Here is a 113,731-nt window from a genome sequence, read left to right on the forward strand (position 1 = left end):
CACGCGCTTGCAGGCTTTGCGGGGCTTCCTGTTCATCGTCAAAGGCCAGTACCGGCTCGGGCTCCAGCTCGCGCAGGGCGGCCAGGGGCGGGAGTTCGTCGAGGCTTTTCAGGTTGAAGTGGTCGAGAAACAGCCGGGTGGTGGCGAACATCGCAGGCCGGCCCGGCACATCGCGGTAACCCACCACGCGAATCCATTCGCGCTCCAGCAGGGTTTTGACGATATGGCTGTTGACCGCCACGCCGCGCACATCCTCGATCTCGCCGCGGGTAATGGGCTGGCGGTAGGCGATCAGCGCCAGGGTCTCCAGCATCGCCCGTGAGTAGCGCTGCGGGCGCTCTTCCCACAACCGGCCAACCCAGGGCGCGTAGCGTTCACGCACTTGCAGACGGTAACCAGACGCCACTTCGATAAGCTCGAAAGCGCGCCCTTCGCAGGACTTGCCCAGGTGCGTCAGCGCCTTTTTGAAGACCGCTGGTTCCGGCCGCTCGGCCTCTTCGAACAGCTCGTACAGGCGCTCCAGCGATTGCGGTTTGCCGGATGCCAGCAGAAAGGCTTCGAGCAGGCTGGCCAGCTCACGGGGTTCGTTAAGGTTCATGCTTATTCAGCCCGCGCACGCACATGGATTGGCCCAAAAGCCTCATTTTGCACCAGTTCAACCAGGGATTCCTTGATCAACTCGAGCACTGCCATAAAGGTCACCACCACCCCGAGCTTGCCCTCTTCAGCGCTGAACAGGCTGACAAAGGGCACAAAAGCGCCGCCCTTGAGGCGCTCCAGCACTTCGCTCATGCGCTCACGGGTCGACAGCGCTTCACGGGTCACCTGGTGGCTTTCGAACATATCGGCACGGCGCAGCACCTCGGCCATGGACAGCAGCAGCTCTTCCAGGCTGACATCCGGCAGCAGCTTGCGCGCCCGCGCTTCGGGAGCCTCCAGGCGCGGCACGGTGAGGTCGCGGCCAACCCGGGTCAGGCCATCGATGCCTTCGGCGGCGGCCTTGTAGCGTTCGTACTCCTGCAGACGGCGGATCAGCTCGGCGCGCGGATCGTCCTCTTCGACCTCGGCTTCGCTGGAGCGCGGCAGCAGCATGCGCGACTTGATCTCCGCGAGCATGGCCGCCATCACCAGGTACTCGGCGGCCAGCTCCAGGCGCACCGACTGCATCAGCTCGACATAGCCCATGTACTGACGGGTGATTTCCGCCACCGGGATATCCAGCACGTCGATGTTCTGCTTGCGGATCAGGTACAGCAGCAGGTCCAGCGGCCCTTCGAAGGCTTCCAGAAAGACTTCCAGGGCATCGGGCGGGATATACAGGTCCAGCGGCATCTCGGTCACCGCCTGGCCATAGACCAGGGCGAACGGCAGCTCCTGTTGAGCACCGGCCTGGGTATCGACGGCTTCCTGCGACGGCGGATTGGACATGGGGCTCTCGTTGGCGGACTTAGCGGTAATTCAAACCCAGGGCCATGCGCACTTCGCTCAGGGTCTCGCGGGCTTCGGAACGTGCCCGTTCGGCCCCTTCGGCGAGAATCTGACGCACCAGGTCGGGGTTGTCCTGATAATCCAACGCCCGCGCCTGCAAAGGCTTCAACTCGTTCTGCACGGTCTCGATCAGCGGGGCCTTGCACTCCAGGCAGCCGATACCCGCGCTTTTGCAGCCCTGCTGCACCCAGGCGCAGGTGGCCTCACTGGAATACAGCTGGTGCATCGGCCATACCGGGCAGAGCGCCGGATCGCCAGGGTCGCCGCGGTGTACACGCGCCGGGTCCGTGGGCATGCGGCGGATCTTGTCTTCGACCTCATTCGTGCTATCGCGCAGGAAAATCGCATTGTTGTTGGACTTGGACATCTTGCTGCCATCCAGGCCCAGCAGCTTCGGCGACTCGCTCAGCAATGGCTGGGGCTCAGGCAGAAGCACCTTGCCGCCGCCCTCCAGGTAACCAAACAGCCGTTCCTTGTCGCCCAGGGTCATGCTTTGCTGATCCTTGAGCAGGGCGCGGGCGGTCTCCAGGGATTCGACATCGCCCTGTTCCTGATAAGCCTTGCGCAGGTTGTTGTAGAGCGTGGCGGTTTTCTTGCCCAGCTTGACGATGGCCGCCTCGGCCTTGTCTTCAAAGCCCGGCTCACGGCCGTAGAGGTGATTGAAGCGGCGTGCGACGTCGCGGGCGAACTCGATATGCGCCAGCTGATCGCTGCCCACCGGCACCACGCCGGCGCGATAGAGCAGGATGTCCGCGGCCTGCAGCAGGGGATAGCCGAGAAAACCGAAGGTGCCCAGGTCCTTGCCGTGCAACTGCTCCTGCTGCTCCTTGTAGGACGGCACCCGCTCCAGCCAGCTGAGCGGGCAGATCATCGACAACAGCAGATGCAGTTCGGCGTGTTCGGGCACCTGGGACTGGATAAACAGGGTCGCCGAGCTGGGGCTGACACCGGCCGCCAGCCAGTCCACCGCCATGTCCATTACCCGCTGGGACAGCGAGCCGACCTCATCGTAGTCGGTGGTCAGGGCATGCAGGTCGACGATGCAGAAGAAGCACTCGTAACTGTGCTGCATCTTGACCCAGTTTTTCAGCACACCATGGTAGTGACCCAGGTGCAGGCGACCGCTGGGACGCATGCCGGACAGCACACGGCGCTCGGAATCAACAAGACTCAAACCAGGTTACCTATACGAATCGACAGGGGGCAAAGTATAGCGAGGCTCGCTGCCGCTGCGGGAAAAACGACAAGGGCACCGCCCAGCCGTGCATAGCCACAGGGGCAACGCCTTGCGGCGTGGCACTCAGGCCTCGACGAAGGGCGTCGGATCACCGCAACCGACCCGGATGATTTCCGGCTCGTCATCGATCAGGCTGACCACGGTGGAAGCCGCCAGGCCGCCGAAGCCACCATCGATGATCAGATCGACCTGGTGTTCAAGCATCTGGCGCATCTCGTAAGGGTCGCTCATTGGCAGATCTTCACCCGGCAGGATCAGGCTGACGCTCATCAGCGGCTCGCCAAACTCCTCCAGCAGGGCCATGGCGATCGGATGGCTGGGCACCCGCAGGCCGATGGTGCGGCGCTTGGCGTGCAGCAACATGCGCGGCACTTCGCGGGTGGCACTGAGGATAAAGGTGTAGGGCCCAGGCGTATGGGTCTTGAGCAGACGGAAGGCCGCCGTATCGACCTTGGCAAAGGTGCTGAGCTGCGACAGATCGCGGCACACCAGGGTGAAGTTGTGCTTGTCGTCCAGTTGGCGCAGGCGGCGAATGCGCTCCACTGCGTTCTTGTCGCCGATATGGCAGCCGACCGCATAGGAGGAATCGGTCGGGTAGATCACCACACCGCCGGCTCTGATGATCGCCACCGCCTGTTTAATCAGGCGCGACTGGGGATTTTCCGGATGGATCTGGAAGAACTGACTCACACTAAGACCCTGTTCAGATTGCAGTAGGCTGCTGGACATGCTGAAACCGTGCCCAAAGGGGCGGTAGATCCTCGGGAACCGGGCGATATACGCCCAACTCTGACCACTGGCCCGGGGCGTGAAAATCACTGCCCGCGGTGACGAACATGCCGAACTCACGCGCCAGAATCGCCAGGCTGCCGACCTGCTCGGCCGGCTGCATACCGTTGACCACCTCCAGAGAGTGCCCGCCGGCACCGACAAAGTCGGCGATCAACTTGCGTCTTTTACTCCGAGTAAAATCATACTGCCAGGGATGCGCCAGACTGACCCAGGCACCGGCACGGCGCAGGGTATCGACGGCCTGAGCCAATTCGGGCCAGTGCTGTTTGACATCGCCCAGCTTGCCCGAGCCCAGCCATTTGCGAAACGCTTCGGCGCGGTCTTTGACATGACCGCTGCGCACCAGAAAATCGGCGAAATGCGGCCGCGCCGGGGCATTGCCGCTGTCGCCCAGTTCCTGCTGCATGGCCCGCGCGCCGTCCAGCGCGCCCGGCATACCTTTGGCTTCCAGACGCTTGCCGATCTCCGCGGCGCGTAACCAGCGGCCCTCGTGCAACTCGGCAATCGCCTGCTGCAGCGCAGGCGCATCGCGATTGAAGGCATAACCCAGCACATGGATAGTCGCTCCGCCCCAGGTGCAGGACAGTTCGATGCCATTGACCAGCTGCATGCCCAGGGCCTGCGCGGCCGCATGGGCCTCATCCAGCCCATCCAGGGTGTCGTGATCGGTCAGGGCCAGCAAACGCACCCCGCGCTCGAACGCCCGCGTCACCACCACAGCGGGCGCAAGTGCGCCATCCGAAGCGGTGCTGTGGCAATGCAGATCGACATCCATAAGGGGCACTTTCCCAGTAATTTATGTTTGTTATTATGCCGGCAGATATGGATTCATGCTGGCCTGCGCCAATATTTCCTCGACTTTGCCTGGCCGGGCTGCTTTTCTCCCCGCACATAAGCCCCTGCGCCGCCGCCAATTAAGGACCGAGATGCTCTACGCCATCATTGCCACCGATGTGGAAAACTCCCTGGAAAACCGCCTCAGCGCCCGCCCTGCCCATCTGGCCCGGCTGGAACAGCTGAAAAGCGAAGGCCGCCTGGTACTGGCCGGCCCGCACCCGGCCGTAGACAGCAACGACCCGGGCCCGGCCGGCTTTACCGGCAGCCTGATAGTGGCCGAATTCGATTCCCTGAGCGCCGCGCAGAGCTGGGCCGATGCCGACCCTTATCGCGCGGCCGGGGTTTATGCCGCGGTCCAGGTCAAGCCGTTCAAGCTGGTCCTGCCCTGATCTCGACCGCCACGCCGAATGTCCCATAACAATAAGTACCAACAGGAGTTCCGATGCGTCCAGGCCCGCTGATTCTGCTACTGACCCTGTCGCTACCCGCCGCCGTGCAGGCCGAGCAAAGTCCGCCGGCGGCGTCCGCGGCCCAGGCGCAAATCGACAGCCTGGAACAGCGCCTGGCCATCAGCGAGGAGCAGCGCGACGCCATGGCTGCCGAGCTGCAGGCCAACGACGGCGAACGCGAAAGCGCCCAGCTGCAACGCCTGCGCCAGGAAAATCAGCGCCTCAAGCTGCAACTCAAGAAAGCTCAGGCCCAGGCCCCGCAACCACTGATCAGCGAACAGCAGAGGTGGTTTGCCATAGGTGCGGGGGCCGGTCTGCTCGGGGTTATCATCGGGGCATTGTTGCGCGGCAGCCGGCGCTCGCGCCGAGAGTGGTTGAACTGACCCTATGAGCGCCTTGCTGTTAATCGACGACGACATTGAACTGTGCGAGCTGCTGGCCAGCTGGCTGAGCCAGGAAGGCTTCCAGGTCAGCGCCTGCCACGACGGCAGTAGTGCACGTCTGGCCCTGGCCACTCAGGCCCCGGATGCGGTGGTGCTGGATGTGATGCTGCCCGACGGCAGCGGCCTGGAGCTGCTTAAACAGTTGCGTAGCGACCATCCCGAACTACCGGTTCTGATGCTCTCCGCCCGCGGTGAGCCGCTGGACCGCATTCTCGGCCTGGAGCTGGGTGCCGACGACTACCTGGCCAAACCCTGTGACCCCCGCGAGCTGACCGCGCGCCTGCGCGCCGTACTGCGCCGCACCCTGCCTCCCGCCCCTTCCAGTCAGCTGGAGCTGGGCGATCTGCAATACAGCCAGGCCCGCGGCATCGTCGCGCTGGGGGAGCAGGAAGTGCTCCTGACTCTCTCGGAAAGCCGCATTCTCGAAGCCCTGCTGCGCCAACCGGGGGAGCCGGTGGACAAACAGGAGCTGGCGCAACTGGCCCTGGGCCGCAAACTGACCCTCTATGACCGCAGCCTGGATATGCATGTCAGCAACCTGCGCAAGAAACTCGGCCCCCATGCAGATGGACGCCCGCGCATTCTTGCCTTGCGTAGCCGCGGCTATTACTACAGCGTTTAGTAAAGCTGCCGCGAGGCGCTCTTTACCCAAGCTTTACCTTGCCCTGACGGCCCTTGACCTTGACCGCCCTAGACTGGGCTCATCCGGTATCAACCGGTTTCAGACAAGGAGATACATCATGCGCAAGACCCTTACCGCAGTACTGCTCGCCCTGACCCTGCCGAGCCTGGCCATGGCCATGCCCGAAGGCGGCCCGCGTCACGGCGGCGGCCATCATGGTGAACATGGCTCGCGCATGTTCAAAGAGCTCGACCTGAGCCAGGAGCAGCACCGCGAAATCCGTAAGCTGATGGGCGAGCAGATGAAAGGCCGCCATGACATCACCAAACGCTATCTGGACAAGCTGCCGGCTGCTGAACAGAAAGCCATGCAGGACGAACTGAAAGCCGCCAAGGACAAGCAGCACAGCGCCGTCCGCGCCCTGCTCAAGCCCGAGCAGCAGAAAGCCTTCGACGAGCACCAGAAGAAAATGCAGGAACGTCGCGCCGAACGTCTGGCATTCAAAGCCTGGCAGGCCGAGCAGGCGAAGAAGAACTAACCCGACCAAGCGGTCATACGCCCATCAGGCTGCAAAGCCTGATGGGCGTAACCGTTTTCACCACAGCCATTAACTACTAAGGAGCCACCGTGCGGTCACTGTTCTGGCGCATCTTTGCCAGCTTCTGGCTGGCTATTGCCCTGGTTGCCGGGCTGTCCATGCTGCTTGGGCGCATGCTCAACCAGGACGCCTGGCTGCTCAGTCAGCATCCCGCCGTAGCAGGGCTGGCCGAAGGCTGGACGCAGCGCTATGAACAACAGGGCCCTCAGGCCGCTCAGGCGTTCCTGGAGCAGCGCAAAGAAGTGTTTCGTATCAACGTGCAGGTGCTCGGCGAGAACGGCCAGCCCCTGGTACGCGGCACCTTCCCGCCCCGTGCGGCGGCTTTCGAAGCCCGCGCACAAAACCCCAAGCGCTTGCCCTGGCGACGCCTGAATGACGACTACAACAGCCCGCACAGCGGCGAAACCTATCTGTTTATCTACCGCATCCCGAATCCCGAAGTCGCCGCCTGGCAGCGTGAAAGCCGGCTCTGGCCACTGAGCGCACTGGGCATCGCCCTAGTGGTGCTGACCCTGTTCAGCCTCTGGCTGACGCTCTCCATCACCCGCCCACTGAATCGCCTACGCGGCGCGGTGCATGACCTGGGACAAACCGCTTATCAACAGAACAGCCTGGCACGCCTGGCCCAGCGACGTGATGAACTCGGCGTACTGGCGGCCGACTTCAACCGCATGGGCGAGCGCGTGCAAGGCCTGATCAGCAGCCAACGCCAGTTGCTGCGCGATGTGTCCCATGAGCTGCGCTCACCGCTGGCACGCCTGCGCATCGCCCTGGCGTTGACCGAACGGGCAGAGGTCAGCGAACGGGAGAAGTACTGGCCGCGCCTGAGCAAGGAATGCGACCGCCTGGAAGCGCTGATCAGTGAAATCCTCGCCCTCGCCCGCCTCGACGCCGAACCCGGCGCGGCGCAGCCGATCAACCTGGACGAACTGCTACACAAATTGCAGGAAGACGCGCGCCTGGACGCTCCAGAGCAACAGATCGAGATTCAGCTGGAAAGCGGCCTGCAGCTCAACGGCTGGCCGGATATGCTGCAACGCGCAATGGACAACCTGCTGCGCAATGCTCTGCGCTTCAACCCAGTTGGCCAGCCCATCGTATTGACCGCCAGCAGAAACGCTGAGCAGCTATGCCTGAGCGTACGTGACCACGGCCCTGGTGCGGCCCCCGAGCTGCTGGCACGCCTTGGCGAACCCTTCTTCCGCGCCCCGGGCCAGACCAGCAGCGGTCATGGCCTGGGCCTGGCCATCGCGCGCCGCGCGGCGGAGCGGCATGGCGGCCAGCTGGAACTGAGCAACCATACGCAAGGCGGCTTTATCGCCACCCTGCGCTTGCCACTCACTGCGCCGCAGGCCAGGCCCTGACAAAATCACCGACCTGCACCTGTGGCACCGCGCGCAACTCGCGCTCCGGGGTGCCGAGGTAGAGGTAGGCAATCACCTGTTCATCAGCGTTCAGCCCCAGTCCGGTAGCGACCTGCGGGTTGTAGGCCATATCACCGGTGCGCCAGACCGCACCAATGCCCTGCGCATGGGCAGCCAACAGAATGCCGTGGGCAGCACAGCCGGCGGCCAGTACTTGCTCCTGCGCGGGCACTTTCAGGTTGGCCTGTACGCGGGCAATCACCACCACCAGCAACGGCGCACGCAGCGGCATGGCGCGCGCCTTGGTCACAGCTTCTGGGCTGGCATCGGCGGGCAAGGCACTGGCAAACAGCTCGCCCAACTGCGTCAGCGCATCGCCTTCAACGGTGAGAAAACGCCAGGGCCGCAGCTGGCCATGGTCAGGCGCACGCAGAGCGGCGCGAAATAACAGCTCACGCTGCGCAGTATCGGGGGCCGGCGCAATCAAGCGCGGCGCGGAAACACGGTTTAGCAACGCATCAAGAGCGTCCATCAGCCACCTCGGCAATTGAAACAGACGGCCATTCTAGTGCCTGCGCGCTGCCGGTGGGCAATCCGCACAGGTTCTCAGGCCACCCGTTCAGGCGAAACGCTGGGCAATACCGGCGGCATCAAAGGAGGCAAACCGTGTGCACTGCGCGCCGCATCGCAATGCGGATTGTGCTCGCCATTGCCCCAGGAGGCCTCAAACTCGCGGCAGGTGCTGGAGCGCTGCTCATAGAGCGTACAGCGCACCCCCTGGCCGACTTCACCGAGCAGGGCCGTGCAGCGCACGGGCTTGTGCTCCGTGCCGCGCATGGCGACACGATGCGGGGTGATCAGCACAACCTGATCATCGGGCACCACACCACCCGCCGATTGGCACTCACCCCAGAAAAATGACACACGAAAATGCGCGCAGCAGGCGCCACAGCTAAGACAAGGATTGCTATTGGACATGATTTGGCGGGCTCAGAAACCGGCAAGGGCCGGCACCTGGCGGCTATTCTATGCAGCGCCAAGCGCTTGTAAAGCGCGCATTGTGGCGGCTGTACAGCGGCTGCAGCGCGCGTAGAATAACGCCCCTTTGCGCCACAGAGCCCGAGCCGACCCCATGTCATTGCCGACACTGCGCATCATTGCTTTTATTCTCGGCATCTTCCTGATCACCCTGGCCGTCAGCATGTTGATCCCCATGCTGACGCTGCTGCTGTATTCGCGCACGGACGACCTCAATGCCTTTCTCTGGTCCAGCCTGGTAACCGCCGCGGCAGGCATCGCCATGGTCATCCCCGGGCGACCCAAGGAAGCGCAGCTGCGCCCGCGCGACATGTACCTGCTGACCACCGGCAGCTGGCTGGTGGTGTGCATTTTCGCCGCCTTGCCGATGGTGCTGATTCACCACATCAGCTACACCGACGCCTTCTTCGAGACCATGTCCGGCGTTACCACCACCGGCTCAACCGTGCTGGTAGGCCTGGACCAGGCCTCCCCTGGTCTGCTGATCTGGCGCTCTATGCTGCAGTGGCTCGGCGGTATCGGCTTTATCGGCATGGCGGTGGCGATTCTGCCGCTGCTGCGAGTCGGCGGCATGCGCCTGTTCCAGACTGAATCCTCCGACTGGGGCGAGAAGGTCATGCCGCGCTCGCATATGGCGGCCAAATACATCCTGTTTATCTACCTGAGCCTGACCCTGATCGGTTTTCTCGGCTTCTGGCTGGCCGGCATGACGCCCTTCGATGCGATCAATCATGCGATGACCTCGATCTCCACCGGCGGCTATTCGACCTCGGACTCCTCCCTGGCCAACTGGAGCCAGTCGGCCGTGCACTGGGTGGCGGTGGTGCTGATGATCTGCGGCGGCCTGCCCTTTACCCTGTATGTCGCCACCCTGCGCGGCAATCGCAAAGCGCTGTTCAAGGACCATCAGGTACGCGGCTTTCTCGGCTTTTTGCTGGCCACCTGGCTGGTGTTCGGCACCTGGCTGTGGCTGCACTCGGATAACAGCTGGCTGGATGCGTTTCGCATCGTCGCGGTGAATGTCACCTCGGTGGTCACCACCACCGGCTTTGCCCTGGGCGATTACACCACCTGGGGCAGTTTCGCCGTGCTGCTGTTCTTCTACCTGACCTTTGTCGGCGGCTGCTCGGGCTCCACCTCCGGCGGCCTGAAGATCTTTCGCTTCCAGGTGGCCTACGTGCTGCTGCGCGCCAACCTGCAGCAACTGGTGCACCCGCGCGCGGTGATCAAGCAGCAGTACAACAATCACAACCTCGACGAGGAGATTGTTCGCTCGCTGATCACCTTTTCGTTTTTCTTCACCATCACCATCGGCGTGATCGCCCTTGGCCTGACTCTGCTGGGCCTGGACTGGGTAACAGCGCTGACCGGCGCAGCGACCGCGGTGTGCAACGTGGGCCCTGGTTTGGGCCCGATCATCGGTCCGGCGGGTAATTTCTCCAGCCTGCCGGATGCGGCCAAATGGCTGCTGACTATTGGCATGCTGCTCGGTCGCCTGGAAATTCTTACCGTACTGGTGCTGGTAACTCGGGCATTCTGGCGACACTAAGCGAAATCGGCTGTGCGTCAAGCGAGCAAGCCCGATAACCTAGACATTTGCTATTACTGCAACGGAACCCGCTTAGATGGCTTGGCCGACCTTACGGATCATCGCGTTTATCAATGGCATTTTTCTTCTGACCCTGGCGATCAGCATGGCCGTACCCATGCTGACCCTGGTGCTGTTTGCGCGGCCTGACGAACTCAACGCCTTTCTCTGGTCCAGCCTGATCACCTTTATCACGGGCATCGCGCTGATCGCTCAGGGCCGGCCCAAGGATGTGCAGCTGCGCCCGCGCGACATGTACCTGCTGACGGTGTCCAGCTGGATACTGGTGGGGCTGTTCGCCTCCCTGCCCTTTATGTTCTCCCAGCACATGGGCGTGACCGACGCGGTATTTGAAAGCATGTCGGGCATCACCGCCACCGGTGCCACGGTGCTGACCGGGCTGGACAGCATGTCGCCGGGGATTTTGATCTGGCGCTCACTGCTGCACTGGCTCGGCGGTATCGGCTTTATCGCCATGGCCGTGGCGATTCTGCCGATGCTGCGTATCGGCGGTATGCGCCTGTTCCAGACTGAATCATCGGACCGTTCCGAAAAGATCATGCCGCGCTCGCATATGGTCGCCAAATACATGATCGCGGCCTATCTGGGCATTAGCCTGCTCGGCTGCCTGGCGCTGTGGACGGCGGGCATGGGCGGGTTCGATGCGATCAACCACACCATGTCAGCCATCGCCACCGGCGGGTTTTCCACCTCGGATCAATCCCTGGGCAAATGGACCGAGCCGGCGGTGCACTGGGTCACCATCGCGCTGATGATCCTCGGCAGTGTGCCGTTCGTGCTGTTTGCCTCGATGCTGCGCGGCAACTACAAGGCCTTGATCAGGGACCAGCAAGTGCGTGGCTTTCTCGGTATTTTGCTGAGCACCTGGCTGCTGCTCGGCACCTGGTATTACCTGAGCACCGAACTGCACTGGCTCGAAGCGATTCGCCATGTGGCGTTCAACACCACCTCGATCATGACCACCACCGGCTTTGCCCTTGGCGATTACACGCTGTGGGGCGGCTTTGCCGGCATGCTGTTTTTCTACCTGGGGTTTATCGGCGGCTGCTCGGGTTCAACCGCTGGCGGGCTGAAGATATTCCGTTTTCAGGTGGCCTACGTGTTGCTCAGGGCCAACCTGATGCAGCTGATCCACCCGCGCGCGGTGATCAAGCAGCAATACAACCACCACCATCTGGATGAAGACATCGTCCGTTCGATCCTGACCTTCTCGTTCTTCTTCACCATCACCATCGCCGTGCTGGCCCTGGGCCTGACGCTCTGCGGGCTGGACTGGATCACCGCACTCAGCGGCGCGGCCAGCACCGTCTCCGGCGTTGGCCCCGGTATGGGCCCGATCATTGGCCCGGCGGGCAACTTCTCTAGCCTGCCGGATACTGCCAAATGGCTGCTGACCTTCGGCATGCTGCTCGGCCGCCTGGAAATCCTTACCGTGCTGGTGCTGATGCTGCCGGCGTTCTGGCGACACTAAGCGCGCCGCTACAGGCGCGCGCGGTACTCACCCGGCGTGGTGTCAAACCAACGACGAAAGGCGCGAAAGAAGTTGCTCGGGTCGGAGAAGCCCAGCAGGTAGGAAATTTCCAGCAAGGTCAGATTGGCCTGCCCCAGGTACTGGCCGGCCAGCTCGCGGCGCGTGTCGTCAAGCAGGTGCTGGTAACTGGTGCCCTCATCCTGCAAACGCCGCTGCAAGGTACGTTCGGACAGCAGCAGCGCCTGCGCCACCGCTTCGCGTTTAGGCTCGCCCTGGGGCAGCAGACGGCATAACACCTGACGCACCTGATGGGTCACCCGCGTACCGGAAAACCGCGCCAGGTAATCGCCCGCAAAGCGGTCATGCAGCTGCGCCAGCGCCTCGTTGGCCGACGGCAGCGGGGCATCCAGATCGGCCCGTTCAAACAGCAAGGCGTAATTCTCGGCATTGAATTTCAGCGGGCACTGGAACACCTCTTCATAAGGCAGCAGATTCTCCGGAGCCGGCCCCATCAAACTCACCAGGCGTGGACGCAGCGGCTTGCCGGTCAGCCAGCGGCAGAATGCCAGGGAGTGCGCCAGCGAGGCCTCGGCGCTTTGCCGCGCCGATGGCAGGCGATCACCGTGGATCGCCAGAAGCATTTCATAGCCCTCGGAAGTGGGATGAAAACTGAGGTCGGCACCCTCGCCGATAATCCGCTGATAACGCACCAGACGGGCAAAGCCTTCCTGCAGGTTGCGGCTGCTCATCACCGCATAGCCAACCACGTTGAAGGATGATGGCCGCAGAATCTTCGCCATATTCAGGCCAATCGCCGGGTTACCGGAGGCTTCAACGGCCAGGTGCCAGAGACGGGTCATGGCATCCTGGGCAAAGCGCGCATCGGAGTCGCTCAAGGCGGCATAGTCGAGCCCCAGCTGGGCAAACAGGCTGCGGCAATCAACCCCGCCAAGCTCCAGGGCCGCGACAATGCCCGAGGCCCAGCTGGATGAAGTAGTACGTTCACTCATGACTTGTTCTTATTGGGTCGGGCGACGGAAGGATACTAAACTGGCACCTAATGTCAGTGGCCCAGCGCGTCAGTCGACCTAGACTGCTAGTAAGCCGCCATCGCTGCAACCCTGGTGGTGGTCAAAAGAATAAGAGGAGACCCCTGATGACCACTGAAACCCAAGAACGCTACAACAGCTTCGCCGAGTTCTACCCCTACTACCTGCAGGAGCACAGCAACGCCACCTGCCGCCGCCTGCACTATGTCGGCAGCCTGCTGGTGCTCTGTGTGCTGGGTTATGCCCTGGCAACTCAGCAGTGGCTCTGGCTGCTGGCCATCCCGCTGATTGGTTACGGCTTTGCCTGGGTCGGCCACTTTGTCTTCGAGAAAAACCGCCCCGCCACCTTTGATTACCCGCTCTATTCGCTGATGGGCGACTGGGTGATGCTCAAGGACGCCTTTACCGGGCGGATCAAGTTCTAGTCGCAGGTCCGGCCTAGCCCCCCCAACAACCGATCACGGCCAATACTGCACCATTCGGCTGCCATGCTTGGCTCATGCCTGCCCGCTTGGTTATGATCCCGACCTTTGTCGCTTGCCCGACGAAGGTTTGCCGACCCGTAGACGTCCAGTAGAGACGCCGCATCTCAGCAGGGATCCCCGCCATAGCATGAATGCCCAAACCTCGACCCGGCTTCCCGCCCTACCGGCATCGCCGCTGCGCGAATATTACGCACGCGTGCTGGCCTATATCGCCATTGCCGCCAGCATTGCCGCGGGCACCTATGTCCAGCATTTCGGCTATGACATCCTCTGGATGGTGCCCTACGCCCTGCTCTACCCCCATCTGGCCCACCAACTGAGCCTGCGTTTCAAGCGCGACCATCCGCAAAGAACCACCCTCAGCCTGCTGTTTATCGATGCCCTGCACGCCGGGGCCGCCATGGCCCTGCTCGGTTTCTCCGTGGTGCCGAGCCTGATGGCCCTGCTGATTCTGAGCTTCAGCTCCCTGGTGGTCGGCGGCCTGCGCTATATGGCACTGGCGATCCTTGTCGCCCTGAGCAGCAGCGTGCTGAGCGCCGCGCTGATTCGCCCTCAGATCGAGGTCAACACCCCGGCCGTGGTGGCCCTGGTCAGCATCCTGTTCACCATTCTGTATATCTGCATCACCGCCTACTTCGTGCACCAGCAGGGCCTGCGCCTGGCCCAGGTGCGCAGCGAAATCAAACGCGAACAGGAAAAGGCCGCACGCCTGGCGCGCAACCTGGCCAAGTACCTGTCGCCGCAGGTGTGGGAATCGATCTTCACCGGCAAGAAGAGCGTGCGCCTGGAGACCCAGCGCAAGAAGCTCACGGTGTTTTTCTCCGACATCAAGGGCTTTACCGAGTTGTCCGAAGAACTGGAAGCCGAGGCCCTGACCGACCTGCTTAACACCTACCTCAACGAGATGTCGAAGATCTGCCTGAAATACGGCGGCACCATCGACAAATTTATCGGTGACTGCGTCATGGTGTTCTTCGGTGATCCGGCCAGCAAAGGCGCGAAGAAAGATGCGGTGAATGCCGTGTCCATGGCCATCGCCATGCGCAAGCATATGAAGGTGCTACGCCAGCAGTGGCGCGCCCAGGGCATCACCAAGCCACTGGAAATCCGCATGGGTCTGAATACCGGCTACTGCACCGTGGGCAACTTCGGTGCCGACACGCGCATGGACTACACCATCATCGGCCGCGACGTGAATCTTGCCAGCCGCCTGGAAAGCGCCGCCGAGTCCGGTGAGATCCTGATCTCCCACGAGACCTATTCGCTGATCAAGGACGTGATCATGTGCCGCGACAAGGGCCAGATCAACGTCAAGGGCTTTACCCGTCCGGTGCAGATCTACCAGGTGGTGGACTTCCGCCGCGACCTGGGGGCCACCTCCAGCTATGTCGAGCACGAACTGCCGGGCTTTTCCATGTACCTGGACACCAACGGCATTCAGAACTTCGACAAGCAGAAGGTCATCCAGGCTCTCAATCAGGCGGCCGATAAGCTACGTGACAAGGTGATTATGTAGGGCGGACATGCCGAAGGCTTGTCCGCCGCCGCCCCGATAGGCATGGAGGCGCGACAATTGGCGGACAAGGCGCTGCCATGTCCGCCCTACATTGCTAACCTCTTTGCACCAGCACCTCGCCCATACAAAGCTCACCATCGAGCAACGGCTGCTGCGCCAGAAACTCCAGCGCCGAGGCCCGCCAGGATTGCCGCGCTGCCAGCTCGGCGCAGCGCCCACGGTCCAGGCTCAGGGCCGCCAGACAGGCCGCGCGCAAGTCCTCATCCAGCACCCCGCTAACACCCGCCTGCAGCACATCCAGTGGCCCGGCTACCGGGAACGCTGCCACGGGCGTGCCGCAGGCCAGGGCTTCGAGCATGACCAGACCGTAGGTATCGGTACGCGACGGAAATACCAGCACGCTGGCCTGCTGGAATGCCTGCGCCAGTGCCGCGCCATGTCGGTAGCCGAGGAACTTCACCTGCGGGTAAGCCGCCTGCAAATCTGCGCGTTGCGGCCCATCCCCCACCACCTGCTTTTCCCCGGGCAGATCGAGACGCAGAAAGGCCTCGACGTTCTTTTCCGGGGCAATCCGCCCGACATACAGAAACACCAGACTGGAGACCGCCGCAGGTATAGCCGGTGGGCGAAACAGCTGGGTATCCACGCCCTTGCGCCACAGCGCCAGATGCTTGAAACCCCAGCCGGCAAACTCGTCACGCATACGCTCGGTGGTTACCAGCACCGCCTGACTGGGGCGATGGAAGGCACGTAGAAAGGCATAGCCCCAGCGCAGTGGCAGCCAGGGCCAACGGCTGTTGACGTACTCGGGAAAGCGCGTATGGATGGCGCTGGAAAATGCCAGACCGCGCTTGACCAACCAACGCCGGGCGGCCCAGCCCAGGGGACCTTCGGTGGCCAGGTGAACGCAGTCGGGGTGAAAATCGCGAATCGCTGCGCCCACCCGCCAGAGGTCCCACACCAGAGGGATTTCCGGGTAACTCGGGCACGGCAGAGTACGAAAGTCCGCAGGCGACAGCAGCTTGACCTGATGGCCCAGGCCGCGCAGTTCGCTGACCAGGGCCTGCAGGCTGGTGACCACGCCGTTGACCTGGGGCGACCAGGCATCCGAGACAATCAGCAGCCTCATAGTGCCGGCTCGCCGGCAATCACCGGCGCATCCTGCTGCGCGGCCTGCCGCGCCTGGTCGTCGGCCAGGCGGTAGAGTTCGATACTGCCGTCCAGATGCTCGATCAGCGCGGTGCAGGACTCCACCCAATCGCCGCAGTTCATATACTCGACATCACCCATCGGGCGGATTTCGGCATGGTGAATATGCCCGCAGACCACACCGTTGAAACCGCGCTTGGCACACTCGTGAACGATGGCTTCTTCGAAGTCGCTGATAAAGTTCACCGCGGTCTTGACCTTGTGCTTGAGGTACGCAGACAGCGACCAGTAGCCGTAGCCATAGCGGCTGCGCCAATAATTCAGCCAGCGGTTGAGGGTCAGGGTGATTTCATAGGCCGAATCGCCGAGAAAGGCCAGCCAGCGGTGGTAACGGGTGATCACATCGAACTGGTCACCGTGAATCACCAGCAGGCGGCGACCGTCGGCAGTGATGTGCTCGGCCTCGTCGACCAGCTGGATATTGCCGAGCATCAGGCTCGAATAACGACGCAGAAATTCGTCATGGTTACCGGTGACATAGATCACCTCGGTGCCGCGCTTGCTCATGGTCAGCAGGCGACGGATCACGTTGCTGTGCGACTGCGGCCAATAGACTCCGCTGCGCAGCTTCCAGCCGTCGATGATGTCGCCGACCAGATAGATCTTGTCGGTCTGATAGCGCTTGAGGAAAGCCGCCAGGTGTTCGGCCTGACAATCCCGGGTGCCAAGGTGCACATCGGAAATCCACAGGGTACGGACACGTTGCTTGCGGCTGGGCTTGGCGAGCTGGGCGCTGGTCATGGACGACCTCCGGCTGGGTTTGTTTGAGCTTGCGCGGCACGAGTGAAACGACCATGACGAAGCCGTGGCAGTTCGATGACAGCTCACCAGCCTGATCTGCGGTTAGACTTGCTGGCATACACAAGGAGCCCACCATGTCCTCGCCGCTGTCGCTGCGTCACTACAGCCACGAACTGCTCAGCCACAGCCATGACCACGCGCAACTGGTATTCGGTCTGAGCGGTCTGCTGGATTTTGAAATTGCCGGGCGTGGCAGCCAGGTCACCCGGCAGACCCTGGCCGTGGTGCCCAGCGATGCCCAGCATGCTTGCGGCAGCAGGCGGGGCAGCCAGTGCCTGGTGCTCGACGTGCCGTCCGAGTATTGGCTGCAGCAGCAGTTGGGCCGGCACCTGGACGCCACCCGCCGTCTACTGGAAAAACCCGCCGCCGTCAGCCTTAACCCGGCACAGAGCCAGTTAGTCAGCTGGCTGGCTGCCAGTCCGATCAATGACCCGGTAATCGCCCAACAGGGTGCCGCCCTGCTGCTGGCCAGCCTGGCCAATGACCACAGCGCTGCCCATATCGCCAAACGCCTACCGCTGGCGGCGCTCGATGCGCATATCGACCGGCATGCGGCGCACCCTCTGCAAGTCAGCGACCTGGCGCGCCTGTCCGGACTGTCGGCGGCGCGCTTTCATGTGCGTTTTCTCGCGGAAACCGGGCAAACGCCCATGGACTATGTGCGCAGCCGTCGCCTGCAACTGGCGCGCCAGCTGTTGCAAGGCAGCAACCTGGCAATTGGCGAGATCGCCGCGCGGGTCGGCTATAGCTCGCAGAGCGCCTTTAGCGCCGCCCTTTCGCGCCATCTCGGCGTTACGCCTCGGCAACTGCGCGGCACTGACTAATTCGCCTGCGCCGCGCTACGAGAGCCTGACGACAAAACCCGCGACTCCTGAGACAGACAAGCGCACGGGAAGGCACCTAGACTGCCCGGCAGAATCGAGGAGTCGCCTATGCAAAACATCGAATGGCAGGATTTCGACAAGCCGCTGCTAAACGGTGCACGCCTGGCATGAACCAACGTACTGCACTCTGGGCCATCCATCTGGGGGCCCTGCTATTCGGCCTCTCCGGAATCTTCGGCAAGCTGGCCAACACCACCCCGCAGATGATCTCCGCCGGTCGGGCCATCTTCGCCGTCGCGGCCCTGCTGCTGTTCGCCCGGGTGTTCAGCCAGGCCGCTCTGGTGCGCCTGAGCCTGCGCCAATTGGGTCAACTGGCCCTCGGCGGGCTGCTGCTGGGGGGCCACTGGTGGAGCTTTTTCGAGTCCGTGCATATCTCTGGCGTGGCCATTGCCACCCTCGGCTTTGCCAGCTTCCCGGCCTTTACTGTGCTGCTCGAGGGCCTGCTGTTCCGCGAGCGCACCCGCCCCGCCGAATACGCCATGGTGCTGCTGGTGTGCCTGGGTCTGGTGCTGGTGACCCCGGATTTCGACCTCAGCAGCCAGGCCACCGGCGGCCTGCTCTGGGCAGTGCTGTCCGGCCTGTTATTCGCACTGTTGTCTCTGCTCAACCGTGCCAGCACCCGTGGCATCGACCCGGTTCAGGCCGCGCTGTATCAGAACCTGACGGTACTGCTGGTGTTTCTGCCGCTGGCCTGGCCGACTCTGCCCAGCGTGCAGGCGCAGGACTGGTTATGGATGGCGCTGCTCGGGATCTTCTGCACCGGCCTGGCCCACAGCCTGTTCGTGGCCAGCCTGCGGGTACTCAAGGCGCGTACCACGGCAGTGATTTTCGCCCTGGAGCCGATCTACGGCATTACCTTTGCCTGGCTGCTGTTCAGCGAAGTACCGACCCTGCGCATGCTCGCCGGAGGCCTGTTGATCGTCAGTGCGATCTTTCTCTCGGCGCGTATGGCCAGGTAATCCAGGGTCTGCTCGCCAGCCAGCCTGGGGCAGGCCATATGCAATGGCTATGTCACTTCAAGTGTTACGTAGGCAGTGGTTTCTTGGTGCGCACGGCGCATCCTACAAGAGCAAGCCACCAAGCATCAGGTCGTGTGCAGATTCTCAGCTGGCGGAACGGTCGTTATGGCCCAGATCCCGGGCGGGGTCGATCTGATCGCGCAGCCGCTGTTTGAGCACCTTGGCCTCGGGGAAGCCACCATCCGCCTTGCGCTCCCAGATCTGCACGCCGTCGCAGGTGATGCGAAACGCCCCGCCGGTAGCGGGTTCCAGGCTGACGCGGGCGAGGTCATCGGCAAAGGTCGATAGCAGCTCCTGGGCCAGCCAGGCGGCGCGTAGCAACCACTGGCACTGGGTGCAATAGGTGATGACGACTTCGACTTTGTGGCTGGACATGTGCTGACCCCGGCAATAACGAAAAACCCATGATAGCGCCTGCAACGCCAGGCCCAGTCAGCAAAACGCCCGCTTACCAGTGGTAAGCGGGCGCTATACAGAGCAACGACAGACTATTAGGCGATCTTGGCCAACAGCTGGCGAGCCCTCTGCTTCTGCTTCTCGTCACCGCTGTTGATGACTTCATTGAGGATGCTGCAGGCACTGTCCAGGCTGCCCTGTTCGATATAAGCCAGCGCCATGTTCAGTTTGGCCAGGTTGTCGCGGTTGGTCGCCAGGTGGTCGAGGTCGCCAACCAAGGCGCTGCTGGCCACCTTGGGTTGCTCGACAAAGGCCTCGTCCAGCTCCTCCTCGAGCCAGTCGTCATGGGGCGCTTCCTCCACCAGCATGGATTCGGCAAAAGGACTGCGGGCATCGCGGCTGCCGGACAGCTCGAAAATGTCCGAGGTACTCGGTTTGCCCGCAGCCGCCTTGCTGGCCGCTACGCCGGCAACCGTGGACTGTGCGGTCGGCGAGAACGGGCTAACCAGATCCCAGTCGGCATCCAGCGATAGGTCGTCCAGATTGAGCTTGCCGTCGTCGAGTTCCTCATCCAGCGCGGGTTCCTGGGTCTCGTCCAGCTGCAGCACCGCATCGTCGAGCAAGTCCACCGGGGCCACCTTGAGCAGGTCGGGATGGCGCGCCTTCAGCTCATCGATACGCACCGGCGAAAAGCCGACTGCGCGCAGACTGGCTTCCTGCTCGGCAAAGGCTTCGGCATCGCCGAGCTGGGCAAGCACCTCAAGCAGACGAAAACCTATATCGCTGCGCTGCGGCTGCGCCTGAATCGCCTTGCGCAAGGTGGCCGCGGCTTCCGCGAAACGGCCATAGGCGATATAGACATTGGCACTCTGCAGGGCGTCGTTGCCCGCCGCCGGCCAGACCGGGCCGGCATTGGGTACGTCACGTGCACTGAGCGCCACCGCGGGCTTAGTCGATGCGGGTGTCGGTGCAACCGCTGGTGCTGCTGCGGCCTTGGCCACTACGGGTACACGGGCCTGCGGCACTAGCGTATGGGGCTGTTGCGGGCGCGCTCGGGTGCGCCAGAACAACCCGGCCACGCCAGCCAGTAACAGCGCCAGCAGCGCCACGCCGGCAGCCAGCCAGCTGCGGGAACCGTCGGCCATTGCAGGCGCAGGCTGCGCCGCCACAGCGGGAATGGCGACAGCAGCATCAGCCGCCTGGCGCGCCGCCAGCTCGGCCTGCAACCCAGCGATCTGCTGATCCCGGGCACTCATCTGTTCCTGCAGTTGCTGCACCTGCAGGCTTAGTTGCGCCAGACTCTGCTGTAACTGCGAAGTCTCGGCCAACTGACTGGCCAATTCCTGGTCGACCCGGCTCTGCTCCAGCTCAAGCAAGGCGGCATCTGCTTCGACCGGTACTTCACTCGACGCAGTGGCCAGGGCGACAGCAGGCGCGGCGGACTCAACCACCTCGACCGGCGCAGCGACAGAAGCCGCAGTCGTGGTTGCCGCATCCGGCAGCAACAACTCGGCCCCGGCCAACAGACGGTTGCTGTCGCCATTGCTGAAGGCGTTGGGGTTGAGCGTCAGGATATCGTTCATCAAGGCCTGCTGGCTGCGTGTACTGCCCTCCGCGCGCAGGCGGGCGGCAATCTTCCACAGGCTGTCGCCGCTGACCACGGCATAACGCTGACCCTGCTCGGCAGGCGGCAACTCACGCGGCGTGCTCACAGGCGCGGGGCTGGCCTGGCGCGGGGCTGGCGGGGCCAGCCGTGGGGCCGCGGCCGGCAACACCGGAGCCGCCGCCAGGGTGCGGTAGGAAGACGAACCAGGCGGATCGAGCAAAAGGGTGTACTCGCGGTACAACTGTCCGCTGGGCCGCGCCACTTCGACGATAAAGTTCAGATAGGGCTCGCGTACCGGCTGCGCCGATACCACCCGAATCACACTGCGGCCACCGCGCAGGAGCGGGGTAAAACGCAGGTCATTGAGAAAATACAGGCGGTCGACGCCCGAGCGGCTGAACACCTCAGCCGGGGCCAGGCGCACCTTCAGGTCGCTATCGCTGAGGTCGCCGATATTGAGCAATTCGATTTCGGCATCCAGCGGCTGACTCAGGGCCGAATGCAGGGTGATTTCGCCTAACCCCAGCGCCGGGGCCATGCCTGAGTAGAGGACCGAGCCAGATGCCAGACCGATCAGTAGCTGACGAACCCTTGCCATATGAATATCTCCCGCTGAATCTGCCCCATCAGCCTCTCCCCCCATACGTCTGAACGTACGCATCCCGCGCAGGAAAGAACCTAAGGAACAGCATAGTCGTGCATCGGGAAAATACGTTCCATGTCGAACCCGGCTGACGCATGGCTTGAGTACACCCGGTGCTCGGCAATCGCACGCGGGCTGTTGGGCACATAGCCATTACAGGTTGCAGCATAGGCCAGCAGTCAAGAAACCGACAAGGACATTATATTGACTAGAACTCGTCATTTTTTTGTCGACACAACGCCGCGAGCCGCGAGTACTGTCAGCAGGAACACCCCAGCCACCAGCCAGAAACTCTGCTTGAAGGCCAGCGCTTCGGCCATGGGGTGGCCGCCCTCGGCGCTGTGCCGCCATTCCAGAAAGAAGGTCAGCAGGTTGACCCCGAAAGCCCCCCCCAGTTGCCGCACGAAGGTGATGGCTCCCGCCCCCTGGGCCAGCTCCTCGGAGCTGAGGATATCCAGCGAGCCAGTGCTCAGGGCCGGCAGCAGTAGGCCCAGGCCGACCCGCCCGAGGCTGGTCCAGAAGCACAGGATGATAAAGGCCGCGCCCTCCCCGACCCAGGCCAAGCCTCCGGCAGACAAGGCAAAAATCAGCAGCCCGCTGATCAGCAACAGGGTGGTCGAGAGCCGGTCGCTCAACCAGCCGCCGGCAAAAGAAGCCAGGCCCATAAAGGCACCGGCCGGTAGCAGCAACAGGCCGGCGCGACCGGCGCTGTAACCCTCGACGGTTTGCAGGTACAGCGGAATCAGATAGGTCGAGCCATACAGGCCCAACCCCAGGGTCAAGGCCACCCAGCTGGCGCTGCGAAACCCCGCATGCCGCCACAGGCTCAGGGGCAGCAAGGGCTTGGCGCTGCTGCGACTGCGCAGCACAAACACCACCAGCGCCAGCAGCGTCAGGAGCAACGGCCCCCATACCCGCGGCTGCGACCAGGCAAACCGCTGCGCCTCGGCCAGGGTACCGAGGGCGGCAAAGATCGCCACAGCGAGGCAGACAAAGGCCACGAGATCCAGTGCCGGGGTGCCGCGCTCGCGCTGGTTGGGCAACAGCCATTGGCCGGCACCCAAGGCCAGCAGACACATCGGCAGCGGCATCCAGAACACTGCGTGCCAGCCAAAGTGGTCGATCAGATAACCGCCTATGCCAGGCCCCAGCGTGGGTGCCAGCATCACCCCCAGGCCGTACAGGCCCAGCGCCGTACCGCGACCACCGTCGGCGAACACGCGAAAGATCAGCACCATCGCCAGGGGTTGTACGACACCCGCACAGAGCCCCTGCACGATGCGCAAGGCGATCAATTGCCAGGCGGCCTGCGCCACCAGCGCCAACAGGGAAGCCAAGATAAACAGCAGTAAACCGGACTGCGCGGTACGCCGTGCGCCGAAACGCGCCTGGGCCCAGGCCGCCAGCAGCAGGCCGACGGTCATGGCCGCGAGAAAACCGGTGGACAACCACTGCGCCAGCGGCCGGCCAATGGCAAAGTCCGCCATGATCGCCGGCAACGCCACATTGATGCTGGTGGAGGCCAGCACCATGGCCATACTGCCAATCATCAGCAGGGCCAGTAGCCACTGCGGATAGTGCCTGCCGAAGCGCTGCTGCAGCGCCTGCAAGTCGTCCTGCATCAGCGCCGTTCCAGGTTACTCAACACTTGAGCGTGGACCTTCTGGCAACGGCGCAGGTCATCTTCATCAATTCCAGCAAAGACTTCCTTGCGCAACTGGGCGGAGATTGCTTCGATCTTTTCAATCAGTGGCAGGGCCTGGGGACTGAGGGCAATCTTCTTCGCGCGACGGTCTTCCGGCACCGCCTGGCGGCTGACCAGGCCCTGAGCCTCAAGGCTGTCAAGCAGACGCGCCAGGGTCGGCCCCTCCACGCCAACGCTTTGCGCCAGCTCGCGCTGGGTGGGTAATTCGGCAAAACGGCCCAGGTGCAGCAGCACCAGCCAGCGCGCCTGGGACAAGCCCAGGCCGACCAGGCGACGGTCCAGTTCGGCGCGCCAGGCGCGAGAAAGTTGAGCGACTTGCATGGCAAAACGGTGTTGATCGGTGTGCGACATGGATAACGGCTCTAATATCTATCAAAAAACTAATTATTAGCCAGCTAACCATAACCGCCATACGGAGGCAAGCCCCGTCCCGCCGCCCATCTGTTTCACCATTTCACATACTGGTCTTCGACAAAGCCCCAGAGGTTGTCGATGGCGACTGGCGGGCGGCCTACTGGACGCAGCACACCCTTGAAGCGGCCGAATATCTGCTTGAAGTTACTGGCCAGCACGCCGAGATTGGTCTGCTCCCGATGCAGACCGCGGCCCTCGAAGTGCAGCTCCACCTGCCCGTCGTGGGAGCTGATTCGCCAGGGCTGCAGGGGCTGGTCGCGGTCGAAGGTAAAGTGCACGCCGTCGACTTTGATCAGCTCGCCATCAAGCCAGTAGCAGTTTTCGCTAAAACTGGTTTCATTGACCCCGCAGGACAGGTTCAGCCCAACCCGCTGCGCACCCGCCTGACCGGACAGGCAGGCCCAGTTCCAGTGGGTTTCCGGGCGCATATAGCCGGCCGACCAGTCGTGGTGGGCAAAGGCATCGATCTGCGCCAGGTCGAAATCCCCCAGGGCGCTGCGCACCTGTCCCGCGCAGCGCACCCCCGCCACTTTCTGCGCATAGACCCAGCCGTTGACGCCCGCCTGGGTATTGATGCACATGGGCTGGAACGCCGGCTCCGTTTCGGAAAAACAGGCGTCGATGCGGGTGCCATCGTCCAGTTCCACCCACAGACGTTTTTGCCTGCTGGCAGCCTGGTTCTCCAGGCGCAGCAGGTTGCGGCCGCTACGCAACTGGCAGACGCCCTCGTTAGGGGTTTGGGAAAAGCTGCTGCCAAAGCCCAGCGGCAACTTGAAGCGCCGCTCGATCATGCGCCCGCTGGCGGGGTGAAACAGGTAGACGAAGCCGATTCCGGCCAGGCTCAGATTGGCCAGAGCGCAGCCGCCAATCAACTCGTCGCTGATCAAGCCGAAATACTGGAACTGATGGAAGCGCCGCCACTTCGCCAACGCGCCCAGGCGTCTGCCCATGGGCGAACGGAAGTCGAAATCGCGGTAATTGATCAACCCCGGGGGCGCGGCAAAGATGCCGTAATGGGGCTGGCCGTTGGCCTGAATCAGTCGGTCCATGGGAAGGGGCATTCACTCAAGGGAAACCCTGAGGATGCTAGCACCGGCCCTGGCGCATAGGCATTCACCCGGCGCGCCAAGCACAGCGGCAAAATCGGCCAATACTGTGTCGATTGGGCTTCGTCGCCCGCCGCACACCCCAACCTACGCGACCACCTGGTTGCGGCCAAAAGCCTTGGCCTCGTACAGAGCGCGGTCGGCATGCTCGTAAAGTTGCGCCAGCGCGCCACTCTCCTCGGGACGGATACAGGCCACGCCAATCGACATGGTCAGCATCGCCGCGGTATCCGAGCCGGCATGCTCGATGGCCTGGGTTTGCAGGGTCTGGCGCAGGGCTTCGGCATGCTGTCGCGCCTGGGCCACATCGATGTCGTAAAGCAGCACGGCAAACTCCTCGCCGCCCAGGCGCACCGCCATGTCCAGCGGCCGGCGCGCCGCATCCAGGAGCAGGCTGCCGACTCGCTGCAAGACGCTGTCGCCAGCCTGATGGCCGTAGTTATCGTTGTAGGCCTTGAAGTGATCGATATCGCACAGTAGCAGTGCCAGGCTGCGCTTCTCGCGCTGGGCCTGACGCCACAGGCGCTCGAACTGCCGGTTGAAGCTGCGCCGGTTGTGCAGCCCGGTAAGACTGTCCTGATCGGCCAGCACCCGCATCAGGCGACTGATCAGAAAATGCTCGCGCGACTTGAACTCCAGCAGGTAGCAGCCGACCGCGCCCATCAGGTTGCCGAACAACAGAAACAGGCTGTTGTTGATCAGACGAGGCATGGGCACATCGGCCATCAACAGCTCGGCCGCGATATAGGCCAGCAGAATTAACAGGGAACAGGCCAGGGCTTCGCACAGACGCAGACCGACCAGAAAGTAGGACGCCATGCATATCAGCAGCAGACCCTCGTAGGGGTAGCTTGGGTCGACCCGGTGCGCCAGGCCAACCACCAGCGAGGCTCCCACACCCAAGGCCAGAATGGCCACCAGGCTCAGGGGCTGTAGCAAGCGGATGTGCCGTCGCTGCAGCAACAGCCCGGACAGGATGATCAGGACCAGCAGCACAACCAGGCGGATACCTAGCATCCACCAGACCTCGGAGGCCTTGATCAGGACAAAGTCAAAGGCGGCGAAGGCCAGCCAGATCAGCATGCCCACGGACAGCGCAATGCGCTTGAGGTCATAGGTCTCGTCACGCAGGGCTATGCGGTACTCGCGCTCAAGCGGCGGGGCGAAACGCAGCCGGCGAAACCCCAGGGCGAGCTGATCGGCATAGGCGCTGGAACGAACATCATCCAACCAGGCATGTGAGAGCGACAACCTAGACCTCTACTGGGGAAGGACTGAAATAACCTTAGCTGCTCGCCACCACAGCCACAAGCGGCTCAAGCCCCCGCGGTCACGCAGCCGCCGCGAGTCGTCGGCCCAGCGCAACTGCCCTTCAGGCCTCGAATTCGGCCTGCAGGGCGGCGCGTACGCAGTGCAACACGCCCAGCTCGACGCGCCCGGCAAAGCGCTCGCTGATCGCCGTGACCGCTGGCAACTCGCCCTCACCATCGAGAAAGGCATCCTGAATCTCACCCAGCAACTCCTCCGGCAGGTCCAGGGCCTGCTCCAGGGACAGTTGCTGACGGCCGATGGCCTCTGCCAGCAGGCCATAGACATTCTTTTCGCTGCAGCCGAGTTGGCCGGCGATCTGCGCCGGGGTCATCCCGGCGCGGGCCAAGCTGACCAGCTCATGGCGCAGGTCGACCACCGCCCGCGGCGCTTCGGCCTCACCACCGAGCACGGCGAGAAAGGCCTCGCCATAGCGCTCCAGCTTGCGCGCGCCGACGCCACTGACCCGCGCCATCTCGGCCAGGGTACTGGGCTTGCTGCGCAGCATCTCCAGCAGGGTGGCGTCGGGGAAGATCACATAGGGCGGCACCCCGTGTTCCTCGGCCAGCTTACGCCGCAGGGCGCGCAGGGCTTCCCACTGCTCGCGCTCCTCACCACGCACCAGCTGGCTGGCGGCGCTGCTGGAGGCCTTGGCGCTCTGCTGCGGCTTAAGATCACGGCGCAATTGCAGCGTTACCTCGCCCTTGAGCAAGGGCCGGCAGCTATCGGATAAGCGCAGCCCACCAAAACCTTCGAGGTCGACATCAGCCAGGCCGCGCGCCACCAGTTGGCGGAATAGCGAACGCCACTCCCCCTCGGCCAGCGCCTTGCCGATACCAAACACCGCCAGGTGCTGATGCCCCATGCCGCGGATCTTCTCGTTGTCGCGGCCGAGCAGCACATCGACCAGATGCCCCACGCCATAGCGCTGGCCGGTGCGATAAATCGCTGACAGGGCCTGGCGCGCCGGCTCGGTGGCGTCCCAGGTTTGCACGCCGTCGGTGCAGTTGTCGCAATGGCCACAGGGTTGCGGCATATCCTCATCGAAATAGGCCAGCAGAGTCTGGCGGCGGCAGCGGGTTTCCTCGCACAGCGCCAGCATGGCGTCGAGCTTGTGCTGCTCGACCCGCTTGTGCCGCTCATCGCCCTCGGAGTTGTTGAGCATCTGCTTGAGAAAGATCACATCCTGCAGACCGTAGGCCATCCAGGCATCCGCTGGCAGGCCATCGCGGCCGGCGCGGCCGGTTTCCTGGTAATAGGCTTCCAGGGATTTCGGCAGATCGAGATGGGCGACGAAGCGCACGTTGGGTTTGTCGATGCCCATGCCGAAGGCGATGGTGGCCACCATGATCAGGCCTTCCTCGTTGAGAAAGCGCTTCTGGTGGTAGGCGCGCAGCTCATTGGCCAAACCGGCGTGGTAAGGCAGCGCGGGGAAACCTTGCTCGGAGAGAAAGCTCGCCACCTCCTCGACCTTCTTGCGCGACAGGCAATAGACGATGCCGGCATCGCCCTTGCGCGCCGCGAGGAAGCTCAGCAACTGCTTGCGCGGCTGCTCCTTGGGCACGATGCGGTAGAAGATATTCGGTCGGTCGAAGCTCGACAGGAAGCGCTCGGCATCCTGCAGATGCAGGCGCTGGACGATTTCCTCACGGGTACGCATATCCGCGGTGGCGGTCAGGGCGATGCGCGGCACATTGGGGAACAGCTCGGCAAGCTGGCCCAGCTGCAGGTATTCCGGACGGAAGTCATGGCCCCACTGCGACACGCAGTGCGCCTCGTCGATGGCGAACAGGGCAATGTCGAGGTTCTGCAGAAAGCTCAGCATGCGCGGCTGCACCAGGCGCTCGGGGGCCAGGTAGAGCATCTTGATCTCGCCGCGCTTGATTCGCTCGGCAATCAGCCGCTGCTCATCGGCGCTCAAGGTCGAGTTCAGCGCCACCGCGGCCACACCCAACTCATCCAGGGTGGCGACCTGATCGTCCATCAGCGCGATCAGCGGCGAAACCACCACCGCCAGGCCTTCACGCAGCAGGGCCGGGACCTGGAAGCACAGCGATTTGCCGCCGCCGGTCGGCATCAGCACCAGAGCATCGCCGCCGCCGGCCACGCGCTCGATAATCGCGCCCTGACGGCCACGGAAGCTGTCGTAACCGAAAACGTCTTTAAGGATGCGTTGTGCGTGATCGAGCATGGCGGGTCTCCAAAGCGAGCGGCGCATTATACGCAAGTGCTCGCCCTGGCAGGCTTTGCATCTGTAACAGCGTCAAGACCGGCGGTGCCCGTGGTTTTAGCGCGAGCTATGGCCGCTCAAGTCGCGCTAGACTAGAATCCATCCTCGTTTACTCTTTCAAGGTAGCCCCCCGATGTCCTTCGCCGAGCAACTCTCCCGCCTGCAAGCCTTCCTCGATGCTGATGAGCTGCATGAAGAGGCACTGGATTACATCGCCGCCCACGGCTACCTGACCGCGCTGTCGATCTGCCCGGACCAAGTGCCCGAGCGCGAATGGATCGACGCGCTGTTCTCCGAACCACCGCATTACCGCAGCGACGCCGAGCGCGAAGAAGTCGAAGCGACGCTGGTGCAGCTGCAGAGCCATATTGCTCGCCAACTGGCCAGCGACGATGACCCGGAAGTGCCTTGCGAACTCGACCTGGGTGAAGATCCGGACGATTCCGACCTGCGCGGCTGGTGTATCGGCTTTATGGAAGGGGTGTTCCTGCGCGAAGCCGCCTGGTTCGACGACGCCGAAGACGAAGTCAGCGAGCTGCTGCTGCCGATCATGGTCGCCTCTGGCCTGTTCGACGAACAGCCTGAATTTGCCGAAATCGCCCAGGATCGCGACCTGGTTGACAGCATGGTCGAGCAGATCCCGGAACTGCTGACCGCCTTGTTTCTGCTGTGCAACGCCCCGGAAGAGAAACCGGCGCTGCTCAAGCCGCGCCATCATTAAGACCGCGCCATAACATGGCGCGGGATATCCGAATACTGCGCAACCCTGTTGCGCGCTACGCTCTGCTGGCCATCGGCTGGCTGAGTGTAGTGCTCGGGGTAATAGGTATTTTCCTCCCGGTACTGCCGACTACGCCCTTCCTGCTGCTGGCTGCCGCCTGCTTTATGCGCAGCTCGCAGCGCTTCTACCTGTGGCTGGTCAACCACCGCCAGCTCGGCCCCTGGATAGTCGATTACCTCGAAGGCCAGGGCATCCCGCTCAAAGGCAAGGTCTACGCCATCGGCCTGATGTGGCTGAGTATCGGTATCTCCAGCTACCTGGTGCCACTGTTCTGGGCCCGCCTGTTTATGCTGACCAGCGCCGTCCTGGTGAGCATCTATATCCTCAAGCAGAAGACCCTGGACAGGCCCGCAGACCCGGCCAGGCGCTAGCAGGCCCCCCTCTTTCCGCGCCCGGCAAAATGCCCAAGTAGCGCCTAGACTTTCCCCATCTTTGACCGAGGCGCGGTACATGCAGCCACGTCAGCCCACGCATGGATGGCCGAAACGCCTGCACAGGATGCTGCTGCTCGGGCTGGTGCTGCTGGTCGGGCTAAGCAGTGCCCTGGCCAACTGGGACTTCGGCCTGATCCTGGGCAACGCCGAAAGCCGTTACGGCAACCTGGGCACGGCCAAACAGCGAATCCAGGCCTGGGAGGCGCTGATCAAGAGCAGTGATCAGCTGACCGAGCAGGACAAGCTCAGCGAGGTCAACCGCTTCTTCAACCGGCAGATCCGCTTTGTCGACGATATCCGTCTGTGGAACGTCAACGACTACTGGGCAACGCCCATCGAGATGCTGATCAAGGGGGCTGGCGATTGCGAGGACTACTCCATCGCCAAGTACTTCACCCTGCGCCGCCTCGGCATCCCCAGCGACAAGCTGCGTATCACCTACGTCAAGGCGCTCAACTACAACCAGGCGCACATGGTGCTGACCTACTACGCCAGCCCCAGCGCCGAACCCCTGATCCTCGACAACCTGATCAACCAGATCAAGCCGGCCTCGCAGCGCAAAGACCTGCTGCCGGTCTATGCCTTCAATGCCGAAGGGCTGTATTTGCCCGGCTCCAGCAGCAAGAAGAGCGACACCAAGAAGCTCTCGCGCTGGCAGGACATCCTGAAAAAAATGCGCGCGGAGGGCTTCGCCATCGGCGAAGGCTAGGAGGAACACCATGTCTTTACTCAAGCAGCTATTTCTCGCCATCTGCCTGTTTCTAGTGGTGGCCTTTACCGGCAGTTTTATCGCCGGGGTGGAGAGCTCGCGGGAACAGCTGATCAGCCAATTGCGCTCCCATGCCCAGGACGCCGCCACCGCCCTGGGGCTGTCGATGACGCCCCATGTCGACGACCCGGCGATGATCGAGCTGATGGTCAGTTCGATCTTCGACAGCGGCTACTTCGCCAGCATCCGCGTGGTGAGCATTCCCGATGACCAGGTGGTGGTCGAACGCCGCAGCGATAACACCGTGGAAACCGTACCCGCCTGGTTCAGTGAGCTGGTCAACCTGCAGCCCCAGGGCGGCGACGCGCTGATCATGCGCGGCTGGGAACAGGCCGCGCGGGTCGAGGTGCTCAGCCATCCGCAGTTCGCCCTGGCCAAACTCTGGGACAGCGCCATCGGCAGCCTGCTCTGGCTGCTGCTCTGCGGTCTGGTCAGCGCCATTCTCGGCGGCTGGCTGCTGCGCACCCAACTGCGCCCGCTGGACAATATGGTGCAACAGGCCCAGGCGATTACCCGCCGCGAATTTATGACCCTGCCCAAGGTGCCGCGCACCCCGGAACTCAAGCGGGTGGTCACCGCCATGAATCAGATGGTGGAAAAGCTCAAGACCCTGTTCGCCGAAGAAGCCGCGCGCAGCGAGAAACTGCGCGAGGAAGCCTACCAGGACAGCATCACCGGCCTGGCCAACCGCCGCCTGTTCGACATCCGCCTGGCCAACCAGCTGGTGGTTTCCGAACAGCACGCCGAAGGCTATCTGCTGCTGCTGCGGGTCAACGACCTGGCCGGCCTCAACCAGCGCCTGGGCGGCCCGCGAACCGATGCCCTGATCGCGGCCATCGGCGAACTGCTCAAACGCCTGCTCGGCCAAGCCACCCGCGCCGACTGGCTGGCCTCGCGCAGCCGCGGCGGCGAATTCAGCCTGCTCGCCCCCGGCATTGGCAGCGAGGAAGCCGACCTGCTCGCCGGCGAACTGCACAACGGCCTGGAAAGCCTGCGCCAGACAGGCGCGAGCGATTGCACCCCGGTGGCCCATATGGGCATCGCCGCCTTCCGCCCTGGCGAGGAGGCCAGCCAGGTAATCGGCCGTGCCGACCAGGCCCTGGCCCAGGCGCAGAACGACCCGAGCCGCGACTGGGTGCGCCTGGACGACTACAACGCCCAACCCAGCCAGGGGCTGCATGAGTGGCGGGCCTGGATCGACGATGCCCTACGCCAGGGCAAGCTGCAGCTGTATTTCCAGGCGGTGACCCAGTGCGCCGATCGCAGCAGAGTGCTGCACCATAAAGTCCTCGCCCGCCTGCTCGACCCACAGGGCGAGGCCATCGCCGCCGGGCGCTTTCTGCCCTGGATCGAACGCCTGGGCTGGACCGCACGCTTCGACCTGGCGATGCTCGAACACAGCCTGGTGCACCTGGTCCAGCACCCGCAACCACTGGCGCTGAGCCTGTCGGCGACGACGCTGCGCGAACCCAACAGCCTCAAACGTCTGCTGGAAATACTCAGGCAGCATCCGCAGCAGGCTCCCCTGCTCACTCTGGAAGTGGACGAACGCCACCTGCCGCCGGCTGCCGAGCTGGAAAGCCTCAGCCAGGCCATTCGCGCGGCCGGCTTCAGCTTGGGCCTGCAGCATTTCGGCGGGCGCTTCAGCCTGATCGGCAACCTGACCCACCTGGGCCTGGCGTACCTGAAGATCGATGGCACCTATATCCGCGCCATCGACCTAGAAAGCGACAAACATATGTTTATCGAGGCGGTATTCCGCGCCACCAACAGCATCGACCTGCCGCTGATCGCCGAGATGGTGGAAACCGAGGGCGAGCTTGCAGTGCTCAAGGAACTGGGCCTGTACGGAGCCATGGGCCGCCTGCTGGGGGCACCGATGCCGTGGCAGGATTAATAAGAGTCGTAGCCCGGATTACATCCGGGCTACACGAGCACTCGCGATCAGGCGTAGGGTGGATGACGCTTTACCCATCCACCAACAGCGACCTTATGGTGGATGAAAAGAGCGTCATCCACCCTACAGTTCTAAGCGTAGGAGACCCCCCGTCGTCCAGACGCCGCGCTGTCGCGCAGCAAACTGGAGGTCTTTGCGTCTATCGGCTTGCAGGCACCTGTAGGAGCGGGCCATGCCCGCGATAGCGACTTCGCGGGCATGGAACTAGGCGTCCCCCCCGCTCCTACCAAATCACCAAGAGTAAGCAGGCTCAGCTAGCAAACAAATAACCTTCCACATCCATACCCGCATCACGCATCTGCGCTAGCTTGTACCTCAGGGTGCGCGGGCTGATGCCCAAGCGCTCGGCGGCTTCCTTGCGACGGCCACGCTCGGCACGCAGGGTGTCGATGATCATCTGGAACTCATGCCGACGCAGATCATCACCCAGGGCACCGGCTTCGGCAGAGGGCATCTCCACTGCCGCGGCGGCCGCGCTGGGCACCACCGCCAGCAACGGCTGCTGCGGCACCGACGACAGTGCCACGCCGATGGGAGCAGACAGGCACAGGTCCTGGGGCTGGATCAAACCGCCTTGCTGCAGAATCAGCGCGCGCTGAATGGCATTGTCCAGCTCGCGCACGTTGCCCGGCCAGGCATGGCTGACCAGGCTCTGCTGCGCCTGGGGCGATAGGCGGATGGGCGCGTGATTCATCTTCTTCACGTACTTGGCTAGCAACCGCTCGGCCAGCGGCACGATGTCCGCCGGGCGCTCGCGCAGGGGCCGCCAGGCCAGGGGGAATACCGACAGGCGATAGTAGAGGTCCTCACGGAAGCGCCCCGCCGCCACTTCGCCGGCCAGGTCGCGGTTGCTGGTGGCCAGCACGCGAATATCCAGAGTGATCGTCTTGCGCGCGCCAACCCGTTCCACCTCACGCTCCTGCAGCACCCGCAGTAGCTTGGCCTGCAAGCCCAAGGGCATTTCGGAAATCTCATCGAGCAAGATGGTGCCGCCCTCGGCCATTTCGAACTTGCCCGGGGCACTGGCGATGGCACCGGTAAACGCGCCCTTCTCATGACCGAAGAGCGTGGCCTCGAGCATATTGTCGGGAATCGCCGCACAGTTGATCGCGATAAAGGGCTTGCTGGCCCGCGGCGACTGCTGGTGCAGATAGCGCGCCAGCACTTCCTTACCGGTGCCGGACTCGCCGCTGATCAATACGGTGGAGTCGCTCTGCGCCACCCGTTTGGCCAGCTCGAGCAATTGCACGCTGGCCGGCTCAACCGCCACCGGGCCGTCCTGCTCCGCCGCGCTCAAACGGCCCAGCGCGTGCCGATCGACCAGCGTCAGCAGGGCTTTGGGCTCGAACGGTTTAACCAGATAATCCGCCGCGCCCTGACGCATCGCATCCACCGCCCGCTCTACCGCGCCATAGGCAGTCATCAACAGCACCGGTAACTGCGGTTGGCGCTGACGGATCTGCGCCAGTAACTGATGGCCGTCCATACCCGGCATATTCACGTCGCTGACCACCAGGCCAAAGGGCTCCTCGGCAATTGCCAGCAGGGCCGCTTCGGCACAATCCACCGCGCGGAAAGCATGCCCGCCCAACAACAGGGTATCGGCCAGCGCCTCGCGCAAGGCGCGGTCGTCTTCGACCAGCAAAACTTTGGCAGCCATGGCTGTTTACTCCTGAATCAAGGGGTGCGTCGCGCCAAGCAGCGGCAACGTCAGAATGGCGCAGGTACCGCGTCCCGGACGCGAGCGCAGTTGCACATCGCCCTGATGCGCGCGCGCCACTGCCTTGACCACCGCCAGGCCGAGCCCGGTACCCGTGGTCTTGGTGGTAAAGAAGGGTTCGCCGAGGCGCGCCAGGGTGGCGCGGTCGATACCCGGCCCATCGTCGCTGATGCACAGGCGCAGGGCTTGCCCGCGGCTGTACAGGTGCACCTTGAGCCGCGCCTCGCGCCCGGCAGCCTGGATGGCGTTTTCAATCAGGTTAAGCAAGCTGCCGACCAGGGTGTCGCGGTTGCACAGCAGCTCGCCTTCGCGGCTATCGCACTGCCAGCGCACTTGCATGCCCAGCACATGGGGTTCGGCGGCGGCACGTAGCGCCTCGAACAGCGCCCTGGGAGGAAGACGATCCGGCAAGGGCAACTCGCCCCGGGCGAAGATCAGCATATCGCGCACCTGGTGCTCGAGTTCGTGCAAACGCTCTTTCAGGCGACCGGCAAAGCGTTGCTGCTGTTCGACCGGCAACACCTGCTCGGTCAAATGGCTGGCATAGATCAGCGCCGCCGACAGCGGAGTACGGATCTGATGGGCCAGGGAGGCGACCATGCGCCCCAGCGCGGACAGGCGCTCATGGCGGGATAACTGGTCCTGCAGACGACGGGTTTCCGTCAGGTCGGTAAGTAGCACCAGCTGCCCAGGTTCGGCGCGCAGCGAGCGGGTGGCAATGGACAAGCGCCGGCCGTCCTTGAGGGAGATTTCATGGCCGTCGTCTTCGCGCGGGGAAAAGTTGCGCGCAATCACCTGACGCCAGAGCATGCCCACCAGCGGTTGCCCGAGCAGGTTGCGCGCCACCGGATTGGCTTCCCGCACCACACCCTGGCCATCGATGACGATCACCCCGCCCGGTAGCAGATCCAGCAGGCTTTGCAAGCGGTTAGCCAAGCGCTCCTTCTCGGCCAGTTCCTGCATACGCTGGGCGCTGACCAGGGCCAACTGCCCCTTAAGCTCGGTAACCCGGGCTTCAAGCATGCTGTAGGAAGAACTGAGCTGGGTCGACATCTGGTTGAACAGGGCAAAGGCCTGCTCAAGCCCCTCACGGCTGGCCGGTTCGGCCGGCGCGGGAGCCGCTTCGGATTGTTCGGGGGTTTTAGGGTGGGTGTTCATCATTCTCTCTCGCGCAGCGAGCCGTCATCAGACAGTCAGTTGCAAGAGAGATAGCAATACCCGTGCCTAAAAAATAATACTTATATTTCAATAACTTAAAAAACAAAGCCGAAGGCAGTGTCAAACCTTCGGCTTTATCGGGGTGGCAAACGCCAAGTCACTGACGATTTCACCGGCACGCTGGACTCAATCGTCCATGCCATCTTCGTCGCGACGGCTCATACCGTATTTGCGCATTTTCTCCACCAACGTCGTGCGGCGGATGCGCAGACGTTCGGCGGCGCGCGCCACCACACCACTGGCATCGTCCAGCGCCTGCTGGATCAGGCCCTGCTCCAGATTGCCCAGGTAGTCCTTCAGGTCCAGCCCTTCGGGCGGCAGCATGGCCACCGAGTCGACACCCGGCAAACCGGCCATCAGGGTGGCGCGCTCATCCAACTCGTCGCGCAGGCTGGCCACCAGGCCCTCGTCCTCGTCATCGACGTGACGAAACTTCTTCGGCAACTCGCCCACCCCGATCACGCCGTAGGGGTGCATGATCGCCATGCGCTCGACCAGGTTGGCCAGCTCGCGCACGTTACCCGCCCAGTCGTGCTGACACAGCGACATGATGGCGGCGGAGTTGAAACGGATCGAACCGCGCTTCTCGAACTCCATGCGCGAGATCAGCTCGTTCATCAGCAACGGGATATCTTCGATACGCTCGCGCAGCGGGGCCATCTCGATCGGGAAGACATTCAGGCGGTAGTACAGGTCTTCGCGGAAGCTGCCGTCCTCGATCATCTTTTCGAGGTTCTTGTGGGTGGCGGCAATGATGCGCACATCGGCGCTCTGGGTCTTGTTGCTGCCCACTCGTTCAAAGGTGCGTTCCTGCAGCACACGCAACAACTTGACCTGCATGGGCAGCGGCATATCGCCAATTTCGTCGAGGAACAGGGTGCCGCCGTTGGCCAGCTCAAAGCGCCCAGCGCGGCTGGTGATAGCACCGGTAAACGCGCCCTTCTCGTGGCCGAACAGCTCGCTTTCAAGCAATTCGGCAGGAATCGCGCCGCAATTGACCGGTACAAAAGGTGCTTCGCGACGCTTGGAGTGGTAGTGCAGGTTGCGCGCGACCACTTCCTTGCCCGTGCCCGATTCGCCAAGAATCAGCACGCTGGCCTCGGTATCGGCCACCTGCTGCATCATCTGCCGCACCTGCTGGATGGCCCGACTGGTGCCAACCAGGCTGCGGAACAGGTTGGTCTCGCGCTGGCGGCCACGTTCACGGGCCTGGTCATACATCTCGCGGTAGACCTGGGCGCGGTGCAGGGAGTCGAGCAGCTTGTTATAGCTCAGGGGCATATCCAGAGTCGCCAGCACGCTACGGCGCTGCTCCTCCGGCCACTCAGGGGCCACCTGCCCATCAATCAGCAGCGTTGGCAGGAACTCATCCCAGGCCGCCACCTGCTTGAGCATCTCCAGTACGCCGCCCTTAGCCTTCACCTCACCCAACAGGACGCTCAATACACTGCGGTTGGACTCAAGCTCGGCCACCGCCTCACGCCAGCCAGCGCTATCACAGGCCAGATAGTCTTCACCGAGAAAACTCAGGATCACCGTCAGATCCCGACGGCGCTCGTTGTTATCGTCAATCAGGAGAATCTTGGTTTCACGCCACATAATATTTATCGAATCCTGGAGTGAAAAAATGCGCCTGGTACCCTCAAGCCACCCAGCCAAGCGCCGGCAATTGGCCACTAGTTAAGTCAATTTTCCGTTATTAGTCAATTTTATGACGTGATTTTTTTGCTCAGCTTGAATATATAGCCAAGCCGCTGTTTTAGCGAAGAAGATATTTAATCGATGCAGGCGGCCAGAACTGGCCACCTTGGCAGGGAGTAGGCAGCAAATGCCTGCGTTGCGAATAACTAGCGCAATGCCTAGCCGAACAGCTGGTAGACCTTGGCCCCTTGATGGGACTGGTTCAATTGCACCAGCTCACGGGCCAGCCGCTGCTGCTCGGCCTGACATACGCTGACCAGCTCACGATAAAGGTCCAGCAGCTCCTGCATGCGCGCACGCAACGCTCCTTCATCGTTTAACGCCTCGACCATGGCCTCATCCACGGCCTGCCGGCACTGCAGATCCAACTCGCCAATGGCGGCCCAATCCTGTGTAGCCAGAGCAGTGCGCAAGGCAGTTCCGGTCTCTTGCAGTCGCTGGACGGATGAACTCATGAACCTACTCCTCAGACCTGAAACGTCATTACTGACCAATGACATCCCAGCCGGATTTCACATTACGCAACAGGCCCGCCACTTCGTCCAGCGGTGCCATGTCATTCTGCACATTGGCTTCGAGCAAGCGATTGGCCATGTATTCATACAGACTATCCAGGTTGGCAGCCACCTCGCCCCCCTCCTCCAGATTCAGACCCGCGCGCAGACCGCCGATGATGCCGATGGCCTTGCCAATCAACTCGCCCTTCATCGCAGTCTGCTGACGCTCCATGGCACCACGCGCCTGAGCAATGCGGGTAAGACCGCCTTCCATCAGCATCTGGATCAGACGATGGGGGCTGGCATCCACGGCCTGAACATGGGTATTCACAGCTTGGTATTGCTTGAGGGCGGCCATCGCGTTCATCGTTAACTCTCGCTGTTCTTTATAGTGCGGATACTTCCTGTATCGGCGAACGGTGCGAGAACTTTAGCGATTTTAACCGGCGCTAGGCTCTACTTCATGACCTATAGCGAGCCAGGCGTCCCTGATTTGCAGCAGCAGCGACTCGACCTCAGCCAGGTTTTTCGCCTCCTGCTCAATGGCAACACCGGCCAGGCGGCGGGTCATATAGTCGTACAACGCATCCAGATTCTCAGCTATTTCACCACCGAGTTGCTTATCCAGGCTCGCCTGCAGAACACCCAGGATAGTAATGGTGCCCCCAACGGCCAGACCGCGAACTTCAGTATTCCCTTCAGTTTGCGCCTGACGCGCCAGCAGTACGCGCTCGATAGCGCCATCCAGCAACAGGGATACCGCGCGGTACTGAGAAACCTCTTGGCTGGTTTTGACTTTCTTGTAGGTGTCGATTGGCTTGGCCATTGGTCACTTATCCTTTCTGACTACACCGGGCAGGCTGGACAGCGCCCCAGCCAACCAGTCACTGGTGCGACTCAGTTGGCCAATAAGGCTATCCATTGCATTGTATTGTGAGTACAGACGGGTCTGGATGGCAGCAACGCGGGCATCCAGGTTGAGTTTCTGATCCTTGATATCTTCACGGGTTCTTTGCAAACCGCTGATACGCTGCTCCAGAACACCACCCGTTTTGTTATATGCGTCGACCCGGGCATCGAGGCGGCTCATCAAGCCGTTTTCACCGGTAATAAAGGCCCCGACAGCGTCGTAGTTTTCCGCCAGGGCGGCATCGAGCTTGCTGTCGTCAATTGTCAGTTTGCCGTCTTTCTGTGTGGTAATGCCCAGCTCGGCCAACGAGCCTATCTGGCCGCCAGAGGAATTGGATGTAAGCTCCGTACGCACCCCACTAAGCAGGTTACGAATGGTCGCATCCCCGACCAGCCCGCCGGTGAGCAACTCGTTGCTCTCACCGACCTTGACCACACTGGTCAGGCTGGTAGTGGTCGTAATCAATTTGTTGTAAGCATCGACAAATTTCTTGAGGTTATCCTTTACGCCCGAGGTATTTTCACCGACCGTCAGGGTAAAGCTTTTCGTTTCCTCGGCCTTGAGCAGATTGAAGGATACGCCCTCGATAACACCGGCCACCGTGTTGCTGGCACTTTCCAGCGCCAGGCCGTCGATCTTGAATTTTGCGTTCTTCGCCTCGCTAAGCGCCGCGGGCATGCCCGTCACTAACGCCTGCAGGTCGGCACCGGTGGCAGCCAGAGTCAAGTCGTTGCCAGCGCCGCTTTTGTCCGAAGAGAGCACCAAGCGTGAGGTGTTGCCCGCAGGGTCAGTGACAATATTGGCACTGATACCCTGCTCTTTAAGCGTGGTATTGATCGCATCGCGCACATCCTTGAGGCTTGCGCCTTCGGCGATATCTACATCGAAATTTTCACTGCCCAGGGAAATGGTCAGTTTGCCGCCACTGGCAAAGGTAGCGCTGGAGTCGCCGGGGACAGAGCCCGAAGCAATCTTGCTGGCGCTTGCCAACTGCATGACTTCAACGGAGTAGGTGCCGGCCAGAGCGGTGTTCGATGCAGTCGCGGTAAGCCGCGCAGTATCGGACGATGTCGCCTTGCGCGCATCGAACAGGCTTGGGGTCTTGAGGGCCTTGAGTGCGGTCTGCAACTCACTCAAGGCACCACGCAAAGTTCCCAGCGCGGTCAGTCTGGTGGTGGTGGTTTTATCCAGACGATTTAGCTGCGCATCCTTGGGGGCCCGCTCAGCTGCAACAGTCGCCTTTACGATGGCATCGATGTCGATGCCTGAACCAATACCCGTAATACCTGCCATGTTCTTAGCCTCGCCAAAGGGTTGACACCCTATTCCTGTTACCAGAGTGGTAAACAAGTTTCATGCCAGCAGTTTACGCCTCCGCCTGGAACAACAGGCTGCGTACTTCGGACAGGTTCTCGGCGAGCTTGAGTGCTTCCTCGGAGGGAATCTGACGAATGACGTCGCCAGAGTTTGCGTCGGTCACCTTGACCACCACACGGCCGTTACCATCATCCAACGAAAAGTTAATGTCGCGGCGCACGGACTGCACAAATTCCTGAATATTGTTCATGGCCTTTTCCAGCTCGGCCCGGGTCGCAGGTTTCTCTGCCCCCTTGCTCTCACTGGTCTGCTTGGCTGCTGCAAGCACGCTAGAGGGCTCTTTATCCGCTGCGGTGGCTTCGGCCGGTTTGGCCTTGGCCGTGTCTGCAGGGGAAATGCCTGCTCTTGACGTATCGCGTATCGAACCAATGTCCATACTTTATTCCTCACAATGAGGTAATGGGAGGATGGGTCACCCCATCCCCCCATTAGCGCTGCCCCCTGACTTAGCCCAGCAGGCTAAGCACTGCCTGCGGCAACTGGTTGGCCTGGGCCAGAATCGCAGTACCTGCCTGTTGCAGGATCTGGTTCTTGGTCAGGTTAGCCGTTTCTGCGGCGAAGTCAGTATCCTGGATACGACCACGAGCTGCCGAGACGTTTTCTGCGATGTTCTGCAGGTTGCCGATGGTGTTCTCGAAGCGGTTCTGCACGGCACCGAGGTCAGCACGCTGAGAGTCAATCTTCTGGATGGCCTGGTCGATGGCCATAACAGCCGTCTGAGCGCCTTCCACAGTGCTGACGTCCAGATCAGAGATCTTCAACGTGTCACCCGCAGTTGCCGGAGCACCGGTAGTGACGGTAGCGGCACTCAGGGTAGTGATACCGGCCACGGTACCAGTAATGCTCAAGGCCGACAGGGCATTATCATCACCAGCCGTATTCTTCTGGGAGATGATTTTCAGAGTACCGTCATCCTGGACGAAAGCACCTATACCCTTGTTGGCATCATTGATCGCGGTAGCGATAGCCTGGGTAACTTCCTCACCAGTAGCGCCCGTCTTGATATTGGCCTTGACGGTGGTGGCCGAGCCATTGACGGTGATACCCACCGATATGCTGCCCGAAGCAGTGGCAGTGCCGGCAGAAGCTGTTGCTGTCGACTCGTAGAACTCGCCTTTCAGGGAATCGGTACTCATCTCGTCGATCTTGACGCTGATGGTTTCGTTCGCCGCACTACCCACCTGGAAGGTGGTGGTTTCGAAGGAGCCGTCCAGCAGCTTCTTGCCACCGAAGGTGGTGGTGTTGGAAATACGATCCAGCTCTTTCTTCAACTCAGTCACTTCCGAGTTCAGAGCGGTACGTTCGCTGTCGCTGTTGGAACCGTTAGCGGCCTGCAGAGAAAGATCACGCATACGCTGCAGAATGCTGGTGGACTGTTGCAGGGCACCTTCAGCGGTTTGCGACATGGAAATGCCGTCGTTGGAGTTCTTCACCGCAACGTTGAGACCGTTGATCTGGCTGGTCAGACGGTTGGCGATCTGCAGGCCGGCGGCATCATCCTTGGCGCTGTTGATACGCGAACCAGTGGACAAACGCTGCAGGGAGGTATCAAGCGCCTTGGACGAGGTGTTCAGGTTGCGCTGAGTGTTCAGGGACGCAATGTTAGTGTTTACAGTCAAAGCCATGATATGTGTCCTCCATCGGACCTAGCTTGTTTCGCCGTTAGCTGCGACTCCAGCCTGCAAGTCAAACAGCCTTGAGATCGCGTTCATTTCTCTTATCGGCTGCATCGGCTGAAACTTTAGGAGTCGATGCAGTTTTTTCGGCTTTGTCGTCAGGAGCCCCCGAGAGAGATACTACAGACCGGCCTTGCTATAGATATCGTCAGTGACGCTGAAAACTTTAGCGCCCTGACTCAATCCGGGAGCCAGGCGCGAGACCACTGCTGCAGCGCGGCCCCTTCGAGCATCCAGTGCGCGCGCACATGCGCCTGTAGCGCGTCGCCCATCGCCTCACTGGCATCCCTGTCATGCAGATGCTCACGTATTGCAGCCAGCCAGTCCCTCGTTCGATTGCGCACCCGCGTAACGGGCAACTCGCAGCGATAGCTACCCACATCACTGCAGATGACCGGAAAGCCACAGGCCCCATATTCCAGTAGACGCAAGTTGCTCTTGCACTCGTTAAACAGATTCTGCTCAAGGGGTGCCAGTGCCAAATCGAGGTTCAACGCGGCGAGCGCAGCAGGGTACGCCTCGATTTCAACGCCCGGATGAAACTCACTGATATAAGGTCGCAGCTTCTCGGGGCACATACCGAAGAAGACCCAATCGACCTGGCTAGCGAGCTCCTTGACGACATCGGCTATCAGTAGCAGATCACCGTGATGCCCGATACCTCCGGCCCAGCCGACCCGCGGCCTGGCCGATTGCCGTCGCTGACCTTGCAGACTCTTCCACCACAACACCGGCAAGCGGTTTTCCACCACATGAATACGCTCGTGCAAGCCGGAGCATGCGTCAGCCAGCGCAGGCGTGGAAACGACAAACCGATCTACCATGCGCAACGCAAGCCGCATGGATTTTCGGACATCCCGAGGCATGTGTTCCCGGTGGGCGCTATGCAAGGGTATGGCCGGCAGGAAATCGTCCAGTTCATAGACCTTGAAAGCCCGGGAGAATCGCTGAATACGCTGCATGGCTGCCAATTGCTCGGGCATATATTGACGCTGCATGATCACCACGTCCGGATCGTAGCGCTGCAGGTCCACCGGACTCATGAACGAGAACGACAGCGTCCCATCCAGCAACGCCTTCCCCTGCTGGGCCTTGAACGGTTGAATGACCCGGTAATGTCCACAGCCGAGGCGATCCGCTGGCAGGGCCAGTACAGTGGGCAACGGACGCCAGGAATTCAGCGGACGCCAGGTCAACGGTAGCTCCGCCAGCTGAAACGGGCGCTGAGTCGAAAACGCATCGTTATATGCAGGATCGCTCGCCAGCTGTGGCAACCAACGGTCGTAGAGCAGATCATCTTCTGCAGGTGCCGATACCCGCACCTCGCCATCGATCATCAGTTGCACACGGGGAGACCAAACAGTGAGCAAGCCCGCCTCCCGAACCTTCAGGCAAAGATCCAAGTCGCTCCAACGGCCGCCCAGTGCCGCCTCGTCAAAGCCACCCAGCTCGGCGAACAGATCCTTGCGGATCATCATGCAATCCCCGCTCACAGCACTGTAGTTCTGCTCTACCTGCAGGCGGTTCATATAGCCCAGGGCATCCATTGCCTCGCCCTTGAAAGCCACTCCCGCCGGCCCCTGCAAACCCAGAATCAGGCCGGCATGTTCAATACGGCCTTCCGGCGAAAGCAGCTTGGCACCAACGACCCCAACCTCGGGTCGAACGCCATGATTGACCATCTGAGCCAACCAGTCGTCGCTAATAGCCGCCGTCGCGGGAGAAAGAAACACCAACAACTCGCTACGTGCGCTTTCCCGCGCCCGATTGCAGCACTGCGCGCGGTTACCGCCAGGACGAATCACGCGCAGGGTCGCTTCTGCCATCTGTTCGATGGCGTCCAGCCATTGCCTCACCGGGGCTTCGGCCGCTTCCGGTTGCAGCAGCAGAATTTCATAGGAGGGATACACCGTATGCGCCAGCAGACTTTCCACACAACGCTGCAAACGTACCAGCGGCCCCGCGGCGACTATAAGAATGCTCACTCCAACATCGCCTTGAGTGCCATAGTCCAGCTGGTAGCGCCCAGGCCATTGCGAAGCGACCTGCGCCTGCTCATAACCGCGCGCAAGCAAATGACGCTCGATGGCACGGAGCTCATCAGGGTTGTCGCGTAGCGGCACAGCCTTGGTAATAAGGAGCGGTTCGCTGACATGACCCAGTCCAGCCAAGCCGCCGAGTTCTATAAGCCGAAGCTGAAGCTCGAATTCGAGTGCCTGCTCGAACTGCGGATCGAAGCCGCCAGCAGCAAGTAGCGCATCGCGCCGGTATATCCAGTGTCGTGACATGCTGACTGGATAACTTAGCAGTAGATCCAGGTTAAAATCGGGGCGCAGTGCAGGCCCCAAGCCGCCATGGGCATCACGCAGCATTGCATCGGCATAAACAGCACGGCATTCAGGGGCGGCAGCCAGCTCCAACGCTATGTTTTGCAAACCGCTGACAGTAAACTCATCACCGGCCTCAACCAATAGCAGCCATTGCGCCTCAACGAGGCCAACAATTCTGTTGATCGCCTCGCTCACCCCTTGGGTTACCAGCACAAAACCGGCACCGTTGCGTTCGGCGACAAGTAATAAATCAGAAGTGGAAATCACATACGACTGAATGTTCGAATAACTGCTGCGCCGGAACAACGTGGTCAGTGTTCGCTTGATGCCCTGCGTATCTCCAGCCCTATCCAGCACGAGCACAACAATGCTTGGCCCACCGGCACATACACCCAGACGCTGCTCAATCAGTTGCTGCTGAACCCGAGAGGCTTTGCGGGCCTGCAACCAGTCATAGCTCACCTGAGTCGAACGCAGAGTAGTTGCACCTTCGACCAAGCAGGCCAGCAAATCAACAGCTTTCCAATCCTGCAGTTGTACCAAGGGAGAAACTGCGACCAGCAACGGTCCCTTCTGCAGAGTTTGGGACCAACCCAGTTCACGCAGCATGCGTCGAAAATTCTCGTGCCCTTTATCACCAATCCCCAATCGATCCCGGCCCACCTGGCTGAACTGCTCCGTCGACACGCGGAAATCGGAAAGCGGCTGCGCCAGAAACGCGAGGTGGCCCTGACGCAGTAGCTTGGCGTAAAGAGCCAGGTCACCGACCCACTGAATGGGTAGACCATTTAGGGCCATGACCTGCTCACCGAACGCCGCTACCGCATCCCGCCTGCACATTACCGTACTGGGTTCGCCGATAAAGTTGATGGTGTGTTCGCCCAGGAAGGAGACCAGAGCCGTGCCGTCAATCAGCACGTCTTCGTCGAACAGCGGCGCGGTGGCGAAGCTATCGGGCAGGCGGCACCCCAGTCCGTCGATACGCCGGCGGCGCGAACTAACCAGCGCCACCTGAGGACTGTTACACAAAACATCGGCCATGCGGGCAATGCACTCGGGATGCAGCACGTCATCGTCGTATAGGAATTTGAGATACTCGCCCCGGGTCAGGCCCACACACTTGGCCAGATTCTTCGACTCGCGCAAGCGCGGCATATTGCGTTCGTAACGAATTGGGAAATCGATGATCGCCCGGTAGCTGTCCACCAGTTGCTGCACCTGGTCGGTAAGACAGTCATCGCAGATCACCAACTCCAGCGGGCGGTAGGTCTGTGCCTGCAAGCTATCCAAGGCTTCGCGTAGATAGGCCGCTTTGAACGCCGGCATGACAATACTGACCAGCGACTTCTCGAGATTGCCTTGCACGCTTACTCCTGGGGTGTTCTGTTGAGCGCATGGATACGGGCTATCACACGCGCGGAATTCTGCTCATCCGCATATTTGAAAAAGAGTTTCTTGCAGGTCTGGTAACGGGGGCTAGCCACCTGACCGCCCACGTCCAGCTCCTGCTCCAAGACAGCGAGCAGCGCCTCGAAGCTCACCACCACCGGACCAGGAAAGGCCAGTTGCATATCGTAGAGCAGGCCATTTTGCTGGCGACTGTATGCTTCCAGATCATAGGCAAAGCTGATCACCGGTTTGTCCAGGTACAACGCATCGATATAAACCGAGGAATAATCGGTAATGACGAGATCGGACTCCCTAATCACCGGGGCGATTTCGCTGACCGCCTGGTGACCGAGATCGACAATGCTCTGGCCATCGACATAACGCTCTAGGTTGAACAGCTGCTCACCCTTGCGGAAGTAATGCATGCGAAAGCCCAGCACCGCGTTATGCCGACGTAACAAAGCCTTGAGGTGCTCGATCTGCTCATCGCTAAACTGGTAGCACTGCGCGCCGGGTAAACCTTTCTCGCGGAAAGTTGGCGCGTAAGTGATCAACTTGCAACCTCCTTTGAGGCGGCGGATATAGTCCACTTCGTCCCGCAGAAAACCCGGCAAAGCCTCATCAGCCATACACAGAAAGTCATTGCGCGGCAGGCCGGTGACCCACAACGCGGCATAAGGGATCGGCTGAAAGATGGCAGCCATGGCATAGCTGTCGACATCCGAAGATGCAATCAGTCCGTCGTAAAAAGCCCGCTCGCGACGCCGGTAGGCCACCCGATCGGCACGCTGCCCTTGCTGCGGATGGGCCAGGCCAAACAGGCGTTTGAGCGGAATGCCATGCCAGAGATTGACTAGGTTGCGCCGCCGCAGATTGGCACGCACCACGGAGAAACTGCCATCGCTCCAGCGCCAAGACATGTCTAGGGCAATGGCGTTGGTCAACAGATAGGTGCCGCAGCGCGCCAGCCGCCACAGACCACGCAAACTCTGCAGATCGACGATATGAGTATTGCAGGCATCTTCGATGCGAAAATCTCGGCCCATGCCGCGACTGAAGATGTACTTGGCGATAATCGGATCGGCCTTGATCTGCTCGAATACCGCCCGCGAATTCTCGATGAACTGGTCGTCCTGCAACGGGTGGACAAAAAATGCCCAGGCATAGCGATCTTTGGGCCACAGGTGGTCGAACAGCCACCATGCAGGCAACAACAGCCAGCGTGCCAGATTCTTATGTTGAAAGTGTCTATCCAACCAGCCCTTCATGGAAAGAACAGCTCCATGGCATCCACATCCAGCACCGGGATGCCCTTATTGCGTGCCACCTCCAGACGCTCTGGAAAATGATTGTCGACGAAAATCGCCCGCCCCTCAATACAGGAGGACTTGGTCTGCCCTTCACGCAAGTGGATGATGGCATCGAACAGGCTATCGGCAATTCGCGCCTGCGCCAGCGAGGCCCGCACATCGCCGGCATGGCGGGTCACCAACACCAGGCGCTTGCCCATGGCAAGTAGGCGATAGATGAAGCGCATGGCCTGCGGGTTAGCTTGGCCGTCTAGCAATACGGTATCGTCAAAATCAAGGTAAGCGGTGTCGAATTCGTAGTCCAGTTGCGCCACGCTACCGAGACGGCGATCCAGCAGCGTCACGCGCGGGTCGCAGAGCACCTGCTGCTCGCGCTGCAGGTAGTCCTGGATGGTCATCAGTGGCAGGTTCACCCCAGCCGCACGAAGGACCACACTGCTACTGGACAGTCGGCAGCTGACTTCCAACAGTTTCCAAGCCCCATCCGCATCGGCGCGCAACTGGAAGAACCACGGCCCACGAAATAGCAGGCGATGGTTGATTGTCATGGCGATCTGACGAATCTCCTCGCTGCAAGGCAACAGGCAAGAACGCATGGCGATGCCAGAGCGCACTCGCTCACGCGTACGCGGTGCTACATGCAGCAACTGACGGCACCAGTCGGTAAAACAATCCACGGTCAGCTCAGCACCCGGCAGGTATTCACTGAGAATGGTCTCGGCACACTGCTGCAGTGCTACGGTGGCCTGCGCTCGGTTAGCCACCAGCACCACGCCCTGCCCGCCCTGGCCTTGGTCCGGTTTGATCAGCAGCGGCCAGTCGCGCACTTCATCCAGCCCGGCATAGCAGCGCGGTAGCCAGGGCTGGTCGGTAAACAACGCGTAGGTGGAAGACTTGCGCCGAGTGATACGCGCCGTGTCCGGATCGCCATTGACCAGCAGAACACCCCACTTACGCAGGCGCGGAGCCAAGTAATCCATCAGCGAGTCATGGGTAGCAAACAGCAAATCAATGCCCTGTTCACGCAGCAAGGCTTGCAGGCAGGCATCGAAGTCGGCTTCACGCGCATGCGGCAAATGATAGTAACGTGCATACGCTAGACACCCATGATCATCCTGACTGGAGGCACCATACAGCTCGACATGCACGGAACTGCCCAGGGCCCGCTGGATTTCCAGGCCGATTTCAGAGCCACAGGGAAACACCAACACCTTGACTCTAGACATCAGTACTGCTCTCCTGGCGGTTGAAGACGGCAATCGACGACATTGGTATTCTCAGCTACTGGCCGGCAACAGCCGGTAGTCATCGAGCATTCTGCACACGTCCTGCGGGGCGTTGTACATCAGCACATCGAGGATAGACAGCCCGGCGACGAATTCGCCGCCGGCCTGAGGGTAAGCTGCCAGGTGTGGTTCCACGAAGCGAAGCTGGACACCCTGCTCGGTAAAGTGATGGCCGTCATACAAACTGCGCCCGCCGATGGCGTTGTGATAAGCCTGTGCCTGCATCTGCCGGCAGATGGCCAGAATGCGTGTCTCGCCCGCCAGTTCGCCGAGTGCCAGTTCGGAGGCGAAGGACGACTGAAGTGGCAGCCCTAGATAGTCGAACACCAGACACACGGAGGCCGCCGCCTTGTGCGCCACATTCAGTTCGTGGTCATGGCACAGCGCTTCGACCAGCGCAAACACCTCGGTAAAGTAAGGTGCCCGCGCATAGGCGTGACGCAGTTGCTGATGAAAAACGCTGAAGTCACCGACAAACTCGTGCTCATTGATCGCCCGATTCTGGCTAGCCTGGCGTACCGCCACGCTGAACTGAAACGGCACACCATTGAGGAGGATGCGGTTGCGCTGGATAAAGCCGCGCTTGATGAAAGCGACATCATCGAGGAAGACAAAGTGTTCGACACTGCGTGCCAGCTGGAAGTAACCCAAGTAGGGGAAAAAATACGGCTGCATGACCGCAAGCGTCACCGTTGCGCTCCTGCCGCACGAATCAACTCGCAGACCCACTCCACATCGGAGTCGATCAGGTCAGGGTAGATAGGCAAGCACAGCACCATGCTGGCAATCGAGCGGGCTACCGGCAGCCCCGCAGACTCTGCCGAGGGCAGACCACGATACATGGGGAAGTCACTGATTAGCGGGTAGAAATAACGCCGAACGTAAATGCTCTCGTCGCGCAGGTGCTGGTAGAGCTGATCGCGGCTTAGACGAAAATCGGGCTTCACCAGCACCGGGAAGTAGGCATGGTTGGCTGTCACCTGCTCACTCAGCTCAACGCACTCCAGCCCGACGATGCCGTGTAGTAGTTGGCGATACAGCCGGCCGATGGCACTGCGACGGGCCAATGCCTGATCAATGTACTGCAGTTGCAGCAGGCCAAAGGCAGCATTCACTTCGCTCATCTTGCCATTGATACCAGGTGCAATGACCGTAGTTTCGTTGACGAAGCCGAAGTTCTTCAGGTGGCAAATACGTCGGTAGGTCTTTGCATCCGGGCAGATGATCGCCCCGCCCTCGAAGGTATTGAACACCTTGGTGGCATGAAAGCTAAGCACACTGAGGTCGCCATGACGCAGGATGCTCCCGCCGGCATCTTGCACACCAAAGGCATGTGCTGCATCGTAGATAACCCGCAGGTTATATATCTCGGCAATACGCTCGATCGCTTCGATATTGCACCGGTTGCCATAACAATGTACCGGCATGATCGCCGTAGTCGAGGGTGTAATAGCTGCCTCGATTTTTTCCGGATCTAGGTTGAGGGTTATCGGGTCAATATCTACGAAGACTGGTTTGATGCCGTTCCACAGCAACGAATGAGCAGTAGCAACGAACGAATAAGGAGTGGTGATGACCTCTCCGGTGACGCGCAAAGCCTGTAATGCAGTTACCAGCGCTAGGGTGCCGTTAGCAAAAAGCGCAATGTGCTCAACACCCAAGTACTCCTTGAGTTCATTCTCCAGTTGCTGGTGCATGGCACCGCCGTTGGTCAGAATGCGACTGGCCCATATCCTCTCTAAGTAGGGAATGAACTCTGCCAATGGTGGCAGCAGCGGACTCGTGACCGTGATGCTCTTTTTCATAGGTCATCCCTGTTCAGGTTGCCATGCACGCCAATGAAGGCTGCTTGATAGTCTGGAACAGAAAGGCTGAGCACCCCGGCCAGCACCGAATCAGCCTCGAACCAGCCACCACGCCAAGAACGCTGCATGAAGAGGAAGTTGCTCAGTGGGTCATGCAGAGCAAAGCCTGGGTAATAGCTGTAATCCTGTTCCCCGGGCTGGAAGTAATTGCCACCGTAGCGTCTGCTCAAGTAGAGGTCACTGTTAAAAACCTTGACTTGGGCAGGCGCAAAACGCAATACATCCATCAGCACGCGCTGCACCGCCGCCGGATAGCCAGCGAGAAAAGGATTGCGTTTGTAGGTACCTACTTCGAAGCGTGGTCGCAGACGCTCGCCGAGTACCTCCAGCCATGGAAAACTGCGCAGACAGCTTTCGGCCAGCACAACAAAACTCAGGCTGACCATGACCGGCAGGAAATTCTCCGACGAACCACATCGCAGGTCATCTTCAACGTAATAGGCAATATCTGTACGGCTGCCAAAATGGCGCGGCACAAGAGCATTATTAGCGCGATGGGACAAGCGGATGACCAGATCGAAGCAATCGATTTCCGCACCACTTGCCAGGCCGACATCCACCGGGCCAACGATAGCTACCCGCTTGCCGCGCAGAGCTTCGGCAAAATTCAGATCGACCTCCGACAGTGAGCCGACCGATTGATAGCTGCTCGTTGTACGTGGCAGGTACAATCGGGCAAAATCGAGAAACTCCAGTGTATCCGCAGACTGCCCAGCCAGGCGCTGACGCAGATGCATCGCCACGGCAGCCGCCTCATCCGGTTCCGCCTGCTCGTTGGCCCAAGCTATGCGATACATGCTCGACAGCAAATCTTCAGCAGCCAACGCCCCAGCCTCCACACCAAGGCGATCCACGAAACATTTACGATAGTGGAAGTACAGCTCTGTCTGCTCGGCCAATAGAAACAGGCGAGCAAAGAAAAGCTGCATTGGCAGCGGCAGGCTGGCAATACAATACGGGTGCTGCCTGGCAAAATCCGCCAGACATTCAGCCTGGCGCTGACAATCCATATCCGGCCACTGCCAGAATCCCCCTGACACAGCCCTCAAGCTTTCCAACAAAGGCGTCCAGGCGGCCAGAAAACTAGACTTGGTAGTGTCCGCCCAAGGCTGCAACGATGCCGCCAAGGCTACTCCGGCAAAATGCCTGGGATGCAGAGCCGATACTCGGTAGCAGCTCCAGCTACCCAGCAATGCCAAATGCTGCTCGCTAGCGGTCAGCTGCAAACGCTGCTGCAGATCTGCCAGCTGCGGCCAATAGCCGTCTCCCATCATGATGCTGACCGCACACCGCACGCTGCTGCAGCCAAATGCAAACGCGCGCTGCACACCATCATTGCAAACGTCTCACCAGCATAAAGGCCTCGGCCGCTGCCACCCCCACCGAATGCCCTCGATGCAGGGCTAAGGCGGCCAGGTGTTGACGACTGCGTGAATGCGGCGCTGGGCGCATTTCCTCTGCATAACAATCCAGCGCGGCCAGCTTAGCCAGCAACTGAGCGCTGATATCGACGAAATGGTTGGGCAGGAACGGCAAATAACCGGGATTGCTCCACTCGCTGCTGGACATCACTTCGAAGGTGAGGATTTCCCGCACCGACTGCCCTGGCAACGGTCGACTGGCAATCAGAACAGCCTGATGGGCAACCTGATGGTCGACATTCAGATCACCCATATGGTGAGTGTAGATCAACTGCGGCTTCAGGCGTGCTAACAGGGCCTCCAATGGCTGCACCACCTCAAGCAGTGGCAAGCTGTCCAAACGATTGTCCGGTAGACCGAGAAAACTCAGTTCAGTCACCCCTAATTCGGCGCAAGCTTGTTCGGTGGCACGCTGGCGGCGCTGCTGTGCCTGGCGGTCGACATCGACACGGGCAGTCACGCCATCGGCGAGGAACAGCACATGCACACGATCACCCTCGGCCACATGCCGCGCCAAAGTACCGCCGCAGCCCAGCGCCTCGTCGTCTGCGTGAGCCGCCACCACCAACACTGACTTACTCATCAAACACCCCCCAAGAGGTCGGGGTACCGCGGCTGACCTCCACTTTCAGGCGACGGCCGATCAGTTCATCGAAATGCTTGGGGGCCAGCCCCAGCCCCGGGCGAATACGACGCAGGTCATTGGCGGAAATCCGACTACCGGCCGGCAGGTCACGGACGAAGTACACCGAACGGCGAAACGCCTTGTTGCCCTCCTCCGCCGGTTGTCGATGATAGCCGGCTTGGCCCAGGCACAGCCAAGCGTCATGGCTGTCGCAACATAGGCGCTCCAGCTCGACCGGCTCAATGGAGAATTCACTGTCCGGGCCCTTGCTGGCACGATCTAGGGTAAAGTGCTTTTCGATCAGACTGGCACCCATTGCAACCGCGGCCACCGACGCGACGGTGCCTAGGGTATGGTCTGACAAACCGACCACCACCTGAAAGCGCCGCTCCAGTTCGGCAATCTGGCGAAGATTGGCCTGCGCCAGCGGTGCCGGGTAGCTGCTGATGCAATGCAGCAGGGCCAGATCGCGGCAACCGGCATCACGGGCAGCGGCAACTGCCTCCATAATTTCTCCCTCGCTGGCCATCCCAGTGGACACAACCATCGGCTTGCCTGTGCTGGCAACGTAGCGAATTAGCGGTAAGTCGAGAGTCTCGAAAGAAGCGATCTTGTAAGCTGGCGTACCAAGGTCTTCTAACAGATCCACCGCGCTCTCGTCGAAAGGAGTGGAAAAAGCTGTGATACCACGTCTGTGTGCGTGTTCAAAAATCGGCCGATGCCACTCGAACGGGGTTTCCGCCCAACGATACAAGTCGTAAAGTTTGTAGCCATCCCACAATCCTCCATGAATGAGGAACTCTGGGTAGTCGCAGTCGATGGTCATAGTGTCGGCTGTGTAAGTTTGCAGCTTGACAGCGTCGGCACCGCAACGCTGGGCCGCGTCGATGGTCGCCAGCGCCCGCTCCAATTGACCATTATGGTTGGCCGACAACTCGGCGATAATGTATGGCGAAAACCCAGGGCCGATCTGCCGGCCAGCAATGGCAAATCTCATACAATTACTCCTGCGGCTCACTGCGTCGGCGCAGTACTACGGTTGCGTGAAGCTGCTCACCCTCCAGCTGGACAGCGGAGAATTCCAAGCGAAATTCGCCATGTTCGATGAAGGCGCGGGGATAACCGGGCGCATCAAGCATGCGAATATGATCGTAAAGCTGCATCAGTTCGCCCCTGTACGGCAGCGCACTTTGCTGTGGCGTACGCCGTTTGAATAGTACAACCTCACCCTGCTGCTCGACCACTTGCGGCTGACGGGCGATAATCTCGGCAATCATCTGCTCACCCAGTTCCCCGGCACGAACATAGATAGCCTCGGCAGTACCCTGCAAGGATAACGACTGTTTGAGGTAGATCGGCCCGGCATCAAGCATCTCAACCATGCGCAGTGCCGACAGCCGGGTTTCATGGTGACCATCGGCAATCAGGTTCTGCAGGGGGCTGCCACCCCGGCCATACGGCAAATCGGTCATGTGAAAGCACACACACTCATGCTCACGCCAAATCGATTCGGGCACCCTCCAGCGCCAGTGCAGAAAGAAAATGTAGCGCGGCACAGCCCCGTCCAGTACTGCCAGCAACTCGTCCGGGCTCTGCACCCACTGCCAGCGCTCGTCGGTACGCTGACGCAAACGGATAAAGCTATCGGCATGCCAAGACTTGCAACTGGCCAACAAATAGAATGGAACGACCGGAGTCATGCCGTACTTCCTGCATCCACTGTCAATGTGGTTCCGGTTACGTTGACAGCCTGTTCGCTAAGCAAATAGCTGACTGCTGCCGCTACATCCTCTGGCGCGGCCAGGCGACCCAACGGGCTGCGCCGGCGAATTGCCTGCAGCTTATCGCCCTGCAGGCCGGAGGTCATTTCGGTTTCCATGTAGCCCGGTGCCACCGTATTCACGGTAATCCCTGCCTTACCCACCTCACGTGCCAGTGAGCGGGTAAAACCGGCCAGGGCAGCCTTGCTAGCAGCATACACCGACAGTCCGCTGAAGCCGGTGGAGGCGATGATTGAAGAGATATTGATGATGCGCCCACTGCGGTTGAGCAGCATCGGTCGCAACAGGTACTTGGTCAGCAAGATCGGCGCTTCCACATTAACCCGTAGAAGCTCGCTAATATCTCGTTCATGCAGAGTCGCTAGCACCCCGTCAGTCCCGCGCGCAGCATTGTTGACTAGTGCCCAAGGCCGACCGTAAGTGGCGGAGATACGCATGGCAAAAGGATGTACGCTGGCGAGGTCGGCCAAGTCTAACACCTCAAACAGCACATGATCAGGGTACTCTGCCTGCAGCGCCAGCAACCCCTCGCTAAGCCGCCGACCGCTCGCAATTACCCGGTAGCCATCGGCAGCCGCGCGCCGGGCAATTGCCAGGCCAAGACCACGGGTTGCCCCAGTCACCACAAGTATTTTCATGGTTGCGTCCTTTCACGCTTGCCTGCCGCAGTTTCCAACAGGCGTTCAACGAAATTCACCAAACCCGGTGCCTGCCACTTTTCCAAACCTGCACGGCACTTGCGATGAATTTCCTGACGCAGGTGGGCAGTATCAACACCAGCTACCGGCACCACCTCAGCCACGACCAACTGCCCCATCATGCTGTTACTGCGCCCCGACACCCTAGCATCCAGCACGCCATCTATTGAGCGCAGAAAGGCTTCCACAGCTTCAGGATTGACCTTGTTGCCGCCAACATTGATCGCTCCGCCAGCGCGACCGAGGAACAATACGCGCTGGCCCTGCTGCTCGACCAAATCACCGCTATCAAGAAAACCCTCAGCATCTAAGCGCCGTGCGATTTCATCACCTTCTGTCAACACGCTTGGTTTCAGCAGCAAATGGCCCTTGGCACTTACGCGCAGTAGTGGAACACCTTCGGCACCCGCCAACCATTTGGCGGGAAACCCCGGCAGACCATCCTTCACAGCAAAGCCCGTACCGGCTTCGGTGGAAGCGTAAATATGTACCAGTCGCGCCTGGACAAAGCGCTTGCGCAATGCCTGCAGAATGACGGCGTCGGCAATCTCACCTCCGAGAGTGATCTGCCGTAATGGTAAACCGGCCAGACGATCGTCCATCAGTAGCCGGCGCCACAGCGACGGGGTGGCAGACATGGCATTAACGCGCTGCGCCAGCAGGAATTCGACCTGTTGTTCCTGGGGCAGACCGCTTACCAACACAAGACGCGAGCCAGCTAGCAACGCCTGCAGCAGTACCTGTAGGCCAGCAAACCGCGCCGGGTCGTAGAGCAAGCCCCATACATAGCCGGCACCACGTTGAGGGTCACGTTTACAACTGTGAATCAAACTATGCAGGGTGTGGCCAATAAGTTTTGGCGTACCAGTAGTGCCAGATGTCGTCAGCAGCCATTGGGTCAGCGGTCCTTTCGACGTCACAGGCACTGCAGACGTCAACGGTTGCAGGCCATCTGCCGTTAGGTAATGGCTGCAGCCGGCAGCCTCAATCAGCGCCTGCCGCTTACTCTCCTCCAGCGCAGACGGCAACAGCAGCATGGCAGCCACCTGACCATCCAACGCCACTAGGGCGGTGGCCAGATGCAACGGCGACAGCCCGTCCAGAGCCACTCGCGCACTCGCTGCCAACTGCAGCGACTGACCCAACGCCTGCCCGTCAGCTAACAGCTGCGCACCATGGCAATGCCCCCCCGGCCAACAGAGGCCTGAGCTCTCTCCGGACAAATGCGCAAGCAACTGCGCCAGACACTCGCTCATCGCGGCGTGTAACGCTGGTAGATGGCAACGAATTCACCTAGGGTTCGGGGGTAGATCGGCTCGTCCATAAGACTGAAAGGGTCGTAGCCCAGTTGCTCCTCCAGACTGGCCACAAGGATGGCAAAGCCCATGGAATCTAGGCCGCTATCGAGCAGCACGGTGTTATCGTTCAGAGTGGCAACCATATCGCACTCGGTCTGCTGCGCGATGTCACGCATGACTTGGATGATTAGCTCTTTCATGCCACCTCAGTAATCAGTAAAGGAGATACGCGCGATGCCTTCGCGAATCTGTCTCGGCAAACTGGCAATCACTTTGTCACGGTTAGCCTGCCACTCAGCGCACGCGTATTCGTAGTGCAACAGCGCATGCTGCTGGCCATTGCGCTGTAAAGCATCAGGCTGGGTAGTAACAAGGCGATAGCCGAACACCTTGTGCATGCGCTGCGGCGGCAGATTAAAGTCAAGCACCTCGGCATGTAGACAATCCACCCCCAGGCGATCGAAGGCGTAGTCCAGGGCGGCTACCTCCAGCAGCAGACCGCTACCGGGCCAAACCGCCTCGGCACCGATATAGCAGCCCCAGCTGCAACGGGCAGGTGTAATAGCTGTGAAATATAACATACCGACTGGTGTCTGCTCCTGACAGAACACTAGGTAACGGCGCTCTGTATCACCCTCTAGACCGACAAACCAAGATTGCTGTTGAGCAGCACTGATCGGCTGATTGCTCAACATTTTGTCGCTGATCCGCGGGCTGTTGCGCCAGACTCGTATCACTTCCAGAAGCTCCGCACTGAGCGGGACGAAACGACTGTTCGGGGTGCTCATGGGATGGATCCGACCAATTCCTTGGCGAAGGAGAATACTCCCGCCCCGGAGCAGATACCAGCCGCGGCTTGGCTCATGCGCGTAAGCCTAGCGGGTTCTGCGGCCAAGCTGGCAAACCAGGTAGGGCAGGCCTGCGTCAGTTCGTCCAGCGCCAGCAAGCTGACCGCCCCATAAGCCTCCAACGCCCGGGCTGCCGGATACTGGTTGGCGGCAATAACCAGCAGCAGCGCCGGCAGTCCCAGGCAACAGCGCTCCCACGAAGTGCTGCCGGCAGCGCCAATGGCCAGGTCGGCTGCACTCATACGCTCCGCCATGTCGTTGACGCCCTGCACCACCTCGATCACCCAAGGCAGCAGCTGCGCCTCAGTGCGCACCGCCTCCAGCCAGGGCGACTGGCTGCCGAGGATTACCTCAATATTGCAGCCAGCCGGCAAGGCGCACCCCTGCAGAGCCCGCAGTATCTGACTGGTGACATTGTCCTTGTCGGCACCGCCCATACTGATTAGCAGGCGACGCAGCGGTACACTGATCCGGCGCTGCAGACTGGCAGCGCGCCACTGGGAGAACTCCGGGCGCAACAGTGCGTAGGCCGTACCGATAAACATGCGACAATGCGGCGGCACCAACGCAGCATAGTCTGCAGCCTGACGGCCAAGGTTTTGGTCGAGCAAAACATCGCAATCATGCTCGCGGTCGGCCAGGTCGTCGATCACCAGCAGGCACTGGCAATAGGGACGCATGATTGCCTCCCACTGATAATCCAATGCGTAGTGATCGACCACCAGCAAGTCCACCCGCTGAGCTTGCAACAGCACCGCACAGATGGCGGCATCCTCGACCTGAGTGGCACCCAACCAGGCCACATGAGTTGGATGCACTGGCGGCACGGAGACGACCTGAACGGACAGCAACTCGACGACAAAACCCTGCTCACGGATCGCCTCTATCAGATTTCCGGCATGCTCGCGACAAATGAACCTGCAGTCCAAACCCTGTTCACGCAGGACAGTGGCCAATGTCAGACAGCGCATAACATGGCCGCTCCCAATCAGCAACGAGGCGTCGACGCGAAAAAACACACATTTCATCAGCATGCCCCAGCCTGCATGGCCCGAAACAGCCACTCGGCCCGCTGCCAATCTTCCTCGGTATCAATGTCCTGCACACGATGACGCGGCAGCCGTACTGCAACTGATTGCCCCTCGAATACAGGCCTCCCCTCCAGCCAGGCCTGGGTACGCCCCCAATAGAACTGACCGGCATCATGGTAGGCATCCTCCAGGTCCTGTGAGCGGGTTATGCGGTACTCTGGCTGGAACATCGCCACTCGCCCAGTATTATCCAGGCGCAGCCCCCGCTGGATGGGGAAGGCAAAGCTGGTGACACTGAAGGCATAGTCAGCAGAGTGTTCTTCCAGCAACAACAAACCTCTGCGCAGGTCCTCCGCTTGCAGAAAGGGTGCGGTGGCATAGATGCAGCAAACTTGAGCCGGTAACGCCCTATGCTGGTGATACCAGCGGACAGCATTAGCCACCACAGCTGTGGTACCAGTGTAATCATCGGCCAGTTCAGCCGGACGCATAAACGGCACACAAGCACCCAGTTCGCGCGCCAACTCGGCAATACACGGATCATCGGTACTAACCATCACCTCATCGAAGCAGCCACTGGCCTGCGCCGCCTGGATCGACCAAGCCAGCATCGGCTGACCACAAAATGGGCGGATATTCTTCAAGGCGATGCGCTTGCTGCCTCCACGCGCAGGAATCACCGCCAACTTCATACCCGCAACACCTCACGCACGACCTCGAGCACCCGGCCCTGCTGTTGCTCGGTCATACTAGGAAACAACGGCAGACTGATGGCCTCTCGGTAATAGTTCTCAGCATTGGGAAAATCCCCCACTGCAAAACCCATACGTTGGTAGTAGGGCTGAGTGTGAACCGGAATATAATGCAGATTGACGCCGATACCCTGCTCACGCAGAGCCTCGAACACTTGACGATGGCCTTTACGAATCTGCTCCAACTGCAGGCGAATCACATACAGATGCATACCTGAATAGCTATCGGTATGTTGCCATGGCGTTATCAGCGGCAAGCCTGCAAGCCGCACGTCATAGCGTCCCGCCAGCCAATGACGGCGGGCAACGTATTGTTCTAGTCGCTGTAACTGTGAAATACCCAAAGCGGCCTGCAACTCGGTCATGCGGTAATTGAAGCCCAGATCGACTTGCTGGTAATACCAGGGGCCATCGACCGCACAAGTCATCCGCGCCGGATCACGAGTGATGCCATGACTGCGCAACAGGGCCATGCGCTCGGCCAGCGCAGCATCGTTAGTCAGCGCCATCCCTCCCTCAGCGGCTGTGATGATCTTCACCGGGTGAAAGCTGAACACGGTGATATCGCTGTAACGGCAGTTGCCAATCGACTCGTTTAGGTAACGTCCACCAATCGCATGCGAGGCATCTTCCAGCACTTTGAAGCCATAGCGCTGGGCCAGCGCATGAATGGTGCGCATATCGCAAGGTTGGCCAGCCAAGTGTACTGGCACTACCACTTTAGGCAGACGCCCTTCGCGCTCAGCCTCCTCCAGCTTGCGCGCAAGAGCTTGCGGGCAAAGATTGTATGTTCGCGGGTCGATGTCGACAAAATCCACGCGCGCACCACAGTACAGACCGCAGTTGGCTGAAGCCACGAAGGTAATCGGACTAGTCCATAGCCAGTCACCCGGCCCCAAGTCCAGCGCCAGGCAGGCAATGTGCAAGGCTGAAGTAGCACTATTGACCGCCACGCCATATGCCCCCCCCACAAAGGTAGCCACAGCCTGCTCGAAACGTGGTACTTGCGGCCCTTGGGTGAGGAAATCTGAGCGCAAAACCTCGACCACAGCAGCGATATCCACCGCGTCGATCTCCTGACGTCCGTAAGGAATCATATCCATCAGTCGTGACACATCAGAATGGCATCACTCTCACGCAACAAGGCAATACCATTGACCATCGGATAGGCATAGCCACCATCACTACTCCATAAGTAGCCGTCCCGGCGCTCCAGTTCGGCACCGCTTTGCGGGCAAAGAAAACGAGTTTCCACCAGACCCTCTGACTGCTGAGAGGGGCTCTTTTCCACTATATAACAATAGGTAGGGTTGAGTGGGTTGATAGGATCGGGCAGCGCCGTTTTACTCAGCAAACGTCCGCCAGCGGCAGCGATATGCGCAGGTAGATCGCGGATATAACCCAGCTCGCGCATCCGTGCCTGGCCCTCCTGCGTATTGTCTTCATAGGAGGGCTCGAACAGCACAAGCTTTCGCCGGGATACTCGTAGCAACTCGGCAAGCAGTTCTGGTTCGCGGCCATAGTTGGGTTCCAAGGCATGGCTGGTCAGCACCACATCTACACTGTTGGCCCCCAGGGGAATCTGCCCAATGCCGGCGGCGAACAGCTCTAGGTGTCGCCACTGTTGCTCGCACATGAAGCGCTGAGCAAAACGCCGACCGGCATTAAGGCGACTAAGAGAAATATCGAAGGCCAGTAGTTTGACCCCATTGGACAGATGCTGGCTGAGTGCCGACAGGGTAGTCAGCTCGCCGCTACCGCAATCAAGCAGTACATCCAAAGGCTGCACATGCGGTTGAAGTAACTGAGCCATGCTTGTAGCCCTTCTCTGAAGGGCTGCAATATCAGCTAGGGCACCACGTGTATAGCTGCCGGCCTGTAGATCGTATGCCAACTCGATGGCCTGGAGGTCATTGCACTCACCCTGACGCAGCAGGTGGGTAATATTTTCACCACGCGCATAAGCCACTTTGAGCGCGGCCAGGCCAAAATGCTGCATATACTGTTTCACTACGCTCACATCAATGCCCCATCATGCCCATATTCTCCGCAATCCAAGTGCGCAAGATAGCCTGGCTCATCCATTGTTGATTATTCTCGCTTGAATAGACAAAACCTTCCGGCACCCTCTGGCCATACTTGATGCGCAAGGGACACTCATTCCAATTGTGGATTGCTGGGAGAATCTTGTAGCAATCGGCATACTCATAAGTGTTGTAGGCATCCTCGACGCTGATCATCTGCTCATGCAGCTTCTCCCCCGGGCGAATGCCTATGGTCTCCAGGCGCGCCTCAGGGGCGATGGTACGAGCAACATCAACCACTCTCATCGAGGGAATCTTCTTCACATAGATCTCGCCGCCCTCCATGTCGGCCAGAGCATGCCAGACCAGCTCCACGCCCTGTTCCAAGGAAATCATGAAGCGCGTCATACGTTCGTCGGTAATTGGTAAAATCCCCTTCTCACGCAGCGACAGGAAAAACGGAATCACCGAACCACGCGACCCCATTACGTTGCCGTAACGCACCACAGAGAAACGTGTTCCATGCTCTCCCGAATAGGCATTTCCGGCCACGAACAATTTGTCCGAAGCCAGTTTGGTTGCACCATACAAACTTACCGGGCTGCTAGCCTTGTCAGTGGACAGCGCCACCACTCCCTTGACACTCTTGTCGATACATACATCGATCAAGTTCATAGCACCTATGATGTTGGTCTTCACGCACTCGAACGGATTGTACTCGGCAATCGGCACGATCTTGGTGGCGGCAGCATGTACCACATAGTCGACGCCATCCAGAGCGCGATACAGCCGCTCTTTGTCACGCACGTCACCGATAAAGAAACGGACCCGTGGATCCCCCTCGTACTTCTTGGCCATTTCCCACTGCTTCATCTCGTCACGGGAAAAGATGATGAGTTTCTTCGGATTGAAATGAGTCAGAGTCATGGGCACAAAAACATTGCCGAAGGAACCTGTGCCACCGGTCACCAAAATGGTTTTGTTGCAGAGCATGTGCATTCCTTAGAGGCCGTGAAGGCCGTAATCTTGAGCCAAAACAGCACTGCCGCTGACTAGCCGATATGGACCTGAAACAGCATTTCCGCATAGGTATCCGCATCGAATTGCAGTACCTCACGCAACACCGGATCGGCTTCCAGCCAGCCCAGGTCAAACATGCGCTTGGTAAAGATGAAATTACTCAGCGGATCATGTAACGAGAAAGCACGGAAAAAATCCGCCGACTTACCCTGCAAGTAATTGCCGGCGTAGCCCTTGCTCAGATACAGGTTGGCATTGAACACCTTAACCCGCCCTAGAGGGAAACGCGCCAGATCCATTAACATGCGTTGGATGCCATTGGCATACCCCATCAGCAGAGGATTACATCCGTAAACCCCAACATTCAACGCCTGACGTGACTGGCACTGTCCTATTTTGGAAAACTCGTAGTTCTGCATACTGAGCTGATCCAGCACAGCAAAGCGCAATTCACGCATAGCACGCAAGCAATGCTCTACTCCCCCATCTTGCAAATCATTATAGAGGTAATAGCTAACATCAGTGCGCGTGCCAAAGCGCCGCGTACACAGAGCATTGTTGGTGCGATGATTAAGACGTACCACCACGTCAAAACCATCAATCTCCGCACCGCTTTCCAGGCCAACATCCACCGGACCGACGATGGCGATACTCTTACCTTGCAAGTAGGCAGCAAAAAGCTTGTCCTTCTCAGTCATCCCGAGCACGCTGAAATCAATGACCGTCTGCGGGCGGTAATATAGTTCGGAAAACTTCATGAAATGCAGCAGGTTGTCCCGTCCGTCGCCAAGGAGATCGCGATGAACTAAGTGACATAGGCTTTCGAAGCGAATCTGATCGCCATGTTCGTTGGCATGCATCAGCTGGTGCATCAGCTCCACCAATCGCAAGTTACCCCGTGCCTGTATTCGTGCGCTACCCAGTTCAGTGACGAAAATATGACGCAAACGGGCGTATAGATCCGTGCAACCGAACAGCAGAAAGAACGAGGCAAAGAAACCGATAAACGACACTGGCAGCGTAGCAATGCACTGTAGATGGCGTCGGGCGAGTTGAGCCAAGTCCTGCATGCAGGACTTGGCTACAGGATCTTGGATATGCCAGAGAAAACCGTCGACGCTCTTCAGATAATCCAACATTGGCGCACTGGCCGCAGAGAATTCGGTCTTGAGCGCCTCATCCCAGTCCATCAACGGTATCACCAATTGCAGTCCGGCGATCTGACTAGAACGAATTCCCTCGCTCCTGAAGGTGCTCCAACGATCCAGCAGTTCTAGCCGTTTATCCGGCACCTCAATTCCGGTCAGCTTGAGGTTGAGCAGGGCATGCCAACGATAGAAGTCCAGGGAAAAAGGCCATTCCTCGAAACCTTTGCAGCGCGCCAGACGACTGAACAACTCAAAGGACTCTAGCCACTGCCCGCAAAGCAATAGGTCGACTGCCGTGTTGTATTCTAGGCGCAGCCCCAACCCCCAATCACCGGGAAATTGCTGTAGCCCACGCCGCAGCAACTCACGATGTTGCTCCCAGCTCTGTAATACCTCACAAGTGCGTGCATAAGCATGAAAATGACGCTTTTCTAGCAACAACCCGGCCTTTTCCACCTGATGCCAGAGGCTCAAAGCTCGCTGCCATTGGCCAACAGCCATGGCCGCCAGTGCTTCTTCAGCCTGCTGCATGCGTTGCATCATCGTCATCAATCTTCCCTTGCTGGCATGATTGCCGGCTGATCCTGCAGCAGACGCACCATCTGCTTCATAACCCCATGTATCGCGCCCTCTCCCAGGTTCATACGCATCAACAATTCACGCAATTCGGTAGAAGACACACCCGGTGTCCGTGGCAGGTACAACACCTCGCAGAACTCGCGCAGGTGGTCGAAACGCCCAGTCCAGTCATCGCCCATAACCAGGCAGTCCACACCATATTGCTGGATATCAGCAGCTTTCTGCTGCCAGGAGCCTTCTGCAATCACTAAGTCGACATACTTGAGAGCAGCTACTATGGCCTGGCGCTCAACATAAGGCACCAGCGCATGCTTGCCCTTGAGCACGTTGAACTCATCAGTAGAAACACCAACAACCACCCGCTTACCCAGCTCGCGCATGCGTTCCAGTAGGCGCAAGTGACCGATATGGAACATGTCAAAAGTTCCGTAGGTAATCAGCGTTCTCGACATCGCATACTTCTCCAACACTGCCCACTCCGGTGCCACGCATCAGGCATCGAAATTTACATCTTATTGAACAAGTTGAGCGACGCAATTCTTACATAACTCTGCTGCGACGCTTCCAGAATGATCGATTGAAACGACAGACGCGACAGCGCCTCAGGGTAATCCAGCTCGCGCAGCTCAGACTGGATGGACTTGTTGACCAGGCTCACATCCTCGTTATCGGTCTGCGTGGTTTCAATCACGTTCAAGCGGGCACCAATGGCCCCGCGCACACTGTCGACATTGACCATGCCGTTATCGAGATTGGTCAGGCCGATGGCGACCGTATCGCGGATTTGGGCGTTGCTGCTGGCTGGATCCGCCAGAGCGCGGCGCAGGGTGGCGATGGTATCGAGTATCCCCTGCTTCTGCCGGGTCGGGTCGGCGGTTACCTGCAAGCTCTCTCCACCGACGGGCGTGCCATCGAAAATAATGCTGACGCCGCGGAAGACCAGCTGATCACCCGTATTCGGATCAGCGTCCACCGCCCCGCTGGCGAGTACCGGCACAGGTGCAGGTACGCCGACTTCGAAGATTTCATAGCTGCTGGCATCGGGGTTGCCGAACACGATTTCCACCCCTGCGGTGGGGAATGGCTGCGCGCCCGAAAAGGCACCCTCATCCTGCACCAGCGGGGCGGACGCCGATAGCGTCGAGCCCACGGCAGCGCTCAGGTCCATCACCGCATCCAGGCGTCCGGCATTGGTGATGTTCTGAAAAATAGCCTTGCCGCTATCGCTGATCGGTACCTCCAGCGAACTGGCGATCTGCAGTTTGCGCTGGCCCTCGTCGCCCTGGTAGCTGTAATTGCCGTCGCCGTCACGCACGAACGCCTGGGTCTTGCCCTGGAAGCCGGAAAACAGATATTCGCCCCGGGCGTTGCGGGTATTGACCAGGGAGAACAGTTCCTCCTCGCGCTCGCCCAGTTCCGCGGCGATGGATTGCCGGTCGGCCACGCTCAGGGCCCCGTTGCCAGCCTGCACGGTCAGCTCACGTACACGCTGAAGGACGGTGTTTACCGAATTGAGGGTGACCTCTTCCTGGGTCAGGCTGTTATTGGCAGCCGCCAGGTTGTCCTTGTATTGCGTCAGCACATTCTGCTGTTGCTCCAGTTGCAACAGACGCACCGCGGCGACCGGATCGTCGGCCGGGGTGAGCATACGATTGCCAGTGCTGATCTGTTCCTGGGTACGGGTGACATTGGCGTAGTTACGCTGAATGCCCGAAACACCGTTGTTGAACGCCTGGATGGTGGAGATGCGCATGCTTGAGCCTCTTGTTGCAATCCGGGATATGGCCGCCGCGAGCAGCCCCTCACCATAGCCCTCGGCTTTGGCGTCCTGCGTCGCCCTACCTCCTGCATCCTTGCAGTCGTCTCCCGGAGGGAAAGGGGATTGTTCTGCGCGCGCCGGCAAGCGGCGCGCTTTTATCTGAATGTACTGATCAGGGTATCGAACAAAGAGCGCGCAACTTGAATAACCTGCGCCGAAGCGTTGTAGTACTGCTCGAACTTGATCAGGTTGGCCGCCTCTTCGTCGAGGTTGACCGCTGACAGCGAATCGCGATTATCGGTCGCCTGCTTGAGAATAGCCCCGGTCGCCTCGCTGTCCTGCCTGGCCTGCGCCGTCAGGGTGCCGACCCGTTCGACCAGATCGCCATAGCCATCGGTAAAGCTGACGCCCGTTGCAATAGTGCTCACGCTCGGGTCCACACCGATGGTCTGCTTGCTTTGCAGGTCGACCAGCTTCAAGGCGTTACGGTTATCCGATACGCCGTTGGTGTTGAAGCCCACGTTGAAGCTGTCGCCACTTTCCGGCCGGCCGCTGATACTGAAACTGACCACATTGCCGCCGCCCAGATCGAGTTCATAGCTATTCGTCTGTCCTGGCTGAAAGGCACCAGCCGGTACCCGGGTCAAACCGGCAACCGGCGTGCCCGGGGGGTTCTCGAAGGCACCGGCCCCGTCATAGATCAGGCCCACGGGCAGCGCGGCGGCAATAGCGGCCGCGTCGATGGGGTTACTCCCGGCCGCGATCAGATCGGGCTGGGAAATGCTGCCGTTACCGCTATTTTGCAAGTTCGCCTCGGCCCGCACGGGCGCGGCGAACGCCAACTGGTCGGGCTGGTCCAGCACGGTCGAAATGCTCGTGGCACCGCGCCGGGTGGGCTGCAGAAGAAACTTGTCGGCCGCCGCCGGGGCAGCATCGAGGGCCAGCGCAAAGCCCTGATCGCGGCCAGCCGCATCGGTGAAGGTCAGGCTCGCGGGGTAGCTGCCGGGCGGGTTCGGGCTCACCGTCAGGGTCGCGCCGTCACTCAGGCGACGGGCCTGGTACTGGGTGCCATCGTATTCCAGGCGGTAGTCGCTGGTGGTCAGGATGCTGGTATCGGTGATAGTCAACGCCGGCTGCACGTTGCCGGTATTGGTCGAAAAGGCCCGTGCCCGTAGCGTGGTAAGGGCGGAGTCGTTGAAATCGCCGAACAACGCCGAGCCGACCTGGCCCTTCAGATCCAGGCCCTGGCCAAGCTGGGTGTTGACCTGATCGCTGACTGCCAGTGCCAGCCGCCCTAGGGAGTTAAGGGTCGGGTCCAGGGTCTCGCTGCGGTAGCGGATCAATCCGCCCAGCTCACCGCCGGTAAGCAGGGAGGTAATCCCCTGACGCGAACCGCCGCTGACGAAATTCACTTCGAAACGGGTCGGATCGCCCAGCCCCGGCACCACTTCCAGGCGGCTGGTGGTACTGCCCACCACCAACGGCTGGCCGGAGCCGACAAACAGGTTTAGCGAGTTGTCGTCCTGCGGCACCACGGTGACGCCAACATAGGTGGATAGCTGCCGAACCGCCTCTTCGCGCGCATCGAGCAAGTCGTTGGGCTGCTTGCCGTTGGCCGCCGCGATAGCAATGGCATCGTTATAGCGGGCAATCGAACCGGCCAGGCGGTTGACCTGGTCAGTGACCGCCGACATCTGCTTGTTGATAAATTCGTTCTGTTCGCTGATACGGTCGTACACCGTATTGAAACGCTTGGCCAGGCCCTGAGCCTCCGACAGCACCAGTTGCCGTGCAGGGATATTGGCGGGGTCTTCGGCAGCGGTCTGTAGGGCCGAGAAGAACTTCTGTAGCGAAGGCGTGATGCCCGTAGTCGTGCCGGCCAACAGCGAATCCAACTGCTCGATCTGGCTCTTGTAAGCCTCGACATCGGAGCTGAGCGCCGTACTGCTGCGTACCTGAGTGCTCAGAAACTCGCTGTAGGTTCGGCGGATATCCACCAGGGTGGTGCCCGAACCAATAAACCCGGCACCACTGAACTGCGGCACGCGCGTGGCCTGCACGGTGTCCTGGCGCGAGAACCCCGGGGTGTTGACGTTGGTTATATTGTGGCCGGTGACCGCCAGCGAGGTCTTGTTCGCCGACAGCCCGGACAGGCCAATACTGAGTAGGTCAGCCATGTTTCATCATCCGTTGGTGGACGGCGTACTGACGGCCGCGACTGTCTGATAGGTCTGCATCTGCCGCGCTATCTGGGCGATCTTGCGCGCGTACTGCGGGTCGGTGGCGTAACCGGCTTTTTGCAGCTCGCGGGCGAACTGCTCGGGCTTGTCAGTGCTGGCCAGGGCTTTCTCGTAACGGCCATTACCCTGCAGGAAGCTCACATAATCGTCAAAGCTGTGGGCGTAGGAGTCATAGGCGCGGAAGGACGCCGCTTCCTTGACCGCTTTGCCGCCGCGGTACTCGGTGGTCAACACCCGGGCCGAGTCGCCTTCCCAGCTGTTGTGGCTCTTGATGCCGAACAGGTTGTGGCTGCTGCTGCCATCCTGCTGGCGGATGATCGACTTGCCCCAGCCGGTTTCCAGCGCGGCCTGGGCCACCAGGTAGCGGGGGTCGACGCCAATCTTCTCGGCGGCCTGCTCGGCCATCGGCAGCATGGCAGCAATAAACTCGTCCTTCGAAGCAAACGCCGCCTTGCCGGGTGCCAGGGGCGGCTGGGCCAGACGACGCCCGGTGATGGCGTCGCTGCCATTTAGGCTCAAGGCCGTATCAGTGGGAGCGGCGAAGGCCTTGGCAGGGATCCAGTCATTCTGCGCCAGGGTCTGGGCCTCCGGCGAGCCGCTTGCCGGCACGATACCCGCCAGCAGACGATCGGTCAGCTTGCCCGGCAGCGACAGGCGGCGCTGGTTGATCAACGAGGTGTCGTCACGTGCGCTATCAACCTTGGCCAAAGGCTTGCTCGGCGCACTGGGCACCGGCTCATCGACCTGGGCAAAGGGATTAGGCCGGCTGCCGGCATCCTTGATCTGCGACATCTGCCGCACCAGCACGTCGGCCAGGCCGATGCCGTTCTGATGATTGGACATGGTCACCGACAGCTGCTGGTCGTGCATGTCCTGGTAGGTCTTGCTCTCGTTGCTGTTCATGAAGTTGCCTTCACCGAACACTTCGTTGGCCGAACGCATGGCCTTGAGCATTTCATTAAGAAACAGCGACTCGAACTCCTGAGCCACCTTCTTGATGTTCTTTTCGCTGTCGCCACCGACCTTGAACTGGTTAAGGCGATTGAGATCGTTATAGGCACCACTGTCGAGGGTGGTGGTACCGCCGAGCAAACCGGCTGAAAGACGAGAGTCCATGGCGCAGTCCTCTATATAACGATCAGGTCAGCCTGCAGAGCGCCGGCTTGTTTCAGCGCCTCCAGGATGGCCATAAGGTCGGACGGCGAAGCGCCCACCTGATTCACCGCGCGGACGATCTCATCCAGCGTGGTCCCCGGGCCGAACTTGAACATCGGCTTGGCTGCTTCATCGACATTCACCCGCGAGCGCGGTACCACGGCGGTCTGGCCACCGGAGAGCGCTTCCGGCTGGCTGACAATCGGGTCTTCGGTAATGGTTACGGTCAGGCTGCCATGGGTCACCGCAGCCGGCTGCACGCGCACGTTCTGGCCGATGACGATGGTGCCGGTACGCGAATTGATGATGACCTTGGCCACGGCCTGACCCACCTGCACTTCGAGGTTTTCCAGAATCGACAGGTAGTCCACACGCTGGTTGGGGTCCAGTGGCGCACTGACACGCACCGAACCGCCATCCAGGGCCTGGGCCACGCCGGGGCCGAGCAGTTCGTTGATATGGTCGACGATGTTTTTCGCCGTGGTGAAATCCGGACGGTTGAGGTTGAGGGTCAGGTAATTGCCCTGATCGAAACCGCTCGGCACCGGCCGCTCAACCGTGGCACCACCGGGAATACGCCCGGCCGACGGCACGTTGACGGTAATCCGCGAGCCGTCGCCGCCTTCAGCGTCGAAGCCGCCCACCACCAGGTTGCCCTGGGCGATGGCGTAGACGTTGCCGTCGATGCCCTTCAGCGGGGTCATCAGCAGGCTGCCGCCGCGCAGGCTCTTGGCGTTACCGATGGAGGACACGGTGATATCGATGGTCTGCCCCGGTCGGGCGAACGCCGGCAGGTCGGCATGGATGGACACCGCGGCGACGTTCTTCAGCTGCACGTTGCCGCCCTGGGGCACCTTGATGCCGAACTGCGCCATCATGTTGTTGAAGGTCTGCACGGTGAAGGGCGTCTGGGTGGTCTGGTCGCCGCTGCCGTTGAGGCCGACCACCAGGCCGTAGCCGATCAACTGGTTGGTGCGCACGCCCTGGATACTGGCCAGGTCCTTAAGCCGCTCGGCCTGAGCCAACGACGCCAGCAACAGAGCGGCCGCAGCCAGTAGGTATTTGGAAAGAGTCATGGTGGCCATCCTCAGAACGGCCACATTGGGCTAAGAAAGAAACGACTCATCCAGCCCGGCTGGGACGCGTCGGCAAAGGCCCCGGTGCCCGAGTAGGTGATGCGCGCATCGGCGATGCGGGTCGAAGACACGGTGTTGTCGGTGGCGATATCGTCCGCCCGCACCAGGCCGGCAATGCGCACCAGTTCATCGCCGGTGTTGAGGGTCATCCACTTCTCGCCGCGCACCAGCAGGATACCGTTGGGCATCACTTCGGCCACCGATACGGTGATCGAACCGGTGAGGCTGTTGCTCTGCCCCGCCGCGCCAGAGCCATCGGCGGAACGGGTGGCATCAAAGCTCGCATCCAGGCCCAGGGTGTCATTGGTCATGCCTAGCGCGCTCAGACCTGCCAGGGGGTTCTTCGGAGACACGGCCATGCCGAACAGGTTGGGCACGCCGAGGTTGGCCGAGCTGTCTTTGCTGATCTGACTGTTGCTGTTCTTGCTGGCCTGGGTCCGCTCATTCAGGGTGATGGTGATGATGTCACCCACGCGGTAAGCCTTGCGATCGCCAAACAGGTTGTTCTCGAAACCGGCCTGATAGATCGAACCATTGTTCTGCGAGGCCGGCAGCGGCGTGCGCGGCAACACGGGAGCGTAATAGGGGTCATTCGGCTTCGGCGCGGGGGCCATGCAGCCGCTCAGGACCAGGGGGCCAAGCAGTGCGAGAAGGGTCATCAGCCGGTTCATATCTACTACCTCAGGTGTTGCACGTTGCAGGGTGGCCGAACCCCTCCATGGGGCCATGCCTACTGGGCCTGGCGGGTTAAGCCGCTAGGCCCTGTGCCTTAAAGATTCTGCGAAATAAAGCCGAGCATCTGATCGGCAGTGGAAATCACCTTGGAGTTCATCTCGTAGGCGCGCTGGGTGGTGATCATATTGACCAGCTCCTCGACCACGCTGACGTTGGAATTTTCCAGGGTGTTCTGCAGGGTGGTGCCCAGGCCGTTCAAGCCTGGCGTACCGACCTGGGGCGCGCCGCTGGAGGCGGTTTCCAGGAACAGGTTGTTGCCGATGGCCTCAAGGCCTGCCGGGTTGATGAAGTCAGCGGTCTGCAGGTTGCCGACGATCTGCGGCTGCGGATTGCCGGATGTGGTCACCGAGACGGTGCCGTCTTCACCCACGGTAAAGGTGCGCACTTCGTTGGGCAGGACGATCGCCGGCTCCAGGGCATAGCCATTGGAGGTGACCACCTGGCCGTCGGAGTTCAGATGAAAGCTGCCGTCGCGGGTATAGGACACCGTGCCATCGGGCATCAACACCTGAAAGAAGCCACGGCCGTTGATCGCCATATCCAGCGGCTGCTCGGTGGTCTGCAGGCTGCCGGCGGTAAAGATCTTCTGCGTGCCCACCACCCGCACACCGGTACCCAGTTGCAGGCCGGAAGGCAGTTGGCTGTCCTGGCTGGACTGGCCGCCGGGTTGACGACGGATCTGATACAACAGGTCCTCGAACTCGGCCCGATCGCGCTTGAAGCCGGTGGTCGAGACGTTGGCCAGGTTGTTGGAAATGGTGGTCAGGTTCATGTCCTGAGCGGACAGACCGGTCTTGCTGACCCACAGTGCCGGAAGCATAGCGATTCTCCTCGGGTGTCGTTTTACCGACGCCGCGTGCTGATAATTAGGTCATCTGCAAGACGCGCGCCATGGCTGTCGAATTATCTTCGGCAGTGCGCATCATCTTTACTTGCAGTTCGAATTGGCGCGACAGGGAGAGAATCGCAGTCATCTCTTCCACGGCATTGACGTTGCTCGACTCGAGAAAGCCCGACGTCACCTGGACGGTCGCATCGGCTTGCACCTGGCCCTGGCCCTTGAAACGGATCAGGCCGTCAGTGCCCTTCTCCATTTGCTTGAGGTCCGGATTGACCAGCTTCAGGCGGTCGACCTCGGCCAGCACGTTGGGGGCCTCGCCGAGGGCGCGAATGCTGATGGTGCCGTCCTGACCGATCTCGATCTTCTGCTCAGGCGGCACGGCGATAGGCCCGGCATTGCCCATCACCGGCAAGCCGTTGCCGGTACGCAGCACACCCAGGGCATCGACATTCAGGCTGGCGGTACGCACATAGGCTTCGCCACCGTCAGCGGCCTGCACGGCCAGCCAGCCCTGACCACCAATTGCCACGTCAAGGTCACGGCCGGTTTCCTGCAGCGAACCTGGGGTGAAATCGGTACCCGGGCGCTCGCTCATGGCGTAGACCCGCGACGGATAACTGTCACCAAAAATCGGCATGGCCCGCGCCTGCTCGAAATCGCGGCGAAAGCCGGTGGTCGAGATATTCGCCAGGTTGTTGGCGTGGGCACGCTGGGCCAGGCTGTTCTGGTGGGCCCCAGTCATGGAAACGTACAGCATCTTGTCCATGGTCATTCTCCGAGTTGGGCTTGCCGCCCGCTGCTCTGTACAAGCTATAAAGCAATAGCTATGCCAGTTTCGAATAACAACTCTAAGACACTGAAAAATATGAATTTTTAAAAAACAAAAGGGCTCCGAATGGAGCCCTTCTGACAATTGCCCGGCGATCCCTTGCCGCCTGCGGCAGGCTCAGGGCCCGCTTATCAACGCAGGTTGATGATGGTCTGGGTGATGGCACTCTCGGTTTCAATGGTCTTGGCGTTGGCCTGGTAGTTGCGCTGAGCCACGATCAGGTTGACCAGTTGGTCGGACAACTCGACGTTGGAGTCTTCCAGCGCACCGGATTGCAAGGCACCCAGCGTACCGCTGCGCGGTGTACCGACCACCGGCTCACCGGAGGAGAAGGATTGCACCCAGGCGGTTTTACCCACGGGTGTCAGCCCCTGCACATTGGCGAAGTTGGCCAGAATCACCTGGCCCTGCACCTTGGACTGGCCATTGGTGTAGCGGGCGAAAATCACCCCGGTATCGTCAATCTCCAGGCCGGCCAACTGGCCGGTGGTGTAACCATCCTGGCTGACACTGTTGACCGCAAAAGAGCTGGAGAACTGGGTGGAGCTGCGCAGGTCAACCAATATGCCAGTGGCATTGGCGTCGGCCCCATTGCCCGACCATACCGGCGGCGTGCCGCCGTCGGAGGCCGCCGGCACCCAGTCATTCAGGGTGAAACGCCCGTTGGCGTCGACGGTAAAGCTCGGACTGGAAACCAGGCTGCTGGTGTCCAACTGGCCGCTGGCAGTAAAGCCGACCTCCATCGAGTACGGCACGGTCGAGGTCGGGGTGGCCGGGTTGCGCCCGTCGATCAGTACATTCATCTGCCACTGGTTAGCCCCGGTCTTGACGAAGTACTGAGTCAGCACATGGGCATTGCCCTGGGTGTCGTAGACGTTGGTGGAGGTGGACGAGTTGTAGGTGGTCGGGTCGGCCGGATCGAAGGAGGCATTGGCCGCCGCCTCGGCCGCGGCGACTTCCGCGGCAGTCGGGTTCAAGGGATCCACGGCACCGGCAATCGAGGTGTCATAAGCGCCCTGCCAGGTTGCCGGCACGGTGTTGGTCGAATTCAGGTTAAAGGTCTGGTTGAGTGTGGTGGTCGCCCGCGGGGCCTGGCTGGCGGTTTCGATGCGCAGGTCGCTGATCACGCCATTTTGCAGGTTACCGTTGCCGTCGACAGGGTAGCCCTGCAGCTTGTAACCGAAGTTGTTCACCATAAAGCCATCACGGTCAGTACCGAAGTAACCGGCACGGGTATAGCTGACCTCGCCGTTATTGCTGGTCTGGAAGAAGCCGTTGCCGTTGATCGCCAGGTCCAGGGCATTCTGCGTGTAGTTGATATTGCCCTGATTGAACAGCTGCGACACGTTGCTCAGCAGCACCCCACTGCCCTGGGCATTCTTGCCAGAGCCGAGTACCGAGGCCGCATAGACATCGGCGAACTCCGCACGGGACTGCTTGAAGCCGGCCGTGCCGGCGTTGGCGATATTGTTGCCGGTGACGTTGAGATCACTGCTCGCAGCGCGCAGGCCACTCAAACCGATATTGAACGACATGGAAGTCTCCTTTGCCGGAACAGCCGGCACTCAAAGCTGTTGGTTACTGACCGATGACCTGCACCTGGGACAGCGGCACACTGCCCAGCCCCGCCAGGTTGAGCATCAACTCGCTGCCGCCCAGGACCACACTGTCGACGTTGGCCGGGAGCATGGTGTACAGCCCCTTGGTCTCGCCCTCGTAAGTCGCCTGCGCTTCAAACTTGTAGGTGCCGGGCGGCAACAGATTGCCGCTGGCATCCTTGCCGTCCCAGATAAAGCTGACGTTGCCGGCGGCCTGCTCGCCCATATTGATGCGGCTCACCGCCGCCCCGGTCTTGTCGTAGACGTTGACGTAGACGTTGCTGCTGCTGGTTGGCAGCACCAGGCTGGCCTTGAAGCTTTCGCTGGTGTCGACCACCGCTGTCTCCGACGGCACTATCACCTTGCGCCCGACCAGCGAAGAGGCCTGCAGAGCCTGAGAAGACTGGTAGCCGCTGAGCAGCGAGCCCATGCTGGTGTTCAGCTTCTCGATCCCTTCCACCTGGCTGAACTGTGCCAGCTGGGCAATAAACTCGCCGTTGCCTTGCGGCTCCAGCGGATTCTGGTTGTTCAACTGCGCCACCAACAGGTTGAGAAACTCATTCTTGCCCAGCTCCTTGTTGGCCGTGCCCTGATTCTTGATCTGGTACTGATCCAGTGCCGTACCACTGACATCGCCTACAGTGCTCATACTCATGCGCTCCTTGTGCCCGACGGCTTACTGACCCAGGGTCAATACGCGCTGCATCATCTGCTTGGCGGTATTCATCATTTCAACGTTGGTCTGGAAAGCCCGGCTGGCGGAAATCATGTCCGCCATCTCTTCCACCACATTGACGTTGGGGTAATACACATAGCCGCCGGCATCGGCAGCCGGATGATTAGGCTCGTAGCGCGGCATCAGGCTGCTCTGATCCTCGACGATGCCCAGCACCTGAACACCGCGACCGGCCTGGTCCTGATCGGCGAACAGCGAGCCGCGATCACCGTTCTGCGCCTGCTCGAACACGGTGGCGAACACCGGGTGACGGGCGCGATAGGTCTGATCAATGCTCGATGACACCGACTCGGCGTTGGCGATGTTGCTGGAAATGGTATTCAGCCGAGTGCTCTGGGCACTCATGCCGGTTCCGGCGATATTGAACACACTGGCTAGGGACATGGCATCGGACTCCTGTTAATCGCCGCGCAGGGCGGTGACCAGCCCTTTGAATTTGCTGTTGAGCAAGGTGAAACTGGCCTGGAACTGCACCGAGTTTTCCGCGTAGTTGGATTGCTCGATCTGCAGATCAACGGTGTTCTGATCAATCGATGGATGGAACGGCGTACGGTAGGCCAGATCAGCCTCCCCCACCTGAATGCCATCGGCAGCGATATGTCGGCTATCAGTACGATTCAGGTTGACCGGGCCGCGCTGGGTCTTGGCGCTCTGCTCGGCCAACACCGTGGCGAATTCCAGGTCGCGCGCCTTGTAATTCGGCGTGTCGGCGTTGGCGATGTTGTTGGCCAGCACTTCCGCACGCTGGGAGCGAAAGCCGAGTGCCTGCTGATGGATGCCGAGTGCCCGATCGAAACTGATGCTCATGGTCAGAAACCTTTGCCGGTTGCCGTTGCTGTTTTCCGTAGCAAACCATAAGCAATCGTTGTGCCATTTTATTTTTTACATATATTTCAATAACTTATGTAATTTAATCACCTACGAAAAGGCAAAAGCGGCAAGCGCTTTCCGCCTCCAGGCGGCAATGCGGCAATGCGGCAATGCGGCAGACAGCCTGTCGGATTGCCAGGGCATGGCAAGGCGGCCCGAGCGAGGCCTAATCGAAGGAAGCCTCACGGCTATATAGAGACGGGAACGCTCAGCAGCGGACCACGCAGGAACCAGGCACAAAAAAACCGGCGCGAAGCCGGTTTTTCCATGCAGCGCTGCGACCTTACAGAGCGGTAGCATTCTCCGACAGGTACTGCGCAACGCCTTCTGGCGAAGCGGTCATGCCCTTGTCGCCCTTCTTCCAGTTGGCCGGGCAAACTTCACCATGCTCTTCGGTGAACTGCAGGGCATCAACCAGACGCAGCAACTCATCCATATTGCGACCCAGCGGCAGGTCATTGATGATTTGCGAGCGCACAACGCCTTGGGTGTCGATCAGAAAGGCACCGCGCAAGGCCACACCATCGGCGTTTTCGACGTCATAAGCCTTGCAGATGGCATGGTTGATATCGGCCGCCAGGGTGTACTTGACCGGGCCGATGCCGCCCTTGTCCACCGGGGTGTTACGCCAGGCATTGTGGGTGAAGTGCGAATCGATGGAGACGCCGATCACTTCGACATTACGCGCCTGGAATTCGGGAATACGGTTATCCAGAGCAATCAGCTCGGACGGGCAGACAAAGGTGAAGTCCAGCGGATAGAAGAACACCAGGCCGTATTTGCCTTTGATCGCCGCGGACAGGCTGAAGCTGTCGACGATTTCGCCATTGCCCAGCACCGCTGCAACGTCAAAATCCGGGGCTTGCTTACCTACGAGTACGCTCATTGAGATCTCCTTGATTGATCAATCCAGAGCAAGCCCGCTGCGCACATAGGCCTTACGCCGCGCCGGGGCTTACACCAAAACGGCCGGTCATCATACACCGCGCCTTTATCCATCGCCCACCGCCCCAGTCCTTAGCCGGACCACTGCGCCGCAGCCCCCAGGCAGGCCGGACAGCCCGCGAATAAGTGCTGCCAAATAGTTCTTTGACAAGCATTCTCATTAGCATTAGTATCTTTCTCAACCTAACCCACAGCCACGCGGCGAGCCTAAATCATGTACGTCTGTCTTTGCGAAGGTGTTACTGACGGTCAAATTCGCGACGCCATCTACGATGGCTGCTGCAGCTATCGCGATGTCCGCGCCAGCCTCGGCGTTGCCAGCCAATGCGGCAAATGCGCCTGCCTGGCCAAGCAAGTAGTACGCGACACCCTCAGCGAGGTGCAAAGCGGCCAGGCCGCCCTCGCCTACCCCGCCAGTTTTGTAGCCGCCTGATTCCCGCTGCTACCAAGAACCGGACCTAGTGTCCGGTTTTTTATGTCTGTAATTCAAGGCGTTAGCCGCAAAGCGCAGAACTTAAGCATTCGCACTTACATTAAATTTAACTTTAATTTCAATTGCTTAGGTTTGACAGCTGAAAACCATGGGCCCAGAATTTGGTGCTAACTTCCCTGCAAGGCAGACGCAGATATGAAAGGCGACAAGAAAGTCATCCAGCATCTGAACAAGATCCTCGGTAACGAGCTGGTCGCGATCAACCAGTACTTCCTGCATGCACGCATGTACGAGGACTGGGGCCTGAAGAAACTCGGTGAGCACGAGTACCACGAGTCCATCGACGAGATGAAGCATGCGGACAAGCTGATCAAGCGCATCCTCTTCCTCGAAGGCCTGCCGAACGTGCAAGACCTGGGCAAGATCCTGATCGGTGAAAACACCCAGGAAATGCTTGAGTGCGATCTGAAGATCGAGCACAAAGCCCATATCGACCTGAAGGCGGCGATTGCCTACTGCGAGAGCATCGGCGACTACGCCAGCCGCGAACTGCTGGAAGAGATCCTCTGCTCGGAAGAAGACCATATCGACTGGCTGGAAACCCAGCTGAGCCTGATCGGGACTGTGGGCCTGCAGAATTACCTGCAGTCGCAGATGGACGAATAAGCGCAAAACACCGCGCCATAAACAACAAACCCCGCACTTGGCGGGGTTTGTCGTTTATGCGCAGCCGGCTTAGCAGGCCGTTGGAAAACGTAGGCGAGGCAGGCAAGACAAGGCAAAAACGGCCGAGGAAGCGGAGTTTACTGGTTGTAAATGAGCATTCCGAGGCCGTTTTTAACGCAGGATTGCCCACGCAGGTAGTTTTCCAACAGCCTGTTAGGCGTCAGCTTTCTGCACAGCGTCCTTGATCAGGGTCTGCAGCTCACCCTTGTCGAACATTTCCGCCAGGATGTCGCTGCCGCCGACCAGCTCACCACCGACCCACAGCTGCGGGAAGGTTGGCCAGTTGGCGTACTTGGGCAGGTTGGCGCGGATTTCCGGGTTCTGCAGGATGTCGACATAGGCGAATTTTTCGCCACAAGCCATGACAACCTGGGCCGCCTTGGAGGAAAAGCCGCACTGTGGAGCGTTTGGCGAGCCTTTCATGTACAGCAGAACGGTGTTGTTGGCGATCTGCTCTTTGATGGTTTCGATGATATCCATTGGGCACCTCAGGACTTAACTTTCCCGACTCACGGGTCGGCACGGTGGCGGCATTGTAACCAAAAGCCGAGCGTAATGCTCGGCCTTCCCATAGCCCCCCGTAGCCCGGATGCAATCCGGGGAGTGACTTCAAGACAGCCCCCGGATTTCATCCAGGCTACGCAGCGACAACCTGCACCGGTACACCGTTAAGCGCCGCATTACCGGACAGCGCATCGAGCTGTCGATCATCGGTCAGGTCATTGGCGCTGGCCCCCGGCTGGGCGCTGGCAATAGCCATTTGCACCCCCGGCCGGGCATGACCCCAGCCGTGGGGCAGGCTGACCACACCGGCCATCATTTCATCGCTGGCCGCCACTTCCACCTCGATAGCGCCAACCCGCGAACGCACCTGCACCAACTGGCCGTCGACCAGACCGCGCTGCGCCAGGTCCATCGGATTCATCAACAGCTGGTGGCGCGGCTTGCCCTTCACCAGGCGGTGGTAGTTGTGCATCCAGGAATTGTTGCTGCGCACATGGCGACGGCCGATCAGCAGCAATTCGTCGGCAGCGGTCTGCGGCTGTTCGGCAAAACGCGGCAGATCACTCAGGAGCAAGGCGGGAGCGGCCTGCACCTGCTGGTCCGGCGTGCGCAAACGCGCGGCCAGATTGGGCTTGAGCGCCCCCAGGTCGATGCCGTGAGGATGATCCAGCAAGGTGGCCAGGGACAGCTTGTGCTCGGACTTGTCGCCATAGCGGCCCATGCGCAAGCCCAGATCGACCATCTGGGACGGCTCCATGGTCGGTTTCAGTGCTACGCCGAGCTTGCCGGCGAAGGCCTTGGCCAGGCCGACGAAGATCTCCCAGTCGTGCAGCGCCCCGGCCGGCTTTTCCAGCACTGGCAGGTTGAAGCGGGCGACGTTGCGCACGGCGAAGCTGTTGAAGGTCATGTCGTAGTGGTCATGCTCCAGCGGCCCGGTGGGCGGCAGGATCAGGTCGGCATAGCGGGTGGTTTCATTGATATAGGGGTCGATGCTGAGCATAAATTCCAGACCATCCAGGGCCTGTTCCAGCTGGCGGCCATTGGGGGTCGACAACACCGGATTGCCGGCCACCGTGATCAGCGCGCGGATCTGCCCTTCACCCTCGGTAAGCATTTCTTCGGCCAGAGCCGCCACCGGCAGTTCGCCGCCGTATTCCGGCAGGCCGGAGACGCGGCTGCGCCAGCGGTCGAAGTGGGTGCCGGAACTGGAGGTGGTCAAATCGATGGCCGCCTCGGTGCACAGCGCCCCGCCCTCGCGGTCGAGGTTGCCGGTAACCAGATTGATCAGCTGGATCAGCCAATGGCAGAGGGTGCCGAAGGCCTGGGTGGACACGCCCATGCGGCCATAGCACACCGCCTTGTCGGCGGCGGCGAAGTCGCGGGCCAGCTGGCGAATGGTTGCCGCCGGCACGCCACAACGCTCGCTCATGGCTTCGGCGGTAAAGCCAGCGATGGCTTGGCGCGCCTCATCCAGGCCGGCAACCGGCAGGTGGCTGGTACGCCCCAGATTTTCCTCAAACAGGGTATTGAGCAGGCCGAACAGCAGCGCGGCATCCTGCCCCGGGCGGACGAACACATGCTGGTCGGCGATGGCCGCGGTCTCGCTGCGACGCGGATCGACCACCACCACCTTGCCACCACGGGCCTTGATCGCCTTCAGGCGTTTCTCCACGTCCGGCACGGTCATGATGCTGCCGTTGGAGGCCAGCGGATTGCCGCCGAGAATCAGCATAAAGTCGGTGTGGTCGATATCGCAGATCGGCAGCATCAAGCCGTGGCCGTACATCTGCAGGCTGACCAGGTGATGGGGCAGCTGGTCCACCGAGGTGGCGGAAAAACGGCTGCGGGTCTTCAGCAGGCCGAGAAAGTAGTTGCTATGGGTCAGCAGCCCATAGTTATGCACGCTGGGGTTGCCGTGATAGGTGGCAACGGCATTGGCCCCATGGCGGGTCTGGATATCGGCGAGCCGCTCGGCGACCAGGTCAAAGGCCTCTTGCCAGTCGATGGCCTGCCACTCGCTGCCGATACGGCGCATGGGCTGTCGCAAACGGTCGGGGTCGTTCTGGATATCCTGCAGGGCCACGGCCTTGGGGCAGATATGGCCGCGACTGAAGCTGTCCTGGGCGTCGCCCTTGATCGAGCGGATCTGGGTCGAGCCGTCATCCTGCTGTTCGGTTTCGATGGTCAGGCCACAGATGGCCTCGCACAGATGGCACGCACGGTGGTGGAGGGTCTTGCTCATGGCCTGGCCTCATATTCTTGTTGTGACTGGAGCGACGGCTCGTCGTATCAAGACTATGGCGGCTGGAAGGGAAGTCTACTAGTAGGGTTCGTCTTATGAATCGGCAGGCATCATGCCTGCCGATTCAACGCCGCGCGTAATCCACAGTGCCAAGGCGATCTGCATATCACCGATCGCCTGCAGCGGCTTAGCGGATAGCGGTGACAGTGCCTTTGTTACCGGTCACTTTTACGCTCACGGTTTTGTAGACGAAGTAGTCCTGCACATTCACTTCGTAACGCGGGGCGACGATCACGTCGGCACCCGAGGCCTTGACGGCCTTGTAAGCAGCTGCGGATTTGGCGGAAGCCACCGGGTCAAGACCCAGAGCAAATCCACCCTCGCTCCCACCATAGGTCACGCCATCGGCGAACTGGGTATCACCACCCAGCTTGAACACATTGAACAGAATGTTCACCGACGACTCACCGGAGATGGTCTCGCCCACTTTCACGTCGGCCTTCAGATTAGTGCCTACGGTACCGTTGAGCGGTACAGCAGGTTGACTGATGTTCTGGCTGGCACAGCCAGTCAGCAGAGCGAAGGCAGAAATAGCGGCGATAGATGCAAGATGCTTCATTTGAAACTCCGTTTCACAACATTCCATGAATACCCCGTTGCGGGGCAACGCATTGCCTCGAAAAGGCGCGGGCATCCTAAGTGCCAGCCCAGGGGGGTTCAACAACAGATGTCAGTTTTATGACATCGCTGACAAAGAAATAGGAAAAGGCTTCCAACCCGTCCGGCCAGCGTGACCGAGCAGGCAGTTTGCGCCTGCTCGTCATTTCCTTATAAGATCGCGCCTTCCCCGTTTCGTCGCATGGTGCGGCCTCCAAGCCGCAGGTTCTGCCGTTTTCCTTAATTCACCCTGGCCCTTGAACCTGCGCCCCTGCTGTCAAAAGGTAGTTAACGATGAGCGCAAGACACTTTCTCTCGCTGATGGATTGCACACCGGACGAATTGGTGAGCCTGATCCGACGCGGTATGGAGCTCAAGGACTTGCGCAATCGCGGCGTGCTGTTCGAGCCGCTGAAGAACCGCGTACTGGGGATGATCTTCGAGAAGGCCTCGACCCGTACCCGCCTGTCGTTCGAAGCCGGGATGATCCAGCTCGGCGGCCAGGCCATCTTCCTTTCGCCGCGCGACACCCAGCTGGGCCGTGGCGAGCCGATCGGCGATGCGGCCATCGTCATGTCGCGCATGCTCGACGCAGTAATGATCCGCACCTTCGCCCACAGCAACCTGACTGAGTTCGCCGCCCACTCGCGGGTGCCGGTGATCAACGGCCTGTCCGACGACCTGCACCCCTGCCAGTTGCTGGCCGACATGCAGACCTACCTGGAGCTGCGTGGCAGCATCAAGGGCAAGACCGTGGCCTGGGTCGGCGACGGCAACAATATGTGCAACTCCTATATAGAAGCGGCCATGCAGTTCGACTTCCAGCTGCGCGTGGCTTGCCCCGAGGGCTACGAGCCCAGTACCACCCTGCTGGCCCAGGCGGGCGAGCGCGTGCAGGTTCTGCGCGACCCGCGCGCCGCAGTAGCCGGTGCCCATCTGGTGAGCACCGATGTGTGGGCCTCTATGGGCCAGGAGGAGGAAGCGGCCGAACGCCTCAAGCTGTTCCAGCCCTACCAGGTCAACCGCGCCCTGCTCGATGCTGCCGCAGAAGACGTGCTGTTCCTGCATTGCCTGCCGGCCCACCGTGGCGAAGAAGTCAGCGAGGATCTGCTCGACGATCCACGCTCGGCGGCCTGGGACCAGGCGGAAAACCGTCTGCATGTGCAGAAAGCCCTGCTCGAATTCCTCGTCGAACCGGCGTACCACCACGCATGAGCCAACCCCTGCTGCTGAACCTGCGCAACCTGAGCTGCGGCTTTCACGAACACAAGGTGGTGCACGACCTCAATCTGCACCTCAATGCCGGCGATATCGGCTGCCTGCTCGGCCCCTCGGGCTGCGGCAAGACCACCACCCTGCGCGCCATCGCCGGTTTCGAGCCGGTGCTGGAGGGCGAAATCCAGCTGGCCGACCGGGTCATTTCCAAGGCCGGTTTTACCCTGGCCCCGGAAAAACGCCGGATCGGCATGGTCTTTCAGGATTACGCCCTGTTCCCGCACCTGAGCGTGGCGGAGAACGTCGCCTTCGGCATCCGCAAACAACCCGACAGCGAACGCATCACCGCCGAGCTGCTGGAGCTGGTCAAGCTCGGCCACCTGGGCAAGCGCTACCCCCACGAGCTGTCCGGCGGCCAGCAGCAGCGCGTGGCCCTGGCTCGCGCCCTGGCCCCGGAGCCGCAGTTGCTGCTGCTCGACGAACCCTTCTCCAACCTCGACGGCGAGCTGCGCCGCCGCCTGAGCCATGAGGTCCGCGATATCCTCAAGGCTCGCGGCACCAGCGCCATCCTGGTCACCCACGACCAGGAAGAAGCCTTTGCCGTCAGCGACCATGTCGGGGTGTTCAAGGACGGCAAGCTGGAGCAGTGGGACACGCCCTACAACCTCTACCACGAGCCGCTGACGCCCTTTGTCGCCAGCTTTATCGGCCAGGGCTATTTTATTCGTGGCCAGCTGCTCAGCCCGGATGCGGTGCAGACCGAACTGGGCCTGATCCGCGGCAACCGCGCCTACACCTGGCCCACCGGCAGCGCCGTAGATGTGCTGCTACGCCCGGACGATATCGTCTACGACCCGGACAGCACGCAGAAAGCCCTGATCGTCGGCAAGACCTTTCTCGGCGCGGCGACCCTGTACCGCCTGCAGCTTTCTACCGGCAGCCAGCTGGAGTCGATCTTCCCCAGTCACGCCGACCATATGCCTGGCGAGGAAGTCGGCATCCGCGTGGCCGCCGACCATCTGGTGGTATTCCCCGCCCCGGGCAGCATCGCCGCCCAGGTCAGCCTCGGCGACTCCGGCGTACGCCGCTATAGCAGCGATAGTTGACTGCTCAACCCACGCATGGCGTACAACACGTAGGGTGCGCCGTGCGCACCAATGCCGTTGACTCCGGCGGTTAGTCCTGCCCAACATCCTCGCTCAGGCACAACCGGCCACTGGCGACCAATACTGCCTGGCCGGCGATCTTTACCCGCTCCCCTTCCAGCCGGCAGTGCAGCTCGCCGCCCCGAGTCGAACACTGGTAGGCGCTGAGTTCATTCTTGCCCAAGCGCTCAGCCCAGTAAGGTACGAGCATGCAATGGGTCGAACCGGTGACCGGATCTTCATCGATGCCAATACCAGGGGCGAAGTAGCGCGAGACGAAATCGTGGCGCTCGCCCACCGAGCTGATCAGCAGCCCCAACCCAGGCAACCTGGCCACGGCGGCGAAGTCCGGCTGACAGGCCCGTACCGCCGCCTCTGTAAGCAGAATCGCCATTAATTCCTGAACCCCCTGGCTGCCGGGCAGGGCCAGCACCGCCTGTACCTGTGTGCCCAGCGCCTGCTCGACCTGCTCGCGCCCCTCCCAAGGCGCAGCCTTGCGCACAGGGAAATCCAGCACCAGCCGATCGCCCTCACGGCTGACCCGCAGCGCGCCGGACAGGCAGCTGAACTCGATGCACTCGCCCTGCTCGCCATACTGCTCAAACAGCACATAAGCGCTGGCCAGGGTCGCGTGCCCGCACAGCGGCACCTCGGCGGCCGGGGTAAACCAGCGGATATGCCAGGCAGCGCCCTCCTTCACCACAAAGGCGGTTTCCGCCAGGTTATGCTCGGCGGCAATCTGCTGCATCAACGCCTCGTCAAGCCAGCGGTCCAGGCGATAGACCATGGCCGGGTTACCGGCGAAGGGGCGGTCGGCAAAGGCGTCGACCTGATGAAACTCAAGCTGCATGGGTGAAACTCCCTATTTCGTTGTTACCACGAGCATGCCGCAGCCCTAACCCTCCTCGCCCCTTACAGGCAGGCGCAATTACGCCGGTACAGCTGCACCGTCTCAATGCGCAGCGCGCATAGCGGGTGCACGAGTTCATCGCAAAAAGTTCTTAAAAACACGGTAAATCTCGCTAAATCAGCCACTTATGAACCTTGGCACGCCACCTGCTAAGACCAACCCCGGTCAGCACAACGGCGTGTCTGCCACACATCCGACAACGACGTCATAGCACCCCCTCCCTGATGGAGATGTGGGCGCTGTGGCGTTTTTTTTTGCGTTTTTTAGCTCACTTTAGGAAGACCGCTATGCGCATGATGAAACTGACCCTGCTGTCGCTGGCCGTTGCCAGCAGCACCCTCAGCCACGCCGCCCGCGCCGATGAGGCATTCAGCAACCTGTTCACCCAGGGCAAGCCGATCCTCGATGGCCGCTACCGCTATGAACACGTCGACCAGGACAACGCCCTGAACAATGCCAACGCCCAGACCCTGCGCACCCGCGTCGGCTTCCAGAGCGGCAAGTGGTACGGCCTCTCGGCGCTGATCGAGGCCGATAACGTCAGCCGCATCGGCGACGCCAGCTACAACAACACGCGCAATGGCCAGACCGACTACTCGGTGGTCGCTGACCCGGACGGCAGCGAGGTCAACCAGGCCCTGCTGCGCTATGACCACAAGTACGGCAGCGCGGTGCTCGGTCGCCAGCGCATCAACCTGGACAACCAGCGCTTCGTCGGCGGCGTGGCCTGGCGGCAGAACGAGCAGACCTACGACGGCGTGCTCGGCCAGCTCAAGCCCCTGGACGGTCTGACCCTGAGCTACGCCTATATCGACAATATCAACAGCATCTTCGGTCCCGGCGACAATCGCTTCGACACTGCCGCCAACCCGGCCAATATCGAAGGCCACAGCCACCTGCTCAACGCGCAGTACATCGTGATGCCGGAGCTGACTGCCACCGCCTACCAATACCGCCTGGGCCTGGACAACTTGGCCGCCGGCGGCCAGTCGAGCAAGACCACCGGCCTGCGCCTCAATGGTGCCATTGCAGGCGTCAGCTACGCCCTGGAATACGCCCAGCAGAGCGAATACGCAGGCAACCCGCTGGACCTGGACAGCGACTACTACCTGGCCGAACTGGGTTACAGCTTCAAGGGCGTGGCCTTCAAGGGCGGCTACGAAGTGCTGAGCGGCGACTCGGGCCCGGGCAACCGTGCCTTCCAGACTCCACTGGCGACCAAGCACGCCTTCCAGGGCTGGGCCGATATCTTCCTGCTGACACCTGCCGACGGCGTTAAGGATGCCTATGTGGGCCTGACCGCGCCACTGCTGGGCGGCAGCCTGCAGGCCTGGTACCACGACTTCCGCGCCGAGCGTGACAGCAGCCAGTACGGCGAGGAAATCGACGTCTCCTACGCCCACCCGATCCCGGGCGTGAAGGGCCTGGTCGGCCTGGTCAAGTACGCCAACTACGACGCCGACGATTTCTCCGTCGACACCGACAAGCTCTGGGTACAGCTGCAATACAGCTACTGATAGCCCCCGGCCCTGCTCTGCAGGGCCTTCCCGCTGTGCCCGCGGCGGCTGCCGCCGCGGTCCTCAAGGAGACATCCCATGCTCAAACCGATTATTGCCGGCCTGCTGTTCGGCCTCGCCCTGCTTAGCCCAACGGCCTGGGCCACCATCAACGCGGCCGAGGCGATGAACCTGTCGGGTATGCAGCGCATGCTCAGCCAGCGCATTGCCAAGAGCTACCTGATGCTGGGTGCCGAGATCCGTCCCGATCTGGCCGAACAGCAGCTCGACCAGAGCATCGCCAAATTCGAAAGCAATTACCTGGCCCTGAGCGAATACGCCCCCACGCCAGAAATCCGCAACGCCCTGCAAGAGGCCGGCACAACCTGGCAGCGTTACCGTGAACTGGCGCTGTCGCGCCCCGATAAACAACAGGCACTGCTGGTCCTGGAGCTCAGCGATCAGCTGCTGGCGCAGAGCGAGCAGGTGGTGCAACTGCTCGAACGCCACAGCGGCGGCCGCAGCGCAGTACTGGTCAACCGCAGCGGTCGCCAGCGCATGCTCAGCCAGCGCATCGCCAAGCTGTACCTGGCCATAAGCTGGCGCTTGCCGGTCGAGGGTCTACAGCAGAGCTTCGAGCAGGCCGTCGGCGAGTTCGAAGTTGCGCTGCTGGAGCTGCAGCAGGCCAGCCAGAACACCGCGCAGATCAGCAAGGGCCTGACCCAGGCCGAAGCGCAGTGGCGCTTTACCCGCGCCGGTTTCAATCTGGCCAACGACTCGCGCTACGTGCCGACGGTCATCACCACCACCACCGAAACCCTGCTGTGGCAGATGAACGAGCTGACCGATCAGTACGAAGGGGTGATGCTGGTGGGTTCATAACCTCTGTGGAGCCAGCTAACCTCAGCCTTCGCTGCGCACCCGCTTGACCGCATCCAGCCAGCCGTCATACAGCTTGCTGCGATGGCTGGCGGTCATGCGCGGGTCGAAGCGCTGCTGGCGGTGCCAATGGCTGGCGATGCTCTCCAGGTCCTGATACAAGCCGGCTTGCAGGCCGGCCAGATAGGCTACGCCGAGGGCGGTGGTTTCGGTGACCTCGGGGCGCTCGACCGGTACCCCGAGGATATCGGCGAGAAACTGCATCACCCAGTTGTTCTCCACCATACCGCCATCCACCCGTAGCGCGCTGGGCTCGGCCGCGCCGTCCTGGCGCATGGCCTCGAGCAAGTCGCGGGTCTGGTAGCACACCGACTGCAGGCCGGCGGTGACGATTTCCTTGATCCCGGTGTCGCGGGTCAGGCCGAAGATCGCACCGCGCGCCTTCGGGTCCCAGTAAGGTGCACCCAAGCCAGTAAAGGCCGGCACCAGGTACACGCCGCAGGCATCGCCGGTCGCCTCGGCCAGAGCCTCGCTGTCGCGGGCATGGGTGATCAGCTTGATGCCATCGCGCAGCCACTGCACCGCCGCACCGGCAACGAAAATGCTGCCCTCCACCGCATAGGTGACCTGGCCACCGAGGCGATAGCCCACCGTGGTCAGCAGGCGGTTTTTCGAAACCACCGGGGTGGTGCCGGTGTTCTGGATCATAAAGCAGCCGGTACCGTAGGTGCTCTTGACCATGCCGGCCTCAAAGCAGGCCTGGCCGATCAGCGCCGCCTGCTGGTCACCGGCCATGCCCAGCACCGGAATAGCCGCGCCGAGCAGCTCGGCCTCGGTGGTACCGAACTCGGCGGCACAATCGAGTACCTCGGGCAGCAGGCTGGCGGGAATTTCGAACAGCTCAAGCAGCTCGGCATCCCATTGCTGGGTGTGGATATTGAACAGCGAGGTGCGCGAAGCATTGGTCGCATCGGTCTTGTGCGACTTGCCGCCGGTCAGCCGCCACAGCAGAAAGCTGTCCACGGTGCCGAAGCGCAACTCGCCGCGCTCGGCACGCTCACGGGCACCCGGCACCGCGTCGAGAATCCAGCGCAGCTTGGTCGCGGAAAAGTAGGGATCGATCAGCAAGCCGGTCTTGCTCGCCACCATCGGCTCATGGCCGGCAGCCTTCAGCCCACTGCAGTAATCGGCGGTGCGGCGGTCCTGCCAGACAATGGCCGGGTGGATCGGCGCACCGCTTACGGCGTCCCACACCAAGGTGGTTTCGCGCTGGTTGGTGATGCCGATGGCGGTGATATCCGTGGCCTGCAGGCCACCCTGCTCTAGGGCCTCGCGACAGACCTGCAGAGTGCTCTGCCAGAGCTCCTCGCCATCGTGTTCGACCCAACCGTCCTGGGGGAAGAACTGCCTGAACTCCTGTTGCGCACTGGCCACCCGCTTGCCGGCACTGCTGAAAACGATGGCACGGCTGCTGGTGGTGCCCTGGTCGATGGCAAGCAGGTAGTGGGACATGCTGAGTTCCTTGTTGTTATAGGTTTAAAACCTGGGAATTAACCGCGGCCAATCGGTGCAAACAACGCCTGAGTCAGCTGCGCCAATACCTCGGCCGCCAACTCGACCTCCAGCCCGCGCCGCCCGGCGCTGACGTAGATGCTGGGAAACTGCTGCGCCGACTCATCGATAAAGGTGCGCAGGCGCTTCTTCTGCCCCAGCGGGCTGATACCACCGAGCAGATAACCGGTGGCACGCTGAGCCGCCCCCGGGTCGGCCATATCGGCCTTCTTCACCCCGGCCACCTGGGCCAGGGCTTTCAGGTCGAGCGTGCCGGCCACCGGCACCACCGCCACCAGCAGCTCGCCCTTCTCGCTCGCCGCCAGCAGCGTCTTGAATACCTGGGCGGGTTCAAGCTTGAGATTTTCCGCCGCCTCCAGGCCATAGGAAGCCGCTTTGGGGTCGTGGTGGTAGCTGTGCACCCGATGCACCGCCTTGGCCTTTTTTAACAGATCGATGGCAGGAGTCATGTTCGAATGTGAAAATAATCTGACAAAGTTCGCGTACCTTAGCCGAAAACTGACGCGACGACAGCCTATAATGTCGCGCGCTTTCAAGGACCCGCCCATGACCCTGCCACCTCGCCAACAGGACATTCTCGAACTTGCCCGCGAACGCGGCTACGTCAGCATTGACGAGCTGGCCCAGGCATTCGGCGTTACTCCGCAGACCATCCGCCGCGATATCAACCAACTGGCCGAACAGGGCCTGTTGCGCCGTACCCATGGCGGCGCGGCGAGTGAAAGTTCCAGCATCCAGAACACCGCCTACAGCATGCGCGCCGGGCAGATGCGCGAAGAGAAACAGCGCATCGCCGCCGCCATCGCCGCACAAATCCCCAACCACGCCTCGCTGTTTATCAACATCGGCACCACCACCGAGGCCATCGCCCGCGAACTGCTCGGCCACAAGGGCCTGAAGATCATCACCAACAACCTGCATGTGGCCGCCCAGCTCAGCGCCAAGGCCGACTTCGAAGTGCTGGTGGCCGGCGGTACGGTGCGCAGCGATGGCGGCGTGGTGGGTCAGGCGGCGGTGGATTTCATCCGCCAGTTCAAGGTCGACTTCGCCCTGGTCGGCATCAGCGGCATCGACGAAGACGGCAGCCTGCTCGACTTCGACTACCAGGAAGTACGGGTCTCCCAGGCCATTATCGACAACGCGCGCCAAGTGTTTCTGGCCGCCGACTCCAGCAAATTCGGCCGCAATGCTGTGGTCCGCCTGGGCTCCATCACCCTGGTCGACCGCGTCTTCACCGATGCTGCCCCCTCCAGCGCCATCGGCCGCCTGCTCAGCGAGCACAAGGTGCAACTCGACCTGGTCTGAGCCCGCCCTCTTATTTACAAAATAATCGACCACTGAGCGCGAAAGCGCAGGATCGGGGTGGCGAAGTCGTGTCTATTCGACTAGCATATTTTCGGAAGTGAACATAAAAACGTTCAATTCCGACCTTTGCGGTGCCGCCATGACTAATCGCCACGCTCCCACCACCCCGCTCGCGGAAATCTATGACCTCGCCGTGATCGGTGGCGGCATCAATGGCGTGGGGATTGCTGCTGATGCGGCCGGGCGCGGTCTGTCGGTGTTCCTTTGCGAAAAGGATGACCTGGCCCAGCACACCTCCTCGGCCAGCAGCAAACTGATCCATGGCGGCCTGCGCTACCTGGAACACTATGAGTTCCGCCTGGTGCGCGAAGCCCTGGCCGAGCGTGAAGTGCTGCTGGCCAAGGCCCCGCATATCGTCAAGCCGATGCGCTTTATCCTGCCGCACCGCCCGCATCTGCGCCCGGCCTGGATGATCCGCGCCGGCCTGTTCCTCTACGACCACCTCGGCAAGCGCGAGAAGCTGGCTGGCTCGCGCGGCCTGCGCTTCGGTGCCGGCAGCCCGCTCAAGGCGGAAATCAGCCGCGGTTTCGAATACTCCGACTGCTGGGTCGACGACGCACGCCTGGTGGTGCTCAACGCCATGGCCGCCCGCGAACAGGGTGCCCATGTACACAGCCGCACTCGCTGTGTCAGCGCCCGGCGCAGCAAGGGCCTGTGGCATATCCACCTGGAGCGCGCCGACGGCAGCCTGTTCTCGATCCGCGCCCGGGCCTTGGTCAATGCCGCCGGCCCCTGGGTGGCCCGCTTTATCCGCGACGACCTGAAGCAGGACTCGCCCTACGGCATCCGTCTGATCCAGGGCAGCCATATCGTCGTGCCCCGCCTGTTCGATGGCGAACAGGCCTATATCCTGCAGAACGAAGACCGCCGTATCGTCTTCGCCATCCCCTATCAGGAGCGCTTTACCCTGATCGGCACCACCGACCGCGAATACCAGGGCGATCCGGCCAAGGTGACGATTACCGACACCGAGATTGATTACCTGCTGCAGGTGGTCAATGCCCATTTCAAGAAGCCGCTGAGCCGCAGCGATATCGTCCACACCTATGCCGGCGTGCGCCCGTTGTGCGACGACGAGTCGGACGATCCTTCGGCGGTTACCCGCGACTACACCCTGGCGCTGTCCGGCCACCCCGGCGAGGCACCGCTGCTGTCGGTGTTCGGCGGCAAGCTGACCACCTACCGCAAATTGGCCGAATCCGCGCTGGCGCAACTGGCTGGGTACTTCCCGAAAATGGGCCCGAGCTGGACCGCCAGCAGCCTGCTGCCCGGCGCGGAGCAACTGGAAAGCCAGAGCGCCCTGGTCGAGGCCCTGTGCGGGCGCTTTGGTTGGCTACCCACCACACTAGCCCGCCGCTGGGCCAGCAGCTATGGCAGCCGCAGCTGGATCATGCTCAAGGGGGTTGTCAATCTCGAGGACCTGGGCGAGCACCTGGGCAGCGGCCTCTACGCCCGCGAAGTGGATTATCTGTGCCAGCAGGAGTGGGCCATGCAGGCCGAAGACATTCTCTGGCGGCGCAGCAAGCTCGGCCTGTTGATGACCCCGACGCAGCAGACTCGACTCACCCACTATTTGGGTATCCACTCGCCCCGCAGCCCGGAAGACGCCCACGCGGCCTAAGGCCTCCAACGGTAGGTTGGCTCGAGCGACCATGCCGTTGTCTGTTGGGCTTCGCTGCGCTCAACGCCAACCTACGGTATAAAAAAAAGGGCGACCGAAGTCGCCCAAATTGCCTTGCGTGCCCTGATTCCGGGGATTCAGCCCTGCTTGCGCTTGTGCGAATCCTTCCAGATGAAATAGCCGACACCGGCGAAGAAGGCGACCATCAAACCGACCGTGCCGATTCCTGCGAGAACTACGACATCGATAAACATGGGTGCCTCCTGCTTGAAGCCTGTGTGGGAATGGCTTCAAGTTAACAGGCACCGTCAGGCGGCTATTGATCCAGATCAAGACGGCACAGGGGCCGGGCGGCGAGACGCGGGTAAACTGATCCAGATCAATGGATCCGCCCCCACAGCAGCGGCAATCAGGGCTTTTTCGGTTTGCCCTTGGGCTTTTTCTTGCCTTTGGGCAATGGCAGGGCCTGCTCGAAGGCGTCGCGCAACTCGTTGAGTTTCTTGTCGCGCAGGTCGTGGATGCGCTTGTCGCGTTCGGCGGTGAAGTCGATCAGCTTGTCGTCGTGGCTCATGGGGTTCGGATCATACGAAAGGTCAGATTCAGGCGTGGCGTACAGGGGCTGCGCGTCTTCGCCACTTGGTGCTGCCAATAATGCTGGGTCGGCCCGCGCATGACCAGCAGCGAACCATGATTGAGCAGCAGCGAGTGCTCGATACGGCTCTGCCCCTTGCGTCTGAAATCGAAACGCCGGCTGCCGCCCAGGTTGAGCGAGGCGATCAGCGGATTGCGTCCCAGCTCGGCTTCATCGTCACTGTGCCAGCCCATGGAGTCCTGACCGTCGCGGTAATAGTTGAGCAACACGCCATTGAGCGGCTGCCCCAGTGTGGCCACCAGCCGAGCACGAATCTGCGCCAGCAAGGGCGTCCAGACCAGGGGCGAGTGGCTCAGGCCAGAATAACGGTAGCGGGCCTCGGCATCGCCATACCAGGCCACCAGCCGCGGCACCACATGCTCACGCCCGTAAAGCCGCACCCGTGGCTGCTGCCAGGGCGTTTCGGCGACCAGCTGCGCCAGCCACTGATCGGCCGTCGGCGGCTCCAGCCAGTGGGCCTGGAAATCCAGTTCGGCGTCGGGCAGCTGCAACGGGGCGTCATCAAATAGCATCGAGGGGCACGTCAATCAAGGTGGTAAGGCTGCAGTCTGTAAGTTTGCGATCGCCTGCTAACCCGACTGGCGAGATCACCAGCCGGTTCTCAGACTTCCACATCCACCCATAGCCCCTGACGCGGCATGTCGTCCATCACCGCCTCGTCGGCTGCATCGACTTCGCCTTCGGCCAGCTCCGCGGGGGTGTAGCCCCGGCGCTGACGGCGACGCTGCTCTTCGCGCAGTAGCATCTCCGCTTCCTGCGGATGGCGTTTATCCAGGCTCACGCCACTTTCTTTGGCGCTTTCGGCCGCGGGTGTAACCGGCAGAATTTCCGGCCGGGGCTTGATCACATCCTGCTGAACCGTGACCGGAACCAGGCCTTGGGGGATAGGCGGTAGCATTTTATCTGTCCTCCTTACTTTATCTGTCCTCCTTTGGTCAGGCTTTCGGCCGCACGGACGCCGACTTGAGAGCCGCCTCGCTACACTTGCGACACGACCAACCACACAAAGTGCCGCCTGCACATCAATGCGCCTTGGGCCAGGGACCTGCCCTGCGTTAACATAGTCGGCTTTTTCACGCGGGAGACAAGCATGGCGCAGTATGAACCGGGACAACGCTGGATCAGTGACAGCGAAGCTGAGCTGGGGTTGGGAACCGTTCTGATGCAGGACGGCCGCATGCTTACCGTGCTCTACCCGGCCACCGGCGAAACCCGCCAGTACGCCATGCGCAATGCACCGCTGACCCGCGTGCGCTTCTCCCCGGGCGACGAGATCACTCACTTCGAAGGCTGGAAACTGACCGTACAGGAAGTCGACGATGTCGACGGCCTGCTGGTCTATCACGGCCTCAATGCCCAGCACGAAAGCGTCACTCTGCCGGAAACCCAGCTGTCGAACTTTATCCAGTTCCGCCTGGCCAGCGACCGCCTGTTCGCCGGGCAGATCGACCCGCTGCCCTGGTTCGCCCTGCGCTATCGCACTCTGGAGTTCACCAGCAAGCAGCTGCAGTCCTCGCTCTGGGGCCTGGGCGGCGTACGCGCCCAGCCGATTGCCCACCAGCTGCATATCGCCCGTGAAGTCGCCGACCGCATCGCCCCGCGCGTGCTGCTAGCCGACGAAGTGGGTCTGGGCAAAACCATCGAAGCCGGCCTGGTGATCCATCGCCAACTGCTGTCAGGGCGCGCCAACCGGGTGTTGATCCTGGTACCGGAAAACCTCCAGCACCAGTGGCTGGTGGAAATGCGTCGGCGCTTCAACCTGGACGTGGCGCTGTTCGACGCCGAGCGCTTTATCGAAAGCGACGCCAGCAACCCGTTTGAAGACTGCCAGCTGGCGCTGGTCGCCCTGGAATGGCTGTGCGAAGACGAAAAGGCCCAGGACGCGCTGTTTGCCGCCGGCTGGGACCTGCTGGTGGTCGACGAAGCCCACCACCTGGTCTGGCACCCGGAACACGCCAGCGAGGAATATCGCCTGGTCGAACAACTGTCCGAGGTGATTCCCGGCGTGTTGCTGCTGACCGCCACCCCGGAACAACTGGGCCAGGACAGCCACTTCGCGCGCCTGCGTCTGCTAGACCCCAACCGCTTCCACGACCTCGAAGCCTTCCGCGCCGAGAGCGCCCACTACCAGCCGGTCGCCGAAGCCGTACAGGAGTTGCTCGATCAGGGCCGCCTGTCGCCTGCCGCACACAAGACCATCCACGATTTCCTCGGTAACGCAGGCGAAGCCCTGCTGGCCGCGGTCAATGATGGCGACAGCGAGGCCGCGGCGCGCCTGGTGCGCGAACTGCTCGACCGCCATGGCACCGGCCGCCTGCTGTTTCGCAACACCCGCGCCGCCGTGCAGGGTTTCCCGGATCGCGAGCTGCACCCCTACCCCCTGGCCAGCCCGGACGAGTATCTGGAGCTGCCTGTGGGCGAGCATGCCGACCTCTACCCGGAAGTCAGCTACCAGGCCCAGGCCGAATTTGGCGATGAGCAGCGCTGGTGGCAGTTCGACCCTCGCGTCGAATGGCTGATCGACACCCTGAAGATGCTCAAGAAGTTCAAGGTGCTGGTGATCTGCGCCCACGCCGAAACCGCCATGGACCTGGAAGACGCCCTGCGCGTGCGCAAAGGCATTCCGGCCACCGTGTTCCACGAAGGCATGAGCATCCTTGAGCGCGACCGCGCCGCCGCCTATTTCGCCGACGAAGAATTCGGCGCCCAGGTGCTGATCTGTTCGGAAATCGGCTCGGAAGGTCGCAACTTCCAGTTCTCCCATCACCTGGTGCTGTTCGATCTGCCGGCCCACCCGGATCTGCTCGAACAGCGCATCGGCCGCCTCGACCGTATCGGTCAGAAGCACCGCATCCAGCTGCACGTGCCGTACCTGGAAAACAGCCCGCAGGAGCGTCTGTTCCAGTGGTACCACCAGGCGCTGAACGCCTTCCTCGCCACCTGCCCAACCGGCAACGCCCTGCAACACCAGTTCGGTAGCCGCCTGCTGCCGCTGCTGGAAAGCGGTGATGACGGCGAATGGCAGACCCTGGTCGATGAAGCCAAAACCGAGCGTCTGCGCCTTGAAGGCGAGCTGCATGCCGGCCGCGACCGCCTGCTGGAACTCAACTCCGGCGGTGCCGGCGAAGGCGAAGCGCTGGTCGAGGCGATTCTTGAACAAGACGACCAGTTCGCCCTGCCGATCTATATGGAGCAGCTGTTCGACGCTTTCGGCATCGACAGCGAAGACCACTCCGACAACGCCCTGATCCTGCGCCCCAGCGAAAAGATGCTGGATGCCAGCTTCCCCCTTGGCGACGATGAAGGCGTAACCATCACCTACGACCGCGACATGGCCCTGGCCCGCGAGGACATGCAGTTCCTCACCTGGGAACACCCCATGGTGCAAGGCGGCATGGATCTGGTGCGCTCCGGCTCCATGGGCAACACCGGCGTCGCGCTGATCAAGAACAAGGCGCTGAAACCCGGCACCGTGCTGCTGGAGCTGCTGTATGTCAGCGAAGTGGTCGCCCCGCGCGCCCTGCAACTGGGCCGCTACCTGCCGCCTATCGCCCTGCGCTGCCTGCTCGATGCCAACGGCAACGACCTGGCGCACAAGGTGGCCTTCGAAACCTTGAACGACCAGCTGGAAAGCGTGCCACGGGCCAGCGCCAACAAGTTCGTCCAGGCCCAGCGTGACAGCCTCAACCCGCTGATCAACGCCGGCGAAGGCAAGGTCGCCGAACGCCACGCTGCGCGCGTCGACGAAGCCAAGCGCCGCCTGGCCGCCGAAACCGACGAGGAACTGGCGCGCCTGGTCGCCCTGCAAGCGGTCAACCCCAGCGTGCGTGACAGCGAACTCAACGCCCTGCGCCAACTGCGCGAGCAAGGCCTGGCCATGCTCGACAAGGCGGCGCTGCGTCTAGAAGCCATACGGGTGCTGGTTGCGGGTTAAGCAGCATTAGCTACTGACCGCTGAGACGTAGCAGTAGCCCGGATGAAATCCGGGAATGCGTAGCGCGCCATCTCCCGGATTGCATCCGGGCTACTGGAGCAGAGGTGCCATCCACGGGGGCTGCTAGAGTCAGAAGCATCACTTCTGTCATCACAGCCCACAGGAGCTCCCAGTGCCTGCACGCGCCGCCTCGCGCCGGTTTCGCCACAGCCTCGGCGGGCTCTGCCTGCTGGCGCTGCTCCTGCTTCCCCTGCTGCATCTGTGGCCCGCGCTAAACGGGTTGAACAATGCCCATCTCGACTGGCTGATCCGCCAACGCGCCGCCGAACAGACGCCCGACCCGCGCCTGCTACTGATTGATATCGACGACCTGAGCCTGCAAGTGCTGGCCGGTGAAGCCGGTAAATGGCCGTGGCCGCGCTCGCTGCATGGCGAATTGCTGGAATACCTGCTCAGCCAACAGCCCAAGGCCGTGGCTTTCGACATCCTGTTCAGCGAGCCCGACCCGTTCAACCCGGACGCCGACAGCTACTTTGCCGAAGTGCTGCAACGCAGCTCCAACACCTACCTCGCCGCCCTGGTTCAACACGCCGATAAAGGCAGCCAACCGCCACTGCTGCGCGACTATCCCGCCTCCACCTGGCAAGCACCGGGGCAACGCGGCGCGGACGATCAGCGTGGTTTGCTCCTGCTGCCCAACGCCTTCCCCAGCGAAGTGTGGCACCTGGGCAACATCAACTTTCGCCCCGATGCCGACGGTATCGGCCGCCGCTATGAGCTGTACCGCAGCTTTGCCGACTGGCGCCTGCCCAGCATGCCTGCGCGCATCGTGCATGACCTGACCGGCAGCTTGCCGCCACAACAGAACCTGCTGTTGGACTGGCCCGGCACCAGCCGCCTGCCCTACCCACGCCTGCCCTACGCCGCCGTACTGGCGGCGGCGCGCAACCAGGGCGAACCGCTGGCAGCCGAGCTGTTCAAGGACCGCATCATCGTGATCGGCACCACCGCCGCCGGCCTGCATGACCTGCGCCCGACCCCGCTGGATACCCTCTACCCCGCGCCGTTTATCCTGATGACGGCCATCGACAACCTGCTCAACAACAGCCAGTTGCACGAGGCCGACGGCTGGTTGGAAGTGCTCGGACCGCTGCTGTTATTGCTCGGTTTGAGTGGATTGCTACTGCGTGAACAGCTGCCGGCGGCCTTTGCCCTGTGCCTGCTCGGCAGCCTGGCACTGTTTGCCGGCAGCTACTGGCTGGCCTTGCAGGGCCTGCTGCTCGGCGTGCTGCCGGGGCTGATCTGTCTATGGCTGCTGCTGGCCGCGGCTCTGGCGCTGTTCTACCTGCGCCGGCGTCAGCAATTGCAGGACACCATTCGCCTGTTCAGCCGCTTTATGGACCCGGTGGTGGTCAACCAGCTGGTGTCGCGCGACGACCCGGAAGCCCTGCTGGCGAGCAAGGAGTGCCAGCTGACCGTGCTGTTTTCCGATATCCGCAGCTTTACCACCCTCTCCGAACAGCACACGCCAAGCGAAATCGTGCACCTGCTTGAAGGCTATTTCAGCAGCCAGGTGGAGGTGCTGTTCAAACACCAGGCGACCCTCGACAAGTTTATCGGCGATGCCATCATGGCCTTCTGGGGCGCGCCGCTGGATAACCCGCAGCAGGCCGACCAGGCCATCCTCGCGGCCTTGGAAATGCTGGAAAACCTCGATGCCTTTCGCCGCAACTACAACTGCCCGGATTTCGACATCGGCATCGGCCTGCACACAGGACCAGCGGTCGTCGGCCTGGTCGGCGCAAAGCAGCGCTATGACTACACTGCAATAGGCGACACGGTGAACCTCGCCAGCCGCATCGAAGGGCTGACCAAGGGTCGCGCCCATCTACTGATTTCTGCCGCCACCCGTGAGGCCTGCACGCTCGATCTGGACTTCGTGCCCCAGGGCGAACACCAGGTAAAAGGTCGCGCCGAAGCCGTAATGCTCTACGAACCGCGAAGGAGACATGATGAATAAAGGCCTCTGCAGTGCCCTTGCGGCGCTGATATTCAGCTTCTACGGCTTCTCGGCGCTGGCCGAGGTACGCCAGGCGCAGACCTTACAGGACAGCGCCCTGCGCGCCGACCCCAGCGCCTCGGCCGCCAGTGTCGGCCAGGTCGGCAAACAGGCGCAGGTACTGGTACTGGAGCGCCAGGGTGGCTGGTATCAGGTGCAAACCTCAAGCGGCCAGCGCGGCTGGCTACCGCTGCTCAGCCTGCGCTTTGCCAAGGGGGCGCAAGCCAGCCGCAGCAATGACCTGGGCAGCCTGCTCAAGCTTGGCAATCCGGCCTCTCCCGCCAGCGGCGTGGCCACCGGGATTCGCGGCATCAGCGACGAAGAATTACGCAGCGGCAGTGCCAATACCTCGGCCAGCGTGCAAAGCCTGGATGCCTTCGCCGCGAGTCCGAGCGAGGCGCGCAGCTTCGCCCAGCAAGGTGGCCTGCGCAGTCAAAGCCTGCCCTACGCCCGCTAACACGCCGAGAGGAGAGCGACATGCAAACAGCCACACTATTCAAGTGCGCCAGCCTGCTCGGCCTGGTTGTCAGCCTCAGCGCCTGCCAGGGCCTGGAAGGCATGCAGATTCAGGGCGTCGATCTGGGCAAACTGGCCAGTGCCGGCCAGCACCTGACCAATATGGGCCAGAAAAGCGTCGATGAAGAGCGGGTGATCGGGCAGAACACCGCCTCTATCCTGCTGAGCAAAGCCGCGGTACTGAACAATCCGCCGCTGCAGGCTTACGTCAACCGCGTCGGCCTGTGGGTCGCCCAGCACAGCGAACGCCCCGATCTACCCTGGCGTTTCGTCGTACTCGACAGCTCGCAAGTGGCCGCCTACGCAGCACCTGGCGGTTACATCTTTATCACCAGTGGCATGCTCACCAGGATGAACAGCGAGGCCGAACTGGCCGGTGTACTGGCCCATGAAGTCGCCCACGTGGTGCAGCAACATCACCTCAAGGCCATTCAGCAGCAGGCGCAAACCGGCCTGCTGACTGACCTCGCCACCCTGGCGGTGCAAGCCGGTGCCGCCGACAAGGGTGGCAGTAAAGCAGGCGAGTTGACCGACCGTTTTACCCGCAGCGTCAGCGACCTTTACAGCCGCGGCCTGGACCGTGGCGATGAATACGAAGCCGACGCCATGGGCGCGGTAATCGCCACCCGCGCAGGCTATGACGCCTACGGTCTGGCCGGCGTACTACAAACCCTGGGCACCACTCGACAGAACGACGCGGCGCTTACTAGCTTCCTCAAGGTGCACCCAGGTATCGACGACCGTCTGCAGCGCCTGCAACCGGTTTATCTGTATATCGATAAGAACGCCAGCGGCCCGAGCCAAAGCCTGGATGCGCGCTATCAGCAGGCGCTTCAAGGCAAACGGTAGAGGCTGATAGCCCCACTTTTAATGTGAGTGGGGATGTTCACGGGTGCATGAAGGCTCGTAATCACACACGTGATGGCTAAACGGTGAGGTGGTGTGCGAGCCCGGCACGCCCGTCACCTGGAAGCAACGGCTGGCAATAAACAGCTGCACCAGTTCGGCATCGAGCAAACCGCTCTGCGCCTCACTCTTGAGAATATCCAGCGCCCGCTCCAGCGGCATTGCCGGCTTATAGGGTCGGTCCGCTGCGGTCAGGGCATCGTAGATATCGCAAATGGTCATGATCCGCGAAGCGCAGGGAATCGCATCGCCGATCAGGCCTTTTGGGTAACCGCTGCCATCGAGTTTTTCGTGGTGCGCCCCGGCGATATGCGGCACACCCTGCAAGTCCGGAGTCCAGGGAATCAGGCTGAGGAACTGCTGGGTATGCACCACATGGCGCTCGATCTCTTCGCGCTCAGCCGTGGTCAGGCTGCCTTTGCGCACTGTCAGAGCGCTGAATTCGCCCTCACTGAGCAGGCTGATCAGGCAATTTCCAGGGGCCTTGACCAACTCGCCCTGCACTTCCTGCAGATGCTGGAAGTCCCCCTCACTGAGCATGCTTGGCTCGTTGGCCTGAATGATGCTGTTCAGGTAGCGCTCCAGCCGCTCGCACTCATAAGCCAGCTCAGCCTCCAGCTGCAGACGCCGTTCATCACTCAGGCCACCCTGGTGACGGTAGGCATGCAACATCTTGCGCAGAGTCTGGTTACGCAGATTTTCCTGGGCCAGGGCGACGCGATAGCGCAGATTTTCCAGCACCGGGGCGGCCAGTTTCTTGGCTTTTACCAACACATGCTCGCGCACCCCGACCTTGCCGAAGTCATGCAGCAAGGCGGCGTACCGCAGCTCGCGCAAGCCATCGACGCTCAGCGCCTGTTCGCGCAAGCGGGCGTCCGGGGCGTAAGGCAACTGGTTGGCCAAGGTCAGACACAGTTCGGCAACCCGAAAGGAGTGGCCACTGGTGGTTGGGTCGCGCTGTTCGATGGCAAACACCGATGCCTGGACAAAACCGTCGAACAACCGGCTGATGTCATCCAGCAACTGGCGATTTTCGATCGCCACCGCCGCCTGACTGGCCAATGCACGCAATGACACGGCGGTTTCTTCGTCGAAGGCAATCAGCTCAGGCTCAAGCTGCTCGCTGTCCTTGCGCTGGCGGTTGATAAACTCCAGCACGCCGACCACTTCATGGCGATGGTTGCGCATGGGGATCGCCAGGATCGACATGGTGCGATAGCCCATCTGCAAGTCGAAGGAGCGATTGAAGCGATACGGTGCATCGGCGGCAATCGCGTACACGTCCTCAATATTCAGCTCAGAGCTAGTCAGCGCCACATAACCGGCAATAGAGGCCTTGCTCAGCGGCATGCGCTGGTCCTGGAAGCTGTTCTGGCTGAGCGTGCCATTTTGCGTCAGCTTGAAGATCAGCTGTGCCGGTGCATCCGGGCGGCGACTGACAAGAAAAAGCGAGGCGGCGTCGCTGTTGGACAACCGCCGCCCCTCGATCAGGATTTTTTCCAGCAAGCGATCTAAGTCACGCTCGGCCGACAGCGCCAGACCCACGTCCACCAGCTTACTCAGGTCATCATGCTTACCCGCCAGCGCGGCGGCCAATCGACCCGTCTGATCGCGCAGGCTGTATTGCTCGCCGGCAAAGCGCAGCAACGCCGACAACTCCTCGAGACTGGCGTGCGGTGGCAGCGGCAATACGCCTGGCTGATCCATGCAACCCAGCAGAATCGCACCGCAGCCCAACCAATCGGCCAACGGCCTGAGCGCCAGCAGCCGCTCATCGAGCAGCACCAGCGCCAGTTCATCCGGCAATGGATCAAGCCCATCAATCAGCTGCAAGGTCAGCGGGCACTGAGCCAGGACGTTACACAGGGGGTGATCGCCAAGCGCATTGCTGTGGCCCAGCACAAGGCGGGAAGTGCCCATGATGGTTGTCCTCAGTCGCAGTTGCGTGACAGCAGTGCGACTGAGTATTGCACAGGATTAGGGTTCTGCTCCGGACGCGCCGGAGCCCACACCAACGCCCAGCGCACGCCGGACAGCTCGACAAAACGGCTTAGCTGGTGGGCTGCAGCAGCTGCATACCTTGCTGCATCCGTGCCGCATCGCGCACAAAGCAGCGCGAGGCCTGCAGCAGCGCCAGCATGGTCAGCAGCAGCGCCACGGGTATCAGGTACATGGCCCCGTGCAAGCCCACCGCCTTGAAGGTTTCGTTCATTTCCGTGGCCCCGGCCGCGAGCATCGCCGCCTGGGCATAGTGGTCCGACAGCAGCCCCACCGCCACCGGCCCCAGACCACCGCCGAGCAGGTACAGGCCGGCGAAGAACAGGGCCATGGCAGTGGCGCGCAGGCGCGGCTCGATTACATCCTGGATCGCCGTATAGACGCAGGTATAGAAGTTGTAGGAAAACAACCAGCCGATACTGAACAGGGTGACAAACAGGGCGACTTCAATGCGCCCGGCGTACAAGGCATAGCCGGTGGCCAGCGCCGCAACCAGCATGCTCAGGGCGGCAAACAGCAGCCGCCCGGTCTGCCAGCGCTGATGAATCTTGTCCGCCAGCCAGCCGCCCAGGGTCAGCCCGAGCAACCCGGTCAAGCCGACGATAACCCCGGTAGCCATCGCCGCCTGCTCCAGCGGCAACAGGAAGTAGCGCTGCAGCATCGGCACCATAAACGAGTTGCAGGCGTAGGTAGCGAAGTTGAACGCCAGCCCGGCCAGCACCAGCCACCAGAAGGTGCGAATCGTCAGGACTTTGCGCAGCGGCTTGTCCACCGGGGTGGTCAGCGACTGCACCTGCTCCGCCGCGCCGCGCCGGGGTTCTTTGATAAAGAACATAAACAGCGCCAGGATCACCCCCGGCACGGCGGCAATAAAGAACGGCGCGCGCCAGCTGTCGAAGGCCGTGACCATGGCTCCGATGGTAAAGAAGGCCAGCAGCAGCCCCAGCGGCAGCCCGAGCATAAAGATGCCCATGGCCCGCGCCCGCTTGTGGGCCGGAAACAGGTCGCCAATCAGCGAGTTGGCCGCCGGTGCATAACTGGCCTCGCCAATGCCGACACCCATGCGAATCAGCAGAAAACTCCAGAAGTTCCAGGCCAGGCCATTCACCGCCGTCAGCCCGCTCCATACCGCCAACCCCCAGCCCATGATCTTGCGCCGCGCCCCGGTATCGGCCATGCGCCCCAGGGGCACCCCGGCAATCGCATAGACGATGGTGAAGGCGGTGCCGATCAGCCCCAGCTGAAAGTCGCTGAGGCCCCACTCCATGCGAATCGGCTCGATAATGATGGCCGGAATGGTACGATCGAAAAAGTTGAATAGGTTGGCGAGAAATAGCAGAAACAAAATACGCCAGGCATTCGCCGCTTGCTGGGACTGCTGCATGGATCACTCTCTGTTTTATTGTTATGACCGCGAGACACCACGGGTGGTACGAGCGTGCTTGGCAGTGGCTGCCAGAGCCTACGTAAGCGAATCTAGAGCCTGCGATCCGCGCTGTCTGTGACTATTTGTAGTGTTGATGTCAGTGAATCGTACAAAGCGAAGTCCTCGGCACAATCAGCCCACCGATCAAAAACCAATCAACACTGTCGAACATTTTCCACGCTGGGCCTCACATGCCTGGGCGCGCTCCCCTTGTGCTTTATTCAGGGGAGGGCAGCCTAAAGGGATGGGGACAGTTCAATTACAGGAGAGCAGAGTGACGCGCATCGGCAAGGAGCATTTTATCGGCCTGGAATGGTTACGTTTTCTGCTCGGCGTCTATGTGGTGGTGTTCCATACCCTGCATAACTACCCGAGCGAGCAAAAACCTTCCTGGCTGGTGGACCTGACCGGGGTCGGGTTCTTTGCCACCAGCAGTTTCTTCGTGCTGTCCGGCTTTCTGCTGGCCCATGTGTACTGCCGCCAGGGGCAATTGCGCGAACCCGCCCGCAGCTTCCTGAGCAGGCGTTTCGCCAACCTCTATCCGCTGCACCTGTTTTCGCTGCTGCTGACGATCAGCGTGCTGTTTATCATCGGCACCCTCGGCATCCCGCCCGATGACAGCAAGGCCAGTATCCGCTTCGTGATTTATGACACCAACGCAGACCTGGGAGGCGCATCCCGGGAGACCCTTGAACATTTTATGAGCAATGGCGAACTGCTGCTCAACTCCGCCTTGCAACTGCTGATGCTGCAAGCCTGGAACCCTTACTACCTGACGTTCAATGCGCCGCTGTGGTCGATTTCCACGCTGTTTTTCTTCTACCTGACCTTTCCCCTGCTGGCACCACGCCTGATGCGCGCACGCCACAAGGGCTGGTGGCTGGTCGCCGTTACCCTGATCTACCTGCTGCCACCGCTCTGGGTAATCCAAAATCAGGAATACGGTATGCCTTACACCGGCATGCTGCACCGCATGCCCCTGCTGCGCCTGCCGGAGTTTCTCGCCGGCATTCTGTTGTACGGCTTGTTCCGCCAACTGCGCGACAGCGGATATGAACCCCAACTGGGCACCAAGGTGTTGCTCGGCGGCTTCTGCCTGCTGTGCTTTGGCGCAGCGGTCTGGCTGCTCAAGGGCGAACGGTTCTGGTACTTCCTGCTGCACAACGGCTTGCTGCTGCCCGCGCAACTGGCTCTGGTCTACCTCTGTGCCCTGATCGCCACACCCGGCAACGCGCGCCTGATCCACTGGTCACAGCGGCTGGGCGCGGCATCGCTGCCGCTGTTTGTTCTGCATGTGCCGGCTTTCATCCTATTTTCCCGTTCGGAAAAGCTTCTCGGCGTGGCCTCGCCAGCCTGTTTCGAGCTCTGGACCAGCTGTGCTCGGCAAGCCGCTGAGCAACCACTGTCCCTGTGGTTCTACCCACTGTTTCTGCTGCTGACGATTGCCTTGTGCGTCTGGTCGCAAGAACAAGCTGTAGTCCCGGCACGCCGATTGCTACTCAAACGCCTGCCGGTATCTGACCAGTAAAGATCCTTCAGCAAAGAGGAATCATTTACGGATAAAATGGTCGGAAATTCAGCACCCGGTTCAACTGAGTGCGCTCTACTTTCTTGCTTCGTCTGGTGAATCCGTGTCATTGAAAATCGTCAAATCTTCCTCCCATCACGGCATCCTTCCCCCCCTATTCCATTTGGCCTCTATTGCCTTGTTGCTCTGCACCGCTCAAGTACAGGCATTCTCGCTGGATGACGTGGCCGCCAAGGCCAAAGCGCTCGGCGAAAAAAACTACAGCGCCCCGGCCAGCAATCTGCCCGCCGAGTTTCGCGAGATGGCCTTCGCCGATTATCAGAAAATCCAGCCGCGCCCTGAAAAATTCGAGTGGAGCGAGCGTGATACGCCCTTCAAGCTGGGCTTTTATCACCAAGGCATGCACTTCAATACGCCGGTAAAGATCAACGAGGTCACCGCCACCACCGTCACGGAAATCAAGTACGACCCCGAACGCTTTGATTTCGGCGACCTGAAACTCGATCAACAATCGACCCAGCATATTGGCTATGCCGGTTTTCGGGTGATCTATCCGATCAACAAGAAGGACAAGCAGGACGAGATCATGAGCATGCTCGGTGCCAGCTACTTCCGGGTGATCGGCAAAGGTCAGGTGTACGGTTTATCGGCGCGCGGCCTGGCCATCGACACCGCATTGCCCAGTGGCGAGGAGTTTCCCTATTTCCGCGAGTTCTGGATCGAACGGCCGAAACCGCAGGACAAGCACCTGGTGATTTTCGCCCTGCTCGACTCTCCACGCGCTACCGGCGCCTACCGTTTCACCCTGCGCCCCGGCAAGGATGCGGTGGTGGACGTGCAAGCCAGCGTGTACCTGCGCACCGCAGTGGATGAACTGGGCCTGGCACCGCTGACCAGCATGTTCCTGTTCGACCCGAAACAGCCGCCCCGGCAGCAAAGCTTCCGCCCGGCCCTGCATGACTCCAACGGCCTGGCGATCCATGCCGGCAATGGCGAGTGGCTCTGGCGACCGCTGAACAACCCGAAACACCTGGCCGTCAGCAGCTGGCAGGTGGAAAACCCGAAAGGCTTCGGTTTGCTCCAGCGCGGCCGAGAGTTCTCCCGCTACGAAGACCTCGACGACCGTTACGATCTACGCCCCAGCGCCTGGATCGAACCCAAGGGGGACTGGGGCAAAGGCCGCATCAAGCTGGTGGAAATCCCTACCCAGGACGAGACCAACGACAACATAGCGGCATTCTGGACGCCGGATAAGTTGCCGGAACAAGGCCAGCCCCTGGAGTTCGCCTACCGCATGCACTGGACCCGCGACGAGCAGGCGCTGCATCAACCGGACAACGCCTGGGTCGCCCAGACACTGCGTGCGGTGGGTGAAGACAAGCAAGCCAACCTGATCCGCGAACTGGACGACAGCATCGCCCTGCTGATCGATTTCGAAGGCCCCGCACTGGCCAAACTGGCGCAAGACGCCGCACCGAGCTCGCAAGTCAGCGTCGGCGACAATGCCAAGCTGTTGCAAAACAGCCTGCGCTATAACCCCGCTAGCAAAGGCTGGCGCCTGACCTTGCGGGTCAAGGTCAAAGACCCCGCGCAGCCGGTGGAAATGCGCGCGGCACTGGTCAAAGACGACCTACCGCTGAGTGAAACCTGGAGTTATCAATTACCCGCCCACACGGCTAGCAATTGATGAACGCGCAGACGCATCAAGCTGACCTGGACGCCTACCTGGCAGAGCTGCCGCTGCCTGAGGCTGAGCGAGAAACGCTGGCCCAGGCCGCGAGCTTCGCCGAGCTGCACCAGCAGCTGTCCGGCCAGCCGGCGCAGAGCGCAGACGAAGCCGTCATCCAGTCGGCCACACGCCGCCTGCAACTGGGCACCGGAGCCAGCCTGAGCGACGCCGGCGTCCTCGGTGCAGACGCCGCTGGCCGGCCGCGCATCGAGGCGACCCCACCGCTGAACCGCAGCCATGTGACGCCCGAGGCCTGGCGCACCAATATCCTCACCCGCGGCTGGCGCAAACTACTCGGCAGGAAGAGCCCGCCGCCACCGCCGCGCCAACAACTGGAACCCGCGCTCTGGCGCCAGGTTGGCTCACGCCGCCGGCTGGTTTTACTGCTGCTGATGCTCGGGCAAACGGTAGTGGCGACCTGGTACATGAACAGCATCCTGCCCTACCAGGGCTGGATGCTGATCGACCTGCAGGAAATCATGCAACAAGGCCTGCAACAGAGTCTTATCCAGGTGCTGCCTTATGTGGTGCAATTCAGCATCCTGGTGCTGTTCTCCATCCTGTTCTGCTGGGTCTCCGCGGGTTTCTGGACAGCCTTGATGGGCTTCTGGGAGCTGCTGCGCGGCTATGACAAGTACGGGATTTCCGGCGCTCATGCGGGCAATCAGCCGATTCCCGCCGAGGCGCGAACCGCGATCATCATGCCGATCTGCAACGAGGACGTGCCGCGGGTTTTCGCCGGGTTGCGCGCAACCTACGAGTCGGTAGCCGCCACCGGCGATCTCGATCGCTTCGATTTCTTCGTGCTCAGCGACAGCGGCGACGCCGACATCATCGTCGCCGAACAAAGCGCCTGGCTGGAGCTGTGTCAGGCCTGCAAGGGCTTCGGGAAAATCTTCTACCGGCGCAGGCGCCGTCGGGTCAAACGCAAAAGCGGCAATATCGACGACTTTTGCCGGCGTTGGGGCAGCAACTACCGCTATATGGTGGTGCTCGATGCCGACAGCGTGATGAGCGGCGAAAGCCTGACCTGCTTGGTGCGTCTGATGGAAAACAATCCCCAGGCCGGGATTATCCAGACCGCACCGAAGTCCGCCGGCATGAGCACCCTCTATGCACGCCTGCAACAATTCGCCACCCGCGCCTACGGGCCACTGTTCACCGCAGGCCTGCACTACTGGCAACTCGGCGAATCGCACTATTGGGGGCACAACGCGATCATCCGCGTACAACCCTTTATCGACCACTGCGCCCTGGCACCACTGCCGGGCAAGGGCTCATTCGCTGGCGCGATCATGTCCCATGACTTCGTCGAAGCGTCACTGATGCGCCGCGCCGGCTGGGGCGTATGGATCGCCTACGACGTGCCCGGCAGCTATGAAGAACTGCCGCCCAACCTGATCGACGAACTGGAACGCGATCGCCGCTGGTGCCATGGCAACCTGATGAACTTCCGCCTGTTCCTGGTCAAGGGCATGCATCCGGTGCACCGCGCGGTGTTCCTTACCGGGGTGATGTCCTACCTGTCGGCACCGCTGTGGTTCCTCTTCCTGCTGCTCTCCACCGCGCTGCTGGCGACCCATACCCTGCTGGAGCCGCAGTACTTTCTGGTGCCGGGACAGTTGTTCCCGGTCTGGCCGCACTGGAATCCGGAGAAAGCCATTGCGCTGTTCTCCACCACCCTGACCTTGCTGTTCCTGCCCAAACTGCTCAGCGTCCTGCTGATCTGGATCAAGGGTGCCCATGCCTATGGCGGCGCGTTCAAGGTCAGCCTCAGCATGCTTCTGGAAATGCTTTTCTCGGTGCTGCTGGCCCCGGTCAGGATGCTGTTCCACACCCGCTTCGTCACCGCGGCCTTTCTCGGCTGGTCGGTACAGTGGAACTCGCCACAGCGTGACGATGGCATCACCACCTGGAGCGACGGCGTGCGGCGGCACGGCTGGCAAACCCTGTTGGGGGTTCTCTGGACTGCCGGGGTCGCCTGGCTCGACCCGGTGTTTCTCTGGTGGCTGGCACCGATCGTGGTGTCGCTGATGGTGTCGATCCCGGTGTCGGTGATCTCCAGCCGCCTGAGCCTGGGCCTGAGTGCTCGACGCAACCAGTTGTTCCTGATCCCCGAAGAATCGAATCCGCCCCAGGAACTGGTTTCCACCTACGCCTACGCCAAGCACAACCGCGAGCATGCCCTGCATCAGGGCTTTATCGCCGCCGCGCTGCAGCCGTTCCCCAACGCACTGGCATGCGCCATGGCAACCGCCCGCCATGGCACCTCGCCACGCCTCGAAACGGCCCGCCAGCGCCTATTGCAACATGCACTGAACAACGCGCCGGAAAAGCTCGACGGTCCGAGCAAACTAGCCTTGTTGAGCGACCCTGTGGCACTCAGCCGCCTGCATGCACGGCTCTGGGAACAGGCCGAGCAGCATCCCGCGTGGCAGCATGCCTTTAACCAGGCCGTAGAACAGCCGGCCCGTTTGCCGGCCACACAGGCCAGGCTTCCCCTGTCTCCACCACGCTCGCTAGCCGGCTAACAGGCGCTAACACCCGCCTTCGACTGCGCCTGGTTTATCGCAGTCGAAGGCTCTACTGCCAAGTAGAGCCGCCGATCCGCAGCCAGCCACTTGCCTTATGCGCAGGCTCACTATACTGATGCCAGATCGCCACATTCTTCACGTATAAGCGGCAATGCCGATAATCGACATGCGCGTGGTCTACGACTGCCAGAGCCCTTGGCGCGGCCCCCTGTCGATGCTTGTGCACGGCTGGATAGAACGGCAGGTTGCCATGTCCCTACCCGCTCACCCACCACCTGGTAAACGCAACAGCACTTCACTACGCCTAGGCCTCGGTCTGTTGTTGGTGCCGTTGCTGTGCCTGGCCGAGGCTATGGCTGAGGAGCAAATGCGCCTGCAACTGCGCTGGCTGCATCAGTTCCAGTTCGCCGGCTACTACATGGCTCAGGAGAAAGGTTTTTACCAACAGGCGGGGCTGGAGGTGGACATTCGCCAGGGCGGGCCGGGCAGCCCTCCGGCCCTGGACAGCCTGCTCGCGGGGGACGCCGACTTCGCCATCAGCAATAGCGGCCTGATCATCGCGCATATGGCCGGCAAGCCCGTGGTAGCGCTGGCTGCCATCATGCAAAGCTCGCCCAGCGTCTGGATAGTGCGGGCCGACTCGGGCATCTACACTCCTCAGGACCTGGCCGGCAAACGGGTGATGGTGATGCCGCTACCGGAAAGTGCCGAGCTGCGCATCATGCTGATACGCGAGGGCATCGGCCTGGATCAGATCCAGGAGCAACCCACCAGTTTCAATCCGCAGGACCTGGTCGACGGCAAAACCGACGCCTATAACGGCTACCTCTCCAACGAACCCTTCTGGCTACGGCAACAGCAGGTGCCCTATCGCCTGATCAAACCGCGCGAATACGGGGTCAACTTCTACAACGATGTGCTCAGTACCCGCCGTGAACTGTTGCAACAGCGCCCGGAACAGGTGGAGGCCTTTATCCAGGCCAGCCTGCGCGGCTGGCAATACGCAATGGACAATATCGAAGAGAGCGTCCAGCTGATCCACCGGCGCTACGCCACCGACAAGAGCCTGGAGCATCTGCGCTTCGAGGCCGAGGAATTAAAAAAACTGGTGATGCCCGAGCTGGTGCAACTGGGCCATATGAACCCAGGGCGCTGGCAGGCCATCGCCGAGCACTATGTGGCCCTGGACATGGCCAGCGGCCCCATCGAGCTGGACGGTTTTATCTACAACCGCAAGGTCGAAACCGATCACCGCCTGCTCTATCAGGTGCTGGCGGGGGCCTTGCTGATCGTGCTGGTGGTGGCCGCCATCGCCCTGCGCTTTGCCCACCTGAGCAGCCGTATGCGCCTGGAAGTCGGCCGGCGCCGCGAGGCCGAGGAAAAGCTGCTATGCAGCAACCAGCAGCTCGAAACCCTGGCCAATACCGACCGCCTGACCGGGCAATGGACCCGGCGCAAATTTGAAGAAGTGGCCCAACAGGAAATCGCCCGCGCCGAACGTTACGCCCTGGACCTCAGCCTGATCTTTTTTGATATCGACCATTTCAAACTGATCAACGACCAACATGGCCACGAGGTGGGCGACCAGGTACTTAGCGGCGTGGCGCACAGGATCAAGGCCCAGTTACGTCAATCCGACTGCCTGTGCCGCTGGGGTGGCGAGGAATTCATCATCTTTATGCCGCACACCGACCTTGCCCACGCCTGTGCGATAGCAGAGAAGCTGCGCCAGTTGCTGGTGGCCGAACCGCTTCTGGAGCAGATAAGTGTCAGCGCCAGCTTCGGTGTCGCACAATGGCATCGGGGCCAGTCCCTGAGCGGGCTGGTGGGCTGCGCGGACCAGATGCTCTACCGCGCCAAACAGCTGGGCCGCAACCGGGTCGAATGCCTGACCAGCGTCAGCGCCAGCCCCACGCCATAGCCCGCTGTTTGCCGAGCAGCAGCGCTACTGCGCCAGCAATCCAGCCTGGCTACGCCATTCGGCGAGCCAGGCCAGGCTGGCCGAACCTGCGCCCTCACCCGGTCGGTACTCGGCACCCAGCCAGCCGTGATACCCCGCCTGACGCAAAGCCGCCAACGCCGCAACAAAGTCCAACTCACCGCTACCCGGCGCGCCCCGCCCAGGGCAGTCGGCAAACTGCACATGGCCGATACGCCCGGCCAGCAGTTCGATACCCGCCCGCAGGTCCAGACCCTGGCGCGCCATATGGTAGAGGTCGTACTGCGCCGCCAGATTGGGGTGAGCCACCGCCTCCAGCAGCACGCCAAGCTGCTCGGGGGTATTGATCAGAAAGCCCGGTATATCCAGCGGGTTGATCGCCTCGACCAGCACGCCGATGCCCAATAACCCAAAGGCCTCCGCCGCCTGGCGCAGATTGGCCTGCAGACAGGCCAGCGCCTGCTCCGGGTCGACGCCCGCAGCCAGGCGGCCCGGCAGCACATTGACCCAGGCTGGCCGAACCATCGCCGCATAGCTCAAGGCCTCCTGCAGCGCAGCCGCAAACTCGGCCTGACGCGCCGGCACCGCAGCCAGCCCGGCACCGCCGCTCATCAGATCCCCGGCCGGCAGATTGATCAGCACCAGCGGCATGCCGGCCGCATCCAGGGCCTCTTTCAGGGCAATCGCCGGCAGCTCGTAGGGAAACTGGATTTCCACCCCGTCGAAACCGGCGGCGGCGGCCGCCACCACCCGCTCACGCAAGGGCAGCCCGGTGAACAGCATGGACAGATTGGCGGCGATTCTCATGGCTATATCCCTATGGGGTGTAACGCGATTATCCGATTCCCAGCGCCCCACGACAGCAAGGCGAACGCGCAGAGCGCAACGGTACCTATTCCTCAGGCTGCCGATACAACTGCACCAGAGTCGCGGGGTCATGTTCGAGATGGCCCTGGCTGCCGTGCAGGCGCATCAGTTGCGCGGCCAGGCCGCTGAGCGGAGTGGCTGCGCCTACCTGGCGGGACAGTTTGACCGCGGTGTCCAGGTCCTTGAGCAGGGTGCGCACGTGCCACTTGACCGGTTCGAACTGGCTGGCGGCCATTTGCGGGGCGAGAATCTGCAGCGGCTTGGAGTCGGCAAAACCACCGGCCAGGGCATCGGCGAGCAGGCTCGCATCGACCCCCGACTGCTCTGCCAGGGCTACCACCTCGGCGAGCACCAGGGCATTGCAGGCGACGATCATCTGGTTGCACACCTTGGTCACCTGCCCGGCCCCGACATCGCCCATACGCGTCAGGCGCTGGCCCAGATGCGCCAGGATCGGCCGCGCCCGCTCGATATCCTCCTCGCGCCCGCCGGCCATGATCGCCAGGCTGCCGCTGGCCGCTCCCGGCGTGCCGCCGGATACCGGCGCATCCATCCAGTGCATACCGGTACGCGCCAGCAGTTCGGCGGCCATTTCCCGGGTAGCGGCCGGTTCCAGGCTGGAAAAATCCACCAACAACTGCCCGGGCCGCGCCCCCTCGACTATGCCGCCGGGGCCGAACACCACCTCGCGCACCACCTCGGTATTGGCCAGGCAGAGCATGATGATATTGGCATCGGTGCACAGCTCTGCGGGGCTCGCCACGCACACAGCGCCCTGGGCCGTGAGAGCGGCGCATTTATCCGGCGTGCGATTCCACAGGCTCAGGGGATAACCGGCGGCCAGCAGACGACGGGTCATGGGCAGGCCCATCAGGCCGATACCGGCAAATGCCAGGGCGGGGAGCGAGGTGGACATGGGCGGACTCCTGCATAAAGAAGGCGGGCATTTTAACCCGCCGCGGGGCGACTTCGGCGGCCTGGCGTTGCCGGCCAACGCGCCAGCCCACACAAACGGCACAATCCCTTTATACTCCGCCGGCTTTCCCCGCTATTGAACCGGAGAACCCCCATGTTGAAACGTACCCTGGCCGTCGCTGCAGGCGTTGCCCTGAGCCTTACCGCCGCCCTTTCGCAAGCCGCCGACACCCTGCGCGTCTCGGCCATTCCCGATGAAGCCCCCACCGAACTGCTGCGCAAATTCAAGCCCCTGGGTGCCTACCTGGAACAGCAGCTGGACATGAAGGTCGAGTTCGTTCCGGTGTCCGACTACGCCGCTGTGGTCGAAGCCATCGCCGCCGACCGTATCGACCTGGCCTGGCTGGGCGGTTTCACCTTCGTCCAGGCCCGTCTGAAAACCGCCGGCACCGCGCACCCGGCAATCCCCCTGGTGCAGCGCGCCGAAGACGAAAAATTCACCAGCAAGATCATCAGCGCCGACCCAAGCGTGAACTCGCTGCAGGATCTCAAAGGCAAGACCTTCGCCTTCGGCTCGGTGTCGTCCACTTCGGGCAGCCTGATGCCGCGCTTCTTTATGCTGCAGGATGGCATCAACCCGGAAACCTTCTTCAGCCGCATCGCCTACTCCGGTGCCCATGACGCCACCGCCGCCTGGGTCCAGGCCGGCAAGGCTGACGGCGGCGTGCTCAACGCCAGCGTGTGGGACAAACTGGTCGCCGCCGGCAAGATCGACAGCGACAAGGTCAAGGTAATCGCCACCACCCCGCCGTACTTCGATTACAACTGGACCGTGCGCGGCACCCTCGACCCCGTCGTGCGCGACAAGATCCAGGCCGCCTTCCTCGCGCTCGACCCAGCCAACCCGGAACACATGGCGATTCTCGACCTGCAGGCCGCCAGTCGCTTTATCCCGACCAAGGCCGAAAACTACCAGGGCATCGAGCAAGCAGCTGAAGCGGCCGGCCTGTTGAAGTGAGTGTCAGCCTCAGCGGCGTGGGTCTGACCCACGCCAATGGCCAAGTTGCGCTCAGCGGTATCGATCTACAGGTTGGCAGCGGTGAACGGGTGGCCATTATCGGCCCCTCGGGTGCCGGCAAGACCAGCCTATTGCGCCTGCTGGCCAGCAACCTGCAGCCCAGCAGCGGCCAGCTCAGCCTACTCGACCAGAACCCCTGGCAGCTCGGCGCGCGCCAGCGCCAGAAGCTGCGCGCGCGTATCGGCCTGATCCACCAGGCACCGCCCCTGCCGCCCCGGCAGCGGGTGGTGACGGCGGTGCTGGCCGGCAAGCTTGGCCAATGGTCCCTGGGCAAGAGCCTGCTCAGCCTGCTGCACCCGGTGGATATGCCCGGTGCCCAGGCCACGCTGGCGCGCCTGGACCTGGCGGACAAACTGTTCGAGCGTTGCGATCAGCTGTCCGGCGGCCAGCTGCAGCGGGTCGGCATCGCCCGGGTGCTGTACCAGGCCCCCGAGCTGATCCTCGCCGACGAACCGGTGTCGGCGATGGACCCGGTACTGACCGGGCATACCCTGAGCGTGCTCAACGAGGAAGCCAGCCGGCGCGGCATGACCCTGCTGGCCAGCCTGCATGCGGTAGAACTGGCCCTGGCGCATTTCCCGCGGATTATCGGCGTGCGTGAGGGGCGCATCGTCTTCGACCTGCCGCCGGCCAGCATCAGCGCGGCTCAGCTCGAGGCCCTGTATGCCAACGAACAGCTGCAGCCGCTGCCAGCCTCGCCCGCCACAGTGCAGACCAGCCTGCAGATTCCGCGATGCTGAAACCCGTACTGCATGATCCGGCCGCCCTGCCGCGCCTGGCCCTGACCCTGCTGGCGCTGTTGCTGCTGTGGCCCGGCTTGACCCTTAGCGAGCTAAACCTGGCGGTGCTGTTGGAAAAGCAAAACGCGGCCAATATGGGGCGTTTTCTCGCTGACTTCTGGCCGCTGGCCCATGATCGCGAGTTCCTCCAGCTGCTCGGCCGTGCCACCCTGGAAACCCTGGCTATCGCCACCGCCGGCATGGCCCTGGCGCTGTTGATCGCGATTCCCGGCGCGCTGCTGGCCAGCCGCGCGCTGTCGCTTTCGGCTGTGCACAAGGGCGGTCGCCCGGCGTGGTGGGCGCAGACCTTGCGCTGGCCGGTGCGCGGCCTGCTGATCGTGCTGCGCAGCGTCCCGGAGATCGTCTGGGCGCTGCTGTTCGTGCGCGCCGTGGGCCTGGGCCCGACCGCCGGGGTGCTGGCCATCGCCATTACCTACAGCGGCATGCTGGGCAAGGTCTACGCGGAGATCTTCGAGTCGGTCGACCCGCGCCCCAGTC

At 61.4% G+C, this 113,731-nt stretch carries 106 protein-coding genes (2 of these 106 only partly in view); 34 read left to right on the forward strand and 72 right to left on the reverse strand.

Annotation, left to right across the window (positions count from 1 at the left end; all coding sequences use genetic code 11):
* The 5 genes from scpB to VMP31_RS03790 form a co-directional block, all read right to left on the reverse strand.
* Window positions 1-598: the 5' portion of an SMC-Scp complex subunit ScpB gene (scpB, locus tag VMP31_RS03770; protein ID WP_325504228.1), read on the reverse strand. Its footprint begins 194 nt before the window's first position; the window shows 598 of its 792 coding nt (coding positions 1-598); its start codon is at window positions 596-598; its stop codon lies beyond the left edge, outside the window.
* Window positions 599-600: 2 nt separating this feature from the next.
* Complete coding sequence (locus VMP31_RS03775; protein WP_325504753.1) at window positions 601-1,299, reverse strand: ScpA family protein; 699 nt, start codon at window positions 1,297-1,299, stop codon at window positions 601-603.
* A gap of 148 nt (window positions 1,300-1,447) precedes the next feature.
* Window positions 1,448-2,662: a tryptophan--tRNA ligase gene (locus VMP31_RS03780; RefSeq protein WP_325504230.1), complete on the reverse strand. Its 1,215-nt coding sequence runs from the start codon at window positions 2,660-2,662 to the stop codon at window positions 1,448-1,450.
* Window positions 2,663-2,788: 126 nt separating this feature from the next.
* Complete coding sequence (locus VMP31_RS03785) at window positions 2,789-3,415, reverse strand: L-threonylcarbamoyladenylate synthase (RefSeq protein WP_325504232.1); 627 nt, start codon at window positions 3,413-3,415, stop codon at window positions 2,789-2,791.
* A 13-nt stretch (window positions 3,416-3,428) separates the two neighbouring features.
* Complete coding sequence (locus VMP31_RS03790; RefSeq protein WP_325504234.1) at window positions 3,429-4,292, reverse strand: PHP domain-containing protein; 864 nt, start codon at window positions 4,290-4,292, stop codon at window positions 3,429-3,431.
* A gap of 151 nt (window positions 4,293-4,443) precedes the next feature.
* Here VMP31_RS03790 and VMP31_RS03795 point away from each other — a divergent pair, with 151 nt between their 5' ends.
* From VMP31_RS03795 to VMP31_RS03815, 5 genes are all read left to right on the forward strand, one after another.
* On the forward strand, window positions 4,444-4,743 hold the full coding sequence (locus VMP31_RS03795; RefSeq protein ID WP_325504235.1) for a YciI family protein: 300 nt from the start codon (window positions 4,444-4,446) through the stop codon (window positions 4,741-4,743).
* Window positions 4,744-4,796: 53 nt separating this feature from the next.
* On the forward strand, window positions 4,797-5,186 hold the full coding sequence (locus VMP31_RS03800) for a translation initiation factor 2 (protein WP_325504236.1): 390 nt from the start codon (window positions 4,797-4,799) through the stop codon (window positions 5,184-5,186).
* A gap of 4 nt (window positions 5,187-5,190) precedes the next feature.
* Entirely contained in the window at window positions 5,191-5,868 is a 678-nt protein-coding gene (locus VMP31_RS03805; protein WP_325504238.1) for a response regulator transcription factor, read from the forward strand.
* 118 nt (window positions 5,869-5,986) lie between these two features.
* Window positions 5,987-6,406, forward strand: a complete 420-nt coding sequence (locus tag VMP31_RS03810; protein WP_325504240.1) for an LTXXQ domain protein — start codon at window positions 5,987-5,989, stop codon at window positions 6,404-6,406.
* An 89-nt stretch (window positions 6,407-6,495) separates the two neighbouring features.
* On the forward strand, window positions 6,496-7,830 hold the full coding sequence (locus VMP31_RS03815) for a HAMP domain-containing sensor histidine kinase (protein ID WP_325504242.1): 1,335 nt from the start codon (window positions 6,496-6,498) through the stop codon (window positions 7,828-7,830).
* On the opposite strand, the gene VMP31_RS03820 is transcribed toward VMP31_RS03815, so the two are convergent.
* Entirely contained in the window at window positions 7,805-8,362 is a 558-nt protein-coding gene (locus tag VMP31_RS03820; RefSeq protein ID WP_325504244.1) for a nitroreductase family protein, read from the reverse strand. The two genes, VMP31_RS03815 and VMP31_RS03820, sit on opposite strands and share 26 nt — an antisense overlap.
* Window positions 8,363-8,436: 74 nt before the next feature.
* Window positions 8,437-8,808 carry a YkgJ family cysteine cluster protein gene (locus tag VMP31_RS03825; RefSeq protein WP_325504246.1) on the reverse strand — a complete coding sequence of 124 codons (372 nt, stop codon included), beginning with the start codon at window positions 8,806-8,808 and terminating at the stop codon, window positions 8,437-8,439.
* A 154-nt stretch (window positions 8,809-8,962) separates the two neighbouring features.
* Here VMP31_RS03825 and VMP31_RS03830 point away from each other — a divergent pair, with 154 nt between their 5' ends.
* Together VMP31_RS03830 and VMP31_RS03835 are read left to right on the forward strand one after the other, a co-directional pair.
* Window positions 8,963-10,417 (forward strand): TrkH family potassium uptake protein, encoded by a 1,455-nt coding sequence (locus VMP31_RS03830; protein WP_325504248.1) that lies wholly within the window; start codon window positions 8,963-8,965, stop codon window positions 10,415-10,417.
* Window positions 10,418-10,493: 76 nt separating this feature from the next.
* Window positions 10,494-11,948, forward strand: coding sequence for a TrkH family potassium uptake protein (locus VMP31_RS03835; RefSeq protein WP_325504250.1), 1,455 nt, complete (start codon window positions 10,494-10,496; stop codon window positions 11,946-11,948).
* A gap of 8 nt (window positions 11,949-11,956) precedes the next feature.
* Here the strand turns inward: VMP31_RS03835 and VMP31_RS03840 are convergent, their stop codons facing one another.
* On the reverse strand, window positions 11,957-12,958 hold the full coding sequence (locus tag VMP31_RS03840; protein ID WP_325504252.1) for an AraC family transcriptional regulator: 1,002 nt from the start codon (window positions 12,956-12,958) through the stop codon (window positions 11,957-11,959).
* 146 nt (window positions 12,959-13,104) lie between these two features.
* Here VMP31_RS03840 and VMP31_RS03845 point away from each other — a divergent pair, with 146 nt between their 5' ends.
* Complete coding sequence (locus VMP31_RS03845; RefSeq protein WP_325504254.1) at window positions 13,105-13,422, forward strand: Mpo1-like protein; 318 nt, start codon at window positions 13,105-13,107, stop codon at window positions 13,420-13,422.
* Window positions 13,423-13,609: 187 nt separating this feature from the next.
* On the forward strand, window positions 13,610-14,998 hold the full coding sequence (locus tag VMP31_RS03850) for an adenylate/guanylate cyclase domain-containing protein (protein WP_325504256.1): 1,389 nt from the start codon (window positions 13,610-13,612) through the stop codon (window positions 14,996-14,998).
* Between the two features lie 94 nt (window positions 14,999-15,092).
* Here the strand turns inward: VMP31_RS03850 and VMP31_RS03855 are convergent, their stop codons facing one another.
* Both VMP31_RS03855 and VMP31_RS03860 read right to left on the reverse strand, forming a co-directional pair.
* Entirely contained in the window at window positions 15,093-16,127 is a 1,035-nt protein-coding gene (locus tag VMP31_RS03855) for a glycosyltransferase family 1 protein (protein WP_325504258.1), read from the reverse strand.
* Window positions 16,124-16,948 (reverse strand): UDP-2,3-diacylglucosamine diphosphatase, encoded by an 825-nt coding sequence (locus VMP31_RS03860; protein WP_325504260.1) that lies wholly within the window; start codon window positions 16,946-16,948, stop codon window positions 16,124-16,126. The genes VMP31_RS03855 and VMP31_RS03860 overlap by 4 nt, the downstream gene beginning before the upstream one ends.
* A gap of 134 nt (window positions 16,949-17,082) precedes the next feature.
* Between VMP31_RS03860 and VMP31_RS03865 the strand changes: the two genes are divergently transcribed.
* Window positions 17,083-17,832, forward strand: a complete 750-nt coding sequence (locus VMP31_RS03865) for an AraC family transcriptional regulator (protein WP_325504262.1) — start codon at window positions 17,083-17,085, stop codon at window positions 17,830-17,832.
* Between the two features lie 167 nt (window positions 17,833-17,999).
* Window positions 18,000-18,851 (forward strand): DMT family transporter, encoded by an 852-nt coding sequence (locus VMP31_RS03870; protein WP_325504264.1) that lies wholly within the window; start codon window positions 18,000-18,002, stop codon window positions 18,849-18,851.
* 144 nt (window positions 18,852-18,995) lie between these two features.
* Here VMP31_RS03870 and VMP31_RS03875 read toward each other — a convergent pair whose 3' ends face one another.
* The 7 genes from VMP31_RS03875 to recQ all read right to left on the reverse strand — a co-directional run bounded on the left by VMP31_RS03875 (window position 18,996) and on the right by recQ (window position 28,280).
* Entirely contained in the window at window positions 18,996-19,286 is a 291-nt protein-coding gene (locus VMP31_RS03875) for a SelT/SelW/SelH family protein (RefSeq protein ID WP_325504266.1), read from the reverse strand.
* Window positions 19,287-19,402: 116 nt separating this feature from the next.
* Window positions 19,403-21,511 carry a FimV/HubP family polar landmark protein gene (locus tag VMP31_RS03880; RefSeq protein ID WP_325504268.1) on the reverse strand — a complete coding sequence of 703 codons (2,109 nt, stop codon included), beginning with the start codon at window positions 21,509-21,511 and terminating at the stop codon, window positions 19,403-19,405.
* Between the two features lie 263 nt (window positions 21,512-21,774).
* Complete coding sequence (locus tag VMP31_RS03885) at window positions 21,775-23,178, reverse strand: DHA2 family efflux MFS transporter permease subunit (RefSeq protein ID WP_325504270.1); 1,404 nt, start codon at window positions 23,176-23,178, stop codon at window positions 21,775-21,777.
* Complete coding sequence (locus VMP31_RS03890) at window positions 23,178-23,612, reverse strand: MarR family transcriptional regulator (RefSeq protein ID WP_305625059.1); 435 nt, start codon at window positions 23,610-23,612, stop codon at window positions 23,178-23,180. The genes VMP31_RS03885 and VMP31_RS03890 overlap by 1 nt, the downstream gene beginning before the upstream one ends.
* A gap of 95 nt (window positions 23,613-23,707) precedes the next feature.
* Window positions 23,708-24,724, reverse strand: a complete 1,017-nt coding sequence (locus tag VMP31_RS03895; RefSeq protein ID WP_325504273.1) for a DUF2804 domain-containing protein — start codon at window positions 24,722-24,724, stop codon at window positions 23,708-23,710.
* A 144-nt stretch (window positions 24,725-24,868) separates the two neighbouring features.
* On the reverse strand, window positions 24,869-26,032 hold the full coding sequence (locus VMP31_RS03900) for a diguanylate cyclase (protein WP_325504275.1): 1,164 nt from the start codon (window positions 26,030-26,032) through the stop codon (window positions 24,869-24,871).
* A 121-nt stretch (window positions 26,033-26,153) separates the two neighbouring features.
* On the reverse strand, window positions 26,154-28,280 hold the full coding sequence (gene recQ / locus VMP31_RS03905; RefSeq protein WP_325504277.1) for a DNA helicase RecQ: 2,127 nt from the start codon (window positions 28,278-28,280) through the stop codon (window positions 26,154-26,156).
* A gap of 172 nt (window positions 28,281-28,452) precedes the next feature.
* Between recQ and VMP31_RS03910 the strand changes: the two genes are divergently transcribed.
* The 4 genes from VMP31_RS03910 to lapD all read left to right on the forward strand — a co-directional run bounded on the left by VMP31_RS03910 (window position 28,453) and on the right by lapD (window position 32,200).
* Window positions 28,453-29,040 (forward strand): YecA family protein, encoded by a 588-nt coding sequence (locus VMP31_RS03910; RefSeq protein WP_325504279.1) that lies wholly within the window; start codon window positions 28,453-28,455, stop codon window positions 29,038-29,040.
* Between the two features lie 14 nt (window positions 29,041-29,054).
* The gene (locus tag VMP31_RS03915) at window positions 29,055-29,471 is read left to right on the forward strand and encodes a YbaN family protein (protein ID WP_325504281.1); all 417 of its coding nucleotides are present in this window, start codon (window positions 29,055-29,057) and stop codon (window positions 29,469-29,471) included.
* Window positions 29,472-29,550: 79 nt separating this feature from the next.
* A complete protein-coding gene (lapG, locus tag VMP31_RS03920) occupies window positions 29,551-30,243 on the forward strand; it encodes a cysteine protease LapG (protein ID WP_325504283.1) in 693 nt (230 codons plus the stop codon).
* A 10-nt stretch (window positions 30,244-30,253) separates the two neighbouring features.
* A complete protein-coding gene (gene lapD, locus VMP31_RS03925; protein ID WP_325504285.1) occupies window positions 30,254-32,200 on the forward strand; it encodes a cyclic di-GMP receptor LapD in 1,947 nt (648 codons plus the stop codon).
* A 310-nt stretch (window positions 32,201-32,510) separates the two neighbouring features.
* Here the strand turns inward: lapD and fleR are convergent, their stop codons facing one another.
* From fleR to VMP31_RS04130, 41 genes are all read right to left on the reverse strand, one after another.
* The gene (fleR, locus tag VMP31_RS03930) at window positions 32,511-33,920 is read right to left on the reverse strand and encodes a sigma-54-dependent response regulator transcription factor FleR (RefSeq protein WP_325504287.1); all 1,410 of its coding nucleotides are present in this window, start codon (window positions 33,918-33,920) and stop codon (window positions 32,511-32,513) included.
* Between the two features lie 6 nt (window positions 33,921-33,926).
* Window positions 33,927-35,138, reverse strand: a complete 1,212-nt coding sequence (locus VMP31_RS03935; protein ID WP_325504289.1) for a sensor histidine kinase — start codon at window positions 35,136-35,138, stop codon at window positions 33,927-33,929.
* 186 nt (window positions 35,139-35,324) lie between these two features.
* Window positions 35,325-36,797, reverse strand: coding sequence for a sigma-54 dependent transcriptional regulator (locus VMP31_RS03940; protein ID WP_325504291.1), 1,473 nt, complete (start codon window positions 36,795-36,797; stop codon window positions 35,325-35,327).
* A 260-nt stretch (window positions 36,798-37,057) separates the two neighbouring features.
* Window positions 37,058-37,354: a flagellar protein FliT gene (gene fliT, locus VMP31_RS03945; protein ID WP_325504293.1), complete on the reverse strand. Its 297-nt coding sequence runs from the start codon at window positions 37,352-37,354 to the stop codon at window positions 37,058-37,060.
* Between the two features lie 28 nt (window positions 37,355-37,382).
* Window positions 37,383-37,763, reverse strand: a complete 381-nt coding sequence (gene fliS / locus VMP31_RS03950; protein ID WP_325504295.1) for a flagellar export chaperone FliS — start codon at window positions 37,761-37,763, stop codon at window positions 37,383-37,385.
* A gap of 72 nt (window positions 37,764-37,835) precedes the next feature.
* Complete coding sequence (gene fliS / locus VMP31_RS03955; RefSeq protein WP_325504296.1) at window positions 37,836-38,222, reverse strand: flagellar export chaperone FliS; 387 nt, start codon at window positions 38,220-38,222, stop codon at window positions 37,836-37,838.
* Window positions 38,223-38,225: 3 nt separating this feature from the next.
* A complete protein-coding gene (gene fliD / locus VMP31_RS03960) occupies window positions 38,226-39,599 on the reverse strand; it encodes a flagellar filament capping protein FliD (protein ID WP_325504298.1) in 1,374 nt (457 codons plus the stop codon).
* Between the two features lie 73 nt (window positions 39,600-39,672).
* Complete coding sequence (locus tag VMP31_RS03965) at window positions 39,673-40,059, reverse strand: flagellar protein FlaG (RefSeq protein WP_325504300.1); 387 nt, start codon at window positions 40,057-40,059, stop codon at window positions 39,673-39,675.
* Window positions 40,060-40,129: 70 nt separating this feature from the next.
* A complete protein-coding gene (locus VMP31_RS03970; protein ID WP_325504302.1) occupies window positions 40,130-41,308 on the reverse strand; it encodes a flagellin in 1,179 nt (392 codons plus the stop codon).
* Between the two features lie 230 nt (window positions 41,309-41,538).
* Complete coding sequence (locus VMP31_RS03975) at window positions 41,539-45,015, reverse strand: glycosyltransferase (protein ID WP_325504755.1); 3,477 nt, start codon at window positions 45,013-45,015, stop codon at window positions 41,539-41,541.
* Between the two features lie 41 nt (window positions 45,016-45,056).
* The gene (locus tag VMP31_RS03980) at window positions 45,057-46,346 is read right to left on the reverse strand and encodes a CDP-glycerol glycerophosphotransferase family protein (protein WP_325504304.1); all 1,290 of its coding nucleotides are present in this window, start codon (window positions 46,344-46,346) and stop codon (window positions 45,057-45,059) included.
* Window positions 46,343-47,614 carry an ATP-grasp domain-containing protein gene (locus tag VMP31_RS03985; protein ID WP_325504306.1) on the reverse strand — a complete coding sequence of 424 codons (1,272 nt, stop codon included), beginning with the start codon at window positions 47,612-47,614 and terminating at the stop codon, window positions 46,343-46,345. The genes VMP31_RS03980 and VMP31_RS03985 overlap by 4 nt, the downstream gene beginning before the upstream one ends.
* Before the next feature lie 51 nt (window positions 47,615-47,665).
* Window positions 47,666-48,364, reverse strand: coding sequence for a WbqC family protein (locus VMP31_RS03990; protein WP_325504308.1), 699 nt, complete (start codon window positions 48,362-48,364; stop codon window positions 47,666-47,668).
* Window positions 48,361-49,479 carry a DegT/DnrJ/EryC1/StrS family aminotransferase gene (locus VMP31_RS03995; protein ID WP_325504310.1) on the reverse strand — a complete coding sequence of 373 codons (1,119 nt, stop codon included), beginning with the start codon at window positions 49,477-49,479 and terminating at the stop codon, window positions 48,361-48,363. The genes VMP31_RS03990 and VMP31_RS03995 overlap by 4 nt, the downstream gene beginning before the upstream one ends.
* The gene (locus VMP31_RS04000) at window positions 49,476-50,813 is read right to left on the reverse strand and encodes a hypothetical protein (protein WP_325504312.1); all 1,338 of its coding nucleotides are present in this window, start codon (window positions 50,811-50,813) and stop codon (window positions 49,476-49,478) included. The genes VMP31_RS03995 and VMP31_RS04000 overlap by 4 nt, the downstream gene beginning before the upstream one ends.
* A gap of 58 nt (window positions 50,814-50,871) precedes the next feature.
* Window positions 50,872-51,543 (reverse strand): PIG-L family deacetylase, encoded by a 672-nt coding sequence (locus tag VMP31_RS04005; protein WP_325504314.1) that lies wholly within the window; start codon window positions 51,541-51,543, stop codon window positions 50,872-50,874.
* Entirely contained in the window at window positions 51,536-52,582 is a 1,047-nt protein-coding gene (gene pseI, locus VMP31_RS04010) for a pseudaminic acid synthase (RefSeq protein WP_325504316.1), read from the reverse strand. Before pseI ends, VMP31_RS04005 begins: the two co-directional genes overlap by 8 nt.
* A gap of 4 nt (window positions 52,583-52,586) precedes the next feature.
* Window positions 52,587-53,285: a hypothetical protein gene (locus VMP31_RS04015; protein WP_325504318.1), complete on the reverse strand. Its 699-nt coding sequence runs from the start codon at window positions 53,283-53,285 to the stop codon at window positions 52,587-52,589.
* Complete coding sequence (locus tag VMP31_RS04020) at window positions 53,282-54,004, reverse strand: SDR family NAD(P)-dependent oxidoreductase (RefSeq protein WP_325504320.1); 723 nt, start codon at window positions 54,002-54,004, stop codon at window positions 53,282-53,284. The genes VMP31_RS04015 and VMP31_RS04020 overlap by 4 nt, the downstream gene beginning before the upstream one ends.
* Window positions 54,001-55,173, reverse strand: coding sequence for a class I adenylate-forming enzyme family protein (locus tag VMP31_RS04025; RefSeq protein ID WP_325504322.1), 1,173 nt, complete (start codon window positions 55,171-55,173; stop codon window positions 54,001-54,003). Before VMP31_RS04025 ends, VMP31_RS04020 begins: the two co-directional genes overlap by 4 nt.
* 143 nt (window positions 55,174-55,316) lie before the next feature.
* A complete protein-coding gene (locus VMP31_RS04030) occupies window positions 55,317-55,538 on the reverse strand; it encodes an acyl carrier protein (protein ID WP_325504324.1) in 222 nt (73 codons plus the stop codon).
* 30 nt (window positions 55,539-55,568) lie between these two features.
* Window positions 55,569-56,150, reverse strand: a complete 582-nt coding sequence (gene pseH / locus VMP31_RS04035) for a UDP-4-amino-4,6-dideoxy-N-acetyl-beta-L-altrosamine N-acetyltransferase (protein ID WP_325504326.1) — start codon at window positions 56,148-56,150, stop codon at window positions 55,569-55,571.
* Window positions 56,147-57,244, reverse strand: a complete 1,098-nt coding sequence (gene pseG / locus VMP31_RS04040) for a UDP-2,4-diacetamido-2,4,6-trideoxy-beta-L-altropyranose hydrolase (protein WP_325504328.1) — start codon at window positions 57,242-57,244, stop codon at window positions 56,147-56,149. Before pseG ends, pseH begins: the two co-directional genes overlap by 4 nt.
* Entirely contained in the window at window positions 57,238-57,933 is a 696-nt protein-coding gene (gene pseF, locus VMP31_RS04045; protein ID WP_325504330.1) for a pseudaminic acid cytidylyltransferase, read from the reverse strand. The genes pseG and pseF overlap by 7 nt, the downstream gene beginning before the upstream one ends.
* Window positions 57,930-59,090 carry a UDP-4-amino-4,6-dideoxy-N-acetyl-beta-L-altrosamine transaminase gene (pseC, locus tag VMP31_RS04050; protein WP_325504757.1) on the reverse strand — a complete coding sequence of 387 codons (1,161 nt, stop codon included), beginning with the start codon at window positions 59,088-59,090 and terminating at the stop codon, window positions 57,930-57,932. The genes pseF and pseC overlap by 4 nt, the downstream gene beginning before the upstream one ends.
* Before the next feature lie 5 nt (window positions 59,091-59,095).
* Entirely contained in the window at window positions 59,096-60,013 is a 918-nt protein-coding gene (locus VMP31_RS04055; RefSeq protein WP_325504332.1) for a class I SAM-dependent methyltransferase, read from the reverse strand.
* A 1-nt stretch (window position 60,014) separates the two neighbouring features.
* Window positions 60,015-61,010 (reverse strand): UDP-N-acetylglucosamine 4,6-dehydratase (inverting), encoded by a 996-nt coding sequence (pseB, locus tag VMP31_RS04060; RefSeq protein WP_325504334.1) that lies wholly within the window; start codon window positions 61,008-61,010, stop codon window positions 60,015-60,017.
* 59 nt (window positions 61,011-61,069) lie between these two features.
* Window positions 61,070-62,734 (reverse strand): hypothetical protein, encoded by a 1,665-nt coding sequence (locus VMP31_RS04065; RefSeq protein ID WP_325504336.1) that lies wholly within the window; start codon window positions 62,732-62,734, stop codon window positions 61,070-61,072.
* A complete protein-coding gene (locus tag VMP31_RS04070) occupies window positions 62,734-63,234 on the reverse strand; it encodes an adenylyltransferase/cytidyltransferase family protein (RefSeq protein WP_325504338.1) in 501 nt (166 codons plus the stop codon). The genes VMP31_RS04065 and VMP31_RS04070 overlap by 1 nt, the downstream gene beginning before the upstream one ends.
* A 35-nt stretch (window positions 63,235-63,269) precedes the next feature.
* Window positions 63,270-64,517, reverse strand: coding sequence for a flagellar hook-associated protein FlgL (flgL, locus tag VMP31_RS04075; RefSeq protein WP_325504340.1), 1,248 nt, complete (start codon window positions 64,515-64,517; stop codon window positions 63,270-63,272).
* Window positions 64,518-64,678: 161 nt separating this feature from the next.
* A complete protein-coding gene (flgK, locus tag VMP31_RS04080) occupies window positions 64,679-66,700 on the reverse strand; it encodes a flagellar hook-associated protein FlgK (protein ID WP_325504342.1) in 2,022 nt (673 codons plus the stop codon).
* Between the two features lie 6 nt (window positions 66,701-66,706).
* Window positions 66,707-67,879, reverse strand: a complete 1,173-nt coding sequence (flgJ, locus tag VMP31_RS04085) for a flagellar assembly peptidoglycan hydrolase FlgJ (RefSeq protein WP_325504344.1) — start codon at window positions 67,877-67,879, stop codon at window positions 66,707-66,709.
* 11 nt (window positions 67,880-67,890) lie between these two features.
* Window positions 67,891-68,994, reverse strand: a complete 1,104-nt coding sequence (locus tag VMP31_RS04090; RefSeq protein ID WP_325504346.1) for a flagellar basal body P-ring protein FlgI — start codon at window positions 68,992-68,994, stop codon at window positions 67,891-67,893.
* A gap of 11 nt (window positions 68,995-69,005) precedes the next feature.
* Window positions 69,006-69,725: a flagellar basal body L-ring protein FlgH gene (gene flgH, locus VMP31_RS04095; RefSeq protein WP_325504348.1), complete on the reverse strand. Its 720-nt coding sequence runs from the start codon at window positions 69,723-69,725 to the stop codon at window positions 69,006-69,008.
* 98 nt (window positions 69,726-69,823) lie between these two features.
* Window positions 69,824-70,609 (reverse strand): flagellar basal-body rod protein FlgG, encoded by a 786-nt coding sequence (gene flgG / locus VMP31_RS04100; RefSeq protein WP_325504350.1) that lies wholly within the window; start codon window positions 70,607-70,609, stop codon window positions 69,824-69,826.
* A 46-nt stretch (window positions 70,610-70,655) separates the two neighbouring features.
* Window positions 70,656-71,396 carry a flagellar basal body rod protein FlgF gene (locus VMP31_RS04105; RefSeq protein ID WP_325504352.1) on the reverse strand — a complete coding sequence of 247 codons (741 nt, stop codon included), beginning with the start codon at window positions 71,394-71,396 and terminating at the stop codon, window positions 70,656-70,658.
* Between the two features lie 194 nt (window positions 71,397-71,590).
* Window positions 71,591-72,994: a flagellar hook protein FlgE gene (locus VMP31_RS04110; protein WP_325504354.1), complete on the reverse strand. Its 1,404-nt coding sequence runs from the start codon at window positions 72,992-72,994 to the stop codon at window positions 71,591-71,593.
* 43 nt (window positions 72,995-73,037) lie between these two features.
* Entirely contained in the window at window positions 73,038-73,706 is a 669-nt protein-coding gene (gene flgD, locus VMP31_RS04115; protein WP_325504356.1) for a flagellar hook assembly protein FlgD, read from the reverse strand.
* A gap of 27 nt (window positions 73,707-73,733) precedes the next feature.
* Complete coding sequence (flgC, locus tag VMP31_RS04120) at window positions 73,734-74,177, reverse strand: flagellar basal body rod protein FlgC (protein ID WP_325504358.1); 444 nt, start codon at window positions 74,175-74,177, stop codon at window positions 73,734-73,736.
* Between the two features lie 15 nt (window positions 74,178-74,192).
* The gene (gene flgB / locus VMP31_RS04125) at window positions 74,193-74,600 is read right to left on the reverse strand and encodes a flagellar basal body rod protein FlgB (protein ID WP_325504360.1); all 408 of its coding nucleotides are present in this window, start codon (window positions 74,598-74,600) and stop codon (window positions 74,193-74,195) included.
* Between the two features lie 346 nt (window positions 74,601-74,946).
* Window positions 74,947-75,549, reverse strand: a complete 603-nt coding sequence (locus tag VMP31_RS04130) for a peroxiredoxin C (protein WP_325504363.1) — start codon at window positions 75,547-75,549, stop codon at window positions 74,947-74,949.
* Window positions 75,550-75,822: 273 nt separating this feature from the next.
* Here VMP31_RS04130 and VMP31_RS04135 point away from each other — a divergent pair, with 273 nt between their 5' ends.
* Together VMP31_RS04135 and bfr are read left to right on the forward strand one after the other, a co-directional pair.
* Window positions 75,823-76,041, forward strand: a complete 219-nt coding sequence (locus tag VMP31_RS04135; RefSeq protein WP_325504365.1) for a bacterioferritin-associated ferredoxin — start codon at window positions 75,823-75,825, stop codon at window positions 76,039-76,041.
* Between the two features lie 195 nt (window positions 76,042-76,236).
* Complete coding sequence (gene bfr, locus VMP31_RS04140) at window positions 76,237-76,707, forward strand: bacterioferritin (RefSeq protein WP_325504367.1); 471 nt, start codon at window positions 76,237-76,239, stop codon at window positions 76,705-76,707.
* Window positions 76,708-76,920: 213 nt separating this feature from the next.
* Here bfr and grxD read toward each other — a convergent pair whose 3' ends face one another.
* From grxD to VMP31_RS04155, 3 genes are all read right to left on the reverse strand, one after another.
* Complete coding sequence (gene grxD, locus VMP31_RS04145; RefSeq protein ID WP_325504369.1) at window positions 76,921-77,247, reverse strand: Grx4 family monothiol glutaredoxin; 327 nt, start codon at window positions 77,245-77,247, stop codon at window positions 76,921-76,923.
* Window positions 77,248-77,404: 157 nt separating this feature from the next.
* The gene (locus VMP31_RS04150) at window positions 77,405-79,513 is read right to left on the reverse strand and encodes a molybdopterin oxidoreductase family protein (RefSeq protein ID WP_325504371.1); all 2,109 of its coding nucleotides are present in this window, start codon (window positions 79,511-79,513) and stop codon (window positions 77,405-77,407) included.
* Window positions 79,514-79,700: 187 nt separating this feature from the next.
* A complete protein-coding gene (locus VMP31_RS04155; protein WP_325504373.1) occupies window positions 79,701-80,132 on the reverse strand; it encodes a hypothetical protein in 432 nt (143 codons plus the stop codon).
* Window positions 80,133-80,464: 332 nt separating this feature from the next.
* On the opposite strand from VMP31_RS04155, the gene argF reads away from it, so the two are divergent.
* Window positions 80,465-81,385, forward strand: coding sequence for an ornithine carbamoyltransferase (gene argF / locus VMP31_RS04160; RefSeq protein ID WP_325504375.1), 921 nt, complete (start codon window positions 80,465-80,467; stop codon window positions 81,383-81,385).
* Window positions 81,382-82,491: an ABC transporter ATP-binding protein gene (locus VMP31_RS04165; RefSeq protein WP_325504377.1), complete on the forward strand. Its 1,110-nt coding sequence runs from the start codon at window positions 81,382-81,384 to the stop codon at window positions 82,489-82,491. The genes argF and VMP31_RS04165 overlap by 4 nt, the downstream gene beginning before the upstream one ends.
* A gap of 70 nt (window positions 82,492-82,561) precedes the next feature.
* On the opposite strand, the gene VMP31_RS04170 is transcribed toward VMP31_RS04165, so the two are convergent.
* Window positions 82,562-83,380: a PhzF family phenazine biosynthesis protein gene (locus tag VMP31_RS04170; protein WP_325504379.1), complete on the reverse strand. Its 819-nt coding sequence runs from the start codon at window positions 83,378-83,380 to the stop codon at window positions 82,562-82,564.
* 347 nt (window positions 83,381-83,727) lie between these two features.
* On the opposite strand from VMP31_RS04170, the gene VMP31_RS04175 reads away from it, so the two are divergent.
* Together VMP31_RS04175 and VMP31_RS04180 are read left to right on the forward strand one after the other, a co-directional pair.
* Window positions 83,728-84,957: an alginate export family protein gene (locus VMP31_RS04175; RefSeq protein WP_325504381.1), complete on the forward strand. Its 1,230-nt coding sequence runs from the start codon at window positions 83,728-83,730 to the stop codon at window positions 84,955-84,957.
* Window positions 84,958-85,035: 78 nt separating this feature from the next.
* Complete coding sequence (locus VMP31_RS04180) at window positions 85,036-85,818, forward strand: type IV pili methyl-accepting chemotaxis transducer N-terminal domain-containing protein (protein WP_325504383.1); 783 nt, start codon at window positions 85,036-85,038, stop codon at window positions 85,816-85,818.
* Between the two features lie 21 nt (window positions 85,819-85,839).
* Here the strand turns inward: VMP31_RS04180 and glpK are convergent, their stop codons facing one another.
* Together glpK and ybaK are read right to left on the reverse strand one after the other, a co-directional pair.
* Window positions 85,840-87,327 carry a glycerol kinase GlpK gene (gene glpK, locus VMP31_RS04185; protein ID WP_325504385.1) on the reverse strand — a complete coding sequence of 496 codons (1,488 nt, stop codon included), beginning with the start codon at window positions 87,325-87,327 and terminating at the stop codon, window positions 85,840-85,842.
* A 38-nt stretch (window positions 87,328-87,365) separates the two neighbouring features.
* Complete coding sequence (gene ybaK, locus VMP31_RS04190) at window positions 87,366-87,836, reverse strand: Cys-tRNA(Pro) deacylase (RefSeq protein ID WP_325504386.1); 471 nt, start codon at window positions 87,834-87,836, stop codon at window positions 87,366-87,368.
* A gap of 97 nt (window positions 87,837-87,933) precedes the next feature.
* Between ybaK and VMP31_RS04195 the strand changes: the two genes are divergently transcribed.
* Together VMP31_RS04195 and glpD are read left to right on the forward strand one after the other, a co-directional pair.
* Window positions 87,934-88,692, forward strand: a complete 759-nt coding sequence (locus VMP31_RS04195) for a DeoR/GlpR family DNA-binding transcription regulator (RefSeq protein ID WP_325504388.1) — start codon at window positions 87,934-87,936, stop codon at window positions 88,690-88,692.
* 139 nt (window positions 88,693-88,831) lie between these two features.
* Window positions 88,832-90,373 carry a glycerol-3-phosphate dehydrogenase gene (glpD, locus tag VMP31_RS04200; RefSeq protein WP_325504390.1) on the forward strand — a complete coding sequence of 514 codons (1,542 nt, stop codon included), beginning with the start codon at window positions 88,832-88,834 and terminating at the stop codon, window positions 90,371-90,373.
* Between the two features lie 137 nt (window positions 90,374-90,510).
* On the opposite strand, the gene ccoM is transcribed toward glpD, so the two are convergent.
* From ccoM to VMP31_RS04220, 4 genes are all read right to left on the reverse strand, one after another.
* Window positions 90,511-90,627 (reverse strand): cytochrome c oxidase subunit CcoM, encoded by a 117-nt coding sequence (gene ccoM / locus VMP31_RS04205; RefSeq protein ID WP_298140885.1) that lies wholly within the window; start codon window positions 90,625-90,627, stop codon window positions 90,511-90,513.
* 155 nt (window positions 90,628-90,782) lie between these two features.
* Window positions 90,783-90,944: a hypothetical protein gene (locus VMP31_RS04210; protein WP_325504394.1), complete on the reverse strand. Its 162-nt coding sequence runs from the start codon at window positions 90,942-90,944 to the stop codon at window positions 90,783-90,785.
* A complete protein-coding gene (locus tag VMP31_RS04215) occupies window positions 90,941-91,537 on the reverse strand; it encodes an alpha-ketoglutarate-dependent dioxygenase AlkB (RefSeq protein ID WP_325504396.1) in 597 nt (198 codons plus the stop codon). Before VMP31_RS04215 ends, VMP31_RS04210 begins: the two co-directional genes overlap by 4 nt.
* A gap of 89 nt (window positions 91,538-91,626) precedes the next feature.
* Window positions 91,627-91,923: an aspartate-semialdehyde dehydrogenase gene (locus VMP31_RS04220; protein WP_325504398.1), complete on the reverse strand. Its 297-nt coding sequence runs from the start codon at window positions 91,921-91,923 to the stop codon at window positions 91,627-91,629.
* Between the two features lie 192 nt (window positions 91,924-92,115).
* Between VMP31_RS04220 and rapA the strand changes: the two genes are divergently transcribed.
* The 4 genes from rapA (at window position 92,116) to VMP31_RS04240 (ending at window position 98,383) form a co-directional block, all read left to right on the forward strand.
* Window positions 92,116-94,959: an RNA polymerase-associated protein RapA gene (rapA, locus tag VMP31_RS04225; protein ID WP_325504400.1), complete on the forward strand. Its 2,844-nt coding sequence runs from the start codon at window positions 92,116-92,118 to the stop codon at window positions 94,957-94,959.
* Window positions 94,960-95,131: 172 nt separating this feature from the next.
* On the forward strand, window positions 95,132-96,979 hold the full coding sequence (locus VMP31_RS04230; RefSeq protein ID WP_325504402.1) for an adenylate/guanylate cyclase domain-containing protein: 1,848 nt from the start codon (window positions 95,132-95,134) through the stop codon (window positions 96,977-96,979).
* Window positions 96,972-97,475 carry an SH3 domain-containing protein gene (locus VMP31_RS04235; protein ID WP_325504404.1) on the forward strand — a complete coding sequence of 168 codons (504 nt, stop codon included), beginning with the start codon at window positions 96,972-96,974 and terminating at the stop codon, window positions 97,473-97,475. The genes VMP31_RS04230 and VMP31_RS04235 overlap by 8 nt, the downstream gene beginning before the upstream one ends.
* 20 nt (window positions 97,476-97,495) lie before the next feature.
* Entirely contained in the window at window positions 97,496-98,383 is an 888-nt protein-coding gene (locus tag VMP31_RS04240; RefSeq protein WP_325504406.1) for a M48 family metalloprotease, read from the forward strand.
* 18 nt (window positions 98,384-98,401) lie between these two features.
* Here the strand turns inward: VMP31_RS04240 and VMP31_RS04245 are convergent, their stop codons facing one another.
* Both VMP31_RS04245 and VMP31_RS04250 read right to left on the reverse strand, forming a co-directional pair.
* The gene (locus VMP31_RS04245) at window positions 98,402-100,360 is read right to left on the reverse strand and encodes an HD domain-containing phosphohydrolase (protein ID WP_325504408.1); all 1,959 of its coding nucleotides are present in this window, start codon (window positions 100,358-100,360) and stop codon (window positions 98,402-98,404) included.
* Between the two features lie 130 nt (window positions 100,361-100,490).
* On the reverse strand, window positions 100,491-101,822 hold the full coding sequence (locus tag VMP31_RS04250; RefSeq protein ID WP_325504410.1) for an MFS transporter: 1,332 nt from the start codon (window positions 101,820-101,822) through the stop codon (window positions 100,491-100,493).
* A 316-nt stretch (window positions 101,823-102,138) separates the two neighbouring features.
* Here VMP31_RS04250 and VMP31_RS04255 point away from each other — a divergent pair, with 316 nt between their 5' ends.
* From VMP31_RS04255 to VMP31_RS04270, 4 genes are all read left to right on the forward strand, one after another.
* Window positions 102,139-103,392, forward strand: a complete 1,254-nt coding sequence (locus VMP31_RS04255; RefSeq protein ID WP_325504412.1) for an acyltransferase — start codon at window positions 102,139-102,141, stop codon at window positions 103,390-103,392.
* Between the two features lie 142 nt (window positions 103,393-103,534).
* The gene (locus VMP31_RS04260) at window positions 103,535-105,079 is read left to right on the forward strand and encodes a glucan biosynthesis protein G (protein WP_414705432.1); all 1,545 of its coding nucleotides are present in this window, start codon (window positions 103,535-103,537) and stop codon (window positions 105,077-105,079) included.
* Window positions 105,076-107,652, forward strand: coding sequence for a glucans biosynthesis glucosyltransferase MdoH (mdoH, locus tag VMP31_RS04265; protein WP_414705428.1), 2,577 nt, complete (start codon window positions 105,076-105,078; stop codon window positions 107,650-107,652). The genes VMP31_RS04260 and mdoH overlap by 4 nt, the downstream gene beginning before the upstream one ends.
* 253 nt (window positions 107,653-107,905) lie before the next feature.
* Window positions 107,906-109,576 carry a GGDEF domain-containing protein gene (locus VMP31_RS04270; RefSeq protein ID WP_325504416.1) on the forward strand — a complete coding sequence of 557 codons (1,671 nt, stop codon included), beginning with the start codon at window positions 107,906-107,908 and terminating at the stop codon, window positions 109,574-109,576.
* A gap of 24 nt (window positions 109,577-109,600) precedes the next feature.
* Here VMP31_RS04270 and VMP31_RS04275 read toward each other — a convergent pair whose 3' ends face one another.
* Window positions 109,601-110,401, reverse strand: a complete 801-nt coding sequence (locus VMP31_RS04275; RefSeq protein WP_325504418.1) for a hydroxypyruvate isomerase family protein — start codon at window positions 110,399-110,401, stop codon at window positions 109,601-109,603.
* Window positions 110,402-110,486: 85 nt separating this feature from the next.
* Window positions 110,487-111,377, reverse strand: coding sequence for an NAD(P)-dependent oxidoreductase (locus VMP31_RS04280; RefSeq protein ID WP_325504420.1), 891 nt, complete (start codon window positions 111,375-111,377; stop codon window positions 110,487-110,489).
* A gap of 153 nt (window positions 111,378-111,530) precedes the next feature.
* On the opposite strand from VMP31_RS04280, the gene VMP31_RS04285 reads away from it, so the two are divergent.
* The 3 genes in view from VMP31_RS04285 to VMP31_RS04295 are tightly spaced (each overlapping or abutting the next) and all read left to right on the forward strand, a layout consistent with a single transcriptional unit that may run on beyond the window.
* Window positions 111,531-112,394 carry a putative selenate ABC transporter substrate-binding protein gene (locus VMP31_RS04285; protein ID WP_325504422.1) on the forward strand — a complete coding sequence of 288 codons (864 nt, stop codon included), beginning with the start codon at window positions 111,531-111,533 and terminating at the stop codon, window positions 112,392-112,394.
* Window positions 112,391-113,194 carry a phosphonate ABC transporter ATP-binding protein gene (locus tag VMP31_RS04290; RefSeq protein ID WP_325504424.1) on the forward strand — a complete coding sequence of 268 codons (804 nt, stop codon included), beginning with the start codon at window positions 112,391-112,393 and terminating at the stop codon, window positions 113,192-113,194. The genes VMP31_RS04285 and VMP31_RS04290 overlap by 4 nt, the downstream gene beginning before the upstream one ends.
* Window positions 113,188-113,731 carry the 5' portion of an ABC transporter permease gene (locus VMP31_RS04295; RefSeq protein WP_325504426.1) on the forward strand. Its footprint extends 284 nt past the window's final position, so the window shows 544 of its 828 coding nt (coding positions 1-544); it begins with the start codon at window positions 113,188-113,190; its stop codon lies beyond the right edge, outside the window. The genes VMP31_RS04290 and VMP31_RS04295 overlap by 7 nt, the downstream gene beginning before the upstream one ends.

This window comes from Pseudomonas sp. (genome assembly GCF_035512415.1).
Lineage (GTDB): Bacteria > Pseudomonadota > Gammaproteobacteria > Pseudomonadales > Pseudomonadaceae > Aquipseudomonas.

What these genes read in the sequence shown, in the direction of transcription:
- VMP31_RS03985 (WP_325504306.1), bottom strand. Translation starts at nt 47,614, where the DNA reads ATGTCTAGAGTCAAGGTGTTGGTGTTTCCCTGTGGCTCTGAAATCGGC.
- VMP31_RS04250 (WP_325504410.1), bottom strand. Translation starts at nt 101,822, where the DNA reads ATGCAGCAGTCCCAGCAAGCGGCGAATGCCTGGCGTATTTTGTTTCTG.
- VMP31_RS03830 (WP_325504248.1), top strand. Translation starts at nt 8,963, where the DNA reads ATGTCATTGCCGACACTGCGCATCATTGCTTTTATTCTCGGCATCTTC.
- VMP31_RS03895 (WP_325504273.1), bottom strand. Translation starts at nt 24,724, where the DNA reads ATGGACCGACTGATTCAGGCCAACGGCCAGCCCCATTACGGCATCTTT.
- VMP31_RS03995 (WP_325504310.1), bottom strand. Translation starts at nt 49,479, where the DNA reads ATGAAAAAGAGCATCACGGTCACGAGTCCGCTGCTGCCACCATTGGCA.
- VMP31_RS03810 (WP_325504240.1), top strand. Translation starts at nt 5,987, where the DNA reads ATGCGCAAGACCCTTACCGCAGTACTGCTCGCCCTGACCCTGCCGAGC.
- VMP31_RS03845 (WP_325504254.1), top strand. Translation starts at nt 13,105, where the DNA reads ATGACCACTGAAACCCAAGAACGCTACAACAGCTTCGCCGAGTTCTAC.
- VMP31_RS03915 (WP_325504281.1), top strand. Translation starts at nt 29,055, where the DNA reads ATGGCGCGGGATATCCGAATACTGCGCAACCCTGTTGCGCGCTACGCT.
- recQ (WP_325504277.1), bottom strand. Translation starts at nt 28,280, where the DNA reads ATGCTCGATCACGCACAACGCATCCTTAAAGACGTTTTCGGTTACGAC.
- pseG (WP_325504328.1), bottom strand. Translation starts at nt 57,244, where the DNA reads ATGCTGATGAAATGTGTGTTTTTTCGCGTCGACGCCTCGTTGCTGATT.
- glpK (WP_325504385.1), bottom strand. Translation starts at nt 87,327, where the DNA reads ATGTCCCACTACCTGCTTGCCATCGACCAGGGCACCACCAGCAGCCGT.
- fliD (WP_325504298.1), bottom strand. Translation starts at nt 39,599, where the DNA reads ATGGCAGGTATTACGGGTATTGGTTCAGGCATCGACATCGATGCCATC.
- flgB (WP_325504360.1), bottom strand. Translation starts at nt 74,600, where the DNA reads ATGAGCATCAGTTTCGATCGGGCACTCGGCATCCATCAGCAGGCACTC.
- VMP31_RS03850 (WP_325504256.1), top strand. Translation starts at nt 13,610, where the DNA reads ATGAATGCCCAAACCTCGACCCGGCTTCCCGCCCTACCGGCATCGCCG.
- VMP31_RS04180 (WP_325504383.1), top strand. Translation starts at nt 85,036, where the DNA reads ATGCTCAAACCGATTATTGCCGGCCTGCTGTTCGGCCTCGCCCTGCTT.
- pseI (WP_325504316.1), bottom strand. Translation starts at nt 52,582, where the DNA reads ATGAGATTTGCCATTGCTGGCCGGCAGATCGGCCCTGGGTTTTCGCCA.
- VMP31_RS03795 (WP_325504235.1), top strand. Translation starts at nt 4,444, where the DNA reads ATGCTCTACGCCATCATTGCCACCGATGTGGAAAACTCCCTGGAAAAC.
- VMP31_RS04000 (WP_325504312.1), bottom strand. Translation starts at nt 50,813, where the DNA reads ATGATGGGAGACGGCTATTGGCCGCAGCTGGCAGATCTGCAGCAGCGT.
- grxD (WP_325504369.1), bottom strand. Translation starts at nt 77,247, where the DNA reads ATGGATATCATCGAAACCATCAAAGAGCAGATCGCCAACAACACCGTT.
- pseH (WP_325504326.1), bottom strand. Translation starts at nt 56,150, where the DNA reads ATGAGCACCCCGAACAGTCGTTTCGTCCCGCTCAGTGCGGAGCTTCTG.
- VMP31_RS03970 (WP_325504302.1), bottom strand. Translation starts at nt 41,308, where the DNA reads ATGGCTTTGACTGTAAACACTAACATTGCGTCCCTGAACACTCAGCGC.
- VMP31_RS04065 (WP_325504336.1), bottom strand. Translation starts at nt 62,734, where the DNA reads ATGACGATGATGCAACGCATGCAGCAGGCTGAAGAAGCACTGGCGGCC.
- VMP31_RS04150 (WP_325504371.1), bottom strand. Translation starts at nt 79,513, where the DNA reads ATGAGCAAGACCCTCCACCACCGTGCGTGCCATCTGTGCGAGGCCATC.
- VMP31_RS04110 (WP_325504354.1), bottom strand. Translation starts at nt 72,994, where the DNA reads ATGTCGTTCAATATCGGTTTGAGTGGCCTGCGCGCTGCGAGCAGTGAT.
- VMP31_RS04030 (WP_325504324.1), bottom strand. Translation starts at nt 55,538, where the DNA reads ATGCGTGACATCGCGCAGCAGACCGAGTGCGATATGGTTGCCACTCTG.
- VMP31_RS04175 (WP_325504381.1), top strand. Translation starts at nt 83,728, where the DNA reads ATGCGCATGATGAAACTGACCCTGCTGTCGCTGGCCGTTGCCAGCAGC.
- fleR (WP_325504287.1), bottom strand. Translation starts at nt 33,920, where the DNA reads ATGGCTGCCAAAGTTTTGCTGGTCGAAGACGACCGCGCCTTGCGCGAG.
- VMP31_RS03855 (WP_325504258.1), bottom strand. Translation starts at nt 16,127, where the DNA reads ATGAGGCTGCTGATTGTCTCGGATGCCTGGTCGCCCCAGGTCAACGGC.
- VMP31_RS03825 (WP_325504246.1), bottom strand. Translation starts at nt 8,808, where the DNA reads ATGTCCAATAGCAATCCTTGTCTTAGCTGTGGCGCCTGCTGCGCGCAT.
- VMP31_RS04210 (WP_325504394.1), bottom strand. Translation starts at nt 90,944, where the DNA reads ATGAGCCACGACGACAAGCTGATCGACTTCACCGCCGAACGCGACAAG.
- VMP31_RS03940 (WP_325504291.1), bottom strand. Translation starts at nt 36,797, where the DNA reads ATGTGGCGTGAAACCAAGATTCTCCTGATTGACGATAACAACGAGCGC.
- pseF (WP_325504330.1), bottom strand. Translation starts at nt 57,933, where the DNA reads ATGAAGTTGGCGGTGATTCCTGCGCGTGGAGGCAGCAAGCGCATCGCC.
- VMP31_RS04215 (WP_325504396.1), bottom strand. Translation starts at nt 91,537, where the DNA reads ATGCTATTTGATGACGCCCCGTTGCAGCTGCCCGACGCCGAACTGGAT.
- ybaK (WP_325504386.1), bottom strand. Translation starts at nt 87,836, where the DNA reads ATGACTCCTGCCATCGATCTGTTAAAAAAGGCCAAGGCGGTGCATCGG.
- VMP31_RS04275 (WP_325504418.1), bottom strand. Translation starts at nt 110,401, where the DNA reads ATGAGAATCGCCGCCAATCTGTCCATGCTGTTCACCGGGCTGCCCTTG.
- VMP31_RS04015 (WP_325504318.1), bottom strand. Translation starts at nt 53,285, where the DNA reads ATGACTCCGGTCGTTCCATTCTATTTGTTGGCCAGTTGCAAGTCTTGG.
- VMP31_RS04135 (WP_325504365.1), top strand. Translation starts at nt 75,823, where the DNA reads ATGTACGTCTGTCTTTGCGAAGGTGTTACTGACGGTCAAATTCGCGAC.
- glpD (WP_325504390.1), top strand. Translation starts at nt 88,832, where the DNA reads ATGACTAATCGCCACGCTCCCACCACCCCGCTCGCGGAAATCTATGAC.
- VMP31_RS03840 (WP_325504252.1), bottom strand. Translation starts at nt 12,958, where the DNA reads ATGAGTGAACGTACTACTTCATCCAGCTGGGCCTCGGGCATTGTCGCG.
- VMP31_RS04240 (WP_325504406.1), top strand. Translation starts at nt 97,496, where the DNA reads ATGCAAACAGCCACACTATTCAAGTGCGCCAGCCTGCTCGGCCTGGTT.
- VMP31_RS03885 (WP_325504270.1), bottom strand. Translation starts at nt 23,178, where the DNA reads ATGCAGGACGACTTGCAGGCGCTGCAGCAGCGCTTCGGCAGGCACTAT.
- VMP31_RS04020 (WP_325504320.1), bottom strand. Translation starts at nt 54,004, where the DNA reads ATGAAAATACTTGTGGTGACTGGGGCAACCCGTGGTCTTGGCCTGGCA.
- VMP31_RS03800 (WP_325504236.1), top strand. Translation starts at nt 4,797, where the DNA reads ATGCGTCCAGGCCCGCTGATTCTGCTACTGACCCTGTCGCTACCCGCC.
- VMP31_RS04005 (WP_325504314.1), bottom strand. Translation starts at nt 51,543, where the DNA reads ATGAGTAAGTCAGTGTTGGTGGTGGCGGCTCACGCAGACGACGAGGCG.
- flgH (WP_325504348.1), bottom strand. Translation starts at nt 69,725, where the DNA reads ATGAACCGGCTGATGACCCTTCTCGCACTGCTTGGCCCCCTGGTCCTG.
- VMP31_RS03965 (WP_325504300.1), bottom strand. Translation starts at nt 40,059, where the DNA reads ATGGACATTGGTTCGATACGCGATACGTCAAGAGCAGGCATTTCCCCT.
- VMP31_RS03805 (WP_325504238.1), top strand. Translation starts at nt 5,191, where the DNA reads ATGAGCGCCTTGCTGTTAATCGACGACGACATTGAACTGTGCGAGCTG.
- VMP31_RS03870 (WP_325504264.1), top strand. Translation starts at nt 18,000, where the DNA reads ATGAACCAACGTACTGCACTCTGGGCCATCCATCTGGGGGCCCTGCTA.
- argF (WP_325504375.1), top strand. Translation starts at nt 80,465, where the DNA reads ATGAGCGCAAGACACTTTCTCTCGCTGATGGATTGCACACCGGACGAA.
- VMP31_RS03820 (WP_325504244.1), bottom strand. Translation starts at nt 8,362, where the DNA reads ATGGACGCTCTTGATGCGTTGCTAAACCGTGTTTCCGCGCCGCGCTTG.
- VMP31_RS04105 (WP_325504352.1), bottom strand. Translation starts at nt 71,396, where the DNA reads ATGGACAAGATGCTGTACGTTTCCATGACTGGGGCCCACCAGAACAGC.
- flgJ (WP_325504344.1), bottom strand. Translation starts at nt 67,879, where the DNA reads ATGGACTCTCGTCTTTCAGCCGGTTTGCTCGGCGGTACCACCACCCTC.
- lapG (WP_325504283.1), top strand. Translation starts at nt 29,551, where the DNA reads ATGCAGCCACGTCAGCCCACGCATGGATGGCCGAAACGCCTGCACAGG.
- VMP31_RS04285 (WP_325504422.1), top strand. Translation starts at nt 111,531, where the DNA reads ATGTTGAAACGTACCCTGGCCGTCGCTGCAGGCGTTGCCCTGAGCCTT.
- VMP31_RS03975 (WP_325504755.1), bottom strand. Translation starts at nt 45,015, where the DNA reads ATGCCGGCGTTCAAAGCGGCCTATCTACGCGAAGCCTTGGATAGCTTG.
- fliS (WP_325504295.1), bottom strand. Translation starts at nt 37,763, where the DNA reads ATGAACGCGATGGCCGCCCTCAAGCAATACCAAGCTGTGAATACCCAT.
- VMP31_RS03865 (WP_325504262.1), top strand. Translation starts at nt 17,083, where the DNA reads ATGTCCTCGCCGCTGTCGCTGCGTCACTACAGCCACGAACTGCTCAGC.
- VMP31_RS03835 (WP_325504250.1), top strand. Translation starts at nt 10,494, where the DNA reads ATGGCTTGGCCGACCTTACGGATCATCGCGTTTATCAATGGCATTTTT.
- VMP31_RS04195 (WP_325504388.1), top strand. Translation starts at nt 87,934, where the DNA reads ATGACCCTGCCACCTCGCCAACAGGACATTCTCGAACTTGCCCGCGAA.
- lapD (WP_325504285.1), top strand. Translation starts at nt 30,254, where the DNA reads ATGTCTTTACTCAAGCAGCTATTTCTCGCCATCTGCCTGTTTCTAGTG.
- flgG (WP_325504350.1), bottom strand. Translation starts at nt 70,609, where the DNA reads ATGCTTCCGGCACTGTGGGTCAGCAAGACCGGTCTGTCCGCTCAGGAC.
- VMP31_RS03910 (WP_325504279.1), top strand. Translation starts at nt 28,453, where the DNA reads ATGTCCTTCGCCGAGCAACTCTCCCGCCTGCAAGCCTTCCTCGATGCT.
- pseB (WP_325504334.1), bottom strand. Translation starts at nt 61,010, where the DNA reads ATGCTCTGCAACAAAACCATTTTGGTGACCGGTGGCACAGGTTCCTTC.
- VMP31_RS04130 (WP_325504363.1), bottom strand. Translation starts at nt 75,549, where the DNA reads ATGAGCGTACTCGTAGGTAAGCAAGCCCCGGATTTTGACGTTGCAGCG.
- rapA (WP_325504400.1), top strand. Translation starts at nt 92,116, where the DNA reads ATGGCGCAGTATGAACCGGGACAACGCTGGATCAGTGACAGCGAAGCT.
- VMP31_RS04245 (WP_325504408.1), bottom strand. Translation starts at nt 100,360, where the DNA reads ATGGGCACTTCCCGCCTTGTGCTGGGCCACAGCAATGCGCTTGGCGAT.
- VMP31_RS04090 (WP_325504346.1), bottom strand. Translation starts at nt 68,994, where the DNA reads ATGACTCTTTCCAAATACCTACTGGCTGCGGCCGCTCTGTTGCTGGCG.
- fliT (WP_325504293.1), bottom strand. Translation starts at nt 37,354, where the DNA reads ATGAGTTCATCCGTCCAGCGACTGCAAGAGACCGGAACTGCCTTGCGC.
- VMP31_RS03790 (WP_325504234.1), bottom strand. Translation starts at nt 4,292, where the DNA reads ATGGATGTCGATCTGCATTGCCACAGCACCGCTTCGGATGGCGCACTT.
- VMP31_RS03980 (WP_325504304.1), bottom strand. Translation starts at nt 46,346, where the DNA reads ATGAAGGGCTGGTTGGATAGACACTTTCAACATAAGAATCTGGCACGC.
- ccoM (WP_298140885.1), bottom strand. Translation starts at nt 90,627, where the DNA reads ATGTTTATCGATGTCGTAGTTCTCGCAGGAATCGGCACGGTCGGTTTG.
- VMP31_RS04165 (WP_325504377.1), top strand. Translation starts at nt 81,382, where the DNA reads ATGAGCCAACCCCTGCTGCTGAACCTGCGCAACCTGAGCTGCGGCTTT.
- VMP31_RS04155 (WP_325504373.1), bottom strand. Translation starts at nt 80,132, where the DNA reads ATGAAGCATCTTGCATCTATCGCCGCTATTTCTGCCTTCGCTCTGCTG.
- VMP31_RS03880 (WP_325504268.1), bottom strand. Translation starts at nt 21,511, where the DNA reads ATGGCAAGGGTTCGTCAGCTACTGATCGGTCTGGCATCTGGCTCGGTC.
- VMP31_RS04170 (WP_325504379.1), bottom strand. Translation starts at nt 83,380, where the DNA reads ATGCAGCTTGAGTTTCATCAGGTCGACGCCTTTGCCGACCGCCCCTTC.
- pseC (WP_325504757.1), bottom strand. Translation starts at nt 59,090, where the DNA reads ATGATTCCTTACGGACGTCAGGAGATCGACGCGGTGGATATCGCTGCT.
- flgC (WP_325504358.1), bottom strand. Translation starts at nt 74,177, where the DNA reads ATGTCCCTAGCCAGTGTGTTCAATATCGCCGGAACCGGCATGAGTGCC.
- VMP31_RS03860 (WP_325504260.1), bottom strand. Translation starts at nt 16,948, where the DNA reads ATGACCAGCGCCCAGCTCGCCAAGCCCAGCCGCAAGCAACGTGTCCGT.
- VMP31_RS03890 (WP_305625059.1), bottom strand. Translation starts at nt 23,612, where the DNA reads ATGTCGCACACCGATCAACACCGTTTTGCCATGCAAGTCGCTCAACTT.
- flgK (WP_325504342.1), bottom strand. Translation starts at nt 66,700, where the DNA reads ATGGCTGACCTACTCAGTATTGGCCTGTCCGGGCTGTCGGCGAACAAG.
- fliS (WP_325504296.1), bottom strand. Translation starts at nt 38,222, where the DNA reads ATGGCCAAGCCAATCGACACCTACAAGAAAGTCAAAACCAGCCAAGAG.
- flgD (WP_325504356.1), bottom strand. Translation starts at nt 73,706, where the DNA reads ATGAGCACTGTAGGCGATGTCAGTGGTACGGCACTGGATCAGTACCAG.
- flgL (WP_325504340.1), bottom strand. Translation starts at nt 64,517, where the DNA reads ATGCGCATCTCCACCATCCAGGCGTTCAACAACGGTGTTTCGGGCATT.
- VMP31_RS04280 (WP_325504420.1), bottom strand. Translation starts at nt 111,377, where the DNA reads ATGTCCACCTCGCTCCCCGCCCTGGCATTTGCCGGTATCGGCCTGATG.
- bfr (WP_325504367.1), top strand. Translation starts at nt 76,237, where the DNA reads ATGAAAGGCGACAAGAAAGTCATCCAGCATCTGAACAAGATCCTCGGT.
- VMP31_RS03935 (WP_325504289.1), bottom strand. Translation starts at nt 35,138, where the DNA reads ATGAACACCCACCCTAAAACCCCCGAACAATCCGAAGCGGCTCCCGCG.
- VMP31_RS04235 (WP_325504404.1), top strand. Translation starts at nt 96,972, where the DNA reads ATGAATAAAGGCCTCTGCAGTGCCCTTGCGGCGCTGATATTCAGCTTC.
- VMP31_RS04220 (WP_325504398.1), bottom strand. Translation starts at nt 91,923, where the DNA reads ATGCTACCGCCTATCCCCCAAGGCCTGGTTCCGGTCACGGTTCAGCAG.
- VMP31_RS03875 (WP_325504266.1), bottom strand. Translation starts at nt 19,286, where the DNA reads ATGTCCAGCCACAAAGTCGAAGTCGTCATCACCTATTGCACCCAGTGC.
- VMP31_RS04270 (WP_325504416.1), top strand. Translation starts at nt 107,906, where the DNA reads ATGTCCCTACCCGCTCACCCACCACCTGGTAAACGCAACAGCACTTCA.